Source organism: Kitasatospora sp. NPDC085464, assembly GCF_044541955.1.
GTDB lineage: Bacteria > Actinomycetota > Actinomycetes > Streptomycetales > Streptomycetaceae > Kitasatospora.
Window position 1 is genome coordinate 1 of record NZ_JBITTM010000041.1, and the last position, 92,660, is coordinate 92,660.

Consider the following 92,660-nt stretch of genomic DNA (forward strand, 5'->3'; position numbering starts at 1 on the left):
GCACTGTCCTTGCCGCCGTAGTACTGCCCCCAGAACGTGCCGAAGGCGTCGATCGCGGGGCCGTGGTTGTTGGCCACGATGGCGGCCGCGGCCTGATTGGTCGGCGCGGTGACCTTGTCGATGGCCGTGGCCATCGCCTCCCACGCGTCAGCGACCTTGCGCAGCTTGTCCGGGTCGGCATCCGGCCACCACATGCCGGTGACCTTCTGGACGGCCTTCGCGACCGTCGACTCACCCACAGGCCTTCGCCCCGTCATCCCCCATGGCGTTTCCCCCTACGCGTTCGTCGATCTCCGCACTCGTGTGATGAGGTCGACGATCGACGTGACATGGTTTCAGGCCAGGTGCGTGACATCGGTCACGTCCGCGATACCTCAGAACGGTGCGGCCGGATGTCGCTGAACTCACCGACAGGGCCGCCAGCCGCCGATCGAGAGCCTGTGGTGGGGCCCTCAGGGCTGGAACGGCCGCCGCGGGGTCACGGGCGCCGCTGCTCCCAGTCGGCCCGGACGAGGTCATACTCGACCTCGCCGTGCTCGGATCCCGGGATCGCGTCGGGCCAGTCCCCGGTGAAGTTCCGGAGGAACGACAGGCCGGACTTCTCCATCACCCGCCGGGACCCGGTGTTCACGGCCATCGTGTTCGCGGTGACCCGCTCCACCCGGAGGTCGGTGAAGCCCTTGTCGATCAGGGCGCGCGAGCCCTCCGTGGCGTAGCCCTTGCCCCAGGCGGCCTTGTTGAGGCGGTACCCGAGTTCCACGACGAACGGGCTCTGGTCGTCGAGGGGGCGCAGCTCGAACCAGCCGAGGAAGGCACCGGTGGCTCGCTCGTCGGCGGCCCAGAAGCCGCGGGTGCCGAAGACCGGGTAGTCGTGGAGGAGCCGCGGCAGAGTGCGTGCCTGGATCGCTTCGCGGGTGGTCGGCTTGCCCCCGTTGATGAAGCGCATCACGTCGGGGTCGCTGTCCAGGGCGAACAGACCGTCAACGTCGGTCTCGGTGTCGGCGAACGGGCGCAGCACGAGCCGCTCGGTTTCCAGGAAGACATGCATCCCGTGATCATCATTCCCGGACGGCGGCGTACGCCAGCGAATTTGTTGCCCCCGGGCCCAGCCCGGGGGCCACGGGTCAGAGCTCGCCGGCGGCGACGGCGGCGACGAACGACCGCCAGGCATCGGCGGTGAAGACAAGAGCAGGCCCCTCGGGGTCCTTGGAGTCACGGACGGGAACGACGCCGGGGAAGTCAGGCGCCACCTCGACGCAGTTGCCACCTTGCTGGCTGAAGCTCGACTTCACCCAGTGGGCGGCGTTCAGCTCAAGAGCCGTCATTTGAAGCCCCTTACGAACAGCGCGGATCGCGGCGAGTGCAGAAGGGTCAGACGTCGCCGAACTCACCAGCGACAGCAGCGGCGACGAAGGACCGCCACACGCCGATCGGGAAGACGAGCGCAGGGCCGCCCGGATCCTTCGAGTCACGAACCGGAACGACACCGGGGAGATCGGACGAGACCTCCACACACGTACCGCCGTTGTCGGAGTGCGACGACTTGAACCAGGAGACATGGGAGAGGTCCGGGCGGGTCATGGGTCAAAGTTCCTTTCGGGCTTTGTGGATCAGGTCGAGGGTCGCAGCTCTGGTCAGTGCTTCCACCCGCAGCCGATCGTAGGCCCTTTCCCACGCCCTGACAGTCTTGTCCTCCCGCACGACGTACCCCTGATCCGCAGACTCCGTGTAGCCGACCACCGAACGATCAGCAAACGTCAACAAGGTCACGACGGAGCGGAACGGGGCATGCTCCGCCAAGGCGAACGGGGCTACCTGGAAGATCACATGAGGCCTGGTGGCCATCTCGGCGAGATGCTCCAACTGTGCTCGCATGGTCGCAGCGCCGCCCACCTGCCGACGGAGACCGCTCTCGTCTATCACTGCATGGATGACCGGCGGATCGGCTCGCTTGAGAAGCCGCTGTCGCGCAACTAGGAACTTGACCCGTTCCGCCGCCTGATCCTCCGTGCTGCTTCCTCGTTGCACTGCCGCCGACTCTCGCGCGGCAGCGTAGGCCTTGGTCTGGAAGAGCCCGGGGATGAGGTTGGGTTCGAAGATCCTGATCTCGGACGCCCGGGCCTCCTGCGCGGCGTGCTCGGGGAAGCCTTCCAGGAAGCCCTTCTTCCGCATCCCGACCCACATCAACTCCAGCGTCTGCCCCGTTCCGAGCGCCTTGTCGGCGGCCCTGACGAAGTTTCGGCTGGTGGATTTGCGGCCTGTTTCCACCGCCGAGATGTAGCTGTCGGAGTACCCCATGGCTGCGGCCAGGTCCTCCTGGGTCCAGCCCAGTGCCTCGCGCGAGCTGCGGAGCAGCGCGCCGAAGGACTCGCGCGGGGATGCCGTCGGATCAAGATCCTTGCGGTTCAAGGCTCACACCCAATTCCACTTGAGACGCAGGCAAGTTGAACGATTGCCAAGCGCAGCCGACCGTGGGCACTCCCGGTAGTCGAATTACTACGGAGAGGAGTGGGCCCATGACCGGTCCCTCGTCCTGCAACACCCCCACGCCGTCCTTCCAGGTCGTCCTCTACCTGACGAAGGAGCACTCCTCCTTCCCCGAGCGCGAGTTGCGCGCCTGCGAGGACTACGCCAAGGCCTTCAACTGGGGCATCGACCTCATCGTCGTGGACGACGAGGCCGCCACGAAGGGGCCCGACCACCGACCCATGCTCCGCGCCGCTCTGCAGCGGGTCCTCGACCGGCAGGCCGGCGCCATCCTCGTCCCCAGCAAGTCCGCCATCTCCCCGATCGAGGGCGAGTTCGCCGACTTCTCCAAGCGTGTCGAGAAGGCCTCCGGCTTCATCCAGGTGGCGACCCGGCGATGACCGATCACCACCACACCACCCCTCCCCCTCCGCCCCCTCCCGCCCGGTTCGAGATCCGCCTGATCGACTCCAGCAGCCCGCACTTCGTCGCGCTGGAGTGTTGGGGGCTCTGGGACCGCGAGCGCAACGAGTTCCTCCGGGTGCCCGGCTCCTCGGACCGGGTCAGGCGCTTCTACACCGTCGCGGCCGCTGCAGCCTTCCGCGCTTTCGCGCGAGAAGTCAGATGAACCGTCAGACCCCGTGATCCGTACGCCAGTTGCTACCGCATCCCCGCCTCGACAGGTGTCGATCAAAGATGTTCTGATGATCCCTCCATTTCGATCATTTATCCGAACATCTACTGACTTGCGTCAGTGAAGTGGGGGTCCGGTGCGGATTGCGCGCGGCATGAACGGTCTGCTTGTGGGAGTCGTCTCCTCTCTCGTCCTGACCACGGCTTGCTCCGGCGTGCAGAGCAGACCCACCGCCACCGGCACCACCCCCGCGAGCCCGACGTCCGGCACCCCGTCCGAGGCACCCACCGACACCCCCGCTCCAACCCCGACCCCCGCCCCGACTCCCACCTGGGACGGCCAGGTGAAGGTGCTCGGCGACGGCTCCACCTCCGACACCGGACCGCAGCCGAAGCAGCCCAAGCCCGAGAAGCTGAAGCCCGGCGAGCGGCCGCCGCAGTTCGTCGTCTTCTCCTGGGACGGCGCTCTGGAGGGCGACGACCGCCTGTTCTCCCGCTTCCGCAAGCTGGGGGTGGAGAACAACGCCCAGATGACCTTCTTCCTGAGCGGCATCTACACCCTCCCCAAGTCCAAGCGCTCCCTCTACCACCCCCCGCGGCACGACGTCGGCTCCGCGTCCATCGACTTCGCCACCGACCCCCACATCAAGGACACCCTGGAACAACTGCGCCTGGCCTGGCTGGACGGCAACGAGATCGGCACCCACTTCAACGGGCACTTCTGCGGCCCCCAGCCCGGCGGCGGCGGTGACTGGTCCACCGACGAGTGGACGAGCGAGCTCGACCAGGCGATCTCCTTCGTCACCAACTGGAAGACCAACACCGGCTTCAAGGACCTCCCGCCCCTTCCCTTCGACTACACCAAGGAGCTGGTCGGCGGCCGCGCCCCCTGCCTGGAGGGCCAGAAGAACCTGCTCGCCGCCGAGAAGGCGAAGGGCTTCCGCTACGACGCCAGCTCCCCGGGCGAGTTCCAGGTCTGGCCGGTCAAGAAGGAGGGCATCTGGAACTTCCCGCTGCAGCTGCTGCCCTTCCCCGCCAAGGACTCCCAGCGGCTGTCGATGGACTTCAACTACCTCGCCGGACAGTCCGGCGACACCACCAAGGGCGACCCGAAGAAGTACGACACCTGGGAAAAGGAGACCAGGGACAGCTACCTCGCCGGCTTCGAACGCGTCTACAACGGCAGCCGCGCCCCGCTCTTCATCGGCAACCACTTCGAGGACTGGAACGGCGGCATCTACATGCAGGCCATCGAGGACGTCATGAAGAGCGTCTGCAAGCGCGAGGAGGTCCGCTGCGTCTCCTTCCGCCAGGTCGCCGACTGGATGGACGCCCAGGACCCCAAGGTGCTCGACAAGCTGCGCGGGCTGGACCCCGGGCAGCCGGCCGACTGGCCGCGCCTGGTCAAGTAGGCCGGCCCGTGGGGCCCGTGACACCACGGGCCCCACCAGAACCATAGACATCACAGGCCCCACGGACCCCACCGCCGACGCGCCTACCGTCCCCCCACCGCCTTCATGTAGGTCGTCCAGATCCGGCTCGGCAGCGCCGAATCCGGGGTGTCCGACGCCGCCCCGCCCAGCCCCTCCAGCGGGAGCAGCTTCAGGTCCCGCAGGTCCGCCCGGAAGACGGTGACCGCCGTGGCCAGCTGCCCGCTGTAGCCGACGGACCACCCCGCCGTACGGTCCGCGGTGGTGCCGGGCTTCGCGGCCAGGTCCGGGCCGGCCTCCGCCGCCCACGTGGAACTGCCGCTGCGGACAGCGCCCTTGAGCGCCGCGTCCACCTCTCCCGCCACCGCCGCCGGCAGCGCCTGCACGGGCGTCGGCAAGCGCAGGTCGAGCGGGCTGCCGTTGCGGGTGATCCTGGACACCGAGTACGGCTCGGTGCGCTTGCCGCCGCCTGCGAAGGCGGTGTAGGCGTCCGCCGTCCTGATCGCGCTGGGCGTGGAGTTGCCGACCCCGAAGGCCGGTACCAGTTCGCCCATGCTGCCGGGGAGCAGCCCGAGGTCGGCGGCGGTCTTCTGCACCCGGTCCAGGCCGACGTCCATGCCGAGCTGCATCATCGGCCCGTTGACGGACTGCTCGACGGCGCTGCGCAGGCTGACCTGCCCCCAGTTGCGCTTGCCGTCGTTGGCGGTCTTCACGATCTTGCCGTCGCGCCCCCAGTACGGGCCCTCGGGCGTCAGCACGTTCACCCCGTTGTCCCCGTTGTAGGGGGTGGTGGGCGTCACCGGGGTGCGCTTGCCGCCGCGTTCGCGCTGGACACCCTGGTCGAGCCCGGCGGCGTACACCACCGGGGTGAAGGCCGAACCGAGGGGCACCGTGGTGGTGTTGGCGTTGTTGAAGCCCTGCTTGAGGTAGTCGGGCCCGCCGTAGAGCGCGACGATCCTGCCGTCTGGGGCCACCGAGGCGGCGCCGACCTTCAGGAGCCTGTCGGCCTCGCGGTTGTCGGGGTCGATCCCCTTGGTGGCCTCCTGGACGGCCGCGGCGAGGGCGGTGACCTTCGGCTTGTCGAAGGTGGTGTAGATCTGGTGGCCGCCGAGGTCGAACTGGGCGGGCGTGATGTCGCTGTGGCTCTCCACGTAGGCCCTGGCCATGTCCACCAGGTAGCCGACCTGGCCGCTCAGCCCGGGGTTCTTCGGCTGCGGCTTCGGCTCGGGGAACACCGTGTACCGGGCGCGCTCTGCGCGGGAGAGCTTCCCGATCTCCACCATGCGGTCCAGGATCCAGGACCACCGCTCCTCGGCCCGCTTGTGGTTCTCCGGCCCGAGCGCCGGATCGTACTGCCCGGCCCCCTTCAGCAGGGCGGCGAGGAGGGCCCCTTCGCTCGGATCGAGCTGCGAGACGTCCTTGCCGTAGTACGCCGCCGCGGCCCGTTGGATGCCGTAGCTGCCGCGTCCGAACCAGCTGCTGTCGAGGTAGCCGGCCAGGATGTCGTCCTTGCTCATCCGGTCGTCCAGCTTGATCGCGATGACGGCTTCGCTGAGCTTGCGGTCCATGGACTGGCGCTGGTTCAGGTAGATGTTCTTGACGTACTGCTGGGTGATGGTCGAGCCGCCTTGGGTTTCGCCGCCGGAGACCATCTGCCACACCGCGCGGCCGATGCCCGTGGCCGAGATCCCCGGGTCCGAGTAGAAGGTCTCGTTCTCGGCGGCCAGCACGGCCCACCGCACCGGCTCCGGCACCCGGTCGAGCGGTACCTCCTGCCGGTTGGTCTCGCCGATCCGTGCCATCTCGGTGCCGTCGGCCCAGTAGTAGACGTTGTTCTGCTGGGTGGCGAAGGAGTTCAGGTCGTCGGGCACCTCGGTGGTCACGAAGAACCAGGCCAGCCAGCCCGTCAGCGCCACCGTCCCCACCCCTGCCACCAGGAGCAGCTGCCGCCAGGACGGCAGCCAGCGGCGCACCCCGCGCCGCCCGCGGCGCGGGTAGTCGATCCGGCGCACCGGGCGCCACCGCCGTCGTCCGGGCTCGTCCGCCCCGGTCGCGTCACCTCGCCGTGTACGCACAGTCCGCTCCCCGCTCCGTTCGTGGACACAAGGCCCCTTCGAACAGATAGACGGCTCCGGGGGTGGGCCAGGGCGGCAGACATCTGGTGTGATCATCGTCATACCGAGCATGACGGCAGGTCAGAGGCCGTGCGGCGCCGTTCTGCCGACCTCCGCCGATGTTTGCCGACGGGCCCGGCGGAACCGGGCCTCCGCCGCACTCCCTCCGACCGCCCGTCAGAATGTCGTCATGAGGTTGATCCACACCGTGGTCGGTGCGCTGCTGCTCCTGCTGGTCGTCGGCAGCATCCTGCGCACCCTGGTCGTCCCCCGCGGGCTCTACTCGTCCCTGGTGAACCGGCTCTGGACGGTGCTGCGCGGCGTGCTGCGGCTCTCCGCCGCGCCGATCGGCGGCTACCGCGCACAGGACCGGGCGCTCACCTGGCTGGCGCCGCTGGTCCTGCTGGGCATGCTCACGGTGTGGCTCAGCGGGATGCTGATCGCCTACACACTGCTGCTGCACGGCACGTCCGATCTCGACTGGACGGTGGCCATCCGCGAGGCCGGGTCCAGCCTGTTCACCCTGGGCTTCGCGAGCGGCGACCGCCTGCACCTGTCCGCGATCGACTTCATGGCCGCCGCCAGCGGCCCGCTGGTGATCGCCCTGCAGATCTCCTACCTGCCGACCCTCTACGCCGCCTACCAGCGCCGCGAGACCGAGGTGACGCTGCTGCAGTCCCGGGCCGGCGAACCCGCCTGGGGCCCCGAGCTGCTGGCCCGCCAGTCCCTGGTGGACACCGAGACCGCACTCCCCCAGCTCTACCGCGACTGGGAGCGCCTGGCCGCCGACATCGGCGAGAGCCACTCCAACTACCCCGTGCTGCTGTCCTTCCGCTCCCCGCAGCCGAACCGCAGCTGGGTGGTCGGCCTGATCGCGGTGCTGGACGCCGCCGCCCTGCACCTCGCCCTGTGCCCGCGCACCTCCCCGCCGGAGGCCCGGCTGGTCCTGCGCGCCGGGTTCACCGCGCTGCGCGACATCGCCCGCTCGCTGCGCATCGACTTCGACCCCGACCCGGACCCGGACGTGCCGATCCGGCTGAGCTACGCCGAGTACCTGGGCGCCGTCGCGATGATCACCGCGGCCGGCTTCCCCCGCGAACGGCCGGTCGAGGACGCCTGGGCGCACTTCCACGGCTGGCGCGTCAACTACGAGGCCCTGGCGTACGAACTGGCCCGGCGCAGCGACGCCGTCCCCGCGCTCTGGACCGGCCCGCGCGACTTCCACGCACCCGTCATCCCCCCGGCCCGCCCCACCGACCGCCGCCCGGGACCGGACCGGCCGCCCCTGCCGCCGGCCTGACCGGGCCGCCGGGCCGCCGGGCCGCCGGGGCGGCCGGGCACCACCGGCCCGTCGGATGCTCCTTTACGGTCCGCTCAGCGGTGCCCTTCGGCATCTGACAGCCGACGGCCGGGCAGGGCACCTCGGTGCCCCGCCCGGCCGTCGTGTCCGTCCTGCCCGTCCTGCCCGTCCTGCCCCGTTGCGGCGCGTCCCGTCCCGTTGCGGGACGGGGTCGGCCTCAGACCGCGACCGGTCCGCCCTCCGCCAGCGAGCGCTCGGCCGCGGCGAGGATCTCCACCACGCGCAGCCCGAAGTCCGCGTCGCAGGGGTGCGGCTCGCCGGAGGCCGCGGCGGACTGCAGGGCGTCCAGCGCCCGGTGCAGGGCGGCGTGCGGGCCCTCGCCGCGCTCCGGCAGCTGCACCACACCGTGCCCACCGCGCAGCTCCATGCCCGTGCCGCCCGCCGCGAGCGGCGCGGTCAGGCTCAGCGCGAGCGTGCTGGACGCGCCGCCGGCGTGCCGCAGCACCAGGTGCACGGCGTCCACCGGGCCGGCCACCGCCGTCACCTGCGTCGCGTCGCCGAGCACCGGCAGCAGCACGGACAGCGCGTGCGGGCCGACGTCCCACAGCGAACCCTTCTCCCGGCGCCACGGCGAGGCCGCGTACGGGCTGGTGCTGCCGGGCACGAACACCGAGCCGTACCAGTCCGAGCGGCCGGTGTACCAGCCGCCCAGCGCCGCCTGCTCCTCGATCCACGGGATCTGCGGGCCGCCGAAGCGCACCGTGAAGAACACCACCGAGGCGACCTTCTGCGCGCGGACCGCCTCGGCGACGGCCTCGGCGTCCGGCACGGTCAGCGCGACCGGCTTGTCCAGCAGCAGGTGGCAGCCGGCCTCGGCGGCCCGCACCGCAAGGTCCGCCTGCACCGTCGGGGGCAGCGCGACGGAGACCGCGTCCACGTCGGCCAGCAGCCGGTCGAGGTCCGCGTACCCGGGCACGCCGTGCGCCGCGCCCAGGGCCTCGGCCGCCTCCGGGCGGCGGCCCCAGACGCCGGTGAACTCCAGCCCGGGGTGTTCCGCCAGCACGGGCGCGTGCACCCGCTCCGCCCAGGTGCCGGTGCCCAGCAGTCCGATCCGCACGATGTCTCCGTCTCCGTTCCGTTCCTTGCCGGTGCCGACTGCTTCCGGCCGTTGCCGACCGTTCCTTGCCGTCCCCGGCCGTTCCTCGCCCTCCCCGGCCGTTCCTCGCCGTTGCGCGCTTCCGTGCGCGCCGGCTCAGTGCTGCACGCGGGCGAGCGTGAAGCCGTCGTAGCCCTTGCTGCCGACCGTCTGCACCGAGGTCGCGGTGACCCTCGGCTCGGCCGCGATCAGCTCGTGCAGCGCCCGGGTGCCGACCACCGCCGCGTCGGTGCTGGCCGCGTCGGCGACCGCGCCGCCGCGCACCACGTTGTCGACGATGATCAGCGAGCCCGGCCGGGTCAGCTGGAGCGCCCGGCGGAAGTACTCGGGGTTGCTCGGCTTGTCCGCGTCGACGAAGACCAGGTCGAAGGGCTCCGCGCCCTGCTCCACCAGTGCCGCCAGCGAGTCGGCGGCCCGGCCCAGCCGCACCTCGGCGACGTCCTCCAGCCCTGCGGCGGCCAGGTTGCCGCGCGCCACCTCGGCGTGCCGCGGGTCGATCTCCAGGGTGATCAGGGTGCCGTCCGCGGGCAGCGCACGGGCCAGCCAGATCGCGCTGTAGCCGCCGAGCGTGCCGACCTCCAGGATCCGCTTCGCGCCCTGGGTCAGCGCCAGCAGGTGCAGCAGCTTGCCCTGGTTGGGGGCCACCGCGATCTTCGGCAGCCCGGCCGCGTCGGCGGCGGCCGCCGCCGACTCCAGCACCGGGTCGTGCCCGACCAGTTGCTCGGAGAAGTACGCGTCCACGGCGTCCCAGGTCGGCTGCAACGTCATCGGGCCCTCCAGAGTGCAAAGACCGGCAGGTACTCCGGTGATGCTACTCCGAGGGCCCGATGGCTCCGGGGCGGCCGTCCGTCACGGTCCGCAGCCGGATTGTCACTGCGTCGTCAGTGCACGGTCACTCCGCGACCGGGGCCGTCGCCGCCCCGGCGGTGGCGGCGGCCGCCGCCTGCTCCGCCTCGATCTTCGCGTGGGTCTTCGCCGCCCGGCGCTTCATGATCCAGGCCGACAGGCCGCCGATCACGACCGCGGCGGCCAGACCGGCCCAGGAGAAGCGGGCCAGCCACGGCTCGATGCTCTTGCCGACCTTGTAGACCAGCATCGCCGTGCCGCCGGCCCAGATCACGCCGCCCAGCACGTTGGCGATCAGGAACTTCCAGTACGGCATCTTCAGCGCGCCCGCCAGCGGACCGGCGAAGATGCGCAGCAGGGCGATGAACCGGCCGAAGAAGACCGCCCACATGCCCCACTTCTGGAACGAGCGCTCGGCGGTGGCCAGGTGCGAGGGCCCGAAGTGCTTGGGGAACTTGCGTCCCAGCTTCTCGAAGAGCGGCTTGCCCCCCTTGCGCCCGATCGAGTAGCCGATCGAGTCGCCGATGATCGCGCCCGCGATCGCGACGCCCGCCACGCCCCACGGGCTCACCACGCCCTTGACCGCCATCAGCGACGCCGTGACCAGGGCGATCTCACCGGGCAACGGGATGCCCAGCGACTCGATGAGGATGATCAGACCGACGACGGCGTACACCGCCGTCGGTGGAATGCCCTCGATCCAGGCGTCGATGTGCAAGGCCAGTACCTCCGTGGCAGGACGGGACCGACCAGGCTCCCCCTGGAGCCGCGGGCCGGTCCCGGCAGTTGTCCGATGGCGGCACGGCGCCGCTTTACCCCTCAAAGCAGCGTAACGTGCCGGGCGGCCTGTCCCCCCGGCCGATCACCCGTGGGTACGACGTGCGGCCGCCGGCCATGGTTCCAGGCCGGGCACCCTTTCTTCAAGACTCGGCAAAGTGCCTCTGACCTCGGACGACCGACACCACCGAGGAGTCGGCGCCCCGCCGGGTAGCGCGGTGCCGGTCCGTGTTGACAGGAACCCCGGCCCGGTGCCTGACTGTAGCGGCGTGAGCGCGATCATCACGGTGGGGAGTCGAGTTGTTACGGTGCGAAGGCGTCGGCAAGCGGTACGGCACGGGGCGGTGGATCCTCCGCGATGTCGACATGGCGGTCTCCGCCGGGGACGTCGTCGCCGTGGTGGGCGCCAACGGTTCCGGGAAGTCGACCCTGCTGAGGATCCTCGCCGGGCTGTCCCGGCCCACGTCCGGCACGGTGTCGGGCCGACCGGCGGCCGTCGGCTACGTACCGGACCGCTTCACGGCGCACGAACGCGTCACATCGATCTCCTACCTCACCCACATGGGGCGGATCCGGGGCATGCCGACCTCCGCCGCCCGCGCCCGCGGCGGCGAGCTGCTGACCCGGCTGGCCCTGGTCGGCGGCCCGGACGCGCCGCTGCGCACGCTCTCCAAGGGCAACGCGCAGAAGGTCGCGCTGGCCCAGGCCCTGCTCGTCCGGCCCGGCCTGCTGGTCCTCGACGAGCCGTGGTCGGGACTGGACGCCTCGGCCCACGGCGTCCTGGGCGAGTTCATCGACGACGTGGCCGCCCACGCCGGGGCCGTGGTCTTCACCGACCACCGCGAGGCGATCACCGAGACGCACGCCCGCAGCGGCTACGCCATCACCGACGGCCGGCTCACCCGGCGGGACGGCCCGCGTGCCGGGGCCACCGCCCCGACGGTCGAGCTGGTCCTGACCGTGCCGGCCGACGGCGCCGTACCCGCCGAGGTGGACTGGTACGCCCTGCCGGGCGTGGCGGACGCCGCCCGGCGCGGCCGGTACCTCGTCCTGCGGGTGGCCCGGGAACACTCGGACGCCGCCCTGCTGACCGCGCTCCGGCACCGCTGGTCGGTGGACGCGGTGACCGGGACCGGGACCAGGACCAGGAGTGCTTCCGGGAACGCCGCCGGGGTCGACACCCCCCGGACCGATGCGGGGAGTGCCGCCCGGTGATCGCCCTGGTCCGCTACCTGTCCACGGTCCTGCTGCTCTCCCAGCGCTACCTCGCCCCGCTGCTCCTGTTCGTCGGCCTGGCCGCCGTACTGACCAGCAGCGACAGCGGGCCGCTCCCCGCCACCTACTCCGCGGTGGCCGGGGCCATGCTGCTGAGCTCCGCCTGGCTCACCATGGCGCTGATCGGCCTGGAGGACCCACCGCACCGCGCCATCGTGGTCGTCGGCGCGGGCAGCCACCTGCGGGTCCTGCTCGGCTCGGTCGCGACCGCCGCCACGTGGTGCCTGCTGCTGACGGGCGCCGGCCTCGGGCTGCCACTGCTGTTCGGGACCCACACCGCCCGGCCGGCCGACCTGCTGCTCGGGACGGAGGCCCAGCTGGTCTGCGCCTTCACCGGCATGGCCGTGGGACTGCTCTGCTCCCGCCTGGTGTTCCGGCGCCAGGGCTACGCACTCGTCGCCGCCCTGGCACTGCTGCTCGCCGCCCTGCTCGGCAGGGGCGTGTCGCCGGTCAACCTCCTGCTGACCGACCTCCAGCACGCCCCGGCCTCGACGGACGTCCTGGGCTCCACCGCCGTCCTCGTCGCCACCGCCGCGGCCCTGCTCGCCGCGGCAACGGCAGCCACCCACGCGATCACCGTCCGGAAGAGCTGACCGCCGACCGGGCCTCCAGTGGCTCCGACCGGACCGCGGCCGCCCCGGAACTCCGCCGCCCCGGTCCCTAGCCCCGCCCGGCGAAGTCCAGGACGGTGACGGAGGGGCGGCGGGCGGACAGGACCGGGGTGCTCAGGGCGAGCGGCAGCAGGGCGCCGACGAGCCCGCGTCCGCCGGTCGGCCGGACGTCCCGCACCGCCGACACCGCCGGACTGGCGGTGCGGAGCTTGTCCCGCTCGCCCGCGTCCATCGCCCACGGCATCGGCGGCGGCCCGTAGCCGTGGGACCGCATCCTCCCGTTCACGGTGAGCCGGCCGAACCAGCGCGGTACGGCGTCCAGCACGAGCGAGCCGCCCGGGAACCGCTCGGCGCAGCCCGCGATCAGGGACTTCACCCGGGCCGGCGGGAGGTACATCAGCAGGCCCTGGGCGGTGATCAGGACCTCACGGCTGCGGTCGACCTCGTCGGCCCACCCCGGTTCGGTGGCCTCGACGGCCAGGTAGCGCTGGCGCGGGCCGGGCGGCAGCAGCTTCTCCCGCAGCGCCACCAGGTCGGGCAGGTCCACGCTCAGCCAGCGCGCCCGTCCGTTGTCGACCCGCCAGTACTGGGTCTCCAGGCCGTCCCCCAGGCAGACCACGGTGCCGCGCGGCTCCCGCGCCAGGAAGTCGGCCACCTCGCGGTCGAAGCAGGCCGCGCGCAGGGCCTGCAGCTGGGCCTGGGTGCCGTTGGTGCCGAACCGCTCCGCGAACGGGTAGTCGATCCGGTCGACCAGGTCGACGGCCTCCGGGTCGTGGAGCACGGTGTCCGGCCGGCGCGCCTCCAGCGCCCGGTGCCACAGCGTCCACAGCGCCGTCTCCGGCACCGCCTCCAACTCGGGCCGCTCCACCGGCTCGGGCCGGTCCGCGCCGACAGTCATCGCTCGCTCCTTCGACGTGCTCCGCGCGTGCTCCGCGCGAGTCCCCCACGGGCTCCGTGGACTCCGTGAACCTCGTGGGCCCCGTGAACCTCGTGGGCCCCGTGGACTCCGCGCTCGGGCAGGCTTGAACCCGCCGATTCTGACACCGGCCGGGCCGGCCCGCCCGGCCCGACGCGCGGCTCAGCCCACGCTGAACGCGCCGTCCGGCGGGGGCGGGGAGTCGGTGGCGTCGGCGTCCGTCACCGGTGCGGTGCGGCCCACCAGGGCCGCGAGGGCGTCCCCCTCCACCAGCCGGGCCGGGAAGATGTCGCCTGCGAACAGCCGGGCCAGCTCGGCCACGGGCAGCGGCGCCGTCGACCCGGCCAGCAGCACGTTGCCGTACCGCCGCCCGCGCAGCACCGACGCCTCCGCCACCAGGCACACGTACGGGAACACCGCCAGCACCGTCGCCGCCTGCGCCCGCGCGAAGGCCAGCGGCGGGCCGTCCGCCAGGTTCGCCGCGTAGCAGCCGCCCTCGCGCAGCGCGTCCGCGGCGAGGCCCAGGAACTCCACCGAGGTGAGGTGCGCGGGGGTGCGGGAGCCGTGGAAGACGTCGGCGATCACCAGGTCCTGCGAGCCCGCCGGGACGTCGGCGAGCGCCGCGCGGGCGTCGCCGACGCTCGCGGTGATGTCCGCGCCGGGGCCCTGCCAGGGCAGGTGCTCGGCGACGAGGTCCAGCAGCGGCCCGTCCACCTCCACCACCCGCTGCCGCGAACCCGGCCGGGTGACGGCCAGGTAGCGGGGCAGGGTCAGCGCGCCGCCGCCGAGGTGCAGCGCGGCCAGCGGCTGCCCGGCGGGGGCCAGCGCGTCGGCGAGGTGGCCGAGCCGCCGGGTGTACTCGAACTCCAGGTGCGTCGGGTCGGCGAGGTCGACGTACGACTGCGGGGTGCCGTCCAGCGTCAGCAGCCAGCCGCCGTCGCGGTCGATGTCCGGCATGAGCTTGGCGAACCCGAGGTCGGTCCGCCGACCGACCGGCACCGGCTCGTCGGGCCCGTCGTGCTGGTCCGGCTCGTCCGGCTCGTCGTGCTCGGAGGTCACGCGTGCTCCCCGACCGGCCGCACGTCCAGGTAGGCGGCCAGCCAGTGGTCCAGCTCGGCGAAGGTCTGCGTGCGGGCCTTCTCGCCGGACAGCACCAGGTCGTGCATGCCGCCCTCGATCCGCACGATCGTGACGTGCCGGCCCAGCTTGGGGCCCTGCGCGGCGATGTCGTCGGCGCGCAGCACGGCGTCGGCGTGGTGCAGGGCGTTGTGCCACTTGGTGGTGGCGATGGACTTGGTGGAGGCCATCAGCAGCACCGGCACGTCGATCCCGAGCCCGTGGCGCAGCCGCCGGTGCCCCTGGTGGATCGCCGACAGCCAGCCCGCGAACAGCGGGAAGCCCTCGGCGGGCTTCAGCGTGAGGTCGAAGTCCCACTCGCCCCGGTGGTCCTTGTGCAGGCTGTGCGTGTAGTGCGGGTTCATCGTCGACGGCAGGACGCGGGTCGGCGCCAGCCGCCCGATCGCCGTCACCGCGGGCCCGCCGAAGGTGCGCGCGGCCTGCGAGGCCGGCATCGACAGGAACGGCGAGTTGAGGAACAGCCCGTCCACCAGGCCGCGGCCGGCCCGCCGCCCCGCCCACAGCGCCGCCACCAGCCCACCGGTGGAGTGCCCGTTCAGCAGCAGCTGCCGGTGCCCGTCCACCTCCCGGATGACGCGGACGGCCTCGTCGATCTCCTCGTCGTACTCGGCGAGGCTGCGGACGAAGTTCGGCGACTGGTGCGGGCGCAGCGAGCGGCCGTACTTGCGCAGGTCGAGCGCGTAGAAGGAGAACCCGAGCGCTGCGTAGTGGTCGGCCAGGTTGGTCTGGAAGAAGTAGTCGTTGTACCCGTGGATGTACAGCACGGCCCGCTCGGCCCCGGGCACGACCCGGCGCACCAGCGTCGCGCAGACCGCGCCCTCGTCGTCGGGACGCAGCTCCAGCTCCGCCGCCTCGTAGGGGGCACCCAGGATGTCTTCCCGAAACTCCATCGCCGCCGCACCGATCCTTCGCTCCGCCTGCCTCCGTGCGGCAGGTGACCACCCGTTCCGAGCCACGACGATACCGGCCGGTAGCCACCGGCCGCGCGGCGGAGTCCCGGACCGCGCCGGGTCGCCGTCCCCTCGGAGCCTGCCGGAGGGTGGGCGGGGCAGCCCCCCGTGGATACCGTCGCGCACCGGCCCGGGGCACGCTCCGCGCCTCCCCGCCCCTCCTCGTGCGCCTGCTGTGCGCCGGTGCGGATGTGGAACGCTTCCCGTACAGGGAAGGCGAGTTGGGGAGGTTGCATGCAGCAGGGGCACAGCGATCCGTCGCTCTACCGGTCGGCTTCCGAGGCCATCGCGGCGCCGCCGGAGAAGCTCGCGTACGTGGCCGGGTTCGACCGGGCGGGGCGGCGACCGGACGCGCTGCTCACGGTGGACACCGATCCCGCGTCGGGGTCCTACGGTAAGGTCCTGAACTTCGCCGAACTGCCCACGCTGGGCGACGAGTTGCACCACTTCGGGTGGAACGCGTGCTCCAGTGCGCTGGCGCACGCCTGCCACGAGGACCCGGAGCGGCGCTTCCTGCTCCTGCCCGGCCTCCGCTCGTCCCGGCTGCACGTGATGGACACCCGGCCGGACCCGGTGCGCCCGCGGCTGGTGAAGACCGTCGAGGCCGCGGAGCTCGCGGCCAAGGCGGGCTACTCGCGCCCGCACACCCTGCACTGCGGACCGGACGGGGTGTTCCTGTCCTGTCTGGGCGCCGGCGGGGGCGCGGACGGGCCGGGCGGGGTGGCGATCCTCGACCACACCACCTTCGACGTGCTGCGGGCCTGGGAGACCGAGCGCGGGCCGCAGCACTTCGCGTACGACGTCTGGTGGCACCTGGGCACCAACGTGGGGGTGACCAGTGAGTGGGGCACCCCGTGGATGGTCGAGGACGGCATGGTGCCGGAGCTGCTGCTGGGCCGCAAGTACGGGCACGCGCTGCACTTCTGGGAGCTGGACTCGGGCCGGCACCTGCAGCGGATCGACCTCGGCGACCAGTACCAGATGGTGCTGGAGCTGCGTCCGGCGCACGACCCGCAGGCGGAGTGGGGGTTCGCCGGGGTGGTGGCGAACGTCGAGGACCTGTCCTCCTCGATCTGGCTCTGGTACCGCGACGGGCCGGCGTTCACCGCGCGCAAGGTGATCGAGATCCCGGCCGAGCCCGCCAAGGCCGAGGACCTGCCGCCCGCGCTGCAGCCGTTCGGCGCGGTGCCGCCGCTGGTCACCGACATCAACCTGTCGGTGGACGACCGCTGGCTGTACGTGTCGGCCTGGGGCACCGGCGAGCTGTTCCAGTTCGATGTCTCGGACCCGTTCCACCCGCGGCTCGCCTCCTCGGTGCGCCTCGGCGGGGTCGTCGCCCGCACGCCGCACCCGGCCGAGCCGGGGCGACCGTTGAGCGGGGCGCCGCAGATGGTGGAGATCAGCCGGGACGGCCGGCGGCTGTACCTCACCAACTCCCTCTACGGCGCCTGGGACGACCAGGTCTACCCGGACGGCATCGAGCCCTGGATCGTCAAGCTGGACGCCGACACCGGGGCGGGCGGGCTGAGCGTCGACGAGCGGTTCTTCCCGCACGGCGCCGACTTCCGGGGCCTGCGCGTCCACCAGACGCACCTCGCGGGCGGCGACGCGTCCTCGGACTCGTACTGCTTCCGGTGAGCGCTCAACGCTGCAGCGCCTGGTCGTAGCGGACCCGGCCCAGCGGCAGTCCGGCGGCCACCAGCCGGCGGCGGACGGAGTCGACCATGCCGACCGGTCCGCTGACGCAGGCCAGGTGGTCGCGCCAGTCGCCCGCCGTCGCGACGGCGTCGGCGAGGCGGCCGGCGGTCACCGGGGTGAGGGTCAACCACGGCTTGTGCAGGCCGAGTTCGGCGAGTGCCTGCCAGTCGTAGAGGTCGGCGCGGTCCCGGGCGCCGACGAACAGGTGGACCCGGCGGCCGGGGGGCCGGTGGGCGGCCTGCTGCTCGACGATCGCCTTCAACGGGGCGAGGCCGCTGCCTCCCGCGACCAGCAGCAGGTCGCGGGCGTCGCCGTCGGGCAGCAGGCTGCCGCGCGGCGGGCCGAGGCGCAGCCGGTCGCCGACGGCGGTGTGCTCGACCAGGGCGGCGCTGACCCCGTCGGGGCCGGTGCGGCGGACGTGGAACTCCAACTCGTTGTCGGCGCGCGGGGCGCAGCCCATCGAGTACTGCCGCCAGGTGTGCGCCAGCGCCGGGTGTTCGACGGTGCCGTACTGTCCGGCGCGGTACGGGTACGGTTCGCCGGTGCGTACCCGCAGCACGGCGAGGTCGGGGCGGCGCCGCTCGTGGCCGGTCACCACGGCGTGCCAGTAAGGGGGTTCGGTGAGCGCGGAGTCGGCGCCGGCGACCATCGCGCCCACGGCGAAGCGGAGCATCCGCACCCAGGCGGCTTCCAGCTCCTCCGTCCGGTGCTCGCCGGCGCGGTGGCGGATCGCCGCGCACAGGGCTTCCTCGAAGGCCTCGTAGTGGACCGGGCGGACACCCAACTTCCGGTGTTCCCTGCCGAGTTGGCGGAGTGTGTGGCCGAGTTCGGCGGGCTGGTGGAGGTGCTCGATCAGGTGGTGGAAGATCCGTTCCAGGTGGGTCTGCTGGAACTCCATCGAGTCGGGGAAGAGCGGGCGCAGGTAGGGGCGGCGGCGGAACATGACCGCGTAGAGGTGGTCGATCAGCTCGGAGAGCGGGGCGACCAGGTGGAGGTGACGCCGGATCAGGTGCTGGTCGGCGGCGCCGTCGTACCCGCCGCTCCCGCCGTCGCCGCCGTACCCGCCGTACCCGCCGTACCCACCGTCACCGGGCCCGTGGTCGGCGTAGCCGAAGTCGCCGCCGGAGGAGGCGGACGGCGCGAGGAGTCGGCGGCGAAGGCGCATCGCGTGGTGACGGGCGATCAGCCGGTCGTACTCGGCGGTGGCGGTGCCGCTGGCAAGGTGCGTGCTGCTGCTGTTGTCCATGTCCTGTCCAGTCAACTGCGCGGCCTCCGAACGCGAGAAGGGCCGATCGCCCCGGACGGACCCGGGACCATCGACCCCTTGCCAAGCACTGCTCGGGTGGCCACGCAGTAACCGATCCCCCCGCCTCCCGGCGCCCCCTCCGGGCCGGTGCCGCCTACCGGGACGCCTCGCTGGCGGAGTCGGCCGCGTCCGACGCCGTCCCGGCCTGGAACTCGGTCGCCGCCCAACTCGCCAGCAGCCGCAGCGACTCGGCCGAGGCCGAACCCGGTTCGGCGTGGTAGGCGACCAGCACCTGGTCGGCGTCACCGGTCGGGCGCAGGGTCTCGTACTGCAGGCTGAGGGCGCCTACCACCGCGTGGTGCAGCCGCTTGGTGCCGTGGCCCTTGTCCCGGATGTCGTAGGTGGCCCACAGGCGCCGGAAGTCCTCGCTCTTGACGGAGAGTTCGCCGATCAGCGAGGCCAGGTGGGGGTCGTCCGGGTCGCGCCCGGCGTCCAGCCGCAGCATGCCCACGATGTCGCTGGCCTTGCCCTCCCAGTCCACGTACAGGCGGCGGGCGTCCGGGTCGAGGAAGACCTGCCAGGCCATGTTGCGCTGCTCCGGCGGCAGCACGGCGAAGTCACCCAGCAGCGCGCTGCCGAGCCGGTTCCAGGCGATGACGTCCAGGCGGCGGCCCAGCACGTACGCGGGCACGCCCTCCATCGCGTCCAGCAGTTGCTGCAGCGCGGGACGCACCCGCTGCACCCGGGCGGCGGCCCGGCCGGAGCGGCGCCGGGCGGGCTTGGTGAGCCGGCCGAGGTGGTCGCGTTCGGCCGGGCTGAGCCGCAGCACCCGGGCGATGGCGTCCAGCACGGCGACCGAGACGTTCTCGCCGTGGCCCTGTTCGAGCCGGGTGTAGTAGGCGGTGCTCACTCCGGCGAGCTGGGCCAGCTCCTCGCGGCGCAGCCCGGGCACCCGGCGACGGGTGGTGGTGTGCGGCAGCCCCACGTCCTCGGGCCGCAGCCGGGCGCGGCGGGATCGGAGGAACTCGCTGAGTTCGGTGCGCTGGTCCATGTCTGCAGTATGCGGGCGATCCGGCGCCCGAGAGCGGGCGAGGGTGACACTGCCGTGCGTACCCTCCGCAGACGTAGGCCCGGCCGACCTAGGCACGGCCCGCGTAGGTACGGTCCGCGTAGGTCCGGCCCGCCTACGTTCGGCCCGCCTACGTCCCGGCTTCGTACGAAGACCTCGGGTCTGGTTGGCCCGATCGCGGCGCCGCAGTCTGTGGGCATGACGAACGAGACGACGAAGACCACCACGAACACCCCCGGCACCACCCGCACCGTCGCCGCCTACGCGGCGCAGCAGCCCGACGCCCCGCTGGCGAAGACCACCGTCACCCGCCGGGCCGTGGGCGAGCACGACATCGTGATCGACATCCGGTTCTCCGGCATCTGCCACTCCGACATCCACCAGGTCGGCGAGGACTGGGGCACCGGCATCTTCCCGATGGTCCCCGGCCACGAGATCGCCGGCGTGGTCGCCGAGGTCGGCCCCGGCGTGACCCGCTGGAAGGTCGGCGACCGCGTCGGCGTCGGCTGCTTCGTCGACTCCTGCCGCGAGTGCGACAACTGCCGGGCCGGTCTCCAGCAGTACTGCACCGGGGAGGGCGGCGCCGTCTTCACCTACAACGGCACGGGCAAGGACGGCCTGCCGACCTACGGCGGCTACTCCACGGAGCTGGTGGTGGACGAGGCGTACGCGCTGAGCATCCCCGACAACCTGCCGCTGGACGCCGCGGCGCCGCTGCTGTGCGCGGGCGTCACGCTGTACTCGCCGCTCGCCCACTGGGGCGCGGGCCCGGGCAAGAAGGTCGCGATCGTCGGCCTCGGCGGCCTCGGCCACATGGGCGTGAAGCTCGCCCACGCGATGGGCGCGGAGGTCACCGTGCTCAGCCAGTCGCTGCGCAAGCGCGAGGACGGTCTCAAGCTCGGCGCCGACCACTACCGGGCCACCTCCGACCCGGCGACCTTCGGCGAGCTGGCGGGCAGCTTCGACCTGATCGTCAACACCGTCTCCGCCGACCTCGACCTCAGCGCCTACCTGGGCCTGCTGCGCACCGGCGGCACGATGGTGCAGGTCGGCGCGCCGGAGAAGCCGGTGTCGGTCAACGCCCACGCGCTGCTCGGCGGGCGCCGCTCGCTGGCCGGGTCGATGATCGGCGGCCTGCCGGAGACCCAGGAGATGCTGGACTTCTGCGGTGAGCACGGCATCACCGCCGAGATCGAGCTGATCCGGGCCGAGCAGATCAACGAGGCCTACCGGCGGGTGCTGGCCGGCGACGTCCGGTTCCGCTTCGTGATCGACGCCTCGACCATCTGATCCGCGGCTCGCGGGCCGTCCGGTCCGCGGCCGCCTCCGCTCGAAAGTGCCGCGAAGGCCCCGCGCGAAGGTGCCCCGCGCCCCGGTGCTCTCCCGTCACCAGGGCGCGGGGCCCCCGCGTCAGACCGAGGCGGTCTTGGCCGCGTGCCGCTCCTCGCGGCGGTCCAGCCGCCGCTGCCGGCCCCGGCGCAGCGGCTGGTCGGGCAGCCAGCCGAAGGTGAGGCAGGCGCCGACCACCCCGAGCAGCATCCCGATCAGGAAGCCGCCCAGGTTGGACGTGACCCAGCTGCCCAGCGAGGCCAGCACGGCGAGGATGGAGTAGAACAGCCGCTGCGCCGGGTTGAACAGGATCAGCAGGCCGCACAGCACCATCACCGCCGGCACCAGGTACCCGGCCAGTCCCTGCATCCCGATGTGCAGGACGACGGGCAGCGGGGCCCGCAGGGTGAACAGGATCTCGGCGCCGCCGAGCAGCACCAGCAGCCCGCCCCAGAACGGCCGCCTGCCCCGCCAGTCGCGCTTGGCCGGGCGGGCGGGGGGCCCGGCGGCGGGAGCGGCGGCGGTGCCGGGCGCGGCGGCCGTCCCCTCGGCCACCGCCTCCTCGGCCCGCGCCGCGGTGCCCTCGCCGGTCCCGGCCGGCTCCGGTACGGACTCCGTCATGCTCAGCAGCCCTGGGAGCTGAAGCTCAGCCGCAGGTTGGGCAGTTTGAACCCGACGGCGGTGCTCGCGTAGTTGTGCTGCTTGAGGTTGGTCAGCAGGACGGTGTCGGCCTGCTGGCCGAAGACGCCCGGGTTGCCCTTGCCGACCGGGCCGGCCTTGGTGAAGGTGCTGGCGTCGCCGCCGATCTCGATGTTGGTGAACTCCGCGTCGCCGGACAGCAGATCGGAGTCGGTGGTGAGGTTGGTGGCGGAGACGGGGGTGCCGCCGTCGCCCGCGTGGATCACCAGGTTGACGCCGCCGAGGTCGACGCTCTGGCACAGGTTGGTGATCTGCGCGGTCTTGATCGCCGACACCGCGACCAGGACCTGACCGCCGGTGGAGCCCGCGTTGGGGCTGTCGGGGATCATCGAGTCCAGCGAGCCGAACTGGGCGAAGCCCTGTCCGTCGAGCTTGTCGGCGGTGATGGTGAACGGCATTCCGGAGATGGAGAATTGGGCGGCGAGCACGCCCTGGGCGGTGAGCGCCATCAGGACACCCCCGGCCGCGATGGCCGGCACGGCCATCAGCGCGGTGCGCTTGAGTCGGACCCGGCCTCTTCTCGGCCCGGCCGGCTGGGGGGTGTCGGCCGCGGCGGCGGCGTCCTCGGACATGGCCATGTGTGCTCCCTCTGGGTGGATTGGGTGTGCAGGCACTGGCACGTTGTCCTGGCGCGGACAGCGTTGCGCGGCCCGACGGGTCACCCGCCCCTCGGCAGCGGGGCGGGTCCGGTTCGGAGCGCGGTAAGTAACTGGGAAGCTACTGCCCGGTATTGGCCGGGTCAATACGGGTGCACGAAGGATCTTCACCGATCCCGGCCCCGAGCCGTTCGGCCGTCTCCGCCGGGACCGTTCGTACCGGCGCCTCCGCCGCCCCGGGCCGTGCGGCCGCCTCCGCAGGGCTCAGCCGGACGGCCTCGGCCGCCTCCGCCGGGCCCAGCCGGACGGCCGCCTCCGCCGGGCCGAGGAACGGTGCCAGGCAGAACATGCTCAACACCGGCAACAGCTCGGGCAGTCGATCGGTCCGGCCGGAGGCGATCCCGCGGTAGAGCGCGCTGTAGACGCCGCCCACCACGGCATCCACCATCTCGTCCACCCGTACCCCGCCCGGTAGTTGGGGCACCTCGGCGAAGAACGCCCGGAACCTGGTGAGGAGTTGTTCGCGCTCACGCCGCCCCTCCGCGCCGACCGCCTCGATCTCGATCACCGCGATCGTCGCGAATGCCGGTGTCCCGGCGAGCAGTTGGAGCATCGCGCCGAGCGCCTGCCGGATCCCGTGGCACCAGTCGGATTCGGCCGCGAAGGCCCCCGCCATCCGCCGCAGCACCACCCCGGTGCCGTACCGGTGCGCCGCCAGGAAGGCGTCCTCCTTGCCGCTGAACAGCTCGTAGAAGACCGGCCTGGTCACGCCCGCCGCGCGGCAGATGTCGCTCACCGTCGCGTGCTGGTAGCCGCGTTCGGCGACGGTCTGGACCAGCCCGTCCAGCAGCCGCTCGCGCTGGGTCGCGGCGACCACGCCGGCGGGCTGCCGGCGCGGGCCAGGCTTGATCGACCGGGCGGGATCGCGACCGGTCCGCGCACCGGGCAGCAGGACCACGTCGGCACTCCGGAGGTAGTTCCGATCCATCACCAACTCCTGTGTCCTGTATTGACATTGACGCAACAGCGGGTTTACAACACTGACAGGTTTCCAACCGGTGGGCGAGCAGGCCCCCACCGGCCGACCTCCAGGGGCTCCCAGGATCCGGGCGAACCTCCCGGACCACGGGACCACGGCGGGCGCAGGCCCGCGGCGGTGGCAGCCGCCGACGTGCACCCCCACAGCACCGCACGTCCGCAACGACTCGGCGCAGTACCACTGCGCAGCGCCTTGCCCAGTGCCGCTCCGACATGACGCTCCGCAGTGGCGCTTCGCGGAGCGGATGCTTAGAGCCACTTCGCAGGGCCACTTCGCAGGACCACTTCGCCGAGCCGCGTCGCAGGGCTGCTCCTCAGCGCCGCTGTGTCGTGCACCGCCGTCCGAACACACCTCCGTACCGCACGAGCGGGCCCGTGGCGCCGGGCCCGCCCGCACCGCGGCCCCGCCGGAGCCCCCGGTACGCCATGCACCTCCCCCGTCGTGCACACCACCACACCCGCACGCCGGGATTCCCCCCACCCGTCCCCGGGACGGAGAGAGGTACCCTCATGCGCATCCGCCGCACCCTCGCCACCGCCGCCCTCGCCGCACTCGCCCTCACCGGCGCGGCCGTGGCACCCGCCGAGGCCGCCACCGCCGTACTCACCACCGGAAGCCCGGCCGGCCCGGCCGTCGCCGTCGGCGACGTCCTGAGCGCCAACCTGGTCTCCGGCGGCTTCGCCACCTTCTACAACAGCGCCACCGGGACGAGCGGCATCAAGTGCGCCGCCTCCTCCTTCTCGGCGACCGTCACCTCCAACCCGGCCGCCCCGGGCAGCGCCGTCGAGCAGCTCAACACCCAGACCTTCGGCTCCTGCACCTCCAACGTCCTCGGCGTCACGGGCGTCAAGAGCATCACCGTCACCAACCTGCCGTTCACCAACACGGTCAGCGACGCCCCCGGCAACCCGGTCAAGCTCACCCCCGGCGCAGCCGGCCCGATGGGCACCACCGTGGTGCTCAGCACCATCCTGGGCAGCATCAGCTGCAACTACCAGAACGCCACCGGGATCAACGGCACCACCTCGAACACCGGCAACACCATCGGCTTCTCCGCCCAGCCGTTCACCCTGGTCTCCGGCCCCGGCCTGTGCTTCTCGACGGGCTACTTCAGCGCCACCTACGGCCCGGTCAAGGACACCTCCGTCGCCGGCAGCCCGGTCATCTTCGTCAACTGACGCAGCGGGCCCACCGGTTCGACCCGCGGCGTACGGCCCCGGCAGGCCGTACGCCGCTCCGCCACGCCCGGAGGCGCCCGCCACACGGCCCCCCCGACCCCCGCGACAAGGAAGTGACCGGCCGGTAGGGTGGCGCCGCACGGAGACGGCGAACCGGAACGGGGCAGGCGGATGACCAGCGGCAGCAGCGGGAACGGCGACGGCACGGGCTTCTTCACCTCGGTCGCGGACGCCGCCGAACAGCTCGCCGCCACCGGCTACCTCGCCTCCACCGCCGTCGCCACCACCGTCTTCCTCGCCGACCGGCTCGGCAAGCCGCTGCTCGTCGAGGGCCCCGCCGGGGTCGGCAAGACCGAACTCGCCAAGGCCGTCGCCGCGATCGGCCGGGCCAGGCTGGTCCGGCTCCAGTGCTACGAGGGCATCGACGAGGCCCGCGCGCTCTACGAGTGGAACCACGCCAAGCAGCTGCTGCGGATCACCGCCGGCCGCGACGAGGGCTGGGACGAGGCCCGCGGCGACATCTTCGGCGAGGAGTTCCTGCTCACCCGCCCGCTGCTCACCGCCATCCGCGGCGAGGAGCCGACGGTGCTGCTGATCGACGAGATGGACAAGGCCGACGTGGAGGTCGAGGCGCTGCTGCTGGAGGTGCTCAGCGACTTCCAGGTCACCGTCCCCGAGCTCGGCACCATCACCGCGAGCCGCCGCCCCTTCGTCCTGCTCACCTCCAACGCCACCCGCGAGCTCTCCGAGGCCCTGCGCCGCCGCTGCCTCTTCCTCCACCTCGACTACCCGGACGCCGAGCTGGAGCGCCGGATCGTCCGCCTCAAGGTGCCCGGACTGGACGACACGCTGGCCGAATCGCTGGTCCGGATCGTCGGCGCGCTGCGCACGATGGAGCTGCGCAAGGCGCCGTCCGTCGCCGAGACCATCGACTGGGCCCGCACCCTGCTCGCCCTCGGCGCGGACACCCTCGACGAGGCGGCCGTCCGCGACACCCTCGGGGTGATCCTCAAGCACCAGGACGACATCCGGAAGGCCACCCGGAAGCTCACCCCGGCATGACCGTCGCACCGCAGCCCGCCGAAGCAGGCACGACGGCACCAGGTGCCACGACAGCAGGCACGACGGCAGCAGGCAGGGCGACAGCAGGCACGACGCCGGCGGCCGCGACCGGAGCAGCCGGCCCCGCCGACACCGCCGCCCGCCTCACCGGCCTGGTCCGCGCCCTGCGCGGCCACGGACTGCGGATCGGCCCCGCCGAGACCGTCGACGCCGCCGCCGTCCTCGACGTCCTAGGCTTCGCCGACCGTGAGCAGATGCGGGCCGGTCTGGCCGCCGCCCTGCTGCGCTCCGACGGCCAGCGGACCGTCTTCGACGCCACCTTCGACCTCTTCTTCCCCCTCGGCGTCGGCACCCCCGAAGCCTTCCGCACCGACCCGCCGCCGGTGCCCGAGGACCCCGAGCCGCCGCGCTTCGGCCGCCCCGACCCGCTCCGCGACGACCTGCGCGAACGCCTCGCCGCCGCCCTCGCCGCCGACGACCGCGCCGCCCAGGCCCGGCTCGCCGGCGAGGTCGTGGAGGCCTTCGGCCGGTACGGCGCCGGCGGCGCGCCCGGCTCCGACGGCTGGTCCGCCCAGCAGGCGCTCGGCCGGATCAACCCCGACACCCTGCTCGCCCGGATCCTCGCCGCCCTGCGCAGCGGGCCCGGCACGGCGGACCTCTCCGACCTCGTCCTCGCCGACGAGGTCCGCCGCCGGATCCGCGACTTCCGCGCCCTGGTCGCCGGCGAGGCCCGCCGGCGGGTCGCCGAGCTGCGCGGCCCCGAGCGGATCGCCGAGCGCGCCGTCGCCCCGACCGCCGACCGGATCGACTTCCTCTACGCCGGCCGCGACCAGCTCGCCGAACTGCGCCGCACCGTCCACCCGTTGGCCCGCAAGCTCGCCACCCGCCTGGCCGCCCGGCGCCGCCGCGCCGCCCGCGGCCACATCGACCTGCGCCGCACCCTGCGCCGCTCCCTCGGCACCGGCGGCGTGCCGCTGCGCCCGGCCCACCGGCTGCGCCGCCCGGCCCGGCCGGAGCTGGTGCTGCTGTGCGACGTCTCCGGCTCGGTCGCGGGGTTCGCCGACTTCACCATGCTGCTGGTGCAGGCGATGAGCGAACAGTTCAGCAAGGTCCGGGTGTTCGCCTTCGTCAACCGCACCGCCGAGGTCACCGACCTGCTCCGGAACGGCGACGACCCGGCGCGGCTGGCCGCCCGGATCCTCGGCCAGGCCCAGGTCACCGGCTACCACGGCAACAGCGACTACGGCTCCGCCCTCGGCGGCTTCGCCGACCACCACCTCGACGCCGTCGGCCCGCGCACCTGCGTCCTGGTGCTCGGCGACGCCCGCACCAACCACCGCGACCCCAACCTCGACGCCCTGCGCCGGATCGCCGGCCGGGCGCGGCGGGTCATCTGGCTCAACCCCGAGCAGGCCTCCCTGTGGTCCACCGGCGACTCCGCCGCCCACGCCTACGCGGACGTCGTCGACATGCACCCGTGCCGCAACGCCCGGCGCCTCGGCGAGCTCATCGCCCGCCTCCTGCCGGTCTGAGCCGCACCCCCGATCCGCTCACCGAGCTTCCGCCGCCGGCGCCGCGCACCGGGGCGTGACCGCGGTCCGCCTGTGCCGGGCGGACCGACCGGGCCCGGGGCACCGACCCGGCCCGGGCGACCGGCCTGCGGCCGCCCGGGAGCGGGCCGTCAGTCCAGCGAGCCGAGGAAGTCCAGCAGCGCCTCGTTGACCTCGGCCGGGCGCTCCTGCTGCGTCCAGTGCCCGGTGTCCGGGAGCCGGAGGTGCCGGTGCAGCCGCGGCGTCACCTGCTGCAGCAGGTACGCCATCACCTCGCGCGGGACCATCGCGTTGACCAGGTCCTGCTCACCGGTCACGTACAGGGCGGGCGCCTCGATCCGGCGGCCGGTGAACGCCGCCATCAGCTCGTTGTTCCGGTCGATGTTGCGGTACCAGTTGAGCCCCCCGGTGAAGGCGCGCTCGCCGTGCCGGGCGTAGTCGGCCGCGAAGGCGTCGATGTCCGCCTCGGTGAGCCAGCCCGGCAGCCGCGCCGGCTCCGGGACGGTGTCCAGCAGCTTCATGCCCTCGGGGACGACCCACGCCCTCGGTACGCCGTCGGGGGAGATCCCGCCGAGGATGCGGCGGAAGGAGGACTTGGGGTCGGCCGCCAGCTCGGCGTCGGCGCGGCCAGGTTCCTGGAAGTAGATCTGGTAGAAGCCCTCGCCGAACCGCTCCCGGGACAGCGCCAGCGGCGTCGGCCCGGACGGCAGGGGCGGCACGCTCAGCCCGGCGACGCCGCGCACCAGGTCGGGCCGCAGGGCCGCGGTGGCCCAGGCGACGGGGGCGCCCCAGTCGTGCCCGACCACCACGGCCCGTTCCTCGCCGAGCGCGCCGATCAGCGCCGTCACGTCGCCGACCAGGTGCAGCAGGGTGTAGGCGTCCACGCTCGCGGGCTGCTCGCTGCGGGCGTAGCCGCGCTGGTCGGGCGCCACCACCCGGTAGCCGGCCTCGGCGAGCGGCGCGAACTGGTGGCGCCAGGAGTACCAGCTCTCCGGGAAGCCGTGCAGCAGCAGGACCAGCGGCCCCTCGCCCTGCTCGGCCAGGTGCAGCCGTACCCCGTTCACCTCTACGTCGCTGTGCTTGACGGCCTCGTACGACACGTGGTTCCCCATTCCTCAAGAACGTCCGTCCGTTCCCGAACCTGCCCAGCCGCCCGGCCCCGGAACCCCGCGTCCGTCCTCCGGCGGGAAACAGCCGAGGCCGCCCCGGGAATCCGGGACGGCCTCGGCCTTCGGTTCAGTGACGGAGCGTCAGTTCACCGTGTAGCTGTACGGAATCGCCGCGAGCACCGCACCGGTGGTGTTCAGGACGTTGTTGGTGGTGGCCACCCCGGTGGGGCCGGACACCAGGTACAGCACGCCCTTGACCGTGCTGCCCTTCGGGCTGGTCGGGGTCAGCGTCACCTGCAGCGAGCCGGTGGCGCCGGGGGCGACGGTCACCGGGTTGGCGGCCTGGGCCGAGGCGTTCACCGAGGCGGCGTACGGGTCACCGGTGCTGGAGGCCAGCGCCGGGTCGAAGGCCTGGGTGTGCGCGGTGGCCGTGATGGTGGACGTGCCGGTCGGCGCGCCGCCGGTGCCGAACGGGCCGATCTGCTGGACGAAGGTGCTCCAGTTGCCCGGGACGACCGGCTGCTCGGCGGTGCCGTTGTCGGTCACGACCGAGATGGTGGAGCCGTTCTGGGCCTTCTTCAGGTCGCCGAACAGGTCCGGCGAGCCGGTGGTGGCGCTCAGCTCGATCTGCGCCGGCGTCGAGGACGCCGCCACGGCCTTGAGCTGGTCGGTGCCCGGCGGCACCAGGAAGGACGGCACCGTGGAGCTGAGGCTCAGCGGCAGGTTGACGTTCGCCGAGGCGCCCTGCGGCACCAGCGGAACGTCCACCCGGCGGTCCAGGCGACCGTCGGCCGCGATCTTCTGGGTGGCGACGGTGTTGTTGGTGTAGTTCACCTGGACGGTGACCGGCTTGCCGGCCGCCAGCTTGGTGTGCGCGTCGTTCGGCAGACCGGCCGCGGTGGCCTGGTCCTGGTCGAACGCGACGGTGCCGGTGAAGTCCTGGGCGAGCTGCTGGCCGCTGACCGGGCCGAGCACGTTCAGGACGAACCGCCAGCGGCCGGCGGCCGGGTTGACGGTGGTGGCCGAGACGCCGGCCGCGGTGCCGGTCAGGTTGCCCTGGGCGTCGAACAGGCCGTTGCCCTCGATGTCGATCGGGGTGCCGTTCGGGCTGATCAGCGCGCCCTGCATGAGCAGGTTGGAGTCCTTGCCGACGGTGACGCCGACCCGCAGGTCCTTCTGGCCCTTCGGGACGTCGAAGCCGTAGGTGAAGCCCTGCGTCGGCGAGGCGCTGCGGCCGTTGCCACCGGTGATGGTGCCGGTGAAGGTGCCCTTGCCCTGGTTGACCGGGACGAGGCTGCGCAGCGTGACCGGCACGCTGGTGGTGTTGCCGTTGGAGCTGGAGACGGTGATCGCCTCGCTGGAGTCACCGCTGGTCGCCGGGGTGGCCAGCTGGACCTTGAGGGTCTTGGTCTGACCGGGCTTCAGCTCGGCGGTGCTCGGGCTCACCGCGCCGGCCGGGACGGCCCGCTGGGTGGCGGTGCCGAACTGGACCGGGCCGGTGAAGCCGGCCTTGCCCGCCGGGGTGTAGAGGATCGCGGTCCACTCGCCGGCGACCGGGTGCGGGACGTCCACCAGGCCGAAGTTCGCCGGGGTGGCGCCGCCCTGCGGACGGGTGTTGGTCTCGAAGCGGCCCGACGGGTCGAGCAGCGTCATGCGGACCACCGGGCCGTTGGTGACCGGGTTGGGCGCGCCGTGCCAGGCGATCGACGCCGCGAGGCGGTCGGCACCGGCCGGGACGGTGAACTTGACCTGCTTCTGCACCCAGTCCGCACCGTTGGTGGCGTACTTGAAGGTGTCCGTCGAGGACGAGTCCAGCTGGACGGTCTGCTGGTTGCTCGCCTGCGGGGCGAAGCTGCGGGTCGCGGCGCTCACCGTCTGGGGCTCGTCACTGGTGTTGGTGACGGACACGTCGGCGGTGTGGGCCGAGCCGGGGGTGCCGGCGATGTCGACCTGGCCGGTGTTGACCACGACGGTGTTGGCGCCGTCGGTGCCGTCCCCGTCGTCGTAGCCGCGGGCGGCCTCGACGGCGGCGCGGACGTTCAGCAGGCCGGCGCCCTGCTCCTCGGCCGGGACGCCGAGGTCGGTGGCGGTGCCGGTGAGGAACTTCTTCACCAGCGCCGGGGCCGGCGAGTCGCCGCCGTGGGTGTCGCGGTAGGCCTGGATGACCAGGGCCGCGGCGCCGGTGACGAACGGGGCGGCCTGGCTGGTGCCGCCGAAGGGCTGGATCGGCGAGGGCTTGCCGTTGAAGCCCGTGCAGTCCTCGTACTTGGCGGTGTCCGGGGTGCACAGCGCCCAGTCCGACTCGCCCGGGGCGACCAGGTCGACGGTGCGGCCGGCCTGGGTGAAGCCGCCCGAGGAGAGCGCGGAGATGCGGCTGTTGCTCCAGGTCTTGTTGGAGAACTGGGCGGCCGCGTAGCCGGTCTGCTGGTAGTTCTGGTTGTCGGTGGAGGCGCCGACCGAGATCACGGACGGGTCGGTCGACGGCGTACCGACGGTGCCGCTGATGCCGGCGTCACCGGAGGAGACGGCGACGGTCACACCGGCCTTGACGGCCTGCTCGTTGAAGAGCGAGATGGTGTCGTGCGCACCGCTGTCCGGGGTGACGTTGCCGCCGAAGGACTCGTTCAGCACGTCGACGTGGGCGACCCGCACCGCGTAGTCGATCGACTGCAGGATCGACGAGTTGGACATCAGCTCGCCGCCGGCCTTCAGGGCGACCAGGTCGGCGTCCGGGGCGAGGCCGCGGATGCGGATGTTGCAGCCCGCCGGCAGCGGGTGCGAGGGGTTGACGAACTGCGAGACGTCGTAGACCTGGCGGCCCTGGGCGATGACCGCCGAGGCGTCGCCGAAGGCCTCGGCGGCACCGGTCGGCGCGTCCCAGCCGTCGCCCGCGAAGTCCTTGTAGTCGACGACGGCGTGCGAGCCGTCGGCCCGGATGAAGTCCGGGTTGTTCGGGTCGAGGCCGTCCGCGATGTAGGCGACCTTGACGCCCTTGCCGGTGGCCAGGTTCTCCACGCCGGGCTTGCCGTTGCCGGTGTAGGCCCGGACCGAGTACAGGCCCTCGGGCTCCAGCAGGGGCTTGCTCGGGTCGGAGGGGCACGCCGTGTTGGTCGCGTTCTCCTCCGCGCCCTGGCCGTTGCTGCCCGAGACGGCCTGCGGAGCGGCGGCGGCCTTGGGCGCCTTCGCGCCGGCGGCGTTCGCGGAGTCGGCGGCGTCCTTGGCCTGCTTCGCCTTGCCGGCGGACGCCGGGGCGACCTGGACCTGGGCGTCGGCCACCACGGCGGCGACGGCCGGGTCGGCCTGCAGCTGGGCGCGCAGAGCGGGGCTGACGGTCGCCGAGAAGGCGTTGCCGACCACGAAGGTCTTGATGTCGGTGCCGCCGCCCGCCTTGACCTTGTTCAGCAGCGGCGCCTGCGCGGAGGCGGTCTTCTGCTGACGGGCGCCGAGGTGGCCGTGGTCGGCCGGGGCGTCCGCGATCTGGTCCTTCAGGATCACGATCACCGGTGCCGGGGCCCCGTCCGCGGACGCCGCCTGGGCGTTCTGCGGATCCGGGTTCGGCGCTGCGTCGGCGATGGTCCCGAGGCTCAGGACCATGGACGCGGCGGTGACCGTGACGGCAGCTGTTAGCTGGGCTTTCCGCCAGCCGATCATGGACATCCTTTCGTCTGATGAATGGCTGACGCAATCCAACTCAGCTGAGCGCGATCACGACAAGGGGGTAAATACCCATCAGAAAGTAAAGTTGACCATCACTCAGTAAAATTCGTGGCGGAAATCGGGCCGAATCCGCATCTTTCAGCCGATCGGCCCTGCGTGGAACGGGATGCCGCGGCGCCGGGGATTCCCGTGGCGAACTCCGGACACTGGCGAAACCCCGCCACCGGGTTGACCATTTGTCGACACCACGACGTTCCCTTCCCGCTCCGCCCCGGCCGAAACCCGGGCCGACCGCGGCGGCCTCCGGGGACGGGCCGGGGAGCCGCCGAGCCGCCCGGGCCCGCCCGCTCCGTATCAGTACCCGGCCAGCCGCTCCTGAGCGTCCGCCAGGTCCTCGGCGGTGGGCGCGTCGTCCTGGGTCAGCCGGTGGCGCCAGTACCCGGTGAAGTCGACGGAGGCCTTGGGCACGCCGCGCTCCTCGACCAGGTGCCGGCGCAGCGCCCGCACCGCCCCGGCCTCCCCCGCCAGCCAGGCGAACGGCGTGCCGCCCGGCAGTTCGGCCGCCCGGACCGCCGCGGCCAGCACCGCGCCCGGGGCGGCGGCGCCCCGGTGCAGCCAGTGCACGGCGAGGTCGGCGCGGCTCTCCAGCGGCTGCTGCTCGGCCGCGTCCGCGACCTCGACGTACGCGAGCGCCCGCACCCCGGCCGGCAGCGCCTCGACCAGCGTCGCGAGCGCCGGCAGCGCCGTTTCGTCCCCGGCCAGCAGCACCCAGTCGGCCGCCGCGGCGGCCTCGGCGTACGGGACCGGCGGGGCGTACTCCGCCGAGGGGCCGACCATCCCGAGCCGCGCCCCCGGCTCGGCCCGCAGCGCCCAGGCGGCGGCCGGGCCGGTGTCGCCGTGCAGCACGAAGTCGATCTCGACCAGCCGGGTGCCGGGCCGGCGGCGGCGCAGGGTGAAGCTGCGCATCAGGGGGCGCTCGGCCTCGGGGATCGCCAGGTAGGCCCGGTACCAGCCCATCGGGTCGTCCTGCCGAGCGGGCAGCACGGGCTCGGTCTGCCCCGGGCGCGGGAAGCAGAGCTTGAGCTGCTGGTCCGGGGCGGTGCCGACGGTGTCGGCGAGTTCCTCGGCGGCGAAGGTGATCCGGGCGGTGCGCGGCGTGGTCCGGCGGACCTCGACGACCTCGACGAACGTGACGGGCAGTGTCATCGGGAAACCCCTTCGATTGGTAACCTTACGGCATAAAGAGTTGCCACGGGAGCGATACTTTACGCCATAAGGAGATGTCGGATGACCGTCTACGCCGGGCAGGGCGACGCCCACCGGTCGCTCGCCCTGCTGTGGGGAGCGCCCGCGGAAACGCGCACCGGGCGCAGCGGCCCCAAACCGGGCCTGAGTGTGGACGCGATCGTGTCCGCCGGAATCGCGGTGGCCGACGCCGAGGGCATGGCCGCGCTGTCGATGCGCGCCGTGGGCGAACGACTCGGCCGCACCGCGATGGCGCTCTACACGTACGTCCCGGGAAAGGCCGAACTGCTCGACCTGATGCACGACCGGGCGCTCGCCGAACTCCCGGCCGGTCCGCCGCCCACGGACGACTGGCGGGAGGCGGTCACCGCCTGGGCCGGGGACCTGTACGACTGCTACCTGCGCCACCCCTGGGTGCTCCGGGTCTCACAGGCCCGACCGGTGCTCGGCCCGGCCGAACTCGCCGCGATGGAGAGCCTGTTGCGCGCCCTGCGACCGGCCGACCTGCCCCCGCGGACGCTGCGCGGAGCCGTCGCCGCCCTCTGGCAGTTCGTCCGCGGCCTCGCCGCCGCCACCGCCGACGCCCGCGCCGCCGCGGCCGCCACCGGTGTCGCCGACGAGGACTGGTGGACCGAGCGTTCCACCCAACTGGCTGTACTGGCACCGGACTTCGCCGAGCGCTTCCCGCTGCTCACCGCCCTGCAGAGCACCGCCGGCGGCCCGCCGGAGGAGAGCCACCGGGAGGCCTTCCACGGCGGGCTCGCCGTCCTGCTCGACGGCATCGCCTCCTCGGGGCCGCCCGCCGACGCGACGGCCGTCGCAGGCTAGACGGCTTCCTCGTCGGACGAGCGCCCCGGCGCCGCGCGTCGCGCGCGGATGCGGTGCGCGGTGCGCAGCCCCTGTTTGGCGGCGGTGGCCACCAGGCCGCCGAGGCTGGTGCCGGCGCGGTCGTGGGCGACGAGGCGTTCCAGCACCGGCAGGGCGCGGTCGTCGGCCGTGGCCCCGAGGGCGCGGGCGGCCAGCGCCCGAAGGTCCGGGTCGGGGTCCGCGGTGAGGGTGATCAGGTCGTCCACCACCGGCGGGCCGAAGGCGGCCACCGCCGAGGCGAGATGACCGGCCTTGGGGTTCCGACGCTCCGTCATGACGCGCCAGAGCGCGGCGAGCGCCTGGTCCCCGCCGAGCTCGCCGAGAGCCCGGGCGGCGCCGCTGCGCACCCAGTGGATCTCGTCGTCCAGCCGGGCCGCCAGGGAGGGTACGGCGGCTCGATCCCCGAGGAGGCCGAGCGCCTCGCAGGCGCCCTCGCGGACCATCGGGTCCGGGTGCTCCAGCAGGGCCGTCACCAGTGGAACGGCCCGGTGGAAGCCGAGTGCGGCACAGGCGAGCGCGGACCACCGCACCCCGCCGTGCCCGGTGTCGGCGAGCGCGCGCAGCAGGCCGGGTTCCAGGCGCTCGTCACCGAACAGGTCGATCCGGTTGAGTGCCTTGGTCCAGACCGTGACGTCCTGGGTCCGGTGGTCGGCGGCGACCTCGGACAGAGCCGTCAGCGCCTGCGGATGGCCCAGTCGGGCCCACTCCAGCAGCGCGTCGATCGCCCGCAGCCTCGTTGCGCGGGCCCCGCGCAGCTCGGCGGCGAGGACCGTGACCAGGGACGCCGGCCCGTCGGGCAGGGGGCCGAGCGCATCCCCGAGCGGTCCTGCGAGTCCCGGCTCGGACTCGCCGAGCCGCAGCGCGAGGGGGCCGATCCGGGTGCCGACGTCCGCGTCGTAGAGACCGTCGGCGCACAGGTTGGCGGCCAGCTTGGCGACCTCGCGGAACAGGAGCCGCGCATCGCCTGACGGGTCGTCGGCGAGGGCGTCGAGCCGGCCGGACATCGCCGCCGCGACGGCGGCCGGTGGACGGCCGGCGGCCCCCAGCACCGCCTCCGCCCACGTCGGCGGTGTGCCCTGGCGCTCGTACAGTTGGCGGCCCCAGAGGCGGAGGACGGCGTCACGGTGGTCGGTCATCCCGGGATCGTTCCAGCAGGGATGCCGGCGGCCAACGGGTTTTCCGTCCGGCCCCGGGTCCGGCCAGAGTTCTGCACCCCACGACATCAAAACGTAACGTTTCCGTGAAAAGTCGTCAGGCGTAAAGTCTTCCCCAAGTCCTCCCCCATCTGGCATGTTTCCTTCAAATCCCGTGCGATCCCCTCACACCCACGGGTCGAATCGGAGGACACGTGTCACCCCTGATATCCCGGCGGCTCGGCCGCCCGGCCGCCGCCCTCGCCGTTCTCTCGGCCATGGCGCTCGCCACCCCCACGGCACTCGCGACCGCCGCCCCCGCGAACACCGCGCCCGCCGCCCCCGGCGGCGTCACCGCGCCCGTCGCCCCGGCGGCCGCGCAGGCCCCCGCCGCAGTCAACGCCCCGGCCACCGCCGCCGGCTGGGCCGCCGGCACCCGCGCCTACCTGGTGATCAGCGCCCCCGCCGACATCGCCGCCGCCAAGGCCGCCGTCGCCGCCAAGGGCGGTACGGTCTTCGCGAGTTACGACGCGATCGGCGTCATCGTCGCCCACTCCGCCAGCTCCGGCTTCGCCGCCGCGCTGCGGACCGTCAGCGGCATCCAGCAGGTCGGCGCGACCCGCACCTCCGATGTGCCGGCCGACGCCTACAACCCGGCCCTGCCCGCCAACCCCGCCCAGTCGGCCACCACGCTCACCGAGTCCAACCGCTGGGACATGACCCAGATCAAGGCCGACCAGGCCTGGAGCGTCACCACCGGCTCCCCGTCCGTCAAGGTCGGCGTGCTCGACACCGGTGTGGACGACCAGCACCAGGACCTCGCGCCGAACTTCGACGCCGCCGACTCGGCCTCCTGCGCGTACGGCAAGGCCGACACCCGCACCGGCGCCTGGCGCGACGTCGACACCCACGGCACCCACGTCGCCGGCACCATCGCCGCCGCGAAGAACGGCAAGGGCGTCGTCGGCGTCGCACCGGGCGTGAAGATCGCCTCCGTCCGGATCGCCGAGCCCACCAGCACCCTGTTCTACGCCGAGAACACGGTCTGCGGCTTCGTCTGGGCCGGCGACCACGGCTTCAAGGTGACCAACAACAGCTACTACACCGACCCGTGGCAGTTCAACTGCCCGGACGACCTCGACCAGGCGGCCATCATCGAGGGCGTCAAGCGCGCCCAGGAGTACGCCGAGGGCAAGGGGTCGCTGCAGGTCGCGGCCGCCGGCAACGCGAACTACGACCTGGCGAACAAGACCACCGACACCGAGAGCCCGAACGACTCCACCAAGGTCACCCGGACCATCAGCAACGCCTGCCTCGACATCCCCACCGAACTCCCCGGTGTGGTGACCGTCGCTGCCACGGGCAGCGGCAGCGGCAAGGCCTCCTACTCCAACTTCGGCCGGGGCGTCATCGACGTCGCGGCGCCCGGCGGCGACGGCGCGACCGGCGTCTACTCGACCCTGCCCGGCGGCAAGTACGGCACCAAGAGCGGCACTTCGATGGCCTCCCCGCACGTCACCGGGGTGGCCGCACTGATCGCGAGCACCGACCCGACGCTCACCCCGGCCGACATCCGGGCCCGGCTGGCGAGCCAGGCCAACGACCTGGCCTGCCCCGCGTCGGACAGCCGCTGCACCGGCACCACCGCCGTCAACTCCTTCTTCGGCGAGGGCCAGGTCGACGCGCTGAAGGCGGTCAGCGGCACCACCCCGCCCACCGGCACGTACGTCGAGAACACCACCGACGTGGCGATCCCGGACAACACCACGGTGGAGAGCCCGATCACCGTCACCGGCGTCACCGGCAACGCCCCCGCGACGCTCAAGGTCGGCGTGGACATCAAGCACACCTACCGCGGTGACCTCGTCCTCTCCCTCGTCGCCCCCAACGGCACGGTCTACCTGCTGGAGGACTTCCCGAACAACGACAGCACCGACAACGTCGCCAAGACCTACACCGTCAACGCCGCCGCGAGCGCGGCGAACGGCACTTGGAAGCTCCGGGTGAAGGACGGCGCGGCCGGCGACACCGGCACGATCGACGCCTGGAACCTCACCTTCTGACCCGCCGGACCGACCCCCGTGCTCCGACCCCCGTGCTCCGCCGCCCGCCGCCCGAGCGCGTCGGCCGGCGGAGCACGGGGCGTTCCGCTCCGGCACCGCCCTCGATCGTGTGCGGCCGACGCCGGTGGCGGCAGCGGCCGGCGACGGAACGTCAACCCCCGTGGCGGGAGCGTCCGTGCGTGCCCCTAGCCTGTGGTGCTTCCGGGACTCATGGGAAGGCGGACGCGGTGCTGAGCGGCACGATCGTGGCGGGGCGGTACGTCATGGACCGCCCGATGGGCGCGGGTGGCATGGGCGAGGTCTGGGCGGCCCAGGACCAGCTGCTCGACCGGCGGGTCGCGGTGAAACTGCTGCACCGGACCACCGTGGACGGCCGGGAGCGCTTCCTGCGGGAGGCCCGGGCGGCCGCCGGGCTGCAGCACCCGGGGATCGTCGTGGTCCACGACTTCGGCGAGTTCGAGAACGCGCCCTTCCTGGTGATGGAGCTGCTGGAGGGCCGCTCGCTGGAGGCCCGCCCTGACGACGGCCCGGTCACCGTGGGCTGGGTCGCCGAGGTCGGCGCCCGGGTGGCCGAGGCGCTGGCGACGGCCCACGCGTCCGGGCTCGTCCACCGGGACGTCAAGCCGAGCAACCTCTTCCTCACCGCGGACGGCGGCGTCAAGCTGCTGGACTTCGGCCTCGTGCACGAGCGCCCGCAGCCCGCCCAGGACTCTCCACAGCAGCCCGCCCAGGACGCTCCGCAGCAGGCCGACCACACCATCGCCGCCGGCACCCTCGCCTACATGGCCCCCGAGCAGTACCTCGGCCGGAGCGTCGACGCCCGGGCCGACCTGTACGCACTCGGCGGCACCCTGTACGCCCTGCTGGTCGGGCACCCGCCGGCCCGCGGCCGGGCGGACCGGGTGCAGCCCACCCCTCCCCCGCGCCTGCGGGACGAACGGCCCGACGTGCCCAAGGAGCTCGACCTGCTGATCGGCTCCCTGCTGGCGCGCGATCCGGCGCGCCGCCCTGCCGGGGCCGCAGCGGTCGCCGAGCAGCTGTGGAAGGTGGCCGGGCGCCACGGCCGTCGCAAGGCCCCGCAGACCGTGGGGCCCGTCCCCAAGCAGAAGAAGCAGGCCAGGAACGCCGTCCTGTTCAGCGCGGGTGTCCTGGTGGTCGCCATGATCGCGATGCGGCTGATCTCCGACCCGCCCTTCGGCTCGTCCGACGACTCCGCGGCCCCGGTCCGGACCCCGAACCACCCGACGGCCTCGGCACGTCCGGCGCAGCTGAACCCCGGTGACTGCATCGACTACACCGCCCCGGTCGGCCCGGCGGAGGTGAACCTGAACACCCCCGTCGGCTGGCAGGCGGTCGACTGCGGCCGACCGCACCAGGCGCAGGTCGGCAAGGTCCTCACGATGACCCGGCCGACGTCGGCGTCGCAGTGGAACACCGCCCTGGCCGTGCTCGGCGCCGGCTGCACCGGCGTCGCCCTGGACGCCGAGTCCGCCCACCCCGGGCAGCACCTCGCCCGGGCGGTGCTCGGCCCGTCCCAGGCCGACTGGTTCTCGGGCGCCGAACGCTTCGCCTACTGCACGCTGCACCCGCGGGACGGCGGCCCGCTCACCGTCGACGTCCGGCCGAAGGCGGGGAGCTAGGACGGGCCCCGGGACGCCGGCACCGCCTCAGCCGCGGCGAGCGGCCGGTATCGCCAGCAGGACGCCGAGCGCCAGCAGGACGGCGTACCCGGCGGTCTCGTGGCCGTGCGGCACCAGGAGGCGGACGAAGCCGAACAGCCGGAAACCCCCGAGCCAACCGGACAGCAGGCCGGAGGCGCCGCCGAGGATCAGCACGAAACCGAGGTAGCCGAGCAGGGTCTTCATACCCCCGAGCCTAGGAATCCGCCACCGCACGGTCATCCGACTTTCGGCGCGGCCCGGCACCACCAAAGTCGCGCACGGCGGCGCCGGCTGAGGGCACCGGGAGAAGGCACCGGACGGAGCAGCAGGCACGGCGGCCGGACGGCGGCCCGGGTACGTTCGCGGTGTGCAGCCCAAGTATGTGCAGCCCAAGTGTGTGCAGCAGAAGCCCCCGTACGTCACCCGGGCCGCGGCCGGCGCCGCCGCCACGGTGCTGGTGCTCGCCGTCGGCACGCCGATGGCCCTCGCGGCCCTCATACGCGGCGGCGGCACCGGCGTCGTCGGTGTCGTCGGCGGGGAGCGGCTCGGCAGCCCGGACGTCCAGGTCGCGCCGCTCGCCGGAGCGCCCGCGCTGCCGTCCGAGCTGAGCGGCCGGTCCTGGCTGGTCGCCGACGCCGGGACGGGCGAGGTGCTCGCCGCCCGCAACGCCCATCTGCAACTGCCCCCGGCCAGCACGCTCAAGATGCTGTTCGCGGACACCGTGATGCCCAAGCTCGACCGCTCGCTGGAACACCGGGTCACCCCGGCCGAACTGGCCGACGTCGGCGCCGGCAGCAGCCTGGTCGGCGTCAAGGAGAACCTGTCGTACCGGGTCGAGGACCTCTGGCGGGGCGTCTTCCTCGCCTCCGGCAACGACGCCGTGCACGTCCTCGCCCACATGAACGGCGGCGTCAAGCAGACCGTCGCCGAGATGCAGGCCCGCGCCGCAACGCTGCAGGCCGGAGACACCAAGGTGGTCTCCCCCGACGGCTACGACATGGACGGCCAGGTCTCCTCCGCCTACGACCTCACCCTCTTCGCCCGCGCCGGGCTGCGCAACGCCGACTTCCGCTCCTACTGCGCCACCCGCACCGCGCGCTTCCCCGGCGGGCTGGACACGCTCACCGGCCGGCGCACCAGCTTCGACATCGCCAACACCGACAAGCTGCTCGGCAAGTACCCGGGCCTGATCGGCGTCAAGAACGGCTACACCACCAACGCGGGCGCCACCTTCACCGGCGCCGCCGAACGGGGCGGCCGCACCCTGCTGGTGACGGTGATGCACCCCGAGGCGAACGGCAAGGTCTACGACGAGGCCGCCGCCCTGCTCGACTGGGGGTTCGGGGCGCTCGGGAAGGTCCAGCCGGTCGGGCAGCTCGTCGAGGACACCGGCGCACCGGCCGCGTCGGCGGGCCCGTCGGCAGGCGCCTCGGCAGGCGCCTCGGCGGGTCCCTCGGAGGCCCCCGGGGCCCCGGAGGCCGCAGCCGCCTCCCAGCTGCCGCCCTGGGCCCAGCCGCCCGTCATCGGCGGCGACGACCCCGGTGCCGCCCCCGCCGTCTGGACGGCCGCCGTCCTCGGCACCGCCCTCGCCGTCTGGGCCGGCGTCCGCACCGCCGCGCTCCGCCGCACCGCACCCGCCCACGCCCCGGCCGGCGCCGTCACGGCGTACCGCGGCGGCGGCGCGACCGCGGTGGGCGGCGCCACCGGCGTCGGCGGCCGCGGCCACCGACGGCTGACCCGCCGCGCCCGGGCCCTGCTGCGCACCGGCCGCACCCGCCGGCCGCGCTGAGGACGCTGACCTGCGGCGCGGTCCACGGCCGGTCGGCACGGCCGAGGGCCGATCCCCTCTAGAATTCCGGCCATGACCACGCCCGACCCCTCCGCCTCGGACCGGCTCGCCCGGATCGTCCGGCTCTCCTCCGGGAGCTACCTGCTCGTCACCACGTACAAGAAGGACGGCACGACCGTGCCGACCCCGGTGTGGGTGGTCCGTGACGGGGAGGCGCTCGGCATCTGGACCGTCGCGGACTCCTGGAAGGTCAAGCGGATCCGCAACCGCGCCGACGTGCTGGTCGGTCCGTGCGACGTCAAGGGCCGGCCGACCGGTGACCAGTACCCGGCGACCGCCGAGATCCTCGGCCCCGAGCGCACCGCCGCCTACCGCACCCTGCTGCGTCAGAAGTACGGCCTGCTCGGCGTGCTCACCCTGCTCGGCAGCCGGCTGCGCCGCGGCGAGCGCGGCACCGTGGGCATCCGGATCACCCTGGCCGACGACACCGCCTGACGACGTCACCTGACGACACCGGCCTCATCACCGCGACCCGACCACTCCCCCATCGCACCGATCCGACCGACCCGGCGGATCGGTGCTTTGCCATGCCCGCGGGCGGATCGTCGCCGCCAGGGTCTCCGCCCAGCTGTCGCTGATCTCCGCCCTGCGCGCCGACAACGTCGCTCTGCCCGATGCCGTCCACGAGCTCCTGCGGCGTGAATCGCCGTCACGGCGCCGGTCGCGGTGCCGGTTCGGCCGGGGGCGGTGCGGGGTGGCAGGCTTGGCGGTCATGGGACACGAGGGCAGGCCGACGCTGCTGGTGGTGGACGGCGCGAACGTGGTCGGGTCGGTGCCCGACGGCTGGTGGCGGGACCGGCGGGGCGCCGCCGAGCGGCTGCGGGACGCGCTGGTCGCCGTCGCCGAGCGGGGCCTGCCGGACCGGCCGGGCCCGTTGGAGGTGGTGCTGGTCGTGGAAGGCGCGGCCCGGGGCGTCACCGGGCTGCCCGCGGTGCGGGTGGTCGAGGCGAGCGGCAGCGGCGACGACCGGATCGTGGAGCTGGTCCGGACCGCCCGCGCCGAGCACCCCGAGCGGGACTGCCTGGTGGCCACCGCCGACCGCGAGCTGCGCGCCCGCGTCGGCGCGCTGGGCGCCGCGGTGACCGGGCCGCGCAGCGTACGGCCCTGATCCACCCCGGGGCCGGGCGGTCAGTCCCGGGGCCGGGCAGTCAGTCCCAGGGCCAGGCGGCGCTGTCGCCGCGCTCCAGCAGGGGGATCAGCGCGAAGGACGCGTCGCTGAGGCCGCCGAAGGTGTAGCGGTGCGGGCCCGGGGCGCTGTGGCCGGCGGCGTAGCCCGCCAGGTTCCAGGTGTAGACCCGGACGTCCTCGGGGACGGGCGCGAAGACGTTCTGCGACGGCCAGTGGGCCTGCTCGTCGGTCACCACGACCACCCGGTCGTGGTCCCGGTAGTGGGCCCGGACCGCGGCGGCCGTGGAGGTGCCGCCCAGGTTGCGGAAGCGCCGCAGGGTCTCCAGCACCGACGCCTCCGGCTGGACGACCCCGCTGCCGGTGCCGAACTGCACCAGGTCGGCCTGCTCGGCCCGGACGGCCAGCGCGGTGCCGAAGACCGCGGCGGTGTCGGCCCGGTTGAGCCGGCTCCGGGCCGACGGCTGGTCGAACATCGAGCCCGAGCGGTCCACCAGCACCAGGGTGCGGCCCGGCAGCGCGGGCACCCCGGCCAGCGAGTGGCCGAGGGCGGTCTCCAGCGCTTCCGACCAGCGGGAGGAGTGCGACGACTTCGAGGGGCGCGTGGCCCGGTGGGCGGCCAGGAAGCGGAACGGGAACTGCCGCGAGCGCCGCACCTCCTCCGGGTCGGCGATCCGGCGGGCCACCGCCGCGGCCACCTCGTCGGCCACGCCCGCCTGGTCGAAGTTGCGCAGGTTGCGGACCAGCGCCATCGGCCCCATCGAGGGGATGACGGCCTCCCAGGCGGCGGCGTCCAGCGGGCCCTGCAGCCAGCCGGCCAGCGCCTCCCAGGTCATCCCGGCCTCCGCCAGGCGCTCCACCCCGCCGGGTTCGGTGACCAGCGCCCGGCGGTCGGCCGGCGGAACGTCGAGCAGGGCGTGGTGGGCGGTCAGCAGGCGCTCGTCGGCGGGGGGCAGGGCGTGCTCCGGGCGGTGGCGGCGGTCCAGGGCGTACCGGAAGAGCGCGCCCTGCCAGGGCTTCGCCGGGTCGGGCGCGGGGTGGGTGAGCTCCAGGACGTCGCCGAAGCGGAAGGCGTGCGAGGGGGTGTCGTACTTCAGCAGCGCGCGGCCGGTGTAGAGCCGGCGGACGGCGTCGCCGATGCCGCGGCGCAGCGGCTGGGGCAGTCGGCGGCCGTACCGGCCGGTCCAGTAGGCGAGCAGTTCGCCGGGTTCGTCGGGCCGTTGGAGCACGGCGTCGACGGCCTGCCGGGAGTGTCCGGCGGCGCCGGCCGCGGCCCGGGCGTGGACGAACTCGGCCGCCCCGACCACCGCGGCGGTCCGGATCCGGGCCTCGGCGCGCAGCCAGCGCAGCAGGCCGAGGGTCCACTGCGGGTCGCTCACGGCGTGCTCGCGGATCAGCCGGACGTAGCGTTCGTCGCGCTCGGCGGCCGCCTCGTAGAAGCTCTCCTGGCCGAACAGGTGGGCGACGGCGAGGAGGAACAGCTCGGACTTCGGCTCGCGGACGTACCCGGTTCCGCCCTGGTGGTTGGTGATCGCCGTGCCCGGGGCCCTGCTCGGGGCGGCCGGCTTGCGGGAGAGGAAGGGCGGCGGTGCCGACCGCAGGTGCGCGACCTCGGGGACCGGCCACAGGCCGTCGGTGGCGAGCGGGGAGGACACCCCGCGCCTGGTGAGTCCCGGTAGTTCTCGCCGGATCTCGGCCCTGGTGTCGGCCTTGGTCCGTTCGCGGCTGAACCGGGTCATGCAGAGGTCCCCCTGGTGGGTGGTCAGGCTGGGGAAGGGAGGGTGCGGGCGCACGCCGAGGCGGGCGCCTCCCGGGATCGAAGTGGCACCGGGGGCACTTGTTTTTGTCAGATGAAGTAACCGGGGCCGAGCGCATCGGGAGGCGCCGTCCCGGACGCTACTCCGTCGGGCCCGGCCCGTCATCCGATTATTTCCGAGGCCTGCGCGCGGGATTCTCGGAGCGTACGGGAACCGATCGCGGGGCGCGTCCGACTGCTGTGGGGTGAGTGCGAAATCGCCGGGTGTCCGGCCGTCGAGTGTGCTGGCGGGGTTCGCCCTGCTGCTGGTGGTGGTGTTCGTGGTGGCCTACGGGGTGGGCCGGCAGGTGGGGCCGGTGGCGCCCGGGCTGCGGCCGGGCAGCGGCGGTGCGTCGCCGGGGACGGGCGGGCACGGCATGGACGGGCACGGCATGGGCGGGACGCGGTGAGCGCGGTCGCGGACGCCGACGCCCTGGTGTCCACCGACCTCGCGGTGGGCGGGATGACCTGCGCGGCGTGCGTGGGCCGGGTGGAGAAGCGGCTGGGCCGGATCGACGGGGTGACGGCCGGGGTGAACCTGGCGACCGGGCGGGCCCGGGTGCTGCACCCGGCCGGGGTGCCGGTCGAGGATCTCGTGGCGGCGGTCGAACGGGCTGGCTACACCGCCGAGTTGGCGCCGCGGGGAGCGCCGGTCGGGGGGCCGGTGGAGGAGCCGGACGAGCGGTGGCGGCTGCTGGTCACCGCCCTGGCGGCCGTCCCGGTCCTGGTGCTGTCGATGGTGCCCGCACTGCAGTTCACCGCCTGGCAGTGGGTCTGCTTCGCACTCGCCGTCCCGGTGGTGACCTGGGGCTCGGCCCCGTTCCACCGGCGGGCGTGGCAGGGGCTGCGGCACGCGGCGGCGACCATGGACACCCTGGTCAGCCTCGGCGTGGTGGCCTCCTTCGGCTGGTCGGCGTACGCGCTGGTGTTCGGCGGGGCCGGGGATCCGGGCATGCGGATGCCGTTCTCGCTGACCGCCGACGGCGGCGGCACGGCGCACGTGTACCTGGAGGCGGCGGTCGGGGTGCCGCTGTTCGTCCTCGCCGGGCGGCTGCTGGAGGGCCGGGTGCGCCGGCGCAGCGGTTCCGCGCTGCGGGCGCTGGCCGAGCTGGGCGCCAAGCAGGTGTGCCTGCGCGGCGCGGACGGCGAGGAGCGCCCGGTGCCGATCGAACTGCTGCTGCCGGGGCAGGAGTTCGTGGTGCGTCCGGGTGAGCGGGTGGCCACCGACGGGGTGGTGGTCGAGGGCGGTTCGGCCCTCGACCTGAGCCTGCTGACCGGGGAGAGCGTGCCGGTGGAGGTCGGCCCCGGGGACCGGGTGGCGGGCGCGACGGTGAACGTCGGCGGCGCGCTGGTGGTCCGGGCCACCGCCGTCGGCGCGGACACCCAACTGGCCCGGATCACCGCCCTGGTGGCGGACGCCCAGGCCGGCAAGGCGCGGGCGCAGCGGCTGGCCGACGCGGTGGCCGGGGTGTTCGTGCCCTGCGTGCTGACGATCGCGGCCGCCGTACTGGGCTTCTGGGTGGGCGCGGGCGCCGCCCCGCAGGCGGCGGTGACGGCGGCCGTCGCGGTGCTGGTGGTGGCCTGCCCGTGCGCGCTCGGGCTGGCGACGCCGACGGCGCTGCTGGCGGCGACCGGGCGGGGCGCGGAGCTCGGTGTGCTGGTGCGCGGCCCGGAGGTGCTGGAGAGCCTGCGCCGGGTGGACACCGTGGTGCTGGACAAGACCGGGACGCTGACCACCGGCCGGATGGAGCTGGCCGCCGTGACCGCCGCCGACGGCGTCGCACCGCAGGAGGCACTGCGGCTCGCGGGCGCGGTCGAGCACCGCTCCGAGCACCCGATCGGCCGGGCCGTCGCGGCCGCCGCCCGGGAGCGGTGCGGCGAGCTGCCCGCCGTGGACGGCTTCGCGGCCGCCGCCGGGCTCGGGGTGGCCGGCACCGTCCAGGGCCGGGCCGTCCGGGTGGTGCGCCCGGACGACACCGCGCTGCCCCCGGACCTGGCCGAGGCGGTGGCGCAGGCCGGGGAGGCGGGCCGGACGGCCGTCGCCGTCGAGCTGGACGGGCGGCCCGCAGCCGTCCTGGCGGTCGGCGACACGCTGCGCTCGGGCAGCTGGCGGGCGCTGCACCGGCTGCGCGGGATGGGCCTGGAGGCCGTCCTGCTCACCGGGGACGGCCCCGGAGCCGCCCGCGCGGTGGCGCGGGACCTGGGCATCGAGCGGGTGGTGGCCTCGGCCTCGCCCGAGCACAAGGCCGAGGTGGTGGCCGAACTGCGCGCCGCCGGACGGACGGTGGCGGTGGTCGGCGACGGCGTCAACGACGCGGTCGCACTGGCCTCGGCCGACCTGGGGGTGGCGCTGGCCTCGGGCAGCGACGCCGCGATCGGCGCGGCCGGACTGACCCTGGTGCGCGGCGACATCGAGGCGGTGGTGGACGCCGTTCGGCTGGCGCGGCGGACCCTCGCCACGATCCGGGCCAACCTGCTGTGGGCCTTCGGCTACAACCTGGTGCTGATCCCGCTGGCCGCGGTCGGGCTGCTCAACCCGATGCTGGCGGCGGTGGCGATGTCGCTCAGCTCGCTGCTCGTGGTGGGCAACAGCCTGCGGCTGCGGACCTGGGAGCCGGGGCGGGGCGGACCGGCGCGCGGGGGGCGCCCGCGCGGCCGGACGGGGGGCCTCCGGTGAGCGCGCGGGAGACGGCCGGGCGGCGCGGCGGAAGCCTGTCGGTGCGCACGCGGGAGACGGCCGGGCGGCGCGGCGGAAGCCTGTCGGTGCGCACGCGGCAGCGGCTGGCGGCCGTGGGGCCGCCGGTCGGCGCGGCCGCGCTGGCGCTGGTGCTGCTCACCGGGTGGACGGCGGTCGGCGGGGCAGGCCGCACCCGCCCGCTGGAGGCCGGGCCGGGCTGGGTGCTGCTCCCGGCGGCGGGCGCGGCCTCGGCCGCGACGGCAGCCTTCTTCACGGTCCGCAACCCGGGTGACGTTCCGGACGAACTGACCGGCGCCCACTGGGAGTTCGGCGGCAGGATCACGCCGAAGCGGCACCTCCACCAGGGCACGGCGGGCCGCTGGGAGCCCGCGTCGTCGCTGGCCGTCCCGGGCGGCGGCGAGCTGGCGATGTCCCCGGAGGACGCCGACCTGATGATCGCCGACCCGCCACCGCTGCGGGCCGGCCAGTGGGTGCAGTTCACCCTGACCTTCCGCCGCAGCCCCGAACTGCGGCTCAGGGCACAGGTGCTGGCGCCGTCCGACCGGCCGCGTACCGACCGGCCGCGCGCCGAGCAGCCGCGTACCGAGTAGCCGGGTACCGAGCTGCCGCGCACCGAGCGGCCCGCCGGACCGCTCAGTCCCCCGCCGGACCGCTCAGTCCCCCGCCGGCCCGTCCAGCGTCTCCGTGACCGGGCGGCGGGGCGTGGCCGCACCCGGCGGGCCGTAGCCGACCCGCAGCACCAACTGGACGTGCCCCGGCCCCTCCGCCGGATCGCGCAACGCCCATCGGGTGTCCGGCCACTCGACGGCCTGGTGCCAGACCGTCAGCCGGACGCCGTGCACGGTGGCCAGCAGCCACACCCGTTCCAGCGCCTGGCCGGTGCGCAGCCAGTCCGGCGGGCCGTCGCCGGGGGTGGTGAGGGTGCACAGCTGCGGCAGCGCCTCGAAGCGGTGGGACGGCGGCGCGGGTGCGAGCGGCGGGCGGCCGGCGAACCCGCGCATCGGCACCCGGGCGTCGTGGTCCTGCGAGCCGAGCGCGGACCACGGGATGCCGTCCCCGGCCGCGGCGCCGTCCGTCCGCAGCCAGGCGCGGGACTCGGCGGTGCGGGCCGGGTCGGCGGCGTTGCGCTGCTCGGCCTCGGCGGTCAGGGCCAGCACCCGCCGCACGCCGTCCTCCTCCAGGGCGGCCAGCGCCACGCCCTCCTCACGGGCGGCGGTGATCAGCTCGCCGAGCACGGCCTCGGGGACGTCGCGCTGGGTGAACGGCTCGCGGCTGGAGTGCCGGGCGGCGATGGCGGGGTGGAGGTCGCGGCCGAAGGGCGTCCGTTCCCGGGCCGGGCTGGAGAGGTCGAGCACGGCGAGCAGGCCGGGGTCGGCGGCGTCCGGGAGGAGCCGGACCACCGGCTCGCGGCCGAGCCGCCCGGCGGCCACCCGCAGGTTGAACACGGCCGCGCCGACCGCGATGTGCACCGCGGCGCCGACCGGATCGGCCAGCGGCACCGAGCGGCCGGGGTCGGCGTGCACGGCGAGGCCGTGGCCGTCAGGGGTCGGTGCGAAGCGCCAGGGCTGACTGTTGTGCAGCGACGGCGCCGCTCCGCCGGCGGCGGCGAGCAGCCGCAGCTCGGCCGGGCCGAGCGCCGCGGGCGGGGCCGGGGCCCGGGTCGGGTTCGGCACCGGAACCGGGTTCGGCCCCGGGTTCGGCACCGGGGTCGGTGCTTGGGCGCGCGTCATGACGATCCACTCCTTCGGCCGGAGAGCGGTCCACTGGCGCGACCGCGTGGTCCTCCCTGCTACCGAGCCTGCGCTCCCGGCCCGGCGGACGACAGAGCCGTACGGCCCCCCGTCCGCCAGGCCCAAGGGCCCGTCCTCGGGCCCCCGTCAGCCGTCAGCCGTCAGCCCCGTGCGGAATGACCGCCACCGGGGCCTCGGCGTGGTGCAGCACCGCGTGCGCGACCCGGCCGAGCCGGGGGCCGAAGTCGACCGGGCGGTTCCGCCGGCCGACGACGACCAGCGAGGCCCCGGCCGAGGCCTCGACCAGCGCGCGGGCGTCGCCCAGCCGGACGTCCTCGACCACCTCGACGCCCGGGTACTGCTCGCGCGGGCCGGCCAGGGCGAGCGAGAGCAGCTTCGCCTCCAGCGCCTCCAGCTGCTCGATCTCGCCCGCCGGGACGGCCCCGCCCGCGTAGCCGAACACCGGCGGCAGGTCCCAGCCGTGCACCGCCCTCAGCCGGGCGCCGCGCAGCACGGCCGCACGGAAGGCGAAGTCGAGCACCTCCTCCTCCGCGCCGTGCGCGTCGACGCCGACCACCACCTCGCCCGTGTCCTGCGCCCCCTCGTGGGCGTCGCGCACCACGACCACCGGCACACCGCTGCGGCCGGCCACCGCCATGCCGACCGAGCCGAGCAGCAGCCCGGTGAAGCCGCCGCGGCCGCGCGAACCGAGCACCAGCAGTTCGGCGTCCGCGGCGGCGGCCACCAGGCCGTCGACCGGCGCGTCCAGCACCGCGTCGGTCTGCACGGCCAGCTCCGGGTGGCGCCCGCGGACGTCCTCGGCCGCCTCGGCCAGGGTCCGCTGGACGACGTCGGGCAGGTCGTCGGGCTCGGCGAACGAGGAGACGCCGTCGGTCAGCCACGGCCACGCGTGCACCAGCCGCAGCGACGCGCCCCGGCGCACCGCCTCCCCGGCGGCCCAGTGCACGGCGGCGGTGCTCTGCGGCGAGCCGTCGACCCCGGCCAGTACGGTTGACGTCAACTCGTTCCGCTCGTTCATGAGCGTCCTCCACGGTGTCGCGTTCGGCGGTTCGGGCGCAGGATACGGCGCGTGCTGACGCCCCGTCCGCTCCGTCCCCACCCTGTCAGCCGCGCCGTACCGGCGGCAGGGGCCGCAGGGCCCCCGGGCTCGGGACCAAAGGCCCGATCCGGCGGAGCCCGGATCCGACCCCGCCGTACCGCTCACCGCCCCGCGGGCACTACCGTGAACGGGGAGATCCCGCTGGTCGGACGGCACCCGAGCCGGGCCGGGGGCGGGCTCGGCCGGTCAGGGCGCAACACGAGGAGGACAGCGGTGGGCGGAGCGGACGGCAGCGCGGCGGGTGGCGGCGCGCGGATGCCCCGGCTACGCCTGGACGAGCTGCTGGAGGAGCTCCAGTGGCGGATCGACGCGGCGCGCGGGACGCAGAACCGGGTGCACAGCCTGCTGGAGGCGGTGCTCGCGGTCGGCCGTGAGCTGGATCTGGCCCAGGCGCTGCACCGGATCGTCGAGGCGGCGGCGGACCTGGTCGACGCCCGCTACGGCGCGCTGGGGGTGATCGGTCCGGACGGGCACTCGCTGTCCCAGTTCCTGACGGTCGGTCTGACCGACGAGGAGATGGCCGCGATCGGCCCGCCGCCGTCCGGTCGGGGCATCCTCGGCGAGCTGATCCGCGAGCCGCAGCCGCTGCGCTGCCCGGTGCTGTCCGACCACCCGGCCTCGGTCGGCTTCCCCGCCAGTCACCCGCCGATGCACACCTTCCTGGGGGTGCCGGTCCGGGTGCACGGCGAGGTGTTCGGCAACCTCTACCTCACCGACAAGCGCGGCGGGCTGGACTTCGACGAGGACGACGAGGCGGTGATCTCCACCCTGGCGGTCGCGGCCGGGGTGGCGATCGACAACGCCCGGCTGTACGAGGAGGCGCAGCTGCGCCAGCGCTGGCTGCGGGCCAGCACCGAGATCACCCGCAGCCTGCTGTCGGGCGCGCCGCGCCTGGAGGTGGTCGAGCTGATCGCCCGGCGGGCCCGGGAGATATCCGGCGCCGAGCTGGCGGACGTGTCGGTGGCGCTGGCCGGTCCGGAGGAGCGGGCCGAGGAACTGGCCGTGGAGGTGGCCCTGGGCGGCGTGCCGTCGGGGCGGCTGGGGGTGACGGTGCCGGTGGACGGCACGCTGTCCGGCGCCGCGTACGCCTCCGGTTCGCCGGTGACCAGTGACGACCTGGCCTGCGACGCCCGGTTCCCGGCCGGCCCGGCGGGCCGGTTCGACGGGCTGGGCGCGGCGGTGGCGGTGCCGCTGGGCACCGGCTCCGGGTACGGGCGGGGCGTGCTGCTGCTGGCCCGGGCGCAGGGGCAGCCGGCGTTCGGGCCGGAGGAGACCGGCCCGCTGCTGGGCTTCGCCGACCAGGCTGCGCTCGCCCTGGAGCTGGCCGAACGGCGGCGTGACGCCGAGCAGTTGAACCTGCTGGAGGACCGTGACCGGATCGCCCGGGACCTGCACGACCTGGCGATCCAGCGGCTGTTCGCGACCGGGATGACGCTGCAGAGCGCGGGCCGGCTGATCGAGAGCCCGGCCGCCGCGGACCGGGTGGCCCGGGCGGTGGCGGACCTGGACGAGACCATCAAGATCATCCGCTCGACCATCTTCGGCCTGCGCGCCCACAGCGAGCCCGACCGGGGCCTGCGCGCCCGGGCCACCCGGGTGGTCACCGACGCGCAGGGGCCGCTCGGCCTGGCGCCCCGGCTGAGCATGGAGGGCCTGCTGGACACCGACGTGCCGCAGGAGCTGGCCGAGCACGTGGTGGCCGTCCTCGGCGAGGCGCTCAGCAACGCCGCCCGGCACGCGCAGGCCTCCCGGGTCGAGGTGACGCTGCGCGCCCTCGCCGGGCGGGTGGTGCTGACCGTCACGGACGACGGTGTCGGCGTGCCCGAGGGCGGGCGGCGCAGCGGCCTGCGCAACCTCGCCGAGCGTGCGGAGCGGGTCGGCGGGTCCTTCACCGTCGGACCGGCGGAGGGCGGCGGCACCCGGCTGGCCTGGGAGGCCCCGATCGGGTCCTGACGCCCGCACCGCCGGGGCCGGTCGCCCTCCGCCGACCGCCGGGCGGCCGGGCCGCCCGGCCGCCCGGCACCCCGGCCACCCGGCACCCCGGCCACCCGGCACCCCGGCCACCGGCCCCCGGCCCCCGGCCCCCGGCCACCGGCCACCCGAGGGTGACCGGGCGGCGACGGGGCGGCGGCCCGGCAGCGGGTTTCCGCACCCGGTCCGGGTCGGCCCCGGTCCGTATCAGCCCCGGTCCGCGTCGGCGTCGGGCCCGTGGTCGGGGATCCAGGAGCCGTGGATGCCGGCCGTGACCCGGCGCGGCAGGTGCACGGTGGCCACCCGGTCCAGGCCGGAGGCGTCCAGCACGAGCAGCTGGGAGGCGTCCTGCTTGAGGTCGGAGACGACGGTGAGCAGGTAGCCGTCGTCCTCGCCGGTCGCACCCGCGGCGGGCACGAACACGGCCTCGCTGGGCAGTCGGGCGTCACCGATCCGGCGGATCCGGCGGGCGCCGGTGACCCGGTCGTACTTGACGATGCCGTACTCCCCGTAGCCCTCGTCGTCGGGGAAGGACACGGCGTACTGGTAGCGGTGCTCGGCGCCGAGGTACTCCTCGTTGAGGGTGGGGAACTCCACCGGCAGGTCGTCGATGATCTGCTCGTCGACCGTGCCGGCGGCCGGGTCGACCACCCAGCGGCGGTTGAACGAGCGCGAGAGCGGCTCGCTGCCGCGCCCGGGCGCGCCGACCCACCAGTTCCAGGAGCGGCGGAAGCCCTCCGCGTCCACGGTGGGGCCCTCCAGGACGACGCGGCCCAGGCCGTCCTCGTAGGCGTTGCCGACGTGCAGCAGGTTGCCCGGCTCGATGGAGAACCAGCGGATCCGCCCGGCGCCGTCCCCGGCGCGCGGCATGAGGCCGATCCGGGCGGGCTGCTCGTCCCGCCAGCCGTACGGGATGCCGGAGTGCTCGGCGGGGTCGAAGGTCACGTTGCCCTCGATGAAGACCACGTGGTGGCGGGTCAGGCCGAAGTCGTGCTTCAGGGCTGCGCTCGCCCCGGGGACCTCGACGCTGCGGATGATCTCGCCCTCGGCGTCGGCGACGTGGTACGTCAGGAACGGCGGGACGGGCGAGGAGCCGAAGAAGTGCAGCTCGCCGGTGACCGGGTCGACCTTGGGGTGCGCGGTCATCGCCGTGCGCAGCCTGCCGCCGAAGTCGTGGGCGCCGACGGTCTCCAGTTCGGGGGTCAGCTCGAAGGGCAGGTTGGCCTCGCACAGCGCCAGCAGCCGCCCGGCGTGCTCGATGACGTGGGTGCCGGCGACGCTGGCCGTCAGGTCCGGGCCGTGCTCGGTCAGGTACGGCGCGCCGTCCAGGGCGGGGGTGTGCACCCAGCGGTTGCGGTACCACTCGGCTCGCCCGTCGCGCAGCCGGATGCCGTGGACCATGCCGCTGCCCTTGAACCAGTGGGTGGGGGTGACGCCGGGCTTGGGGTTGTGGCCGTTGCGGATCAGCCGGCCGCTGAGCTCCGGGGGCAGGGTGCCCTCGACGGTCAGGCCGGTGGCGGTGATCTCGTCGGCGACGGGGGTGTAGTGGCCGGTCAGGTACGGCTTGGCGGTCATGCCGAGAGCCCTTTCGATGGGTGTGACGGTCAGTCGGGTGGATGGTCGGTCGGGTGGACGGTCAGTCGGGTGGTCGGTCGGTCGGTGGCCCGGTGTCAGCCGGGCAGTTCGGCACGGGCCCGGCCGCCCTCGTGCTCGGGCTCGGGCTGGTACCCGGGCTCGTGCCCGGGTGCCGGGGGCTCGGGCACCGGGGGCCCGGCCGTCGCGGCCCTCCCGCCGGTGCGGCGCACCAGGAGTACGGCCAGCAGCGCGGTGACGGCCAGCACGCCGGCGGAGAGCGCGAAGGCGGTGCGGAAGCCGGCGGCCAGGGCCTCCCGGTGGGGCTGGTGGGCGGCCGCGTGGGCGGTGACGGACCCGGCGAGGGTGGTCAGGACGGCGAGGCCGATCGCGCCGCCGACCTGGCGGGTGGTGTTGACCAGTCCCCCGGCCAGCCCGGAGTCCCGGGGCGGCACGCCGTCCACCGCGAGCGCGGTGAGTCCGACGAAGGCGGTGCCGAGGCCCAGCCCGACCAGCAGGCTCGGGCCGAGGGCGTCGGTGGCGTAGCTGCCGTCGGCGCTGATCCGGGCCAGCCACAGCAGGCCGGCGGCCTCGGTGAGCAGCGCGGCGACCAGCGTCGTGGTCGCCCCGACCCGCCGGGACAGCCGCGGTGCCAGCGCGGCGCCGAGCATGTTGGCGGCGGCGAGCGGGAGTTGGGCCGCCCCGGTGGCGAGCGGCCCCGATCCGAGGACCTGCTGCTGGTGGAGCGGCAGGAAGAAGAACAGCGCGATCCACACCGAACCCAGCAGCGCCATCAGGAGGTTGCCCACGGCCACCCGTCCGGTGGTGAGCAGCCGCGGCGGGATCAGCGGGTTCGTCCGGCGGCGCTCGATCACGGTGAAGGCCGCGAGCAGGACGACGGCGGCGCCCAGGGATCCGACCACCCGCCGGTCGCCCCAGCCTGCTCCGCGTGCGGTGGTCAGACCCCAGACCAGGCCGGTCAGGGCGAGGGTGACGACGATGGTGCCGGCCAGGTCGAACCGCCCGGCCCCGCGCCGGGCCGCCCGGGGCGGCTCCGCCGGTACGAGCGCCACCACGGCGGCCAGCACCGGGACCGACCCGAGCGCGACCGCGTGGAAGACCCAGGGCCAGCCCCACGCCTCGGTGAGGACACCGCCCAGCAGGACGCCGCCCGCCCCGCCCGCGCCCGAGACCGCGCCCCAGACCCCCAGGGCCCGGCCGCGCCCGGGGCCGGAGGGGAACTGCTCCACCGCGAGGGCGAGCGCGGCCGGGGCGATCGCCGCCGCGGCCAGGCCCTGGACGGCCCGGGCGGCGATCAGCGGGCCCGCGGAGTCGGCCAGTCCCGCGGCGAGCGAGCCGGCCGCGAACAGCGCGAGCCCGGCGGTCAGCACCCGGCGGCGGCCGAGCAGATCGGCCGCCCGCCCGCCGGCCGGCAGCAGCGCGCCGAACGCCAGGCCGTACGCGTTGACCACCCAGGTGACGCCGCCGTCCGAGAGGCCGGTGCCGGCGCGGATCTGCGGCAGCGCGACGTTCACGATCGAGGTGGCGACCATGACCGTGAACTGGGCCGCGGCGAGCGCCCCGAGCGCCGCCCCCGGTCGGGCGGACCGGCGCGCTCCGTTGTGTCCGTACGCAACGTTCATGCCGCACAGACTCGGACCGGGCGCTGTCCACCTGCCAGGCCCGGGCGGGGCGAGGACTGTCCACCGCTGTCCGCACCTGTCCACCCGCTCCCGCCGGCCGGGCCCGCGGGCTCAGCAGGAACAGGGACGGCGGCCTCGCGTGGCCCGGGCCCCCGGGCTCAGCGCGGCCCGAACAGCTCCTGCTGCCACAGCGCCTCGCAGAGCAGGTCCAGGCCCTGGCGCAGGTGGCGCCGGTAGGTGCCGTACGGCAGGCCCAGGCGGCGGGCCGCGGCCTCCTGGGTGGGCGCACCGGAGAAGTAGCCCGCCGTCAGGGCCTCCCGGGCCCGCGCACCGCGCGGGTCACGGGCGAGCTCGTCCACCTCCCGGCGCAGCAGGGCGCGCAGCTGCTCGACCGGATCGTCGAGGTCCGCCGCCAGCCGGGCCCGCAACAGCGCGCAGGCCGCGAAGGCACCGGCGTCGCGCCAGTGCACCAGGGCCTCCCGCACGGCCTGGTCGAACGCGTTGCGCGAGACCCCGGACGGGCCCGCCTGGGCGGGCACGGCCGTGGCCGCTATGAAGTGGCGCAGCCAGGCCTCCACGGGCACCCGGCGCCAGTCGACCCCGAACACGCCGTAGGTGTGCCCGCCGACCCGGGGCCGTGCACCGGTGTCGGTGAGGCTGCCCCTGACGCGCGCGGACCACGCCTCGGCGTCCCGCCAGACGGCGAAGCCGTAGGCGCGGGCGCGGGCCCGGGCGGATTCGGCCTGGGCGCGGGAGCTGCTCAGGTCGATGACGCGCGAGGGCACCTGGTACCGCTCGGGGTAGACGGTGAATCGGCTGATGCCGATGTGCTCGCCCGGGCGCACCGGTGCGGTGGCCTCGGTGTACGCCCAGGCCGCGGCCACGACGGGGTCGGTGGCCACGTCCTGCGGGTCGGCGGGGGCGGGCAGCGCGAGGCGGGCCGTGAACGCCACGACGCGGCCGGTGCTCACCAGGCGGTAGACGCTGAAGGCCTGCGGCTGGCGCTGCGCCCAGTAGCGGACCAGCTCCGCCGAGGCCGGGCCCTCGGTCTGCTCGGCCATCCGCAGCACGACGTCGAGGTCGTCCGGGTGCAGCGGCCGGTCGTGCACCTCCTCCTCCCGGGACCAGGTGCGGGTCCGGGCCACGATCTCGCCGTCCCGGAAGAGGTAGAACAGCTCGTCGGTGACGGTCCAGACCCGTTCCTCCGGGGCCTCGCGCAGCAGGCGCAGGTACTCCTCGGCGAGGCGTCCGCGCATCGTCAGGAAGGCGTTGGGGGCGCGCCAGCGCAGGTCGGCGGCGAGCGTCTCGCGGGCGGCGTCGTGCGGGTGGAGTCCGCGGTGGGTGGACTCCATGAAGGGCAGGCCCCGGAGCCAGGCGAACAGCACGTGGGCGTCCTCGCCGGGCAGCACCGAGGCGAGGAGTTCCTCGGAGGTGGAGTGGGCCTGCGCGGCGACTTCCAGGGCGCGGCGGTGCGCCGCGCTCGGCACCTCGCCGATCAGGCCCGAGAGCAGGGTGCGCAGCACGTCGGCCGAGGGCGCCCAGACGTCCTCGCGGCTCCAGTCCGACACCCGGGCGGCGGCGGCCAGCGACAGCGCCAGCGGGTTGCCCCCGGCGAACCGCAGGACGCGCTCGCGCAGTTCGGGCAGCACCTGCGCCGTGGTCAGCAGGCTCCGGGCCTGCTCCGCGGAGAACGGCTGCAGTTCACGGACGTGCAGGAGGCCGGCCCAGGCGGGATCGGCGGTCCACTGCGGCTGGGGCGCCTGCCGGCCCACCAGGACCACCAGGGTGTCGTCGGCGGCGCGGGGCAGGAAGCGCTGCCACAGCCAGCTCTCCAGCCACTGGCAGTGCTCGAAGGAGTCGACGAACAGGACCGTGCCGGGGACGTCCAGGAACGGCGCGGCGACCCGCTCGAAGTCCGCCGGGTCCCGGCTGACGAAGCGGCCGTCCAGTTCCAGGAGCAGCCGTCCGGTCGCCCGGGCGCAGTCCGCCAGGCGGCGCAGCAGCGTGGACTTGCCGATGCCGCCCGGACCGACCACGGAGAAGACGAACGGGGACTGCGGATCCCCGGCCAGGGCCCGTGCGAAGCACGCGACCTCCTCCTCCCGGCCGATGAACGCCTGGCCCCGTGCGGTGCTCAGTCTCTCCTTGACGGACGCCATGAGGCTCCTCTCCCTCGAATCGGTGACGGACCTGCGGTCCCCGCCGGTTACACGCGACGGGACCCGCGTGTGGTTGTCGCGCCCGGGACACCCGTGGGCGGTGACGGACACCGGTGGGCAGTGACGGACAACAAGGGCGGTGACGGACAACAAGGGCGGGCAGGTACCGCCCGCCGGTGCTGATGTGACGTCAGAGGCGTTGCCCGACGCCGTCCTTACCCGAACGACCGTACCGCCCGAGGGTGGTTCACAGTTCTGCCACGACCCCTTGGAAGAACACCCTCAACATCCATTGTCGCCACGCATGTTCGAAGGTAGAGTCGCCGTTCGCCGAGCACGGATGAGCACTTCTCAGCGCCATTTGGGGCGGGCATGTCAATTAATCGTGGTTCCCTCCGGGTCGTCCCCGACCTGCTCGACGTGTTCAGCGATATCGCACGTCGAAATCCCCGTCGTCCGGCGATTGTCCACAACGGACACGCCCTGAGTTACGGCCGGCTCCTGGAGTCGGCGAACGCCCTGGCCACCCGCCTGGGCCCGGATCCCGGCACGGTCGCCGTGCCGGCGCTCCACACGCCGGAAACGGTGGTCGCACTTCTCGGCGTGCTGACCGCCGGGGGCACCTATTGCCCCGTCGATCCGGCATTCCCGACGGCCCGCCGGCACGCCATGGCGGCGGCCGCCCGGTGCCGTACGGCGGTGTCCGGCAGCACCGGTGACATCCTCCGACTCGACCTTCCATTAAGGGGGTTACCCGAACCGACGGAAATCTCCGGGGACCCCCCGGGAACCCTCCCGGCGAACCCCGCCGGGAGCGGTCCGGAACACGACCCGGACCGACCGGCCTACATTCTCTTCACGTCGGGTTCGACCGGGCAGCCGAAACCCGTCGTGACACCGCGCCGCGCGGTCGCGGCGACCGCCCGCGCACTGGGCGGACTGTTCGACCTCACCCCCGAGGACCGGGTGCTCCAGTTCGCCTCGCTCAACTGGGACACCTGCTTCGAGGAGATCCTCCCGACGCTCACCACGGGCGCGGCCCTGGTCATGGACCGGGACGCGCACAGCGGCTCGTTCCCCCGGTTCCTGCGGGCGGTCGAGCGCGAGCGGATCACCGTGCTGGACCTGCCGACCGCCTTCTGGCACGAACTGGTCCACCACCTGGTCGAGTCGGGCGACCGACTGCCGTCCTGCCTGCGCCTGCTGGTGATCGGCGGGGAGGCGGCCGGTCCGGCCCGGTTGGCCGACTGGGCCCGGCTGCCCACCGCGGCGATCCGGTTGCTGAACACCTACGGCTGCACCGAGACCACCCAGATCACCCACGCCGTGGACCTCGCCGGCCCACGGGCCCCCGGGCGGACCTGGGACGGCACCACCCGCGCGCCGATCGGCCACGCCCTGCCGCACGTCGTCGAACGGCTCGACGAGCAGGGCGAGTTGCTGATCGGAGGCCCCGCCGTCGCGCTCGGCTACCTCGGCCTGCCGGAGGCGACCGCGGCGCGGTTCACCACCCTGGACGGCGCGCGGTTCTTCCGCACCGGCGACCGGATGAGCCGCGATCCGGACGGACTGCTCACCCACCAGGGCCGCCTGGACGGCGAGTTGAAGGTCCGCGGCATCCGGGTGGACCCGGCCGAGGTCGAGGCGCACCTCACCGGGCATCCCGACGTCACCGCCGCCGCCGTCACCGGCGCCACCGCGGCCGGCCGCACCACCCTGGTCGCGTACGTGATGGCGCGCCCGCAACCCCCGGCCCGACGGCTGGACCGCGACCTGCTGTCCTACCTGCGGGACCGGGTGCCCGGCCACCTCGTGCCGGGCCGGATCACCGTCGTGCCCCGCCTGGTGCACACCCCGAGCGGAAAGATCGACCGGGCCGGCTGCCACCTGCGCTACGCGGCTGCCCCCGACAGGTCGAAGGAGACCTCCCTTGAGCACTGACCTCAGCACACCCGCCACCGCGGAGGCCCTGGTGGCCGTCTTCCGGCGCGTCCTGGAACGCGAGGACGTCACCGCCGACTCCGACTTCTTCGACCTCGGCGGCGACTCGCTGGTCGCCACCCGGGTGTTGAGCGCCGTCGCCCGCGCCCACGGCGTCGAGCTGGGCTTCGACGACTTCCTGCTCGCCCCCACCCCGACCCGCCTCGCGCAGCGCATCACGGCCGCCGCATGAGCGAGGACCGCAGACGCGACGGCCGCGGAGCCGACGGCCGGCGAAGATCGGCGGTCGTGGTCGGTGCCGGCCTGGCGGGCCTCACCGCCGCCGACGGGCTGGTGGCACACGGGATCGACGTCACCGTCCTGGAGGCCCGGGACCGGGTCGGCGGACGCACCCACGGCATCGAGGCCTCCCCCGGCACCCGAGTGGACGCCGGCGCCGCCTACCTCGGCGACAAGCACACCGAACTGCACGCGCTGATAACGGAGTTGGGGCTGAAGACCGTCCCCACCACGATGCTCGGCGCCAGCCGCTTCGCGCTCGACCCGACTGCCGACGACGCCCCGGCCGCCCCTGCGTCGAAGGGCACCACGGCGGCCACCCGGGACGGCCGCTTCCCCCCGCTCGACGCCGTCGCCCTCGGCGACCTGTTCGAGCGGCTGGCCGAACTCACCGCCGCCGTACGGCCGGAAGCCCCCTGGCTCACCCCGGACGCCGAACGGCTGGACACCCTGACCGCCGCCGACTGGGCCGAGCAGCACCTCGCCCACCCAGACGCCAGGCTGTTCTTCCCGCTCTTCCTGGGCGAGATGTGCGCCGCCGATCCGGCCGACGTCTCCGTCCTGCACCTCGCCTTCTACCTGCGCTCCGGCGGCGGCCTGCGCTACCTCAACGCCTTCGCCGGCGGCGCCCAGCAGGACCGGATCGACGGCGGCGCCCACCAGTTGTGCGAGCGGCTCGCCGAGCGCCTCGGTGACCGCGTGCGGCTGGGCGAGGCCGTCCGGGCCGTCCACCAGGACGACCACGCGGTGACGGTGCACACCGGGCGCGGCGCGTACCGGGCGGACGTCGCGGTGCTGGCGCTGCCGCCGCTGCTCGCCGACGCGATCGCCCACGAGCCGGCCCCGCCGGTGCCCCGGGCCGGGGAGCGCACCGCCCGCGGCTGCGCCGTCAAGGTCCACCTGGTCTACCCGGCGCCGCTCTGGCGCGACAACGGCCTCTCCGGCTGGTCGGTCAACGCCCGGGGGCCGCTGCTCTCCACCGTGGACGACTCCCCCGGCAGCGGGATCGGCGTCCTGACCGGCTTCGTCACCGGCGCCGAGGCCCACCGCTTCGGCGCGCTCACCCCGGAGCAGCAGCGCGCCGAAGCCCTCGCCCAGGCGGCGCGGCTGTTCCCGATGCTCCCCGAGCCGATCGGCTTCCACGTCACCGACTGGCTCAACGACCCGTACAGCCAGGGGTGTTACGCCGCCCTGCTGGGGCCGGGCGACTGGGTGCGGCTCGGCCCGACGCTGACCGCGCCGCACCGGCGGGTGCACTGGGCCGGCACCGAGACCAGCACCGCGTTCTTCGGGCTGATGGAGGGCGCGATCCGCTCCGGCCGACGGGTGGTCGCCGAGATCCTCGACCGCGCCTGACCCGCCACCGGCCCGGCCCGCGTCACCCGTCACCCGTCACCCGTCACCCGGAACGCCCCTGCCCCGCGTCACCACCGTCCCGCCGTCCCCGCTCTTCCCCACCGCCCGCACGCCCCGACGGGCCCGCGGGCACCCCCTCACCCCCTCCCAGGCGCCGTTCCACGAGAGCCCGCGCCCGGCACCCCACGCCCGGAGACCGCCATGAGCGACCAGAGTCCCATCGCGCCCCTCGCCGCCCGCGAGCGACTGATGACCGAACCCGACCTCGGGGCGGGCAACTTCCTCGACCACGCGGTCGCGGCGAACCCCCACCGGTCCGTCCCGCTCGTCTTCACCCACCGCACCGACCACCGCGGCGAGGTCGTGCTGCGCGGCCACAGCCTGCTCGACCTGGTCGCCCTGCGCGACCGCTACGCCGCCTGGTACCACGCCAACGGGGTGCGCCCCGGCGAGCCGGTCGCCGTCGTCATCGGCGAGGGCCTGGAGCCGCTGCTGCACTTCCTCGCGCTCACCTCGCTGGGCGCCGTCCCCGCGCTCGTCAACGACGCGATGCGGCACGACGTGATGGTCCGCTACCTGGACCACGTCGGGGTGGTCGGTGTCGTCGCCGACGACACCACCCGGCTGGCCGCCGCCTACCGCGAGGACCCGCAGCGCCGCCCGCGCTTCCTGGCCCTCGCCGCGGAGGTGCGGGCCTTCGACGCCGCCGCCGTCGCCCTGCCCGCCGCCCACCCGTACCGGCACGCCGCCGAGGACGTGGTGGCGCTGATCCACTCCTCCGGCACCACCGGCACGCCCAAGTCCACCATGCTGGCGCACCGGGCCTTCTGGGACGGCAAGCAGCCGCGCATGGTGCGCTTCCCCGCCGAGCCCTACGACCGGCTGATGTCGCTGATGCCGCACACCCACGCCGGCGGTCTCAGCTACTTCCTCACCGCCGTCCTGCTCGGCCTGCCGACCGTGGTGATGTCCGACTGGCGGCGCGCCGTCGTCGAGCCGGTGATGGAGGCCTTCCGGCCGACCATGGTGGCCTCCTTCCCGCGCACCTTCGTCGAACTCGCCACCGGCGAGCTGCCGGTGCGGGGCGCGGCCCGGGTGCACTCCTGGTTCAACACCGGCGACAGCGCGCACCACGGGCACATCCGCCGCCTGGTCACCCTCGGGGAGCGGCCCGCCGGACTGATCCGCCCCTGGCTGCTGCCGCACGAGAAGGCCGAGCAACCCGCCCTGCCCGGTTCGCAGTTCATCGACGGCCTGGGCTCCTCCGAGATGGGCATGGCGCTGTTCGGCCAGGTCACCACCCCGGAGAGCGCCCGCGACGACCGCTGCGTCGGCAAGCCGCTGGAGGTCGTCCGCAGGGCCGCCGTCCTGGACCACGACGGCACCGAAGTCCCGGACGGCGCCGTCGGGTTGCTCGCCGTGGACGCCCCCTCCCTGACACCGGGGTACTGGAACGACGAGCGGCTGACCGCGAGCTTCGAACTGTCCGGCTACTGGCTCACCGGCGACGTCGCCCGCCGCGACGCCGACGGCCGCTACTACCACCTCGACCGCACGGTGGACGTCATCGACACCGCCACCGGCCCGGTCTACAGCCTGCCGATCGAGGAGGTGCTGCTGGCCGACTGCGCGGGCCTCGTCCAGGACTGCTCGGTCGTCGGCGTCCCCGCGGGCTCCGGCCCCGGCCAACAGCCCGTCGCCGTGGTCCGGTTGCAGGCCGACGCGGCCGAGGCCACCGCCGAGGAAGTCCGGGCCGCGGCCAACGCGGCGCTGGCCGACGCCGGGCTGGCCGCCCTCGCCGCCGTCCGGATCGCCCGCACGGCCGAGGACTTCCCGCTCGGGCCGACCGGCAAGGTGCTCAAACGCGAACTGCGCACCCGTCACGCCGCCCTCCTCACCGACCGGTAGCGCGCCGTGGAGCACCCCGTGGACCACCCCGTGGACCACCCCGTGATCCGCCAGCCGTACCAGTACGTGCGGACGGCGCTGGTCGAACCGGACTGGCGCCGGCTGCCCGGCTGGCGGCAGGTCACCGCGGCGCAGTGGCGCGACGCCCAGTGGCAGCGCGCCCACTCCGTCCGCAACGCCCGCCAGCTGCGGGCCGTCGCCGGCGACCTGCTCACCGACCGCTTCTACGACGAACTCGCCGCCGACCAGGCCGACGTCGCCACCATGCCGATCCTGCTGCCGCCGCAGGTGCTGAACACCATGGCACCCGGCGCGCCCACCACCCCGGAGGCCTTCACTGAGGCGTTCCTGGCCGACCCGGTGCGCCGCTACATGCTGCCGGTGCGCAGCGACCGCCACCCGCGCTGGCCCAGCCACCCGCTGGCCGAACGGGACTCCCTGCACGAGACGGACATGTGGGCGGTGGAGGGCCTGACCCACCGCTACCCGACGAAGGTGCTGGCCGAACTGACCGCCACCTGCCCGCAGTACTGCGGCCAGTGCACCCGGATGGACCTGGTCGGCACCTCCACGCCGCAGGTGACCAAGGCCCGACTGCGGCTGCGCCCGGCCGACCGGCAGGAGCAGATGCTCGACTACCTCAAGCGCACCCCCGCGGTGCGCGACGTGGTGGTCTCCGGCGGCGACCTCGCCAACGTGCCCTGGCCGCGCCTGGAGACCTTCCTGCTGCGGCTGCTGGACCTCGGCTCGGTGCGCGACATCCGGCTGGCCAGCAAGGCCGTGGTCGGCCTGCCGCAGCACTGGCTGCAGCCCGGGGTACTGGAGGGCGTGGCGAGGGTCGCCGCCGTCGCCGCCCGCCGCGCCGTCAACCTCGCGGTGCACACGCACGCCAACCACGTCCGCTCGGTCACCCCGCTGGTCGCCGAGGCGGCCAGGGCGCTGCTGGACGCGGGCGTGCGGGACGTCCGCAACCAGGGCGTGCTGATGCGCGGCGTCAACGACACCCCGGAGGACCTGCTGGACCTCTGCTTCGCGCTGCAGGGCGAGGCGAACGTCCTGCCGTACTACTTCTACCTCTGCGACCTCGTCCCGGGCGCGGAGCACTGGCGGACCCCGCTGCACCGGGCGCAGCACCTGCAGGAGGCGATCATGGGCTACCTGCCCGGGTACGCCACCCCGCGGCTGGTCTGCGACGTCCCGCACGTCGGCAAGCGCTGGGTGCACCAGGCGGTGGAGTACGACCGCGAGCGCGGCATCTCGTACTGGACCAAGAACTACCGCACCAGCCTGGAGGCCGACGGCGGCCCGCAGGCCGCGCTCGACCGGCGCCACCCCTACTACGACCCGGTGGACACCCTCCCCGCGGCCGGCCGCTGCTGGTGGGCCGGGCCCTCCGCCCCGCCCGGAGCGGCACGGACACCCCCCGCCGTACCGGCGCCCCGCGCAGCACACGCACCCCCCGCAGCACCGACACCGCCCGCAGCACCGACACGCCCCGCGGCGCAGGAACCCGCCGCGGCGCAGGCGCCCCGAGCAGCCCGAGGAGCACGATGAGCAGCAGTCCCCCGGCCGACGGTCTGCGCCGGATGTGCTGGATCTTCCCCGACCGGGAGTCCTCCCGGATGGCGCAGATGTGGCACGGCTTCTTCTGGGACCTCTATGCCGAGAGCGCCGCCGACCTCGGGCTGCGCTGGAGCCGGCACGCCCCGGACGCGGTCACCGTGGACGCCACCGCGCCCGGCCGGCCCCGGGTGTACGTGGACGACGAGCCCGTCACCCCCGAGGACACCCTCTTCATCACCGCGCTCTACTCGCTGCCGTACCAGTCGATGGACGTCTTCAACCAGTACGCGCTGTACGCGGTGCTCGAACAGGCCGGCTTCTACCTGCCGTTCCCGCCGCAGGTGTCGCTGATCGGCAACGACAAGCTGGCCACCCTGCTGTTCCTGGCCGGCTCCCCGGTGCCGGCCATCCCGACCGTGCGGATCGGGACGGGCCGGGACACCGCCAAGCACGGCTACGAGGTCGCGCTCGGGAACATGACCTACCCGGCCATCGTCAAGCCCGCCGGCTGGTGCGGCGGCGGGGGGATCAACCTGGCCCGCGGCCCGGAGGACGTCCGGGGCCTGGCCAGCCTCGCCCAGGGCGGCGACACCACCCTGGTGATCCAGCCGTACCTGGGCGACGGCACCGTCGACTACCGGGTCTACGTGGTCGACGGCCGGCCGTACGCGGTGATGAAGCGCACCCCCGAACCCGGCTCCCCGGTCGCCAACGCCAGCCGCGGCGGCGCCATGGAGTTCCCGCCGGTGCCGCCCGAACTCGCCGCCGCCACCGCCTGGTTCGCCGAACGGCTGCCGATCCCGTTCTTCTGCGTCGACTTCCTGCACGACGGCGAGCAGTACTGGTTCTCCGAGCTGGAGCCGGACGGCGTGATCGCCCCGGACCTCACCGACCCGGACCGCACCCTCCAGCGGGACGTCACCCGGGCCCGGTTCGCCGCCTACCGGGACGGCCACGCCAAGTGGCTGGCCGACGGCGCCCGCCCGCTCACCCTCGACCTCTCCGGCGCCACCGACGTCCGCGAACCCGCACCCGACCCCGCCCCGGCCCCCGCCTCACCCGTCACCTCCACCGACCACCGGACGGACCCCCGATGACCGCCTTCTCGCTGTCCCCCGAGGCCGCCGGGCCCCGGCTGCACGTGGCCCGGCACACCCTGGAGCGGCTGCGGAGCGTCCCCGACCTGGCCGCACGCTACCCGGACCGCCTCGGCGTCGACACCCTGGACCGGCTCGCCGAACTCCCGCCGCTGGCCAAGGACGACCTCAACACCGCCCTCGCCCACCTGGAGCCGGCCGCCGAGCAGTCCGCCACCTGGCTGTTCCAGAGCGGCGGCAGCACCGGCGCCCCCAAGGTCGGCTACGCCCCCACCGGCTTCTACATGGCCGGCGTGCACGCCCACTGGCAGCCCCTCGACCGCACCGACGTCTTCGTCAACGCCTGGGGCGCCGGGCGGATGTGGGGCGCGCACTTCCTCGCCGCCGCACTCGCCGACCTCGCCGGCTGCCGGATCATCGCGCTCGGCTCGGTCGCCGCGGAGGAGTACGGCGACTGGCTGGACTTCCTGGCCGCACGCCGGGTGACGGCCATCGGCGGCACGCCCAGCGTGCTGCGGCTCTGGTTCGCCCACGCCCGCGCCGCCGGCCTCGAACTGCCGTCGCTGCGCAAGGTGCTGTGGCTCGGCGAGGCCTGGCAGGACCAGCTGGCGGAGGACCTGGCCGCGGTGGCCCCGCGGGCGCGGCGCTGGGGCATGTTCGGCAGCACCGAGACCTGGGTGGTGGGCACCAACACCCCGGACTGCGCGGCGGACGTCTTCCACCCGCTGCCGACCCAGCTGGTGCACGCCGACGCCGACGGCCTGCTGGACTTCACCTCCCTCGACCCGGCGGTCCTCAACCCGGTGCTGCGCTACCGCACCGGCGACGCCGGCGAGTTGACCGCCTGCCCGTGCGGCCGCCCGGAGCCGGCGATGCGCGTCCTGGGCCGGCGCGACAGCGTCGTCCAGGTCCGCGGCCTCGGGCTGGACGTGGACGAGCTGATCGCCCGGGCGGAGCGCGAACCGGGCGTGGCCCGGGCCCAGGTGGTGCTCACCGAGCGGGGCGGCCGGGCGACGGCCGTGGAGCTGCTGCTGCTGGCCACCGACCCGACGGCGGCCCCGGACGTCGAGCGGCTGCGCAAGGAGCTGTTCGCCGCCACCTTCACCCTCAGCACGGCCTTCCAGCACGACCCGGGGTCCTTCCGGGTGCGCCCGGTGGCGGACCTGGTCAGCAACGGCCGCACCGGCAAGACCGCCGCCCTGGTCGTCCGGGAGGAGTCGTGACGGCGGACTCCGCCCGTGCCGCCACCGCGGACCCGGCCCGCCCGGCGCTGCTCGGCCGGGGCTTCTCGCTCTTCTGGGCCGGGCAGACCGTCAGCCTGGTCGGCGACAAGGTCACGGTCTTCGTCGTCCCCACCCTGATGATCTTCGTGCTGCACGCCTCCGCCCTCCAGGTCGGCGTGGTGGCGATGGCCCAGTACCTCGGCATACCGCTGCTCGGGCCGGTCGCCGGGGTGCTGGTCGACCGCTGGGACAAGCGCCGCACGATGCTCGTCTGCGACCTGGTCCGGCTGGTCGCGGTGGCGGTGATCCCGCTCGCCTACGCCCTGGACGCGCTCTCCACCCCGCTGTTGTTCGGCTGCGTGGCGGTGATCAGCGGCGCGACGATCTTCTTCAACGTCGGCTATCTCGTCGCCGTCCCCGCCGTGGTGCCGGAGGACGGCATGGTCCGCGCCTACTCCCGGCTGGAGGGCAGCGGCTCGGTCTCCGAGGTCGCCGGGCCGTCCGTCGCCGCCGCGCTCTACAGCGCGCTCGGCGTGGCCGCCCTGCTGGTCGACGCGGCCAGCTACCTGGTCTCGGCGGTCTGCTTCCGCGCCATGCGCCCGTGGGGCGAACGGACGGTGGAGCAGGGCTCGATCCGGGAGCGGCTCGCCCGCGGCTTCCGGCTCAACTGGGCCGACCCGGTGCTGCGCCGGGTGGTCCTGGCCGCCGTCACGCTCAACTGCGGCGGGCCGGTCTTCGTCACCGTGCTGCCCGTCCTCGCCTACCGCGGCCTGGGCGTGCAGGTCGGCGTCTTCGGTGCGGCCATGTCGGTCGCCGCGCTCGGCGCACTGGCCGGGGCCGTGGTCGCACCCCGGCTCTCCCGCCGGTTCGGCCTGGGGCGGACGATGGCCTGGTCGCTGCTGCTGCACTGCCTGGTCGGCCTCGGCGTGCTCGCCGCGCCCGCCCTGCCCGCCGGACCGGTGATCGCGGTGACCATGGGCTGCTACGGCTTCTTCATGTCCTGCATCAACGTGTGCAGCGCCCCGTGCCGGCAGTCCCGGATGTCCGCCCACAACCAGGGCGTCATGCACGCCGCCTTCCGGACCGTCACCTGGGGGGTGATCCCGCTCGCCGCACTGGTCGGCGGCCTCGCCGTCTCGCTGCTCACCGGGCCGCTCGGAATCCTGGACGCCACCCGGGCGGTGATGGCCGGCGGCACCCTGCTCGCCGCCTGCTCCTTCCTCCCGGCCCTCGGCCTCCAACCGCTGCTGGACGCCGCCGAACCGCGGACGGAGGGCGGCACCGCATGAACGAGCCCGTGGAGAGCACGAGCGAGCCCGAGGGGGAGGAACTCACCGACCCGGCCGGAAGAGTCCTGCTGATCACCGGCACCTCCTCCGGCATCGGCCTGGCCACCGCCGTCGCCGCGGCCCGCGCGGGCTACGCCACGGTCGCGACGATGCGCGAGCCCGACCGGGCCGAGGCGCTGCGCAGCGCGGCCGGGGCCGCCGGGGTCACCGTGGACGTCCGCCGGCTGGACGTCACCGACCCCGGCTCGGTCACCGCCTGCCTGGACGCCGTGCACCGCTCGTACGGGCGGCTCGACGCGGTCGTCAACAACGCGGGCGTGTCCAACTCCGACCCCACCCTGGAGATGTCCACCGACGCGGCGCTGCGCGCCAACCTGGAGGTCAACTTCTTCGGCGTCGCCGCGGTCAGCCGGGCCGCGATGCCGCTGCTGCGCGCCGCCTGCGGGCGGCTGGTCACCGTCGGCAGCGTGCACGGAGTGGTCGGCCAGCCGTTCAACGAGGCCTACTGCGCGGCCAAGTTCGCCGTGGAGGGGTTCATGGAGGCGCTCGCCCCGGTCGCGGCGGCGCACGGCGTCCGGGTCTCGGTGGTGGTGCCCGGCTTCGTCCCGGACACCGCGTTCGGCGTCTTCCCCGACATCGACCGGACCACCATCCACGCCGCCTCCGGCCCGTACGCGCCCACCTTCGCCGGCTACCTGGACTGGGTCGCCGGCCAGGGCTGGGAGTCGGCCGGCCGGCCCGCCCGGGAGGTCGCCGACGTCGTGGTCCGCACCCTGCGCGAGCGGCGGCCGCCGTTCCGGGTGCCCACCGACCCGTGGGCCGCGGCGTACCTGGCCGCCAAGCTCGCCGACCCCGACGGCTCCGCCGTCCAGGCCCTCGCCCGGACCTGGCTCGGGCAGCCCGCACCCGCCGCCTCCTGACCCGCCTGTCCGCCTGTCCGCCCGCCCGTCTGCCTGCTCGCCTGTCGCCCGACCCGCCTTCTGCCCCACGGAGCCCCCATGCCCGCGAAGCCCCTGGCCGAGCTGATCCGGTTCGCCCGCGCCAACTCCCCGTTCTACGCCGAGCTCTACCGCGGCCTGCCCCCGGACGCCGACCGGATCGAGCTGCTCCCGGTGATCGACCAGGCCGCGTTCTGGGCCGCCAACACCTGGCCCGACAACCGGGTGCTGACCGGCCCGCTCACCGACGCCGGCGTCTACAAGACCGGCGGCACCACCGGCGTCCCCAAGTTCTCGCCGTGGACCCGCACCGAACACGCCGACTCGGTGACCGCCTTCGGCGCCGGGCTCGTCCGGGCCGGCCTGCGGCCCGGACACCGGGTGGCCAACCTCTTCACCGCCGGCGAGCTCTACGGCGGCTTCCTCTACATCGAGAACGCCCTGCACCACGCGCCGGTGGACAACGTCCGGCTCGGCGTGGGCGGCGCCGCCCCGAACCCGTACATCGCCGACCTGATCGCCGGCTTCGACGTGCAGGTGCTGGCCGGCGAACCGATGAAGCTCAGCGCCGTCGCCGAGTGCCTGATCGAGCGGGGGCAGCGCGCCGACGGCGTGGAACTCCTGTTGTTCGGCGGCGACCTGCTCTTCGCCGACCTCCGCCCGCTGCTGTCCCGGGCCTTCCCGAAGGCGGCCGTCGCGTCGGTCGGCTACGCCTCCAACGACGCCGGGCTGGTGGGCGCCCCCGTCCCCGGGGACGACGTCCGGGTCCACGAGGCCTTCGCCGACCGCACGGTGGTGGAACTGCTCGACGAGGCCACCGGCGAGGCGATCACCGCCCCCGGCAGGCCCGGCCGGGTCGTCGTCACCAACCTGTTCCGCACCCTGATGCCGATCCTGCGCTACCCCACCGGCGACCGCGCCGAGTGGACGGACGGCGGGTGCCGCCGCTTCCGGCTGCTCGGCCGCTCCGCCGAGGGCGCCAGGGTCGGCACCGTCACCCTGCCCACCGAGGAGGTCCGGGCCGTCCTGATCGCCGCCGACCCGGACCGGCACATCGCCGGGATGCAGCTGGTGCAGCGGCGCTGGGACGGCCGGGACGGCCTGATCCTGCGGCTCGGCCACCTCGGCCTGCCGCCCGCCGACCTCGCCGACCGGCTGGTCGAGGCCGTCTACGCGGCCCTGCCGCTCTACCCCTCGGAGGTCGCCCTCGGCAGCCTGCACGACCTCGCGGTGGAGTGGGTGCCGCGCTCGGAGCTGGTCACCAACCCGCGGACCGGCAAGCTCCAGCAGGTCCTGGACGAGCGCCCGAAGGACTGAGGCCCCGACTCAGGCCGCCGGCTGCGGCCGGCCCCCGATCGTCACGCTCTGCCCCCGGAACTCGGCGATCACCTTGCCGTCCACCCGGCGCACCGTCACGTCGTAGATCCCGCCGCGCCCGGCCCGCGAACGCTCCACCGCCTCGGCGACCAGCTCGTCCCCGACGGCCGCCGGGGCCAGGAACGCCACCTGTGCGGCCTGGGCGACGGTCACCGGGCCGTGGCTGTTGCAGGCGTACGAGAAGGCCGCGTCGGCCAGCAGGAACAGGAAGCCGCCGTGCGCCGTACCGTGCCCGTTGACCATCGTCGCGGCCACCGTCATCCGCATCACCGCCCGCCCGGCGGACACCTCCTCCAGGGCGATGCCCAGCGACCGGCTGGTCTCGTCCCGCTCGTACAGTGCGGCGATCACGGGGTCGAACACGGCGTCGCGGTCCCTCCGTCGGCGATGTCCGGCCCGGCCCGGGTCCGGCGCCCTCGGACGCTACGCCAGGCAGCGGCCGATGACCAGCTCCGGGCGGATGCGGATCCGCAGGGCGTCGAGGGCGGTCGCGGTGGCCCGGCGGACGTGGGCGTGGCCGAGGACGGTGACGAACCAGCCGGAGCCGTCCCGGCCGTCCACCTCGTCGGCCTCGAAGGCGATCACGGCGCCGTCGACCGCCCGGGCCGGTTCGGAGTCGGCGGGCGCGGAGACCGCACGCCGGCGGGCACCAGCCGGAAGGGCACCGGCAGGACGGCCGGGAGGGCTCCGACGGTGTGGACCACCCGGCCGACGGCGGCCCGGGCCAGCAGCTCCAACGCCCGCTTCGGGGCGAGTTCACGGAGCCCGGGCAGGGCGGGCCGGTCGTACGAGGAGGGCCGGGGGGCCGGAACGTGGTCGCGGTTCATACCGGCGATGCTCACCCGGACCGGGGCCCGCTCACGAGGGCCGATGGTCCCGGCGGCGCCCGCCGGGGGCCCCTCCGCCCCGGCCCGTCAGGCCTGTCCGTCAGCCCCTGAGCCCCGGCCCCTCCGCCCCGGCCCGTCAGCCCGGGCCCCCGCCGTCAGCCCCGCCGCCGTCAGCCCCGGCCGCCGCGCAGCGGGGACGGCTGGGCGGCGGCGGACGCCTGGCGCAGCTCGGTGGCGATCAGCGCGGCCTGCACCCGGCGCTCCACGCCGAGCTTGGCGAGCAGCCGCGAGACGTGGTTCTTCACCGTCTTCTCGGCGAGGTAGAGCCGCTCGCCGATCTGCCGGTTGGTCAGGCCCTCGCCGATCAGCGCCAGCACCTCCTGCTCGCGCACGGTCAGCCCGGGGCCGGTGGTGACCGGCTGGGCGGGTTCGGCGTCGCTGCGCAGCCGGTTGAGCAGGCGGGTCGCCGCGCCGGGGTCGAGCATCGACCGGCCGGAGGCGACGGTGCGGACGGCGGCGACCAGGTCGGTGCCGCTGATCTGCTTCAGCACGTACCCGGCGGCGCCCGCCATCACGGCGTCCAACAGTGCTTCCTCGTCGTCGAAGGAGGTGAGCATCAGGCAGGCGAGGTCGGGCATCCGGGAGCGCAGTTCGCGGCAGACCGTGACGCCGTCGCCGTCGCCCAGGCGGACGTCCAGCACGGCGACGTCGGGCCGCAGGGCGGGCACCCGGACCAGCGCCTGCTCGGCGGTCGCCGCCTCGCCGACCACCTCCAGGTCGGGCTCGCCGTCCAGCAGGTCGTGCACCCCGCGGCGCACCACCTCGTGGTCGTCCAGCAGGAACACCCGGACCGGTGCCGGGGCCCCGGCACCCTCCGTCTTGGTCGCCATCACTCGGCTCCACCTTCGTCACCCCCGCACACTCCCAGCGGGGCCCAGGGCATCATCGCCCACCGTGCGGCCGTCTCCCAGGGCCGAACGGCCCCATTCGCGCCGGCGGCGTGGCGCGCGTCCTCCGTCCTCGCGTTCAGCGGCCCTGCCGCCTCGCGTTCCCCAGCCCGACCAGCAGGAACCCCAGGGCGACGGCCGCGCCGCCGACCCCCGCCGGCACCACGCGCGGGCCGATCCCGCCGTCGCCCGACAGCAGGATCGCCGCCGCGCCCAGCGAGCCGACGGCGGCGCCGACCACCAGCCAGCCCGCGAGGGCGACGGCGAGGGGCCGGCCGGTGCGCGGGGCGGGGCCGGTGTCCAGCGCGGCCCACCGCGCCGCCGTCTCCCGCACCTCCTGCCGACGGTCCCACTGCGCGCGCACCCGCAGCGCCGCACCGCCGACCAGGCCGGCCAGCGCGATCTGCGCGGCGGTTTGCCAGTCCGGTACGACGAGCAGCAGTCCGCCCGCCAGCGCGAGCGCCGCCCACCAGAGCACGCACGCCGCCGCGGCGGTGCGGGTGGAGCGGGGGCGGTCGGCGCCGGCCTGGAGGTCGGCGATGGCGGGCAGGTACCAGACACAGCCGCTCGCGGTGAGGGCAGCGGTGCCGATGGCGAGAACGGTGTGGTTCACGACCCGGCCTTCCTGGTCACGAAGGGGTGAGAGGGGTGAAAGGGGTAAGGGGAGGGAGCTGACGGGCCGTCCCCGCCCGCCCGGGGGCAGCGACGCGGGCGGGGACGGCGTTCCGGGGAGCGGCCTCAGCCGCCGGAGTTGGGCGAACCGGTGGGAGCGTCGGCGGCCGCACCTCCGGCCGGCGCCGGGACGGGGGCGGCCGACGCCACCCGGGCGCGGTCCGCCCGGCTCAGCGGCCGGTCGTACCTGGCCGGTTCCACGTCGCCCAGGTGCGTGGCGGGCTTGCCGCTGTTCTCCAGCACGTCCCGGGCGGCGATGTCCGGGTGGTGCAGGTCGAAGGCCGGGGATTCGGAGCGGATCCGCGGCAGCCTGACGAAGTTGTGCCGCGGCGGCGGGCAGGAGGTGGCCCACTCCAGGGAGCGGCCCCAGCCCCACGGGTCGTCCTCGGTGACCCTCTCGCCGTACTTGGCGGTCTTCCAGACGTTGTAGAGGAACGGCAGGATCGACAGGCCGAGCAGGAACGAGCCGATGGTGGAGACGGTGTTGAGGGTGGTGAAGCCGTCGGACGCCAGGTAGTCGGCGTAGCGGCGGGGCATGCCCTCGGCGCCGAGCCAGTGCTGCACCAGGAAGGTCGCGTGGAAGCCGACGGTCAGTGTCCAGAAGGTGATCCGGCCGAGGCGCTCGTCGAGCTTCTTGCCGGTCATCTTGGGCCACCAGAAGTGGAAGCCGGCGAACATCGCATAGACCACGGTGCCGAACAGCGTGTAGTGGAAGTGGGCGACGACGAAGTACGAGTCCGAGACGTGGAAGTCGATCGGCGGCGCGGCGAGCAGCACGCCGGTCAGGCCGCCGAACAGGAAGGTGACCAGGAAGCCGACCGTCCACAGCATCGGGGTCTCGAAGCTCAGCGAGCCCCTCCACATGGTGCCGACCCAGTTGAAGAACTTCACGCCCGTCGGCACCGCGATGAGGAAGGTCATGAAGGAGAAGAACGGCAGCAGCACCTGCCCGGTGACGTACATGTGGTGCGCCCAGACCGTCACCGACAGACCCGCGATGGCGACCGTGGCGGCGATCAGGCCGGCGTAGCCGAACATCGGCTTGCGGCTGAACACCGGGATGATCTCGGAGACGATGCCGAAGAACGGCAGGGCCAGGATGTACACCTCGGGATGGCCGAAGAACCAGAACAGGTGTTGCCAGAGCATCGCCCCGCCGTTGGCGGGGTCGAAGACGTGGGCGCCGAACTTGCGGTCGGCCTCCAGGGCGAGCAGCGCGGCGGCCAGCACGGGGAAGACCAGCAGCACCAGCACCGAGGTGAGCAGCACGTTCCAGCAGAAGATGGACATCCGGAACATGGTCAGTCCGGGGGCGCGCATGCAGATGATGGTGGTGATGAAGTTGACGGCGCCGAAGATGCTGCCGAAGCCGGAGAGCGTCACACCCATGATCCACATGTCGGAGCCGACACCGGGCGAGTGGACGGCGTCGGACAGCGGCGCGTAGAGGAACCAGCCGAAGTCGGCGGCGCCCTGCGGGGTGGCGAAGCCGGCGGCGGCGATCAGCGAGCCGAACATGAACAGCCAGTAGGACAGCATGTTCAGGCGCGGGAAGGCGACGTCCGGCGCGCCGATCTGCAGCGGCATGATCCAGTTCGCGAAGCCGGTGAACAGCGGCATCGCGAACAGCAGCAGCATCACCGAACCGTGCATGGTGAAGGCCTGGTTGAACTGCTCGTTGGAGAGGATCTGCGTCCCCGGCCGGGCGAGTTCGGCGCGCATGACCAGGGCGAGGATGCCGCCGATCAGGAAGAACGCGAACGACGACACCAGGTACATGGTGCCGATCGTCTTGTGGTCGGTGGTGGTCAGCAGCCTGACCAGGGCCGAACCGGGCCGCCTGGCCCGAACCGCCGTGGCCGGTACGGCCGTCGGCGGTCGTACGGGGTCGCCCTGTGCCTGGGTGGCGCTCAAGGACCCGCTCCTTTGGAACGTCGTGCGAATGATTGGCGCTCCATGATCCGAACAGGCCGGCTCCCCGCCCCAGGGCCGTTGGGCCCGCCCGGCCGGGGCCGCTGGGCCCGAGTTCCCGGGCCCCGACCGGGACCTCCCGACCGGCGGACCGGGACCTCCCGGCCACCGCCGTCCCGCTCGGGCCGCGCTCACCCGGCCGCGGAGGCCCGGTCGAGAACCACCGGAACGGCGCGTTCCCCACGCCCCCGGGCGGCCAGCCGGCGGACGACGGCGCGCCGCCCCCGCTCCGGGTGCCGGCCCTGCCGCACAGCCCGCCCGACCTGCCGGAACGCCATCCGTACACCGGTGCGAATCCACCCGCCGGTCCCACCCCGGGACGCCCTGATGGTGAGGGCGGCGTGCGTGAACCCGCCCGATCCCGTGCCCTTCAGTGCCGATCAACCGTCAAGTAGCCTGCGCCCACCGACGACCGCGATCGAACGTCCCGCACAGACGCCGCACCGCCCGGCACCACGCCCGCACGCTTCCGCACCCCCGGCACCGCCGACACCGCCCCGGAACCGCCGCAGAACCACCGCAGAACCGCTCTCGCCCCGGAGGTACGCCGATGCCCCTGGCCCAGCCCGCCGCCCCCACGCTGCTGCGCTTCTCCGTCCTCGGCCCGCTCACCGGCGCCGCCGACGGCCGCCCGCTGGCCCTCGGCCCGCTGAAGCAGCGACTGGTGCTGGCCGTCCTCCTGAGCCGCGCCAACACCGCCGTCCCGGTCGACCTGCTCACCGACGCGGTCTGGCCCGAGGAGCCGCCGCGCACCGCCCGCAAGAACCTCCAGGTCTACATCTGCACCCTGCGCACCCTGCTGGGCCGCGAGTACGGGCCCGACCGGCTGGTCCACTCGGCCGGCGGCTACCTGCTCCGGGCGGCCGAACCCGAGCTGGACCTCCTGCAGTTCCGCGCCCTCGCCCGGGCCGGCCGGGCCGCCGCCGACGGCGGCGCGCTCGCCCCGGCCGCCCGGCTGCTGCGCCAGGCCCTCGATCTGTGGCAGGGCCCGCCGCTCGCCGACCTGCGCTCCTCCCCCGCCGTCGCGGCCGAGGCCCAGCGGATGGAGACCCGCTGCCTGGGCGTCCACGAGGACTGGGCGGAGACGGAGTTGGAGCTGGGCAACGCCGCCGCCGTCGCCGAGGAGCTGGCCGAGCCCGCCGAGCGCCACCCGCTGCGCGAGCGCCTCCAGGCGGCCCGGATGAACGCCCTGCACCTGTGCGGCCGGCAGGCCGAGGCGCTCGCCGTCTACGACACCCACCGCCAGTTGCTCGCCCGCGAGTTGGGCCTGGAGCCGAGCCCCGCCCTGACCGCCCGCTACCGCGAACTGCTCGCCCGCGGCCGCTCCGGGCCCGCCTCGGCCCGCCCCGAGCGCGGCGCGGCCCCGCACGGTGTCCTGCTGCCCGCCGACACCGCCGACTTCACCGGACGCAGCGCCGAACTGCGCGAGCTGGTGGACGAGTCGGGTACGGGCGGCGGTGTCACGGTGCTCTCCGGCCCGGCCGGCAGCGGCAAGACCGCGCTCGCCGTGCACGCCGGCCACCTGCTCGCCGACCGGTTCCCGGACGGCCGGCTGCTCGTCCGGCTGCGCACCGCCGACGGCGCCCCGCGCCCGCTGCCCGAGGTGCTGTCCGAACTCGCCGCCCTCACCGGCCGACCGGGCACCGCCCCGGCCGACCCCGCCCCGGCCGACCCCGGCCAGGCCGCCGCCCTGTGGCGGGCCTCCCTCGCCGGACGCCGGATGCTGCTGGTCCTGGACGACGCCCCGGACGAGTCGGTGGTCCGCGAGCTGCTGCCGGGCCACGGCCCGAGCGCCGTCCTGGTCACCTCGCGCAGCCAGCTCGCCGGCCTGGCCTCGGTGCACCGGATCACCGTCCCGCCGCTGACGCCCGCCGAGGCCCTGGAACTGCTCGGCCGCATCGTGGGCACCGGCCGGATCGGCACCGACCGCGCGGCCGCCGCCCGGATCGTGGCCGCCTGCGGGCTGCTGCCGCTCGCCGTCCGGGTGGCCGGCACCCGGCTCGCCGTGCTGCGCCACCTCCCGCTCGCCGAGTACGCGGCCCGGCTGGAGGACCCGGCGGGCGCCCTGGACGAGCTGGTCGCCGGGGACGTCACCGTCCGCGCCCGCCTCGACTCCGGCTGGCGGGACCTCACCGACCAGGGCCGCCTGGCCCTCGCCCGGCTCGCCGCGCTGCCGCTGTCGCTGCTCTTCACCCTCCCCGAGGCCGCCGCCGCCCTCGGCCGCCCCGAACGCCTGGCCCTGCGCACCCTGGAGGCGCTGACCGACACGGGGGCCGTCACCTCGCCCACCGGCGAGGTCACCGCCCACGCCGCCCTCTACGCGCTGCCCCGGCTGACCCACCTGCACGCCCGCGAACGCGCCGCGGATCCGCTCACCGCCGCCTCCTGACGCCGCGCCGGGCCCCTCCGCCGGGGGCCCTGCGGCCGCCGAACGGGGCCTCACCCCAGGGTCAGCAGGTCCAGCACGCCCCCATGCTCCTCCTCCAGCCCCCACAACCCCAGCAGCACGCCCGCCGCCCCCGTGTGCAGGTCCGCCGAGAACCGCCGCAGCCGCATCCCGGGGACGAGCAGCCCCTCGGGCCGCGCCACCAGGTGCCACTGCAGTCGCGCCACCTGCCCGGCCACGGCCTCCGGTGCCCCGCCCACCCGGTCCAGCGCCAGCGTCAGGCCGACCCGCCCGCGGAACAGCCCCGGCTCCCGGATGAACCCGGGCGCGCAGACCTTCCGCACGTCCGCCAGGAACGCCTCCCCGCCGGGCAGTTCGGCCGTCTCCAGGTACTCCCGGAGCACCAGCGCGATCCCGCTGCTCCCGCGGTCCAGGTACGCCAGCCGCCGTCCGGCCTCCAGCACCTGCAGCGAGCCGTCCGGCACCCGGACGCACTGCGCCGTCGCCCGCTCCAGCGCCAGCCGCGCCGAGTCCAGGAGCCACCGTTCGCCGGTCCGGCGGTACAGCCGCAGCTGCAGCAGCGCGATGCCCGCCAGGCCGTACAGCAGCCCGGCCGCCGCGGGCGCGTCGAGGCCGTCCACCGGCTCGCCGCGGACCACCGCCGCCAGCTCGCAGGCGTCGGCCAGCGCGGCCGCCTCCTCCCGCCGGCCGCCCAGCGCCTCCGCCAGCCGCAGCCGGGCGAGCGCGGCGCCGGCCCGCCCGCCGAACAGGCCGGCCTGACGCGCCGGACGGGCCGCGCGGGCCCCGGCCAGCAGTTCCTCGGCCGCCTCCGGCCGCCCCAGCCGGGCCAGCACCACGGCGACGCCGAGCGGGCCGTCGTACAGCCCGCCCGTGCCCGGCCGGGCTCCGCGCCGGCGGAGCGCCGCGACCAGCCAGTCCGTGTACTCCTGCGGCCGGTCGGCGCCCGCCCGGTGCAGCGCGTACAGCACCCCGGCCGCGCCGTGCGCGACGCCCGTACCACCGTCGGCGAACCCGGCCACGTCCCCGGGGAAGAGCCGGTCCGGCCGGTCGGGGGTGGCGCCCGCGTGGATGCCCGCGACCAGCTCGCGCCGCGCCGCAGTCCAGGACGGGCCGGCCAGCAGCTCCCGGCCCCGCCGCTCGCTCACCGAGTCCGTCCGTGCCGTCAACACGCCTGGGCGCACCGGCCCCTCCTCCGGCCCGAGTCCGAACCACGCCCGTGCCCGCCGCTCCAGCGCCGCGAGCTTGCCCGGGTCGCGGTCGGCCAGCTCCAGCACCGGCATCAGCAGCATCAGCCAGGTCGCCCACAGCATGAACCGGTCGGCCTCGGCGCCGTCGAGGCCCGGCGGGATCCGCAGCCCGGCCGGGCCGGCCGTCGGCACCCGCCGGTCGTCCAGCTGCGCCGCGTACTCGAAGTCCACCAGCACCACGGAGCCGTCCGGCCGGAGCACCACGTTGGCCGGGTGGAGGTCGCCGAAGCGCACGCCCCGCTCGTGCAGCGCGCCGAGCGCCTTCTCCAGCCCCGCGACCACGCCGGCGACCCACTGCGCGTACTCGGCGCGCTGCTCGGCCGTGCAGTCCTGGTGCACCAGCGGGTAGCGCCGGATCGCCTCGGCGAACAACTGGACGCCCTCGATGTGCTCCTGCACCAGGAAGGTGTGCTCCCACACCGTGCGCACCTCGTGCAGCCGGGGCACGCACTCCAGCCCGGCCAGCCGCTCCAGCGCCCACTGCTCGCGCCGCAGCCGGGTGGTCGCGTCCGCCCCGGCGGAGTCCAGCCCGGCGTACGGGCGGGCCTCGCGCAGCACCACCCGTTCCCCGGTGTCTGCCCGCTCGGCCCGGTAGATCCCGCCGGCGCCGGAGAACTGCAGCACCTCGGTGATCCGGTACGGCAGGTGGCCGGCGGCCGCCTCCCGCGCGGCCAGGTGCGGGCGCAGCGCCGCGGGCGGCTCGACCCACTCCGGCAGCCGGAACACCGGCTCGCGCGAGTCCGGGACCAGCGTTCCGGAGGGATCGCGCAGCGCGGGCACCGGCCGGCCGGCCCCGTCCTCGCACCACAGCTCGACGAACGCGCCGTAGCGCGCGTACACCGGGGCGTTGCCGATCCGCAGGTCGGTCAGCACGTACGGCCCGGGGCGCCCGTCCAGCGCGGCCGCCAACTCCTCGGCCAGCTCGACGAACTGCTCCGGCGAGACGGGGTACACGGTGACGAACTTGCCGCTGCTCCCGCGGCCGGTGAACTTGCCGTTCGCCACCCGCAGCGCCGCCGCGCTGCGCTGGAACTTGAACGCCACCCGGCGCGCCGTGCAGATCCCTGCGACGACGGCCAGCGTCTCCTCGGCGCCGTCCTCCACCGCCGACACGTGCAGCTTCCAGCCCTGTTCCGGCAGCCGGACGCCGTCGGGCCGCAGGACGGTCCACAGGCCCCGCTGCTCGCGCCGCCAGCCCTCGGGCGGCTCGCCGAGCCCCGGCGCGTAGCGGCTCGCCCGGTCGCGCAGCCGCCCCGGGGTGTCGTAGTACAGCGGGTCGGCGAGGCAGTACAGCTGGGTCTCGTGGGCGCCGGCCATGGCGCGCCTCCTCTTCCGGTCACTCCGGGGCGAGCGGTGCGGGGGGTCAGACGGCGGGCACCGGCGCCGGTCCGCGCCGCACCGGCGGCGCCCAGGTGACCACGGCCGCGCAGAGCGCGATGACGAGCGCCAGCAGGCCGAAGGTCCGGGTGCCGCCGACCGAGCCGAGCAGGGTGCCGCCCACGAGGGGGCCGAACGGCTGGATCAGGGTGGACAGGAAGCCGGCGGCGCTCTGCACCCGGCCGATCCGGTCCGGCGGCGCGGCCAGCAGCATGCCGGAGACGAAGCCGATGCTGGCGATGGTGGACAGGCACATGCAGGCGGCGCAGAGCAGCCCGATCACCAGCGGCGCCCTGGTCACCGTCAGCACCCCGGCCGTCAGCGCGGAGGCCCAGCAGGCGAGCGCCACCAGGCTGCCGTCCCGTGCTCTACTCCCCAGCCGGGGGGCGAGCAGCGCACCCGCCAGGGCGCCGGCCGCGGTGCAGGAGACCACCGTGCCGCCGCCGATCCCGGAGTGCCCGCCGTCGGAGGCGACGGCCAGGGTGGCGAACATCAGTGCGCTGAAGGCGAAGTTCATCCCGAGCCCGAAGATCAGCAGCAGGGTCCGCAGGTAGGGCTGCTGCCAGATGAAGGCCAGCCCGGCGGTCAACTCCTGTCTACTGAACACCGATCCGCTCTTCTCGGCGGGCGTCGAGCGGGTCCGCATCAGGGCCACGCAGACCGTCGACAGCAGCAGTCCGACGCCCTCGGCGAGGAACGGCAGCACCGGGTGCCAGGCGAACAGCGCGCCGCCGCCGAGCGGTCCGACCAGCCGGGCCGCGGCGCCGCGCGCCTGCATCCGTGAGGAGGCCTCCCGGGCCTGCTCCCGCGGCACCACCGCGCGCAGCAGGGCGCCGGCGGCGGGTCCGTAGACGCTGGAGATCAGCGCCCCGGCGGCGGCCACCAGCAGGACCAGCGGCAACGGGGTGTGCCCGCGCAGCACGGCGACGACCAGGGCGCTGACCGCCAGCAGGCTGCCGACGTCGCAGATCCGCATCAGCCGGCGGCGCTCGATCCGGTCGGCGAGCACGCCGCCGGGCAGCATGGTGAGCAGCAGCGCGCCGACCGAGACGGTGCCGATGGCGCCCGCCCGGGCGGCCGATCCGGTCTCCCGCAGGACCAGCAACGGCAGCGCGATCGAGGCGAGTTGGGAGCCGAGCGAGGCCAGCAGGCCGCCGACCCAGAGCAGCCGGAAGTCCCGGTTGCGGGCGAGCGGGGTGGGCTCCATGGCCGTCCTCCGTGGTGGGTGGTGGCATCGGGCCGGGGCGGCCCCGTCGTGACGGGGCCGCCCCGGAAGCCTTGCGCTACGGCCGGCGGCCGGGAACGGTGGTGCGCCCGCCCCCGCGTTCGGCCTGATGACCGGTCCGGAGGCCGGCCCGGTGACAGCCGGTGCCTCAGGCGGAGGTCTCGGCGCCGGCGACGTAGCTGATCAGGCTGAAGCAGTTGCCGTCCGAGGCCTCGGAGAGCACCTTCATCGACTGCAGGTCCAGGACGTTGGCGGCGTGCGCCTCGACCTCCGGGGTCTCCTCGCCGTTCTCGCCGAGGTTCTGGTCCATGTTCTCAGCCATGGTCGAACTCCCTTCCACAGGTGGGTTGTCGCGGTGGTCACGGCGGCGTCGTGACCGACTTCCGGCCGCCGTGCCGACCATGGTGGGCGCGGCCGGCTGCGCCCGGCTTCGGAGCCGGTTGGGTACCGGTATGGCCGCTGGCCGGGGCGCCGCCGACACCTCCGGCCGGGCCGCCGGGGCGCCGCGCGCCGCCCCCGCACCCCGCTCCACCTGCGGCCATACCGGCCGCCAGGCGTTCCCGAACCGGGCCCGAAGCCACCCCCGCGACCCTGACCCGGAACGCCCGAACGCCCGAACGCCCGAACGCCCACGCACGCGGCACCGGCCTCGCCCGAGCACCCGCAGCGCCCGCGCCCCGTACGCCCCGCACAGCGGAGGACGACCGAAGGACGGCCCCATGCCCTGCCCACTCTGCGCCCAACTCGTCGCCACGAACGACCAGTTCTGCCCCTCCTGCGGCACCCCGCGAGCCGCCGCCCTCGACCTGGCCGCCGAGGAGCGCAAGCTGGTCACGGTGGTGTTCTGCGACCTGGTCGACTCCACCGCCCTGTCCGGCGCGCTCGACCCGGAGACGCTGCGCGAGGTGATCCTGCGCTACTTCGAGCGGATGCACCGACAGATCGAGGCGCACGGCGGCACCCTGGAGAAGTTCATCGGGGACGCCGTGATGGCCGTCTTCGGCGTCCCGGTGATCCGCGAGGACGACGCCCACCGGGCGCTGGCCGCCGCGCTCGCCATGCTGGAGGACCTGGAGGACCTCAACACCGAGCTGGACGCCACCCTCGGGGTCCGCCTGGACGTCCGGATCGGCGTCAACACCGGCCAGGTGGTGGCGGGTTCGGACGCCTCGGCGCGCCAGGCGCTGATCTCCGGCGAGACCGTGAACATCGCCGCCCGGCTGCAGACCCGGGCCGCCCCCGGGCAGGTGCTGATCGGCCCGCAGACGCTGCGGGCGGCGGGCCCGGCCGCCCAGGTGGACGAGGTCGGCCCGCTGCAGCTCAAGGGCAAGGCCGAACCGGTCACCGCCTACCGACTGGTCGGCCTGGACGAGGACGACCCGGAGCTGCTGCGCCGCTTCGACGTCCCGCTGGTCGGCCGCGAGCGCGAACTGGCCGAGCTGGACGCCGCGTTGGCCCGGGTCGCGGGCGGCTCGGGCGCCGAGCTGCTGCTGGTGGTGGGCGAGCCCGGGATCGGCAAGACCCGGCTGGTGCGCGAGTGGCGCGAGCGGGTGGGCCGGCGCACCGCGCGCTGCGGCACCGCCCGCTGCCGCAGCTTCGGCGAGCAGGGCGTGCTGGCGCCGCTCGCCGAGGCCGTCCGCACCCTGCTGGACGAGCCCGAGGGCGCCGCCCCGGCCGAGGCGCTGGCCCGGCTGGACGAGGCGACCGCGCCGGGCGTCGGCGCCGGGCAGTCGCTGGAGCTGCTGGCCGCGATCCTGCGCGGACGCACCGTGGAGCGCCCCGCCGTCCTCGTCCTGGACGACTGCCAGTGGGCCGGCCCGGCCCTGCTGGACGCCGCCGAGCGGCTGGCCGAAGCGCTCGGCACGGCCCCCGTGCTGCTGCTCTGCCTGGCCCGCCCCGAGCTCCCGGCCGCCCGCCCGGAGCTGCCGGCGCTCCCGGTCGGCGGCCTGTCCTGGGACGAGTCCGCCCTGCTCGCCGCCCAGTTGACCGAGCTGAGCGCCCACCAGGACACGGTGCCGTCCCGGCTGCTGGAGCGCGCCGAGGGCAACCCGCTGCACCTGGAGGAGCTGCTGGCCGCCCTCACCGAGGCCGAGGGCCCCGGGCACGACGAACTCCCGCCGACCGGACGGGCGTTGCTCAGCGCCCAGATCGACGGGCTGGAACGCGACGAGCGCGCCACGCTGGACCTCGCCGCCGTGCTCGGCCGCGCCTTCACCGCCGCCGAGCTGGCCGAACTCGCCCACGGCGGCAGCGATCAGGACACCTTCGCGGACCCTGAGGACGACGTCTTCACCGGCCCGATCGACGGCCTGCCGGCCGGCCCGGCCGCCGACGGCGAGTCCACCCCGCCGCGGCTGCACGCCGCGCTGGCCCGGCTGGCCGAGCGCCGCCTGGTCGAACCCACCGGCCCCGGCTACCGGTTCAGCAGCGGCCTGGTCCAGGAGTCGGTCTACCAGTCCATGTCCAAGCGGGCCCGCGCCGAGCGCCACGAGCGCGCCGCCGACCTGCCCGCCGTCCGCTCCGCCGGGGACGGTGCCGTCGGCGGCCACCTGGAGCGCGCCCACCGCTACCGGCTGGAACTCGGCCTGCTGGACGCCCGCACCGACACCCTGCGCACCCGCGCGGCCGCCGCCCTCGGCGCCGCCGGGGCCGGCGCCCTGGCCCGCGCCGACCTGCCCGCCGCCGTCGACCTGCTGGAGCGCGCCGTCCGGCTGCACTACCCCAACGAGCGCGCCGCCGGACCCGTCCTGCGCCGCCTCGGCGAGGCCCGGCTCGCCGTCGGGCGCGCCGACGAGGCCCTGCCCGTCCTCGCCCAGGTGCGGGACGCGGCCGCCGACCCGCTGGACGCCGCGCACGCCCGGCTCGCCCTGGCCTCCCGCGGCCTGCCGCCCGGCCAGGACCAGCCCGCCGCCACCGCCCGCGCCGTCCTGCCCCTGTTCACCGACACCGGGGACGACCTCGGCCAGGCCCGCGCCCGGCTGCGCCTCGCCGAGGAGCGCCTGCTGGCGGGCCGGCACACCGAGGCCGAGCAGCTGCTGGAGCAGGCGCTCGACCACGTCTCCCGCACCGACGCCGAGCTGGACCGGGCCGCCGTGCTGGCCGCGCTGGCCGCCTCGCTGCTGGCCGGCCCCGAGCCCGTGCCGAACGCCACCTTCCGGCTGCGGGCCCTGCTCGCCGAGCACGGTACCGGCCGCCGGACCGTGCGGGTCGCGCTGAACGGCCCGCTGGCCGTCCTGCTGGCCCTGCGGGACCGCCCCGAGGAGGCCGAGCTGCTGCTCGCCGAGGCGAACGGGCTGGCCGGCGAACTGTCCCTGGCGGAGGCCATGGTCGCGCTGCCGGCTCTGACCGCCCAGGCCGCCGCCGCCACCGGCCAGTCCGGCCAGGCGCTGGACCTGCTGGCCGACGCCGCCGAGATCGCGCGCCACCAGGGCACCGCCGCCCCGCTGCCGCGCCTCGCCCTCACCACCGCCCGGGTCCTGCTGGACACCGACCGCCCGGCCCAGGCCGCCCGGCACCTGGACGGCGCGGACGCGGTCGCCTCGCTGCCGCCGGTGCTCGCCGTCGAGCTGGACGCGCTGCGCGGCCGGCTCGCCGCCGCCCGGGGCGAGGCCCTGCCGGCGCTGGACCTCACGGCGGCCGCCCTGGACGCGGCCGAGGCCACCGAGTCGCTGCTGCTCCGGGCGCTCACCGCGCTCGACCGCGCGCACGCCCTGCTGCTGCTCGACCGCCCCGCCGAGGCCGCCGTGGCCGCCGCCCTCGCCCGGGACCACTTCGCCGCCAAGGGCCACCTGCCGGGCGTCCGGCGGGCCGAGCGGCTCGGGGGCACCCGGTGAGCGGCCCGGCCGGCCTCACCTGGAGCCTGCGCGACCGCGGCCCCGCCGACCTGCCGGTCCTGGCCGACCGCCTCGCCGACGGCGGCGACGACAGCGACGGCACCGGCAAGGGCGTGCGGGTCTGCGTGGTCGACTCCGGGGTCGAGCCGGACCACCCGCTGGTCGGCCCGCTGCAGGGCTCCTGGGCGGTGGTCAAGGACCCGGTCACCCGGGAGCTGACCGTCCGCCCCGACACCGCCGGCGACACCTGCGGCCACGGCACCGCCTGCGCCGGCATCATCCGCCGCACCGCCCCGGACTGCGAGCTCTACAGCGTCCGGGTGCTCGGGGAGCGCTTCACCGGCACCGGCGACATGCTGATCGAAGGCCTGCGCTGGGCCGTCCGGCAGGGCTTCGACGTCGTCAACCTCAGCCTCTCCACCACCCGGACCCGCTTCCTGGAGGAGCTGCACGCGATCGCCGACGACGCCTTCTTCGCCCGCACCGCGATCGTCGCCTCCGCCCACAACACCCCGGTGGAGAGCTTCCCGTGGCGGTTCTCCTCGGTCATCTCGGTGGGCAGCCACCAGGAGGACGACCCGGCGCTGCACCTGTACAACCCGGCGCCGCCGGTCGAGTTCTTCGCCCCCGGCCAGAACGTCCGGGTGCCCTGGCTCGGCGGGGCGACCATCCGCACCACCGGGAACAGCTTCGCCACCCCGTACGTGGCCGGGCTCTGCGCCCGCATCCTGTCCCGGCGGCCGAGGCTGACCACCTTCCAGCTGAAGAGCGCGCTCTACCTCACCGCGGCCAACGTCCAGGTCCCGACCACCCCCACCCCGGAGGCGCCCGATGACCCTCAGCACTGACCCCGCCGTCGATCCGCTGGCCCGCGAGCTGCTGCAGTCCGTGGTGGACGTCGCCCGGGCGATCTTCGGCGCCCAGGCCGGCTCGGTCTGCCTGCTCGACGAGACGGCCGGGGAGCTGGTGTTCCAGGCGGTCTCCGGGCGCGGCGAGGAGTCCCTGGTCGGCCGCCGCTTCCCGGCCGGCCGGGGCATCGCCGGCTGGGTCGCCGCCTCGGGCGAGCCGATGGTGGTCGACGACCTGGGCGCGAACCGCACCTTCGACCGGGACTTCGCCGAGTCCACCGCGTACGTTCCCGAGGCCCTGATGGCCGCGCCGCTCACCCACGGCAGCCGGGTCCTCGGCGTGCTGGAGGTCCTGGACCCGGCCCCGCAGGCCCGCGCGAGCCTGCCCGAGCTGGACCTGCTGGCCATGTTCGCCCGCCAGGCCGCCGCCGCCCTGCGGGTGATCGCCGACCGCACCCCGGCCCCGGAGCCCGCCCCGGACCGCGCCGCCGCCCTCGGCCTCCTCGCCGACCTGGAGGAGCTGCTGCGCCGTCAGCCCTGAGCGGAGCCGTCAACCCTGGACGGTGCCGTCAACCCTGGACGGAGCCGTCAACCCCGGGCGGGGTCGAGGCGGAGGATCTGACCGCGCTCCAGCGCCGCGTACACCGCGCCGTCCGGGCCGAGGGCGATGCCGTGCGGCTCGGCGCCCCCGCCCGGGATCGGGTGGCCGTCGAGCCGCCCGTCCGGGGTGAGCACCCCGATCCGGCCGGCGCCCCACTCGGTGAACCAGAGCCGGCCGTCCGGGCCCGCCGCGATCGCGTGCGGTTTGGCCGCCCGGTCGGCCAGCGGGTGCTCCGTCACCTCGCCGTCCACGGTGATCCGCCCGACCAGCCCGCCGCCGATGCCGACGTACCAGAGCGCGCCGTCCGCCCCGGCGGTGATCCCGACCGGCGCGGTTCCGCCGGTGGGCAGCCGGTGGACGGTCACCTCACCCGCCACGGTGATCCGGGCGACGGCGTCCGCCTGGTTGAGCGTGCACCACAGGGCGCCGTCCGGCCCGGCGGTGATCAGCGACGGGAACGCCCCGGGAACCGGCAGCGGATGCTCCGTCACGTCTCCGTCCACGGTGATCCGCCCGATCCGGTTCGCGGTCATCTCGGTGAACCACACCGCCCCGTCCGGCCCGGCGGCGATCCCGTACGGCCCGGCGCCCTCGCCCGGCAGTGCGAAGGAGCTCGCCGTCCCGTCCGCGTCGATCCGCCCGATCCGGTGATCGCGCATCCGGCTGAACCACATCGCCCCGTCGGGGCCGGCCGCGATCACGGCGGGCCCGCACTCCGGCGCCCCGAGCCCGTACCGCTCCACGGTGCCGTCCGCCGCCAGCCGCCCGACCTCCCCGGCGTGCACCAGCGTGAACCACACCGCCCCGTCGGCCCCCACGGCGACCCCGTACGGCCCGGCACCCTCGCCCGCCACCTCGAACAGTTCCACGTCCACCCCTCCGAGCACTATCGCGACCCTGGTCGCATTAGCGATGCTGCCACGCCCCGGCCGGCCACGGCAAGCCGATTACGCACCCCGCCCCGGGAGGCCGCGCAGGACCGAGACGACGCCGGTGGCCGCCGCGCAGACCGGGACGGCGAGCAGGGCGCCGATGATGCCCGCGATGCCCGAACCGGCGACCACGGCGACCATGATGGTGGCCGGGTGCAGCTCGACCGTCCGGCTCTGGATGACCGGCTGCAGGATGTTGCCCTCGATCATCTGGACGGTGAGGACCACGCCGAGCGCCCAGAGCGCCGTGCCGAGGCCCCCGTCGGCGAGGGCGACCAGCACGGCCACGGTGCCGGACAGGAAGGCGCCGACGAAGGGGATGTAGGCGCCCATGAAGACCAGTGCGCCGAGGCCGGGCGCGCCGGGCACGCCCAGGGCGAGCAGGCCGATGGTGATGAAGGCCGAGTCGATCAGGGCGATCAGCGTGGTGCCGCGCATGAAGCCGGCCATCGCCTCGAAGGCCCGTTCGGCGCAGGCGATGACGGTGTCGGCGCTGCGCCCGGGCAGGTAGGAGCGGATGGCCTCGCCGGTGCGGTGGCCGTCGCGGAGGAAGAAGAAGACCAGGGCCAGCGCCAGCACCCCGTCGGTGATCAGCTGGGTGAGCAGGCCGAGGCCGGACAGCACGCTGTTCGTCAGGGTCGAGACCAGTGAGTTGGTCTCGCCCTTGGCGTTGCTCAGGGCGTGCTGGACCTTCTTCCCCAGCGGGCCCAGCCACTGCTCCAGCCGCCGCCCGGCCGTGGGCAGTGCCTCGGCGATCTGCGGGGCGCTGTGCACCAGGGAGTTGACCAGCAGGGCGATCACCCCGCCGGCGGCGACGACCAGCACCGCGCAGGTGAGTCCGGCGGCCAGGCCCCGCCCGACGCCCCGTCGCACCAGCCAGGGCACCACGGGGTAGAGCAGTGAGGCGCCGAGCAGCGCCAGGATGAACGGCACGGTCGCGGCCCGCAGCTCGACCAGTGCGAAGACCACCAGCGAGGCGACGGCGATCAGCAGGATGACGGCCGCCGACCAGGCCGCCGCCTGCCGCAGCGCGGGCGGCAGCATCTGGTACGGCCTGCGGCGGTCGGGCTGCGGACCGGGCGGGCGCTCCACGGACACGGCCACCTCCGCGGGGATCGTCATCGAGTCCGAACCGACCCATCTCAGCAGAGAATGTGACGGTCCGCCCGTTCTGCGCCCCCGCCCCGGCTACTCCGCCGCCTCGACCCGCACGGTCCCGCTCCCGCCGGCGCCCCCGCCGGCGAAGTCCAGCACCCGCTGCGCCTCGGCCTCCGCCGCCTGCCGGTCGGCCCGCCGCAGCGCCGTGAAGGGCTGCACGACGACGCCCTCCCCGTCCGTCAGCCGCCAGGATCCGGCGACCAGCCCGTCCACCAGCAGCGTGCCCAGCACGATCCCGTTCTGCGTCATGACCCGCCCCCGGTACTCCTCGGGCAGCACCCGGGTGCGGTCCGCGTGCGAGAGCAGCAGGTTGTCGAACGGCGCGACCAGCCGCACCGGCGCCGGGGTGTCCCCGTCCGGCCGGGGCGCCTCCGGCAGGTCGTACAGCAGCCGGCCCTGCTCGTCCCGGAAGGTCAGCAGCCGCGGCGCGAGCCTGCGCAGCACCGGGGTGAGCCCGCTGAGGCCGCACCACTTCTTCACGTCGGCCGCGGTGGCCGGACCGAAGGCGGCGAGGTAGCGCAGGACCAGGTCGTCGAGGGTGGGCGCCGGGTCGAGCGGGCGGCCGAGCCAGGCCTCCGCGGTGGTGTGCGCGGCCGGGCCGCCGCGCCCCCACAGGCCGCGCGGCGGCACCTGGACCAGCGGCAGCAGGCAGCGGGCCGCCTGGGCGAGCGCGGCCGGGTCGCGGTCCGGACGGGTCCCGGCGAGCAGCGCGCCCAGCTGCTGGAAGGTCCGCGGCCGTTCCTCGACCAGTTCCCGGGCCTCGGCGGCGAGCGCGGCCGGGTCGAGCCCGGTGAGCCGTTTGCCGTAGGTGGTGCGCAGCTGCTGGTCCAGGAGGGGCTGGAGCAGGGGGCGCAGGGTCAGGCAGTCCTGGGCCGTGACGAGGTGGATGGTGCCGCGCTGGAGGGCGATCCGGACCGCCGCCCGTTCCTCCAGCAGGGTGCTCAGCGCTTCGGGCGTGAAGCCGTCGAGCCGGGCGAGCAGCCCGAGGTAGGGCGGCTGGGGTGCCGCCTGGGCCTGGAGGCCGCCGAGGTGGTGGACCATCGCGGGGGGTGTCAGGTCGGTGCGGGCGAGCAGGTGCTGACGGGCCAGCAGGGCCCGGCCGAGCGCCCGGGTGCCGAGCACCGGCTGCGGCTCCTTCACCGGGGGCCGTCCAGCACCGAGCGCAGCACGTCGATCCGGTTGGTGGTGATGGAGGCGACCCCGGTGTCCCGCAGTCGGCGCATGGTGCGGCGCCGGTCGGCGGTCCAGGTGGAGACGGCGAGCCCGGCGTCCGCGGCGGCGGCGGTGAACGCGGGGGTGACCAGGCCGAACGGCGGGTTGAGGTAGCGCGGGCGCAGGTCGTCCAGCAGGGTGCGGACGGGCATCCGCGGCTGCTTCCAGGTGAGCGCGATCTCGGCGTCCGGGGTCTGTTCGCGCACGGCGAGCATGGCGGTGACGGAGCCGCAGAAGGCGACCAGCCGCTCGGCGCCGAGCTCGGTGACCACCGACCAGGTCGCGGCGGCCGGGCCGGGCTCGTCCAGGTCGATGAGCAGCCGGCGGCCGTCGAAGCCGCTCACCGCCTTGATCGCCTCGACGAGCGTGGGGACGGCGAGCGGGCCCTGCCGCAAAGCGTCCAGCTGCTCGGTGGTGACCCGGTCGATCGACCGGGAGTCTCCCCAGAGCCGTTCCAGGGTGCGGTCGTGCAGCAGGACGGGCACCCGGTCGCGGGTGAGCTGGACGTCCACCTCGACGGCGTCGGCGCCGGCGGCCAGCGCGGACTCGACGGAGGGCAGGGTGTTCTCGCGGTACCGGTAGGGGTCGCCGCGGTGGGCGACGGCCAGCACCCGGGGGCGGCGATCGGTGCTCGCGCTCGGGGTGGTCGGCAGGTGTGGCATCCGGGCCTCTCGTTGCGGTTCCGGGACTCGTCGGTGCGGCGTCAGCGCCGTTCGATCATCACGTTGGTGGACTTGATGACCGCCGTGGCGGGTGCGCCGGGGACCAGGTTCAGCTCCTCCGCCGACTCCCGGCTGATCAGCGACACCACCCGGAACGGCCCGGCCTGGATCTCCACCTGGGCGGCCACGTCGCCGAGCAGCACGTCGGTGACGATCCCCGGGAAGCGGTTGCGGGCCGAGGACGGGCGGCCCTCGGCCTCGGCGTTCTCCGGCCGGGCCAGCTCGCGGGCGAAGGCGGCGAGCTCGGCGCCGGGGATGATCCGGTGACCGTGCTCGTCCCGCGTGGCGGCGAGCCGCCCGGCGTCCACCCAGCGCCGCATGGTGTCGGCGCTGACGCCGAGCAGCGCCGCGGCCTCTCCGATGCGGTACGGGTTGGCCGGCGCCTCGGGCTGGCCCATGAGCGACTCCTGACGGTGGTTCGAAGGACTTCGGGGACTTCGGGGGGCTTCGGAGCACCGGGGTCTCCGGCGGTGCGCGGCCCCGCCGCCATCCTGCCGTACCGGGTGCGGCGGCGGGAAAGCCGGGGCCGCCGGGTCGGGTGCGCGGAGCGGCCGGCGCCCGTCCGCCGCCTCGCCCGCGGGGCGACGGGGGTTCGGGCACGGGCGCTACGGCTCGCCGAAGAGGTCCCGCCGCACCGCGTCCCCCGCGGTCAGCACCGCCCCGGCGAGCACCGCGCCGCCGCCCGCCGTGCCGGCCCGCACCTCGGTGCTGAGCGGCGAGAGCCGGGCGAGCCGCCGCTCCACCCGGCCGGCGAGTTCGGCGCCGCCGGCCCGGCCGATCTCCCCGCCGAGCACCACACAGCCGGGGTCGAGCACCACGCAGACGCTCGCCGTGCCGATGGCGATCCGTTCGGCCAGCTCGTCCAGGAAGCGCCCGTCGGCCTCGCCGGCCCCGGGCGCGACCGCCGCCCGGACGACGGCCTCGGCCGCGGCGGCGTCCCCGGCCGGGGCGGCGGGCAGCCCGTGCGCGCGGGCGAGGTCGCAGATCGCCGCGCTGCCGACCAGGTCGTGGAAGCCGCCCTCGCAGCTGTCGGCGCTGGGCAGCCCGACGGTCCCGGGGACGGGCAGGAAGCAGATCTCGCCGGTGCCGCCGGAGAAGCCGCGGCGCAGCCGCCCGTCCAGGATGACGGCGGCGCCGACGCTGTGGCCGAGCCACATCAGCACGAAGGTGTCGCGGTCGCGCGCGGCGCCGACCCGGTACTCGGCCCGCCCGGCCAGGTTGACCTCGTTCTCCAGGATCACGTCGGCGCCGGGCAGTTGCTCCAGTGCGGCGAGGAGTTCGGCGTGCCAGGCGGGGAGGTTGCCGGTGCTCTGCAGCCGCCCGGTGGCGGGGTCGACCAGCCCGGGGGCGCCGACCGCGACGGTGTGCAGCCGCTCGACGCCGGCGCCGCGCGCGGTCTCCAGCAGGGTCGTGGTGATCACCGCGGCGGTGCCGGGCCCGCCCGCGCCCTCGACCGGGATCTCGGCGGTGGCGAGGGCCTGCCCGGCGAGGTCGGCGACGACCAGGCTGACGCCGCCGGCGCGCACGTCGAAGGCGGCGATGTGCGCGCGGGAGGCGACGAGTGCGTAGACCCGGGCGTTGGGGCCGCGCCGCTGTTCGCCGCGTTCGCCGACGACGGCCACCAGGCCGGTGCGTTGGAGGCGGTCGAGCAGGTCGGCGACGGTCGGCCGGGACAGGCCGGTGAGGTCGCGCAGCTCGGTCGCGGTCAGGGGGCCCTGTTCGAGCAGGAGGTTGAGCGCCAGCCGGTCGTTGATCGCCCGGGCGGTGCTCGGCGTGGCCGTACGCGCGGTGGTCATGGCCGCTCATCCTTCCAGAGTGTTTCTATCAGGGTCCCTTCCTGATAGTTTATCGAACCGTCGCCGGCCGGTCGCGCCTCCGCCGCGCGGCCCGTCCTGCGCGCACCTGCGCTTGACTACCGACAAGGCCACCCACAGGGCACCGTCGCGCCCCGCACCGCGCGACCGGGAGGGAACGCCGATGAACCGCACCACCGCGCCACCGCCGCGACCGCTGACCGCCCCGCGCCGGGCCCGGGCGAGCATCGCCCTGGTCTTCGGCGTGCACGGCGCCGTCAGCGGCAGTTTCGTCACCCGCATCCCGTGGCTCCAGGACCGCCTGGACCTGTCCACCGGACAGCTCGGCCTGGCCCTGGTCATGCCCGCCATCGGCTCCTCCCTCGCCATGCCGCTGGCCGGCCGCTTCGTCCACCGGTACGGCGGCCGGGCCGCGGTGCGCGGCCTGCTCTCGCTCTGGTGCCTGGCCCTCGCCCTGCCCGCGCTCGCCCCCTCCCTGCCGCTGCTGTGCGTGGCGCTGCTGGCGTACGGAGCCACCGCCGGGATGGCGGACGTCGCGATGAACGCGCAGGGCGTGGAGATCGAGGAGCGCCTCGGCCGCTCGATCATGTCCGGCCTGCACGGCATGTGGAGCGCCGGCGGCCTGCTGGCCTCCGGCTTCGGCATCCTCGCCGCCCACCTCGCCCTCGACGCCCGGCTGCAGCTGGCCGTCACCGCACTGGTCCTGCTCGCGCTCGCCCAGCCGGTCTGCCGAGGCCTGCCCGACCTACGGGCGCACGAGGACGCCCAGGAACCGCCGCGGTTCGCGCTGCCGCCGCGCAGCTCGCTGGTGATCGGGCTGGTCGGCTTCTGCGCGGTCTTCGCCGAGGGCGCCTCGATGGACTGGAGCGGCGTCTACCTGCGGGACGTCACCGGCGCCTCGGCCACCGTCGCCGCCGCCTCGTACACCGCCTTCTCGCTCACCATGGCCGTCAGCCGCCTCGCCGGGGACGCGGCGATCCGCCGCCTCGGCGCCGTCCGGACCACCCGGATCGGCGGAGCCGTCGCCACCGTCGGCGGCCTGCTGGTGGTCGCCGCCGACCGCCCCGCCCTCGCCATCCCCGGCTTCGCGCTGATCGGCGTCGGCATCGCCGTCATCGTCCCGCTCGCCTTCGCCGCCGCCGGCCGGATCGGCAGCAACCCCAGCCAGGCCATCGCGGGCGTCGCCACCGTCACCTACACCTCCGGCCTGATCGCCCCCGCGGTCATCGGCACCCTCGCCCAGGCCACCTCGCTGACCGCCTCCTTCGGCCTGGTCACCGCCCTCGCCCTCGCCCTGCTCCTGAGCGCCGGGGCGCTGCGCCGGGCCGAGCGGAATCCCGCCGACGAAAACGTGACCGCACCGGAATCGGAAAGGCCTTCCGGAAAAGATCTCTCCACGATATGATGGCGAATTCCGGAAGG

General features: G+C 74.8%; 79 protein-coding genes and 1 pseudogene. 37 read left to right on the top strand and 43 right to left on the bottom strand.

Features of this window, described 5'->3' with window-relative positions; all coding sequences use genetic code 11:
* From ACIGG8_RS31225 to ACIGG8_RS31245, 5 genes and pseudogenes are all read right to left on the bottom strand, one after another.
* A pseudogene (locus ACIGG8_RS31225) lies at window positions 1–239 on the bottom strand (hypothetical protein); the annotation flags it as partial.
* 239 nt (window positions 240–478) lie between these two features.
* Window positions 479–1,048, bottom strand: coding sequence for a GNAT family N-acetyltransferase (locus ACIGG8_RS31230; RefSeq protein WP_396552048.1), 570 nt, complete (start codon window positions 1,046–1,048; stop codon window positions 479–481).
* Between the two features lie 76 nt (window positions 1,049–1,124).
* Complete coding sequence (locus ACIGG8_RS31235) at window positions 1,125–1,325, bottom strand: DUF397 domain-containing protein (protein WP_396552049.1); 201 nt, start codon at window positions 1,323–1,325, stop codon at window positions 1,125–1,127.
* Between the two features lie 46 nt (window positions 1,326–1,371).
* Window positions 1,372–1,581 (bottom strand): DUF397 domain-containing protein, encoded by a 210-nt coding sequence (locus tag ACIGG8_RS31240; RefSeq protein WP_396552050.1) that lies wholly within the window; start codon window positions 1,579–1,581, stop codon window positions 1,372–1,374.
* 3 nt (window positions 1,582–1,584) lie between these two features.
* Window positions 1,585–2,409 (bottom strand): Scr1 family TA system antitoxin-like transcriptional regulator, encoded by an 825-nt coding sequence (locus tag ACIGG8_RS31245; RefSeq protein ID WP_396552051.1) that lies wholly within the window; start codon window positions 2,407–2,409, stop codon window positions 1,585–1,587.
* Window positions 2,410–2,516: 107 nt separating this feature from the next.
* Between ACIGG8_RS31245 and ACIGG8_RS31250 the strand changes: the two genes are divergently transcribed.
* From ACIGG8_RS31250 to ACIGG8_RS31260, 3 genes are all read left to right on the top strand, one after another.
* Window positions 2,517–2,867, top strand: coding sequence for a hypothetical protein (locus ACIGG8_RS31250; protein WP_396552052.1), 351 nt, complete (start codon window positions 2,517–2,519; stop codon window positions 2,865–2,867).
* Window positions 2,864–3,094, top strand: a complete 231-nt coding sequence (locus ACIGG8_RS31255; protein WP_396552053.1) for a hypothetical protein — start codon at window positions 2,864–2,866, stop codon at window positions 3,092–3,094. Before ACIGG8_RS31250 ends, ACIGG8_RS31255 begins: the two co-directional genes overlap by 4 nt.
* 160 nt (window positions 3,095–3,254) lie before the next feature.
* Complete coding sequence (locus tag ACIGG8_RS31260) at window positions 3,255–4,511, top strand: hypothetical protein (protein ID WP_396552054.1); 1,257 nt, start codon at window positions 3,255–3,257, stop codon at window positions 4,509–4,511.
* An 83-nt stretch (window positions 4,512–4,594) separates the two neighbouring features.
* Here the strand turns inward: ACIGG8_RS31260 and ACIGG8_RS31265 are convergent, their stop codons facing one another.
* On the bottom strand, window positions 4,595–6,604 hold the full coding sequence (locus ACIGG8_RS31265; RefSeq protein ID WP_396552055.1) for a transglycosylase domain-containing protein: 2,010 nt from the start codon (window positions 6,602–6,604) through the stop codon (window positions 4,595–4,597).
* Between the two features lie 229 nt (window positions 6,605–6,833).
* On the opposite strand from ACIGG8_RS31265, the gene ACIGG8_RS31270 reads away from it, so the two are divergent.
* A complete protein-coding gene (locus ACIGG8_RS31270; RefSeq protein WP_396552056.1) occupies window positions 6,834–7,943 on the top strand; it encodes a hypothetical protein in 1,110 nt (369 codons plus the stop codon).
* Window positions 7,944–8,160: 217 nt separating this feature from the next.
* Here ACIGG8_RS31270 and ACIGG8_RS31275 read toward each other — a convergent pair whose 3' ends face one another.
* The 3 genes from ACIGG8_RS31275 to ACIGG8_RS31285 all read right to left on the bottom strand — a co-directional run bounded on the left by ACIGG8_RS31275 (window position 8,161) and on the right by ACIGG8_RS31285 (window position 10,663).
* The gene (locus ACIGG8_RS31275; protein ID WP_396552057.1) at window positions 8,161–9,060 is read right to left on the bottom strand and encodes a Gfo/Idh/MocA family protein; all 900 of its coding nucleotides are present in this window, start codon (window positions 9,058–9,060) and stop codon (window positions 8,161–8,163) included.
* 135 nt (window positions 9,061–9,195) lie between these two features.
* Window positions 9,196–9,867: an O-methyltransferase gene (locus ACIGG8_RS31280; RefSeq protein WP_396552058.1), complete on the bottom strand. Its 672-nt coding sequence runs from the start codon at window positions 9,865–9,867 to the stop codon at window positions 9,196–9,198.
* Between the two features lie 124 nt (window positions 9,868–9,991).
* Window positions 9,992–10,663, bottom strand: a complete 672-nt coding sequence (locus ACIGG8_RS31285; RefSeq protein ID WP_350525334.1) for a DedA family protein — start codon at window positions 10,661–10,663, stop codon at window positions 9,992–9,994.
* A gap of 425 nt (window positions 10,664–11,088) precedes the next feature.
* Between ACIGG8_RS31285 and ACIGG8_RS31290 the strand changes: the two genes are divergently transcribed.
* Both ACIGG8_RS31290 and ACIGG8_RS31295 read left to right on the top strand, forming a co-directional pair.
* Window positions 11,089–11,937, top strand: coding sequence for an ATP-binding cassette domain-containing protein (locus ACIGG8_RS31290; RefSeq protein WP_396552059.1), 849 nt, complete (start codon window positions 11,089–11,091; stop codon window positions 11,935–11,937).
* Window positions 11,934–12,590 carry a hypothetical protein gene (locus ACIGG8_RS31295; RefSeq protein ID WP_396552060.1) on the top strand — a complete coding sequence of 219 codons (657 nt, stop codon included), beginning with the start codon at window positions 11,934–11,936 and terminating at the stop codon, window positions 12,588–12,590. The genes ACIGG8_RS31290 and ACIGG8_RS31295 overlap by 4 nt, the downstream gene beginning before the upstream one ends.
* Window positions 12,591–12,657: 67 nt before the next feature.
* On the opposite strand, the gene ACIGG8_RS31300 is transcribed toward ACIGG8_RS31295, so the two are convergent.
* The 3 genes from ACIGG8_RS31300 to ACIGG8_RS31310 form a co-directional block, all read right to left on the bottom strand.
* Complete coding sequence (locus ACIGG8_RS31300) at window positions 12,658–13,506, bottom strand: class I SAM-dependent methyltransferase (protein ID WP_396552061.1); 849 nt, start codon at window positions 13,504–13,506, stop codon at window positions 12,658–12,660.
* A 180-nt stretch (window positions 13,507–13,686) separates the two neighbouring features.
* Window positions 13,687–14,481, bottom strand: coding sequence for a spermidine synthase (locus tag ACIGG8_RS31305; protein WP_396552115.1), 795 nt, complete (start codon window positions 14,479–14,481; stop codon window positions 13,687–13,689).
* A 98-nt stretch (window positions 14,482–14,579) separates the two neighbouring features.
* The gene (locus tag ACIGG8_RS31310) at window positions 14,580–15,551 is read right to left on the bottom strand and encodes an alpha/beta hydrolase (RefSeq protein WP_396552062.1); all 972 of its coding nucleotides are present in this window, start codon (window positions 15,549–15,551) and stop codon (window positions 14,580–14,582) included.
* A gap of 294 nt (window positions 15,552–15,845) precedes the next feature.
* Here ACIGG8_RS31310 and ACIGG8_RS31315 point away from each other — a divergent pair, with 294 nt between their 5' ends.
* Entirely contained in the window at window positions 15,846–17,249 is a 1,404-nt protein-coding gene (locus tag ACIGG8_RS31315; protein ID WP_396552063.1) for a selenium-binding protein SBP56-related protein, read from the top strand.
* A gap of 4 nt (window positions 17,250–17,253) precedes the next feature.
* Here ACIGG8_RS31315 and ACIGG8_RS31320 read toward each other — a convergent pair whose 3' ends face one another.
* Both ACIGG8_RS31320 and ACIGG8_RS31325 read right to left on the bottom strand, forming a co-directional pair.
* Window positions 17,254–18,555 (bottom strand): globin domain-containing protein, encoded by a 1,302-nt coding sequence (locus ACIGG8_RS31320; RefSeq protein WP_396552064.1) that lies wholly within the window; start codon window positions 18,553–18,555, stop codon window positions 17,254–17,256.
* A 154-nt stretch (window positions 18,556–18,709) separates the two neighbouring features.
* On the bottom strand, window positions 18,710–19,606 hold the full coding sequence (locus ACIGG8_RS31325) for a helix-turn-helix domain-containing protein (RefSeq protein WP_396552065.1): 897 nt from the start codon (window positions 19,604–19,606) through the stop codon (window positions 18,710–18,712).
* Window positions 19,607–19,822: 216 nt separating this feature from the next.
* On the opposite strand from ACIGG8_RS31325, the gene ACIGG8_RS31330 reads away from it, so the two are divergent.
* On the top strand, window positions 19,823–20,914 hold the full coding sequence (locus tag ACIGG8_RS31330; protein WP_350525350.1) for an NAD(P)-dependent alcohol dehydrogenase: 1,092 nt from the start codon (window positions 19,823–19,825) through the stop codon (window positions 20,912–20,914).
* A gap of 120 nt (window positions 20,915–21,034) precedes the next feature.
* On the opposite strand, the gene ACIGG8_RS31335 is transcribed toward ACIGG8_RS31330, so the two are convergent.
* The 3 genes from ACIGG8_RS31335 to ACIGG8_RS31345 form a co-directional block, all read right to left on the bottom strand.
* On the bottom strand, window positions 21,035–21,574 hold the full coding sequence (locus tag ACIGG8_RS31335) for a DUF6114 domain-containing protein (protein ID WP_396552066.1): 540 nt from the start codon (window positions 21,572–21,574) through the stop codon (window positions 21,035–21,037).
* A 2-nt stretch (window positions 21,575–21,576) separates the two neighbouring features.
* Window positions 21,577–22,230, bottom strand: a complete 654-nt coding sequence (locus ACIGG8_RS31340; protein ID WP_396552067.1) for a DUF6230 family protein — start codon at window positions 22,228–22,230, stop codon at window positions 21,577–21,579.
* 139 nt (window positions 22,231–22,369) lie between these two features.
* Window positions 22,370–23,236, bottom strand: coding sequence for a TetR/AcrR family transcriptional regulator (locus ACIGG8_RS31345; RefSeq protein WP_396552068.1), 867 nt, complete (start codon window positions 23,234–23,236; stop codon window positions 22,370–22,372).
* 560 nt (window positions 23,237–23,796) lie between these two features.
* On the opposite strand from ACIGG8_RS31345, the gene ACIGG8_RS31350 reads away from it, so the two are divergent.
* The 3 genes from ACIGG8_RS31350 to ACIGG8_RS31360 all read left to right on the top strand — a co-directional run bounded on the left by ACIGG8_RS31350 (window position 23,797) and on the right by ACIGG8_RS31360 (window position 27,059).
* A complete protein-coding gene (locus tag ACIGG8_RS31350; protein WP_396552069.1) occupies window positions 23,797–24,465 on the top strand; it encodes a Tat pathway signal sequence domain protein in 669 nt (222 codons plus the stop codon).
* Between the two features lie 171 nt (window positions 24,466–24,636).
* Window positions 24,637–25,527: an AAA family ATPase gene (locus ACIGG8_RS31355; protein WP_396552070.1), complete on the top strand. Its 891-nt coding sequence runs from the start codon at window positions 24,637–24,639 to the stop codon at window positions 25,525–25,527.
* On the top strand, window positions 25,524–27,059 hold the full coding sequence (locus tag ACIGG8_RS31360) for a VWA domain-containing protein (RefSeq protein WP_396552071.1): 1,536 nt from the start codon (window positions 25,524–25,526) through the stop codon (window positions 27,057–27,059). Before ACIGG8_RS31355 ends, ACIGG8_RS31360 begins: the two co-directional genes overlap by 4 nt.
* A 149-nt stretch (window positions 27,060–27,208) precedes the next feature.
* Here the strand turns inward: ACIGG8_RS31360 and ACIGG8_RS31365 are convergent, their stop codons facing one another.
* Together ACIGG8_RS31365 and ACIGG8_RS31370 are read right to left on the bottom strand one after the other, a co-directional pair.
* Window positions 27,209–28,189: an alpha/beta fold hydrolase gene (locus ACIGG8_RS31365; protein WP_396552072.1), complete on the bottom strand. Its 981-nt coding sequence runs from the start codon at window positions 28,187–28,189 to the stop codon at window positions 27,209–27,211.
* A 138-nt stretch (window positions 28,190–28,327) separates the two neighbouring features.
* Window positions 28,328–31,780 (bottom strand): S8 family serine peptidase, encoded by a 3,453-nt coding sequence (locus ACIGG8_RS31370; protein ID WP_396552073.1) that lies wholly within the window; start codon window positions 31,778–31,780, stop codon window positions 28,328–28,330.
* Between ACIGG8_RS31370 and ACIGG8_RS31375 the strand changes: the two genes are divergently transcribed.
* Window positions 31,779–31,946, top strand: a complete 168-nt coding sequence (locus tag ACIGG8_RS31375) for a hypothetical protein (RefSeq protein ID WP_396552074.1) — start codon at window positions 31,779–31,781, stop codon at window positions 31,944–31,946. The two genes, ACIGG8_RS31370 and ACIGG8_RS31375, sit on opposite strands and share 2 nt — an antisense overlap.
* 251 nt (window positions 31,947–32,197) lie before the next feature.
* On the opposite strand, the gene ACIGG8_RS31380 is transcribed toward ACIGG8_RS31375, so the two are convergent.
* The gene (locus ACIGG8_RS31380) at window positions 32,198–33,049 is read right to left on the bottom strand and encodes a siderophore-interacting protein (RefSeq protein ID WP_396552075.1); all 852 of its coding nucleotides are present in this window, start codon (window positions 33,047–33,049) and stop codon (window positions 32,198–32,200) included.
* Between the two features lie 81 nt (window positions 33,050–33,130).
* Between ACIGG8_RS31380 and ACIGG8_RS31385 the strand changes: the two genes are divergently transcribed.
* The gene (locus ACIGG8_RS31385; protein ID WP_396552076.1) at window positions 33,131–33,916 is read left to right on the top strand and encodes a TetR/AcrR family transcriptional regulator; all 786 of its coding nucleotides are present in this window, start codon (window positions 33,131–33,133) and stop codon (window positions 33,914–33,916) included.
* On the opposite strand, the gene ACIGG8_RS31390 is transcribed toward ACIGG8_RS31385, so the two are convergent.
* Window positions 33,913–35,091 carry a HEAT repeat domain-containing protein gene (locus ACIGG8_RS31390; protein WP_396552077.1) on the bottom strand — a complete coding sequence of 393 codons (1,179 nt, stop codon included), beginning with the start codon at window positions 35,089–35,091 and terminating at the stop codon, window positions 33,913–33,915. The genes ACIGG8_RS31385 and ACIGG8_RS31390 overlap by 4 nt on opposite strands.
* A 275-nt stretch (window positions 35,092–35,366) precedes the next feature.
* Between ACIGG8_RS31390 and ACIGG8_RS31395 the strand changes: the two genes are divergently transcribed.
* Both ACIGG8_RS31395 and ACIGG8_RS31400 read left to right on the top strand, forming a co-directional pair.
* Complete coding sequence (locus tag ACIGG8_RS31395; RefSeq protein WP_396552116.1) at window positions 35,367–37,151, top strand: S8 family peptidase; 1,785 nt, start codon at window positions 35,367–35,369, stop codon at window positions 37,149–37,151.
* A gap of 227 nt (window positions 37,152–37,378) precedes the next feature.
* Window positions 37,379–38,791, top strand: a complete 1,413-nt coding sequence (locus tag ACIGG8_RS31400) for a serine/threonine-protein kinase (protein WP_396552078.1) — start codon at window positions 37,379–37,381, stop codon at window positions 38,789–38,791.
* Between the two features lie 27 nt (window positions 38,792–38,818).
* On the opposite strand, the gene ACIGG8_RS31405 is transcribed toward ACIGG8_RS31400, so the two are convergent.
* Window positions 38,819–39,016: a hypothetical protein gene (locus ACIGG8_RS31405; protein ID WP_350526818.1), complete on the bottom strand. Its 198-nt coding sequence runs from the start codon at window positions 39,014–39,016 to the stop codon at window positions 38,819–38,821.
* A gap of 163 nt (window positions 39,017–39,179) precedes the next feature.
* Here ACIGG8_RS31405 and ACIGG8_RS31410 point away from each other — a divergent pair, with 163 nt between their 5' ends.
* The 3 genes from ACIGG8_RS31410 (at window position 39,180) to ACIGG8_RS31420 (ending at window position 41,769) form a co-directional block, all read left to right on the top strand.
* The gene (locus ACIGG8_RS31410; RefSeq protein WP_396552079.1) at window positions 39,180–40,601 is read left to right on the top strand and encodes a D-alanyl-D-alanine carboxypeptidase family protein; all 1,422 of its coding nucleotides are present in this window, start codon (window positions 39,180–39,182) and stop codon (window positions 40,599–40,601) included.
* 72 nt (window positions 40,602–40,673) lie between these two features.
* On the top strand, window positions 40,674–41,096 hold the full coding sequence (locus ACIGG8_RS31415; RefSeq protein WP_396552080.1) for a PPOX class F420-dependent oxidoreductase: 423 nt from the start codon (window positions 40,674–40,676) through the stop codon (window positions 41,094–41,096).
* A 277-nt stretch (window positions 41,097–41,373) separates the two neighbouring features.
* Window positions 41,374–41,769, top strand: coding sequence for an NTP pyrophosphohydrolase (locus ACIGG8_RS31420; protein ID WP_396552117.1), 396 nt, complete (start codon window positions 41,374–41,376; stop codon window positions 41,767–41,769).
* Between the two features lie 40 nt (window positions 41,770–41,809).
* Here ACIGG8_RS31420 and ACIGG8_RS31425 read toward each other — a convergent pair whose 3' ends face one another.
* Window positions 41,810–43,525, bottom strand: a complete 1,716-nt coding sequence (locus ACIGG8_RS31425; RefSeq protein WP_396552081.1) for a TROVE domain-containing protein — start codon at window positions 43,523–43,525, stop codon at window positions 41,810–41,812.
* A gap of 262 nt (window positions 43,526–43,787) precedes the next feature.
* Here ACIGG8_RS31425 and ACIGG8_RS31430 point away from each other — a divergent pair, with 262 nt between their 5' ends.
* The 3 genes from ACIGG8_RS31430 (at window position 43,788) to ACIGG8_RS31440 (ending at window position 46,869) form a co-directional block, all read left to right on the top strand.
* Window positions 43,788–43,991 (top strand): hypothetical protein, encoded by a 204-nt coding sequence (locus tag ACIGG8_RS31430; RefSeq protein WP_350525237.1) that lies wholly within the window; start codon window positions 43,788–43,790, stop codon window positions 43,989–43,991.
* Window positions 43,988–46,258: a heavy metal translocating P-type ATPase gene (locus tag ACIGG8_RS31435; protein WP_396552082.1), complete on the top strand. Its 2,271-nt coding sequence runs from the start codon at window positions 43,988–43,990 to the stop codon at window positions 46,256–46,258. Before ACIGG8_RS31430 ends, ACIGG8_RS31435 begins: the two co-directional genes overlap by 4 nt.
* Before the next feature lie 86 nt (window positions 46,259–46,344).
* Window positions 46,345–46,869: a copper chaperone PCu(A)C gene (locus ACIGG8_RS31440; protein WP_396552083.1), complete on the top strand. Its 525-nt coding sequence runs from the start codon at window positions 46,345–46,347 to the stop codon at window positions 46,867–46,869.
* A 63-nt stretch (window positions 46,870–46,932) separates the two neighbouring features.
* Here ACIGG8_RS31440 and ACIGG8_RS31445 read toward each other — a convergent pair whose 3' ends face one another.
* Together ACIGG8_RS31445 and ACIGG8_RS31450 are read right to left on the bottom strand one after the other, a co-directional pair.
* The gene (locus ACIGG8_RS31445; RefSeq protein WP_396552084.1) at window positions 46,933–48,009 is read right to left on the bottom strand and encodes an Acg family FMN-binding oxidoreductase; all 1,077 of its coding nucleotides are present in this window, start codon (window positions 48,007–48,009) and stop codon (window positions 46,933–46,935) included.
* A gap of 154 nt (window positions 48,010–48,163) precedes the next feature.
* Window positions 48,164–49,048: a universal stress protein gene (locus ACIGG8_RS31450; RefSeq protein WP_396552085.1), complete on the bottom strand. Its 885-nt coding sequence runs from the start codon at window positions 49,046–49,048 to the stop codon at window positions 48,164–48,166.
* A 336-nt stretch (window positions 49,049–49,384) separates the two neighbouring features.
* Here ACIGG8_RS31450 and ACIGG8_RS31455 point away from each other — a divergent pair, with 336 nt between their 5' ends.
* Window positions 49,385–51,082 carry a GAF domain-containing protein gene (locus tag ACIGG8_RS31455; protein WP_396552118.1) on the top strand — a complete coding sequence of 566 codons (1,698 nt, stop codon included), beginning with the start codon at window positions 49,385–49,387 and terminating at the stop codon, window positions 51,080–51,082.
* A 225-nt stretch (window positions 51,083–51,307) separates the two neighbouring features.
* Here ACIGG8_RS31455 and ACIGG8_RS31460 read toward each other — a convergent pair whose 3' ends face one another.
* The 3 genes from ACIGG8_RS31460 to ACIGG8_RS31470 all read right to left on the bottom strand — a co-directional run bounded on the left by ACIGG8_RS31460 (window position 51,308) and on the right by ACIGG8_RS31470 (window position 56,474).
* Window positions 51,308–52,675 (bottom strand): carotenoid oxygenase family protein, encoded by a 1,368-nt coding sequence (locus ACIGG8_RS31460; RefSeq protein WP_350525232.1) that lies wholly within the window; start codon window positions 52,673–52,675, stop codon window positions 51,308–51,310.
* 95 nt (window positions 52,676–52,770) lie between these two features.
* Window positions 52,771–54,315 (bottom strand): MFS transporter, encoded by a 1,545-nt coding sequence (locus ACIGG8_RS31465; protein ID WP_396552086.1) that lies wholly within the window; start codon window positions 54,313–54,315, stop codon window positions 52,771–52,773.
* A gap of 158 nt (window positions 54,316–54,473) precedes the next feature.
* Window positions 54,474–56,474, bottom strand: coding sequence for an ATP-binding protein (locus ACIGG8_RS31470; protein WP_396552087.1), 2,001 nt, complete (start codon window positions 56,472–56,474; stop codon window positions 54,474–54,476).
* 372 nt (window positions 56,475–56,846) lie between these two features.
* Between ACIGG8_RS31470 and ACIGG8_RS31475 the strand changes: the two genes are divergently transcribed.
* The 10 genes from ACIGG8_RS31475 to ACIGG8_RS31520 all read left to right on the top strand — a co-directional run bounded on the left by ACIGG8_RS31475 (window position 56,847) and on the right by ACIGG8_RS31520 (window position 69,385).
* Window positions 56,847–58,415, top strand: a complete 1,569-nt coding sequence (locus ACIGG8_RS31475) for an AMP-binding protein (RefSeq protein WP_396552088.1) — start codon at window positions 56,847–56,849, stop codon at window positions 58,413–58,415.
* Window positions 58,405–58,647 (top strand): phosphopantetheine-binding protein, encoded by a 243-nt coding sequence (locus tag ACIGG8_RS31480; protein ID WP_396552089.1) that lies wholly within the window; start codon window positions 58,405–58,407, stop codon window positions 58,645–58,647. The genes ACIGG8_RS31475 and ACIGG8_RS31480 overlap by 11 nt, the downstream gene beginning before the upstream one ends.
* Window positions 58,644–60,050 (top strand): flavin monoamine oxidase family protein, encoded by a 1,407-nt coding sequence (locus ACIGG8_RS31485; protein ID WP_396552090.1) that lies wholly within the window; start codon window positions 58,644–58,646, stop codon window positions 60,048–60,050. Before ACIGG8_RS31480 ends, ACIGG8_RS31485 begins: the two co-directional genes overlap by 4 nt.
* Before the next feature lie 201 nt (window positions 60,051–60,251).
* Window positions 60,252–61,958, top strand: coding sequence for a class I adenylate-forming enzyme family protein (locus ACIGG8_RS31490; RefSeq protein ID WP_396552091.1), 1,707 nt, complete (start codon window positions 60,252–60,254; stop codon window positions 61,956–61,958).
* An 18-nt stretch (window positions 61,959–61,976) separates the two neighbouring features.
* On the top strand, window positions 61,977–63,512 hold the full coding sequence (locus tag ACIGG8_RS31495) for a KamA family radical SAM protein (RefSeq protein ID WP_396552092.1): 1,536 nt from the start codon (window positions 61,977–61,979) through the stop codon (window positions 63,510–63,512).
* Entirely contained in the window at window positions 63,509–64,618 is a 1,110-nt protein-coding gene (locus ACIGG8_RS31500; RefSeq protein ID WP_396552093.1) for a RimK family alpha-L-glutamate ligase, read from the top strand. Before ACIGG8_RS31495 ends, ACIGG8_RS31500 begins: the two co-directional genes overlap by 4 nt.
* The gene (locus tag ACIGG8_RS31505; RefSeq protein WP_396552094.1) at window positions 64,615–65,841 is read left to right on the top strand and encodes an AMP-binding protein; all 1,227 of its coding nucleotides are present in this window, start codon (window positions 64,615–64,617) and stop codon (window positions 65,839–65,841) included. The genes ACIGG8_RS31500 and ACIGG8_RS31505 overlap by 4 nt, the downstream gene beginning before the upstream one ends.
* Window positions 65,838–67,130 (top strand): MFS transporter, encoded by a 1,293-nt coding sequence (locus ACIGG8_RS31510; protein WP_396552095.1) that lies wholly within the window; start codon window positions 65,838–65,840, stop codon window positions 67,128–67,130. Before ACIGG8_RS31505 ends, ACIGG8_RS31510 begins: the two co-directional genes overlap by 4 nt.
* A complete protein-coding gene (locus ACIGG8_RS31515; RefSeq protein WP_396552096.1) occupies window positions 67,127–68,050 on the top strand; it encodes an SDR family NAD(P)-dependent oxidoreductase in 924 nt (307 codons plus the stop codon). Before ACIGG8_RS31510 ends, ACIGG8_RS31515 begins: the two co-directional genes overlap by 4 nt.
* 78 nt (window positions 68,051–68,128) lie before the next feature.
* Window positions 68,129–69,385, top strand: coding sequence for a phenylacetate--CoA ligase family protein (locus ACIGG8_RS31520; RefSeq protein WP_396552097.1), 1,257 nt, complete (start codon window positions 68,129–68,131; stop codon window positions 69,383–69,385).
* Window positions 69,386–69,394: 9 nt separating this feature from the next.
* Here ACIGG8_RS31520 and paaI read toward each other — a convergent pair whose 3' ends face one another.
* From paaI to ctaD, 6 genes are all read right to left on the bottom strand, one after another.
* Entirely contained in the window at window positions 69,395–69,808 is a 414-nt protein-coding gene (paaI, locus tag ACIGG8_RS31525) for a hydroxyphenylacetyl-CoA thioesterase PaaI (protein WP_350525219.1), read from the bottom strand.
* A gap of 60 nt (window positions 69,809–69,868) precedes the next feature.
* Entirely contained in the window at window positions 69,869–70,030 is a 162-nt protein-coding gene (locus tag ACIGG8_RS31530) for a hypothetical protein (RefSeq protein ID WP_396552098.1), read from the bottom strand.
* Window positions 70,027–70,272, bottom strand: a complete 246-nt coding sequence (locus ACIGG8_RS31535) for a hypothetical protein (protein ID WP_396552100.1) — start codon at window positions 70,270–70,272, stop codon at window positions 70,027–70,029. The genes ACIGG8_RS31530 and ACIGG8_RS31535 overlap by 4 nt, the downstream gene beginning before the upstream one ends.
* A 170-nt stretch (window positions 70,273–70,442) precedes the next feature.
* Window positions 70,443–71,162, bottom strand: a complete 720-nt coding sequence (locus tag ACIGG8_RS31540) for a response regulator (RefSeq protein WP_396552101.1) — start codon at window positions 71,160–71,162, stop codon at window positions 70,443–70,445.
* 136 nt (window positions 71,163–71,298) lie between these two features.
* The gene (locus ACIGG8_RS31545; protein ID WP_396552102.1) at window positions 71,299–71,832 is read right to left on the bottom strand and encodes a hypothetical protein; all 534 of its coding nucleotides are present in this window, start codon (window positions 71,830–71,832) and stop codon (window positions 71,299–71,301) included.
* 125 nt (window positions 71,833–71,957) lie between these two features.
* Window positions 71,958–73,670 (bottom strand): cytochrome c oxidase subunit I, encoded by a 1,713-nt coding sequence (ctaD, locus tag ACIGG8_RS31550; protein WP_396552119.1) that lies wholly within the window; start codon window positions 73,668–73,670, stop codon window positions 71,958–71,960.
* Window positions 73,671–74,412: 742 nt separating this feature from the next.
* On the opposite strand from ctaD, the gene ACIGG8_RS31555 reads away from it, so the two are divergent.
* A complete protein-coding gene (locus ACIGG8_RS31555) occupies window positions 74,413–76,251 on the top strand; it encodes a BTAD domain-containing putative transcriptional regulator (RefSeq protein WP_396552103.1) in 1,839 nt (612 codons plus the stop codon).
* 50 nt (window positions 76,252–76,301) lie between these two features.
* On the opposite strand, the gene lanKC is transcribed toward ACIGG8_RS31555, so the two are convergent.
* The 3 genes from lanKC to ACIGG8_RS31570 all read right to left on the bottom strand — a co-directional run bounded on the left by lanKC (window position 76,302) and on the right by ACIGG8_RS31570 (window position 80,440).
* Window positions 76,302–78,833: a class III lanthionine synthetase LanKC gene (gene lanKC / locus ACIGG8_RS31560; RefSeq protein WP_396552104.1), complete on the bottom strand. Its 2,532-nt coding sequence runs from the start codon at window positions 78,831–78,833 to the stop codon at window positions 76,302–76,304.
* A gap of 46 nt (window positions 78,834–78,879) precedes the next feature.
* A complete protein-coding gene (locus ACIGG8_RS31565) occupies window positions 78,880–80,100 on the bottom strand; it encodes an MFS transporter (RefSeq protein ID WP_396552105.1) in 1,221 nt (406 codons plus the stop codon).
* A gap of 166 nt (window positions 80,101–80,266) precedes the next feature.
* Window positions 80,267–80,440, bottom strand: coding sequence for a hypothetical protein (locus ACIGG8_RS31570; protein WP_350525212.1), 174 nt, complete (start codon window positions 80,438–80,440; stop codon window positions 80,267–80,269).
* A gap of 397 nt (window positions 80,441–80,837) precedes the next feature.
* Here ACIGG8_RS31570 and ACIGG8_RS31575 point away from each other — a divergent pair, with 397 nt between their 5' ends.
* From ACIGG8_RS31575 to ACIGG8_RS31585, 3 genes are read left to right on the top strand one after another with little or no spacing between them, the layout of a single operon-like run.
* Entirely contained in the window at window positions 80,838–83,951 is a 3,114-nt protein-coding gene (locus ACIGG8_RS31575) for an adenylate/guanylate cyclase domain-containing protein (protein WP_396552106.1), read from the top strand.
* Window positions 83,948–84,799 carry a S8 family peptidase gene (locus ACIGG8_RS31580; RefSeq protein ID WP_396552107.1) on the top strand — a complete coding sequence of 284 codons (852 nt, stop codon included), beginning with the start codon at window positions 83,948–83,950 and terminating at the stop codon, window positions 84,797–84,799. The genes ACIGG8_RS31575 and ACIGG8_RS31580 overlap by 4 nt, the downstream gene beginning before the upstream one ends.
* Window positions 84,783–85,340, top strand: coding sequence for a GAF domain-containing protein (locus ACIGG8_RS31585; protein ID WP_396552108.1), 558 nt, complete (start codon window positions 84,783–84,785; stop codon window positions 85,338–85,340). Before ACIGG8_RS31580 ends, ACIGG8_RS31585 begins: the two co-directional genes overlap by 17 nt.
* A 47-nt stretch (window positions 85,341–85,387) precedes the next feature.
* On the opposite strand, the gene ACIGG8_RS31590 is transcribed toward ACIGG8_RS31585, so the two are convergent.
* The 6 genes from ACIGG8_RS31590 to ACIGG8_RS31615 form a co-directional block, all read right to left on the bottom strand.
* Window positions 85,388–86,275 (bottom strand): virginiamycin B lyase, encoded by an 888-nt coding sequence (locus tag ACIGG8_RS31590; RefSeq protein ID WP_396552109.1) that lies wholly within the window; start codon window positions 86,273–86,275, stop codon window positions 85,388–85,390.
* A 72-nt stretch (window positions 86,276–86,347) separates the two neighbouring features.
* The gene (locus ACIGG8_RS31595; protein ID WP_396552110.1) at window positions 86,348–87,454 is read right to left on the bottom strand and encodes an AI-2E family transporter; all 1,107 of its coding nucleotides are present in this window, start codon (window positions 87,452–87,454) and stop codon (window positions 86,348–86,350) included.
* Between the two features lie 66 nt (window positions 87,455–87,520).
* Window positions 87,521–88,630, bottom strand: coding sequence for a winged helix DNA-binding domain-containing protein (locus ACIGG8_RS31600; RefSeq protein WP_396552111.1), 1,110 nt, complete (start codon window positions 88,628–88,630; stop codon window positions 87,521–87,523).
* Entirely contained in the window at window positions 88,627–89,364 is a 738-nt protein-coding gene (locus ACIGG8_RS31605; protein ID WP_396552112.1) for a glycerophosphodiester phosphodiesterase, read from the bottom strand. Before ACIGG8_RS31605 ends, ACIGG8_RS31600 begins: the two co-directional genes overlap by 4 nt.
* Window positions 89,365–89,405: 41 nt before the next feature.
* Window positions 89,406–89,822 carry a TOBE domain-containing protein gene (locus tag ACIGG8_RS31610; protein WP_350525204.1) on the bottom strand — a complete coding sequence of 139 codons (417 nt, stop codon included), beginning with the start codon at window positions 89,820–89,822 and terminating at the stop codon, window positions 89,406–89,408.
* A 207-nt stretch (window positions 89,823–90,029) separates the two neighbouring features.
* Window positions 90,030–91,220, bottom strand: coding sequence for an ROK family transcriptional regulator (locus tag ACIGG8_RS31615; RefSeq protein WP_396552113.1), 1,191 nt, complete (start codon window positions 91,218–91,220; stop codon window positions 90,030–90,032).
* 181 nt (window positions 91,221–91,401) lie between these two features.
* Between ACIGG8_RS31615 and ACIGG8_RS31620 the strand changes: the two genes are divergently transcribed.
* A complete protein-coding gene (locus ACIGG8_RS31620; protein ID WP_396552114.1) occupies window positions 91,402–92,643 on the top strand; it encodes an MFS transporter in 1,242 nt (413 codons plus the stop codon).
* The last annotated feature ends 17 nt before the right edge of the window (window positions 92,644–92,660 follow it).

Bases quoted from the DNA above. Each gene is read 5' to 3' on its own strand.
- ACIGG8_RS31240 (WP_396552050.1), bottom strand. From the start codon at position 1,581: ATGACCCGCCCGGACCTCTCCCATGTCTCCTGGTTCAAGTCGTCGCAC.
- ACIGG8_RS31585 (WP_396552108.1), top strand. From the start codon at position 84,783: ATGACCCTCAGCACTGACCCCGCCGTCGATCCGCTGGCCCGCGAGCTG.
- ACIGG8_RS31365 (WP_396552072.1), bottom strand. From the start codon at position 28,189: ATGGGGAACCACGTGTCGTACGAGGCCGTCAAGCACAGCGACGTAGAG.
- ACIGG8_RS31415 (WP_396552080.1), top strand. From the start codon at position 40,674: ATGACCACGCCCGACCCCTCCGCCTCGGACCGGCTCGCCCGGATCGTC.
- ACIGG8_RS31555 (WP_396552103.1), top strand. From the start codon at position 74,413: ATGCCCCTGGCCCAGCCCGCCGCCCCCACGCTGCTGCGCTTCTCCGTC.
- lanKC (WP_396552104.1), bottom strand. From the start codon at position 78,833: ATGGCCGGCGCCCACGAGACCCAGCTGTACTGCCTCGCCGACCCGCTG.
- ACIGG8_RS31485 (WP_396552090.1), top strand. From the start codon at position 58,644: ATGAGCGAGGACCGCAGACGCGACGGCCGCGGAGCCGACGGCCGGCGA.
- ACIGG8_RS31615 (WP_396552113.1), bottom strand. From the start codon at position 91,220: ATGACCACCGCGCGTACGGCCACGCCGAGCACCGCCCGGGCGATCAAC.
- ACIGG8_RS31425 (WP_396552081.1), bottom strand. From the start codon at position 43,525: ATGACCCGGTTCAGCCGCGAACGGACCAAGGCCGACACCAGGGCCGAG.
- ACIGG8_RS31370 (WP_396552073.1), bottom strand. From the start codon at position 31,780: ATGGTCCTGAGCCTCGGGACCATCGCCGACGCAGCGCCGAACCCGGAT.
- ACIGG8_RS31540 (WP_396552101.1), bottom strand. From the start codon at position 71,162: ATGGCGACCAAGACGGAGGGTGCCGGGGCCCCGGCACCGGTCCGGGTG.
- ACIGG8_RS31280 (WP_396552058.1), bottom strand. From the start codon at position 9,867: ATGACGTTGCAGCCGACCTGGGACGCCGTGGACGCGTACTTCTCCGAG.
- ACIGG8_RS31565 (WP_396552105.1), bottom strand. From the start codon at position 80,100: ATGGAGCCCACCCCGCTCGCCCGCAACCGGGACTTCCGGCTGCTCTGG.
- ACIGG8_RS31330 (WP_350525350.1), top strand. From the start codon at position 19,823: ATGACGAACGAGACGACGAAGACCACCACGAACACCCCCGGCACCACC.
- ACIGG8_RS31305 (WP_396552115.1), bottom strand. From the start codon at position 14,481: ATGCCGGACATCGACCGCGACGGCGGCTGGCTGCTGACGCTGGACGGC.
- ACIGG8_RS31575 (WP_396552106.1), top strand. From the start codon at position 80,838: ATGCCCTGCCCACTCTGCGCCCAACTCGTCGCCACGAACGACCAGTTC.
- ACIGG8_RS31595 (WP_396552110.1), bottom strand. From the start codon at position 87,454: ATGACGATCCCCGCGGAGGTGGCCGTGTCCGTGGAGCGCCCGCCCGGT.
- ACIGG8_RS31380 (WP_396552075.1), bottom strand. From the start codon at position 33,049: ATGACACTGCCCGTCACGTTCGTCGAGGTCGTCGAGGTCCGCCGGACC.
- ACIGG8_RS31520 (WP_396552097.1), top strand. From the start codon at position 68,129: ATGCCCGCGAAGCCCCTGGCCGAGCTGATCCGGTTCGCCCGCGCCAAC.
- ACIGG8_RS31465 (WP_396552086.1), bottom strand. From the start codon at position 54,315: ATGAACGTTGCGTACGGACACAACGGAGCGCGCCGGTCCGCCCGACCG.
- ACIGG8_RS31535 (WP_396552100.1), bottom strand. From the start codon at position 70,272: ATGAACCGCGACCACGTTCCGGCCCCCCGGCCCTCCTCGTACGACCGG.
- ACIGG8_RS31310 (WP_396552062.1), bottom strand. From the start codon at position 15,551: ATGGAGTTTCGGGAAGACATCCTGGGTGCCCCCTACGAGGCGGCGGAG.
- ACIGG8_RS31450 (WP_396552085.1), bottom strand. From the start codon at position 49,048: ATGAACGAGCGGAACGAGTTGACGTCAACCGTACTGGCCGGGGTCGAC.
- ACIGG8_RS31325 (WP_396552065.1), bottom strand. From the start codon at position 19,606: ATGGACCAGCGCACCGAACTCAGCGAGTTCCTCCGATCCCGCCGCGCC.
- ACIGG8_RS31385 (WP_396552076.1), top strand. From the start codon at position 33,131: ATGACCGTCTACGCCGGGCAGGGCGACGCCCACCGGTCGCTCGCCCTG.
- ACIGG8_RS31395 (WP_396552116.1), top strand. From the start codon at position 35,367: ATGGCGCTCGCCACCCCCACGGCACTCGCGACCGCCGCCCCCGCGAAC.
- ACIGG8_RS31315 (WP_396552063.1), top strand. From the start codon at position 15,846: ATGCAGCAGGGGCACAGCGATCCGTCGCTCTACCGGTCGGCTTCCGAG.
- ACIGG8_RS31375 (WP_396552074.1), top strand. From the start codon at position 31,779: ATGGACGCGGCGGTGACCGTGACGGCAGCTGTTAGCTGGGCTTTCCGC.
- ACIGG8_RS31235 (WP_396552049.1), bottom strand. From the start codon at position 1,325: ATGACGGCTCTTGAGCTGAACGCCGCCCACTGGGTGAAGTCGAGCTTC.
- ACIGG8_RS31360 (WP_396552071.1), top strand. From the start codon at position 25,524: ATGACCGTCGCACCGCAGCCCGCCGAAGCAGGCACGACGGCACCAGGT.
- ACIGG8_RS31290 (WP_396552059.1), top strand. From the start codon at position 11,089: ATGGCGGTCTCCGCCGGGGACGTCGTCGCCGTGGTGGGCGCCAACGGT.
- ACIGG8_RS31300 (WP_396552061.1), bottom strand. From the start codon at position 13,506: ATGACTGTCGGCGCGGACCGGCCCGAGCCGGTGGAGCGGCCCGAGTTG.
- ACIGG8_RS31490 (WP_396552091.1), top strand. From the start codon at position 60,252: ATGAGCGACCAGAGTCCCATCGCGCCCCTCGCCGCCCGCGAGCGACTG.
- ACIGG8_RS31270 (WP_396552056.1), top strand. From the start codon at position 6,834: ATGAGGTTGATCCACACCGTGGTCGGTGCGCTGCTGCTCCTGCTGGTC.
- ACIGG8_RS31405 (WP_350526818.1), bottom strand. From the start codon at position 39,016: ATGAAGACCCTGCTCGGCTACCTCGGTTTCGTGCTGATCCTCGGCGGC.
- ACIGG8_RS31460 (WP_350525232.1), bottom strand. From the start codon at position 52,675: ATGACCGCCAAGCCGTACCTGACCGGCCACTACACCCCCGTCGCCGAC.
- ACIGG8_RS31230 (WP_396552048.1), bottom strand. From the start codon at position 1,048: ATGCATGTCTTCCTGGAAACCGAGCGGCTCGTGCTGCGCCCGTTCGCC.
- ACIGG8_RS31340 (WP_396552067.1), bottom strand. From the start codon at position 22,230: ATGGCCATGTCCGAGGACGCCGCCGCCGCGGCCGACACCCCCCAGCCG.
- ACIGG8_RS31610 (WP_350525204.1), bottom strand. From the start codon at position 89,822: ATGGGCCAGCCCGAGGCGCCGGCCAACCCGTACCGCATCGGAGAGGCC.
- ACIGG8_RS31570 (WP_350525212.1), bottom strand. From the start codon at position 80,440: ATGGCTGAGAACATGGACCAGAACCTCGGCGAGAACGGCGAGGAGACC.
- ACIGG8_RS31355 (WP_396552070.1), top strand. From the start codon at position 24,637: ATGACCAGCGGCAGCAGCGGGAACGGCGACGGCACGGGCTTCTTCACC.
- ACIGG8_RS31620 (WP_396552114.1), top strand. From the start codon at position 91,402: ATGAACCGCACCACCGCGCCACCGCCGCGACCGCTGACCGCCCCGCGC.
- ACIGG8_RS31445 (WP_396552084.1), bottom strand. From the start codon at position 48,009: ATGACGCGCGCCCAAGCACCGACCCCGGTGCCGAACCCGGGGCCGAAC.
- ACIGG8_RS31455 (WP_396552118.1), top strand. From the start codon at position 49,385: ATGCCCCGGCTACGCCTGGACGAGCTGCTGGAGGAGCTCCAGTGGCGG.
- ACIGG8_RS31320 (WP_396552064.1), bottom strand. From the start codon at position 18,555: ATGGACAACAGCAGCAGCACGCACCTTGCCAGCGGCACCGCCACCGCC.
- ACIGG8_RS31500 (WP_396552093.1), top strand. From the start codon at position 63,509: ATGAGCAGCAGTCCCCCGGCCGACGGTCTGCGCCGGATGTGCTGGATC.
- ACIGG8_RS31390 (WP_396552077.1), bottom strand. From the start codon at position 35,091: ATGACCGACCACCGTGACGCCGTCCTCCGCCTCTGGGGCCGCCAACTG.
- ACIGG8_RS31420 (WP_396552117.1), top strand. From the start codon at position 41,374: ATGGGACACGAGGGCAGGCCGACGCTGCTGGTGGTGGACGGCGCGAAC.
- ACIGG8_RS31255 (WP_396552053.1), top strand. From the start codon at position 2,864: ATGACCGATCACCACCACACCACCCCTCCCCCTCCGCCCCCTCCCGCC.
- ACIGG8_RS31335 (WP_396552066.1), bottom strand. From the start codon at position 21,574: ATGACGGAGTCCGTACCGGAGCCGGCCGGGACCGGCGAGGGCACCGCG.
- ACIGG8_RS31250 (WP_396552052.1), top strand. From the start codon at position 2,517: ATGACCGGTCCCTCGTCCTGCAACACCCCCACGCCGTCCTTCCAGGTC.
- ACIGG8_RS31605 (WP_396552112.1), bottom strand. From the start codon at position 89,364: ATGCCACACCTGCCGACCACCCCGAGCGCGAGCACCGATCGCCGCCCC.
- ctaD (WP_396552119.1), bottom strand. From the start codon at position 73,670: ATGTACCTGGTGTCGTCGTTCGCGTTCTTCCTGATCGGCGGCATCCTC.
- ACIGG8_RS31470 (WP_396552087.1), bottom strand. From the start codon at position 56,474: ATGGCGTCCGTCAAGGAGAGACTGAGCACCGCACGGGGCCAGGCGTTC.
- ACIGG8_RS31505 (WP_396552094.1), top strand. From the start codon at position 64,615: ATGACCGCCTTCTCGCTGTCCCCCGAGGCCGCCGGGCCCCGGCTGCAC.
- ACIGG8_RS31475 (WP_396552088.1), top strand. From the start codon at position 56,847: ATGTCAATTAATCGTGGTTCCCTCCGGGTCGTCCCCGACCTGCTCGAC.
- ACIGG8_RS31350 (WP_396552069.1), top strand. From the start codon at position 23,797: ATGCGCATCCGCCGCACCCTCGCCACCGCCGCCCTCGCCGCACTCGCC.
- ACIGG8_RS31260 (WP_396552054.1), top strand. From the start codon at position 3,255: ATGAACGGTCTGCTTGTGGGAGTCGTCTCCTCTCTCGTCCTGACCACG.
- ACIGG8_RS31345 (WP_396552068.1), bottom strand. From the start codon at position 23,236: ATGGATCGGAACTACCTCCGGAGTGCCGACGTGGTCCTGCTGCCCGGT.
- ACIGG8_RS31515 (WP_396552096.1), top strand. From the start codon at position 67,127: ATGAACGAGCCCGTGGAGAGCACGAGCGAGCCCGAGGGGGAGGAACTC.